Origin of the sequence: Chitinophaga lutea (genome assembly GCF_003813775.1) — a bacterium.
Lineage (GTDB): Bacteria > Bacteroidota > Bacteroidia > Chitinophagales > Chitinophagaceae > Chitinophaga > Chitinophaga lutea.
This window is the reverse complement of record NZ_RPDH01000001.1, coordinates 403,700-519,042: the sequence shown is the minus strand read 5'-3', so window position 1 is coordinate 519,042 and position 115,343 is coordinate 403,700. Positions and strand designations below refer to the sequence as shown.

Below are 115,343 nucleotides of genomic sequence, written 5' to 3'. Positions count from 1 at the left end.
ACCTGCTGCAGCAGCGCGGCCGCAACTCCGCCATCATGGGCGAAAGTTTCCCGAACGAAAATATCGGCATCCGCCGCTACAAAGGCGTGGAGCTGACCGCTACGTACAACGGGCAGGCGGGCGCGGTGCACTTTTATGCTTCGGGCAACCTCACCGTACAGCAGTCGCGCATCCTGTACCAGGATGAAGTAGTGCGCCCCTACGAATGGATGAAACGCACGGGCCTGCCGGTTGGGCAGTCGTTCGGCTACATCGCCAACGGCCTCTTCCAGACCCAGGCCGAGCTGAACGGCGCGGCCACCGTTCCCGGCTACACCCCGCGCCTCGGCGATATCCGGTACCTGGATCTGAATGGCGACGGTGTGCTCAACCAGTACGACGAAGCGCCCATCGGTACACAGAAACCCCTCGTGTTCGGCGGCCTCACAGCCGGCGCGCAATTCAAAGGGTTCGATGTGAGCATCCTGCTGCAGGGCACCAAACACCGCAACCTGCTGATCACCGGCGATGCCGAATGGGAATTCAGGAACGATGGGACCGGCAATGCATACCAGCATCACCTCAACCGCTGGAGCGCCACCGGTAAAACGGCCGATGCAGCCTATCCCCGTCTCACCGTGGGCAATAACATCAACAATCACGTGACTTCTTCTTACTGGATGCACTCGGGCGATTACCTGCGGATCAAAAACCTCGAAGTGGGTTACTCGCTGCCGGAAAAATGGCTGAAACGGATCCACCTCGCCAGCGTGAGATGTTATGTGAACGCCATCAATCTCGCCACCTGGGCTTCCTTCGACCGCTACGACCCCGAGTCCGGCGCCGGTTTATATCCTGTGCAGAAAATGATGAGCGCAGGCATCAACATCAAACTGTAAACAACAAGCAGAAGGTTATGAAAAAAATACTACAAATAGGCCTCGGTGCTGCCATGCTGTTTGCGGTGGCCTCATGCCGGAAGACGTATGAAGATGAGCCGCTGGACAGGCTGACGGATGATTATATATACGATGAAATGGACAAGAACGCCACCTATGCGAAACTGGCGCTCGACAACATATATTCTTTCCTGCCCAACGGCTTCAACCGCATCAGCGGCGCCGTGCTGGAAGCGGGGAGCGACGATGCCATGTCGTCCACACCGGGGCATGCCACCGAAACCTTTACCAACGGCCGCCTCAGCCCGACCAATAATCCGGACAACAACTGGGCGCGCAGCTACCAGTGCATCCGCCGTGCGAATGTTTTCCTGTCGAAGATCGATGTGGTGCCGACGGACGAACAGCAGAAAATCTACTGGAAAGCGGAAGCCCGCTTCATCCGCGCCATCAGTTATTTCGAACTGATGAAACGCTTCGGCGGCGTGCCGCTGCTGGGCGACAGGGTGCTCACCATCAACGACGACCTGCGCATCCCGCGCAACTCATTCGATCAGTGTATGGCGTATGTGATCGGCGAGTGCGATGCCATCCTGCCGCTGCTCCGTACAGACATTGCGACGGGAGGCGACTGGGGCCGCATCACCAAAGGCGCCGCCATGGCCCTCAAATCGCGCATGCTGCTGTATGCCGCCAGCCCGTGGCAGAACCCGTCCAATAACCCGGAAAAATGGGTGGCAGCCAGGGCGGCCGCGGACTCCGTGATCAAATACGGCAAGTTCAGCCTCAACAGCAACTACGCCAACGTGTTCACCACCCGCAGCCTGCCGGAGATCATCCTCGCATTCCAGCGCGGTGTGACCAACGATGTGGAATTGAACAACGGCCCGGTGGGCTATACCGGCTCGTTGCTTGGTAAGGGCGCCACCAGCCCCACGCAGGAACTGGCGGATGCCTTCCCCATGATCAACGGGCAGCCTATCACCAGCGCTACGTCTACTTACAATCCCGCCGATCCGTACAAGAACCGCGACCCGCGTTTTTACGCCACCCTGTTTCACAACGGCATGCGCTGGCTGAAACGGAACGTGGAAACCTTTGAGGGCGGCCTCGACAAACCGGGCGGCACCATCCCGCAAACGCAAACGGGGTATTACATGCGCAAGTTCATGGCCAACCATACCGAAGGCACCGCGTACTCCACGCAAACGCACAACTTCATCATTTTCCGGTATGCCGAAATACTGCTCAATTACGCCGAAGCCAGCAACGAACTGGGGGATGTAACGAATGCCCACAAACAGCTGGTGGCCTTGCGCAAGCGCGCCGGCATCACGGCAGGCGCCGACGGGAACTATGGTTTGAAAGCGCCCGCATTGTATTCCGTTACCGAAATGCGCGACGCCATCCGGCTGGAACGCAGGATAGAAATGGCGTTCGAAGAGCAGCGTTTCTGGGACATCAGGCGGTGGAAAACTGCGGAGCAGGTGCTGAACGGGCAGCTGAACGGCATGAAGATCACCAGGAACGCCACTACCGGCGTATTTACCTATACAAAAGTGCCTGTTAAAACGGTATCGTTCAACGCATCCCGCATGTACCTGTACCCCATCCCTTACGATGAGGTGATCAAGAACGATGCCCTCACCCAGAACCCGAACTGGTAACAATTATTGCAAAAGATTAAAGTCTTTCATGATGAAAAGTATTCTGGCAACTTTTATATGTCTTACCTGCCTGGTTGTTCCGGCGCTTGCCCAGCGCACCGTGACCGGAACCGTCAGAACGGAAGACCAGCCGCTGTTCAACGTCAACATCGTTGAAAAGGGCGTTCCTACCAACGGCACTACCAGCGACGGCGACGGCAAATTCAGCCTGAAGCTGAAGGGCGGCAGCAACACCGTCATCTTTACGATGATCGGGTTTATGCGCAAGGAAGTGAACGTAAGCGGCAACGGGCCCTTTGATATTAAAATGGAAGTGGATGCCAAGGGTGTGGAAGAAGTGGTGGTAGTGGGATACGGCAAACAGAAAAAGATCACCAACACCGGTGCCGTAACGTCCATCACCGGCGAGGCCATCCGGCAAACGCCTTCCCCCAACATCGCCAATACCCTGATGGGCCGCCTGCCCGGTTACATCTCGCAGCAGCGTGGTGGCCGCCCGGGCGCGGAAGGAACGGAGTTCTTTATCCGCGGTATTTCCTCGTATGCAAGCGCGGGCACGCCGCTGATCATCGTGGATGATATCGAACTGGGCGCCGGTGCGCTGTCGCTCCTCGATCCCAACGAGATCGAAACGCTCAGCATCCTGAAAGATGCGAGCACCACGGCCATCTACGGCGTAAAAGGCGCCAACGGCGTAATCGTGATCACCACCCGCCGCGGCAAGATCGGGCCTCCCCGCATCGCCTTCCGCTCCGAAACCGGTATGCAGCGGCCCACCCGCTCCAAACAGTACCTCGGCGCATACGAGAGCGCATTGCTCACCAACGAAGCGATGAAGAACGACAACGTAACGCCGCGCTTCACGGACATTGATCTGCAAAAATTCAAAGACGGCTCCGACCCGTACGGCCACCCGGATATCGACTGGTATAAAACACTCACAAGGCCCATGGCCATGCAGTTCAGGAATAACCTCGACGTGTCTGGCGGGCTCGATTTCCTCAACTATTTTATTTCCGTGGGATACCTTTACCAGAACGGCATCCTGAAAGATTTTTCGGAAGGCAACGGCTTCAACAGCAACTATTATCACCGCCGGTATAACTTCCGATCCAACCTCGACATTACGGCCACCAAGAGCCTCAATTTCCGGCTCGACCTGTCGGGCATCATGGGCGAAACCAACAGCCCCAACGTGCCCGGCCCCTTTGGCAATAACAACGTGTTTTTCGAGATGAACGGCTACAATCACCTGCCGCCGTTCGCTTACCCGGTGTATAACCCGGACGGCAGCTACGGCTTCATCCTCAACAACGTCAGGGACAACATCAACAACATCGTGGGCAGGCTGGCGCTGGACGGTTACAACCGCAGCTTTTCCAACGACATCAATATCAACCTCACCGGCAACCAGGACCTCGCGGTGATCACCAAAGGGTTGTCTGCCCGCGTGGTGGTGGCGTACTCGAACAACTACAATTTTTCAAGGAGTTTGACGCGCACCACTTTCCCGTCGTTCCAGTTCAACCCGGCCGACAGTACTTATACGCCGCGTGATCCGAACATCTACCGCATCCAGAAGCTGGGGCTCGGATATTCGCCGCTGGCGGGCCTGGGCAAACGCCTGAACCTGCAGGCGCAGATCAACTACGACCGTACGTTCGGAAAAGACCACCGTATTTACGGCCTCGTGATGGGCGCGCAAACCACCAGCATTTCCGTGAACACGAGCACCGGCTCAGAACTGGTGCCCTCCAACTTCCGGGGTTTCACCGGCAGGCTGGGATATAACTTCCGGCAGAAGTACATGTTCGAGTTCAACGGCGCTTACAACGGTTCCGACCGTTTCGCCGCCGGCAAGCGGTTCGGATTCTTCCCGGCCTTTTCGGCCGGGTGGAACGTGGCTGAAGAGCCTTTCTTCGCCAACGCGCTGCCCGTCTTCTCGCTGTTCAAATTCCGTGGCTCTTACGGGTTTACGGGTGTAGACGGTGTGGGCAGCAACAGCTACATTTACGATTATGTATTCCAGCGTAATAACAGCTACTCATTCGGCGAATCGCACAACACCTTCAGCGGCATCCGCGAAGGCACGCTGGGCAACCCCAACGTGACCTGGGAAAAAGAAAAACAGTGGAACATTGCGGCGGAGTTTACGATGCTGAAAGGAAAAATCTCCGGTTCGTTCGACCTCTTCAACCGCTATCGTTACGACATCCTTTCCGAGCGGAGCATACCCGCCATGTTCGGCCAGGATGTGCCGGTGGTGAACCTCGGCCGTGTGCGTAACAAAGGTTTCGAAGCAGACCTGACCTACCAGAACACTTATGGTAAATTCGGCCTGCGCGTCAACGCCAACGTATCGCATGCCAAAAACAAGGTGCTGTTCCGCGACGAAGAACAGCCGCGCTATCCCGGCCTGGCCCTCACCGGCCACCCCATCGGGAGCATCGTGGGCTACCGGTTCGACGGGTTCTATCAAAGCGATGAAGACATCCAGAAAAGCGCCAAGCCCAACGGCTCGCTGCCGCGCCCGGGCGACCTGAAATATAAAGACCTCAACGGCGATAATGTGATCGATGCGTTCGACCGTGAAGTGATCGGCAATCCCAACCTGCCCAACACCATCGGCGGCCTCAACATCGGGCTGACCTACAAAGGCATCAGCCTCAATATGGGCTTCCAGGGCGCTGCGTTCTTCAACCTGCGCGCGATGGCGGAAGCGATCGATCCCTTCTCGTCCAACCTGCAACCCATCCACCGCAACCGCTGGACGCCGGAAACAAAAAACACGGCCACATTCCCGAGCCTGCACTATTCCACGCTGCTGACCAACAGCTCACGTGATTACCCGTCAGACTTCTGGTTCGTACGGGGCGATTACCTGCGCCTCCGTACCGTGGAACTGGGTTACGACCTGCCCGCTTCGCTGATGCGCGCCATCCGTTTGAAGAGCGTGAAAGTATATGCCAACGGCTTCAACCTGCTCACCTGGTCGAAGGCGTTCGAGAAATACCAGATGGACCCGGAGATTGTTTCAGGCGGAACAGGGGAGCATTATCCGCAGCAAAAAGTATTCAACGTCGGGATCCAGGTTGGGTTCTGATAAAAACATTAAGCGATCAGTTATGAAAAAGATATTGTTATTCTTCGCGTTCGCCGGCGTGTTTGCGGTAAGCCAGCAGTCCTGCTCCAAAACGGAGGACTTCCTGGATAAAAAACAGACCAGCGACCTCACGGAAGAAACGGTTTTTGCGGACAGCGCCCGCACGATGGATTACCTCACCAACATCTACATGCCGGCCGGTTTCGGTATGCAGACCGTTGGTACGTCCGGCACCAATGTATGGCCCTACACCAGCGAGATGTGCGATGAAGCCCAGTCGCGGTGGACGGGTTCCCATAACATGTGGGTGCGTTTGATTGCCGGCGGCATCAGCGCCATCAACGGTCCTACGCCTCCCGTGTGGAACGGTTGTTACACCAATGTGCGCAAGGTGAACCTGTTGTTCAAGAACCTCGACAGGTCGCCGTTATCACCCGGCCTGAAAGCCAGGGTGAAAGCCGAAGCGCGTTTCCTGCGCGCCTGGTATTACGCCGAACTGGTGCGCCACGTAGGCGGCGTGCCCCTGATGAAAGACACGCTGTTCGGCCTGACGGACAAACCCGACATTGCGCGGAGCACGTTTGAAGAATGTGTCAACTACATCAATTCCGAGCTCGACCTCGCCGCGGCCGATCTGCCGGTAGAACAACTCGGCTCCGATTACGGCAGGGTTACGAAAGGCGCCTGCCTGGCCCTCAAAGCCCGGGTGCTGCTCTATGCCGCCAGCCCGCTGTTTAACGGAACGGACATGACCACCGACGAAGAACTGAAAAAGCTGGTCGGTTACCCCGTTGCCGACGCGAACCGCTGGGTACTGGCCAGGGAAGCGGCCAAGAAAGTGATCGACATGAACGCCTATTCGCTGTACCTCGATAACACCACCGCGCCCGGTTTCGGTTTTTACCGCGTGTTTCTCATGCGCCGGAACCCGGAATACATCTTTGCCCTCATGCGTGCCAGCAACCGCGATGTGGAAGGCCTGCTGTTCCCGCCCTCCCGTGGCGGCAGCTATGAGTATTTCCCCACACAGGCTACGGTAGACGCATTCGGGATGAAGAACGGGAAAGGCATCCGGGAAGCAGGGTCCGGCTTCGATGAAAAAAATCCTTACCTCAACAGGGACCCGCGCTTCGAATATTCCATCATTTACAACGGCTCCATGATGTACCTCGGCAGCGCCGGCGGCAAAAGGCCGGTGTTCACGCATACCGGCGCCGGTGTGGACTATCAGACCGCGTTTACATTCACCGGTTATTACTGCCGGAAAATGGCCGAAGACAACACCTCCGGTAACACCGAAAGATGTTTCCCGCTGATGCGGTATGCCGAAGTGCTGCTCAACTATGCGGAGGCCTGCAACGAAACCGGCGAAACGACCACCGCCATCGATCAGATCATCCGCCTGCGTGAAAGGGCGGGAATTCAGCCCGGCGCGGACGGCCGCTATGGCATCAAAGCCGGTATTACCCAGGCGGAAGCACGGGACCTGATCCGCAATGAGCGGAAAGTGGAACTGGCTTTCGAGCACCACCGCTTCTTTGATGTGCGCCGCTGGAAACGGGGCGAGCAGGAATTCAACCGCGACCCGGGCGGGGTGAAGATCGTTCCATCCGGTACTACTTATACCTATACGTATATTCAAACCAGGCCGCATGCTTTTTTCAAAGCCATGTACCTGATGCCGATACCGCAGTCGGAAATCGGCCGGGCGCCGAGTGTAAAACAAAATCCCGGCTGGTAACGGACTGTAGAAATAGCTGCACATAGTGCATGCGATTATTGATACATGACGCGATTCAGTGAACAGGAATGCTGTTTCTACAGCATTTACTTTGGCGAAGGTACTGCTGCAGACGCAGGGCCTTCGCCAAAGCCTTTCCTGAAAGCAGAAGCCGCTTTTTCACGTACCTTTGGGCATCGGGAGGAGGCGCGGGAAGCGCCGGACCAAAATCGGGCATTATATCGGCCATACTGAAATTATCAGGGAGACAGTACTATAATCTACATCGGGGTGTTGCAACAACGTATTTTTCTTTTCATCTTTTTGGTGCTGACGGTGGGCAGAAGCCACGGCCAGCAGGTGTCGTTCAGCCGCCTGACGGTAGACCAGGGGCTGGTGGATAACAGCGTGCTCGTGATTACGCAGGACGATGCCGGTTTTATCTGGATGGGGACCAAGAACGGGCTCAGCCGCTACGACGGTGTGCGTTTCAAAACCTACCAGGCTGATCCGAAAGACAGTTTTACGATCAATTCCAACCAGATCAGCGCGCTGTATTGTGACTCCCGCAAAACGTTGTGGGTGGGCACCGACAAAGGCCTGAACCGCTACGATCCCAACACCGGCGGGTTTGTACGGGTGCCGTTGCCCGATCACCAGCCCGTGTTCGTGCATTGTGTATTCGAAGACAGCCGGCACGACCTCTGGTTCGGTACGCGGCGCGGATTGTTCAGGATGGAAAAAGGTGACCCGCGAAAGATCACGCAGGTGGAGATGAAATCCGAAACTGATTCCACAGGCAGGTCTGTGCTTGATCTTTGCGAAGACAAACAGGGCGGCCTGTGGGCCGGTACCTGGAACGGGCTGGCGCGGCTGCAGCGTTACAACGGCGGCTTCAAAACCACGGTATTCAAACATCATCCCGACAACCCGGCCAGCCTCAGCGCCAACCAGGTGCGGGCCGTTGCCGTTGACCACGACGGGAGGATTTGGGTGGGCACTTTTACACAGGGGCTCAACCGCTACGATCCCCGGACCGGTAAATTTGAGCGTATCACCACCGATGGCCGCAAGCCGTTCAGTGTGGTGCATGGCGCGATCCGCGAGCTGATCGTGGACCGGGCCGGCATGCTCTGGGCCGGTACGCAGGATGGCCTTTCCCGCATCGATCCCGCCACCGGGGCAACGGCCGTCATGCGGCACAGCACCGACGACCCCGGCAGCCTCAGCCAGAATTCCGTATACAGCATTTTTGAAGATAAAAACGGTTCCCTATGGGCCGGCACCTACTTCGGCGGCGTCAACATCGCTTACGCCTACAAAACGGCCTGGGGTATCCTGCAAAGCCATGAGCACCGGCCGGGACTGAATAACAACGTAGTGAGCTGCATCGTGGAAAGTAAAGACAAACGCGGCTGGTGGATAGGTACCGAAGGCGGCGGGCTTAATTACGTAGACCGTAGTACCGGCGCCTGGAAGGTATTCCGCCACGCGCCGGATGTGCCCGGTACGCTGGGCTCCAATCTCATCAAAAATGTGATGACCGACAGCAAAGGCAATATGTGGGTGCTGACGAGCCGCGGCGGATTGAACCTTTATAACGAGCGCACGGGCCGCTTCCGGCGGTATGATTTTGGCGCCACGGAGGCCGTTACGCTCGAAACGATCGCCCTCGCCGAAGACAGCACCGGCTGCTACTGGCTGGCCAGCAGCTGGGGCCTGATGATATTCCGGATGCGGGGCGATTCGATGGAACGCCCGCCGGTGACCGCTTACGAAACAGGAAAGAAGATCAACGTTTTTACCAGTACGGTGATGAAAGACAGTCGCGGCACCATCTGGATCGGCAGCGACGCCGGCCTCTACCGTGAAAGAGACGGCAAGGTATGGAAGGTCAGCGGTGAACATAGCATCAGCGCCATTCATGAAGATGCCGAAGGCAACATCTGGGCCGGCGAATCCAACAGGGGACTGCTGAAATATGAGCCCGCCCAGCAGCATACGCAGCGTTTCGGCACGAAAGAAGGCCTGCCGGCCAACATCAACATCCTCAGCATACGGGCCGACGATCAGGGTTATCTCTGGCTCGCTACGCAGAAGGGGCTGGTGAAATTCCATCCCGAGAAAAAAGAAAGCCGGCATTACACCACCGCCGACGGCCTGCCCGGTAACGAGTTCAATCCCGGTGCGGCGATGAGGGACAGCAAAGGCACCCTCGCTTTCGGCGGCACAAACGGCCTCGTTTATTTCGAGCCGGGGCAGGTGGAAACCAATACCTACAAGGCGCCGGTGGCGTTCACGGGCCTGCGGCTCTTTAACCGTCCCGTCCATGTAGGCCAGCGGAACGGGCTGCTTAAAAAAGATATCGCCCTCACCAAAACGCTCGTTTTCAAACATTCCCAGAACGTATTCACCATAGAGTTTGCTCTCCTGAACTTCGTGAAGAGCAGCAAGAACCTGTACCGCTACAAGCTGGAAGGGTTCGATGAAAACTGGAACGAAGTGAGCACGCCGTCCGCCACGTACATGAACCTGGCATCCGGGCGGTACCGGTTCCTGGTAAAAGGCGCCAACAACGACGGCATCTGGGGACAGCCTTCCGTGATCGACATCCGCATTCTGCCGCCGCTGTGGCTCACCTGGTGGGCGTATTGTTTGTACGCGATGGTGGTGCTGGCGGTGATCTTTCTGGTGTCGCGCTTCATCATCCTGCGCACCTTGCTGAAGAAGGAGGACGAACTGCATAAAGTGAAGCTGAACTTCTTCACTAACGTATCGCACGAAATACGCACGCACCTGACCCTGATCATGACGCCCATCGAACGGCTCTTTTACGCCAAACAAACAGACGAACATACGCGCATGCAACTGGGCACGGTGAAGCAACACGCGTCGCGCCTGCTGAAGCTGGTGAGCGAGCTGATGGACTTCAGGAAAGCGGAAACGCAGCACCTCAAACTGGAAGTGGCGGAGCATGACCTGATCGCATTTCTGCAGGGCATCTACGAATCGTTCCGCGAGCTGTCGCTGGCCAAGAATATCGCCATATCTTTTTCGCATAAGGAGGCGGCACTGCCGTTGTATTTCGACCAGGAGCAGATGGAAAAAGTATTTTTTAACCTGCTCGTCAATGCATTCAAGTTTACGCCTGAAGGCGGGCGCATTGCCGTTACCGTGCTGAAAGGCAGGCAGGAAGTGACGGTGCAGGTGTCTGACAACGGCCGGGGTATTGCGGAAGAATACCACGACAAACTGTTCACCAATTTTTTCCAGGTAGACGATCACGGTTTGCAGAACACCGGCTACGGCATTGGCCTGGCGCTGGCGCGGCATATCGTGGAACTGCACAACGGGAAGATACTCGTGCAAAGCGAACCGGCTAAGAACGGGCAGGAGGGACGCACTACGTTCTCCGTTACCCTGCTCGCCGGCACCGCGCACTTCGATCAGCATGCGCGGCTGCGGCGCCCCTTGCAGGCCGTTCCCGCTGCAACCGCCGGTAACGGCAGCCCGGCGGCCCAGGGTACACTGGAGAACGAAAAACGATTTACCCTGCTGGTGGCCGACGATAACCAGGACCTGCGGGAACAGGTGGCCGACATGTTTGCCGACCGTTATAATATATTGCAGGCGCCCGACGGAGAAGCGGCCTGGAAAACCGCCACCACGCAGATTCCTGACCTGATCATCAGCGATGTGATGATGCCGGGAACAGATGGTTTCGAACTGACCAACCGCCTCAAATCCGACGAACGCACCAGCCACATTCCCGTTATCCTGCTCACGGCCAAAAGCGCGCAGGCCGACCAGGTGAGCGGCCTGGGGAAAGGAGCGGATGTATATATCACAAAACCCTTTTCCACCGAAGTGCTGCAGCTGCAGGTGCGCAACCTGCTGGCCGCGCGCGAGCGCATCCGCCGCATCCTGCACCGGCAGATCACCAGCGTGACGCCGGAGAAAATAGATTTTACGGACAGCCAGGACCAGGCGTTCCTTGAAAAAATGCATGCTGTGGTGGAAGAACATATCGACAATTCCGACTTCGATGTGGAAACACTGGCCAAAAACCTCGGCATGAGCCCGCCGGTGCTGTATAAAAAGGTGAAAGCCGTGGCGGGCATGTCCGTCAACGATTTCGTGAAAACCTACCGCTTGAAAAGGGCCGCGCAAATGCTGGAGAAGGGCGGGTTTACCGTGTATGAAGTGGCGTATTCCGTTGGATTCGCCAACCGGCGTTATTTCAGCCAGGAATTCAAAAAACAATTCGGGAAAACGCCAAGGGAATTCGCCGGAGGGAAGGAAGAGGAGGAAGAATAAAAGCGCTCTCTAAAGGAGAGCTTTCATGAGATATTCATATCTCAGTTCAATGGAGAAGAAAGTTCGCTTTGGCGGGGAGTTTTCTTCAGTGACTTTTACTTCATTTTAAGTAAAAAGGCGTCTTCTTTTCAGGAGAGCTTTCATCAGATATTTTTATCTCAGTTCAGAGGAGAAAAAGTTCGCTTTTCGGAGAGTTTGTCTCCAGTGATTTTTACTTCATTTCAAAGAGAAAGAATTTTCCTTTTCAGGAGAACTTTCATCAGTTATGTTTTGTCACTTGAGAGAAGAAGAGAGGCCTGTTTTGCAGGAACGCACTTCATCAGTTATTTTTTACTTCAACCTTCAATGCAATAAAAAAGCTCCCCTTCACAGGAGAGCTTTCCGTCAATATTTTTTCACCTCACTTCAGCAACAATTCACAGAGCACCGGCCGGTGATCGGAGGCGACCGTTTCTTCAATCACTTTTGCAGACATCACATGCCATTGCGCTTTGTTGTGCAGCAGGATGTAATCCAGCTTGTGTGTCGGTTTGTCCGCCGGCCAGGTAGGCCCCAGTTTTTCCGTTGCGTCCGTGAAGATGTGCTTCAGTACGCCGATTTCTTTGGCGGCGGGCGGTGCGTTCATATCGCCCGCAACAATCACCGGTGCGGTTGGTTGTGCAAAGTGTTTCGCCAGGATGTTGGCTTGCGCCACGCGGTCTGCGCCATCGTCGAGGTGATCGAGGTGTGCGCTGGCGAAATGCAGCTGGAGGCTGTCGCCCGGCAGCTTCACCGTTACCACGGCCGCCGTGCGGGGCTCGCTGCCTGCACCTGAAGCCGGCAGCTCAATGCTGTAGCTTTTTTCGATGGGGTAGCGGGATAAAATACCGTTCCCGTAACCGCCGCCCTCGAGGTTGAGGGCCTTCCCGAAATAAATGTACATCCCCGTGGCTTCCGCCAGTTGTTTCAGCTGGTCGGCTTTTTTTACGCGCGTGGTGGCGCTGTCTACTTCCTGCAACGCCACCAGGTCGGGATTGGTAGCGAGGATAACGGTGGCGATGCCCTGGATGTCGAGCACGCCGTTGTTATTGACACCGTGATGGATATTGTAACTGAGCACCCTGATCACCTGTCCCTGTACCTGCGCCACCACCGGTAAAGCGCCGGTGAGCAGCAGGATGGATACTGAAATAAATCGCAGCATAAACTATCGGATTATATAGATAAAGGTTTATTTCATTGGTCATGTTACAAGTATCGTGCCCTCACCCGTATAATCCGCATGCCGGTTACCGGGCGAACGCTTCTTTCACAGGCCTGCCCGTCCATACACGGGGCGTTTTCAATCCAAAGATATAGGCAATTGTGGCAGCGGTATCGTATGTCACGATACTTTCTTTTATTTCATTGTTCTTTTTGATGCCTTTTCCGCGCACGACCCAGGGAATCTGCATTTCCACCATGGTTTTACCGCCGTGGCCCTTGTTGATGCCGCCGTGGTCGGAGGAAAGGACGATCACACTGTTTTCCCACATACCGGCGTCTTTGACTGCCTGCAGGATCTGTCCCAAAAGGATATCGTTTTTCCGTACCTGTTCGTAATATTCGGGAATGTCGTGGCCGATGCCATGCCCCACGCCATCCGGCTGGTCGAAGTGGATGAACAGGAAGTCCGGTTTCTTTGCTTTGATATAGTTCACTGCCGCCTCCGTGGTGGCGGTATCGTTCGGGCACGGTTGGTCTTTATTCACCGCTTTTTTCGGGAACAGGTAACCGATGCCGTCCCAGCTGTAGATCACGCCTACTTCCGCGGAAGGGCGCTGTTCGCGCAGGAGGGTGAACACGGAAGGGAACAGGCCGTACTGGTCGAGCTCCCGCGACGGCAGCTCCGGTTTCTGGCTGCCCCATTCGGTGAACCCGTGCAGTTCCGGACCCGCGCCCATGGTCATCGACGCCCAGTTTACGGCGCTGGAGGAGGGCAGCACGCTGCGGGCCTGCAGCGACCAGGAACCGTCGGCCATGAGCTGTTTCATGTTCGGGTTGTCGGCCTTCTGCATCGCATATGCACCCAGGCCGTCCATGCCGATGAGGATGACGTGTTTGACGCCTTTTACCTGCGCCTGCAGCGCCATACAGCCCGTCAGTAAAAATGCAAGTAATCCTGCTTTTCTCATGTCTGATCTAATTTAGAAAATTATTTAATGTGTAAGGACGTACAGCACGCCCCAGTTATCCAGTGTGGATAAAAGTAGTAAATATATACTATACCTTGTTTAGTATTACTAATAATTTAATGAAATATTCATCAGCGGATGTAACCGCAGATAAATGGCGATGCTTATCTGGCGGGATTTGAACCGGGAAAGGCGCAAACAGATAAGGCGCTGCATGGAATGCTCCGCAACGCCATTACCTTTTTGTGAAGATTCTCTTGCCTGGGCTTCGTTCCCCGACCTGCGGCCGCCGTCAACAAATAAGGCATGGCGCGGGGTGCCCTGCGGCGCCTGTGAAGGTTGTATTGTCTGGGCTTCGTTCCCTGCTCCGCGGAACCCGTCATTAAATAAGGCATTGCCGGGAATGCCCTACAGAGCCTTTATCTTTTTGTGAAGATTGTATTGCCTGGGTTCTGATCCGCTGGCGGCGGAAACCAGCAACGAATAAGGCATTGCACGGAACGCCCGGCAATGCCTTATTCGTTTTGTGAAGATGTTATTGCCCGTTGGTGAGCGCCTTTTCCGCTTCTTCCCTGATCAGTTTCACCTGTGCGGCCTGCGTAACGGCGATGCCGTATTCCGGCACGCCGGGAATGCCGCCCATGCTTACGGCGGGGTTACGGAACACCATGCGGCTGTCTGTATAATCTTTTGCGGTGGTATGGTATTCGGCGGCATGGGTAGCAGTTGCCAGTGCGCCCACGTTGTTGGCGCGCACGCCGGATCCCGCCATGATGGCGATTCTGCCACCGGCTTTTTCCACCAGCTGTGCGATGAGGGATGCGCCTTCCGGTGCGGTGTTGCGCTGGCCGGACGTGAGTATCCGCTCGCAGCCCGTTTCAATCACGTCTTCAAGTGCCTGGAAAGGATCGTCGGTCATATCGAAAGCGCGGTGGAAGGTAACGCCCATGGGCCATGCCAGTTCCACCAGTGCGCGGGTGCGCGGTTTGTCCACTTTCCCTTCCGCCGTCAGCAGGCCGATCACCACCCCGTCGCAGCCCAGTTCCTTGCAGAGCTGGATGTCCTTTTGCATGATGGCGAATTCCAGGTCGTCGTACAGGAAATCGCCGCCACGCGGCCGGATGATGGGGTAGAGGGCGATCTTTACTTTTTCACGGGCGAGCGCAATGGTGGCATAGCTCGGCGTGGTGCCGCCTTCCAGCAGGTTGTCGCATAATTCTATACGGTCGGCGCCTCCTTCCTGTGCTGCGATGCACGAAGCCAGTGAGGCGGCGCATATTTCCAGTGTGATCTTTTCCATCGTCGTCTTTCCGTTGCCGGCCGGCACAAGTATCACCGGCCGCCGTTGCTGCTAAAAATAATGTTTACCCTGTATGAGTTGTTCCTGGTTGTCGGCGGTGGCTACGGCATAGCTGAAACCTTTCTGGAGACAGAAAGCGCCATGCTCGCCTTTTTTGTTGAGGGCCAGGAAACCGATCTGAATTTCTTTCGCCTTGGCGGGTTTTTTCTTCACGATCCGCATCACCGCTTCCTTGCAGGCGGCTTCGGGAGAATATCCCTGGCGCATCAGTTCCACCACGAGGAAGCTGCCCACCACGCGTATCACTTCTTCCCCCACACCGGTTGCGGTAGCGGCGCCTACTTCGTTATCCACGTACAGGCCCGCGCCGATGATTGGCGAATCGCCCACCCGGCCGTGCAGTTTGAAGGCCATGCCGCTGGTGGTGCAGGCGCCGGATAAATTGCCGGCCGCGTCCAGGGCGATCATGCCGATGGTATCGTGGTTGTATTGGTTACCGGGGAGCCGCAGCGGGTTAAAGGCCGTGGTGCCTTTGCCGTCGCCCTGGTACGATTTGTTTTCGATGTTGATCACGGGTTTGTATTCCGCTTTTTTCAGCCATTCTTTCCAGGCTTTTTCCGATTCCGGCGTGAGCAGGTTCTCTTTCTTAAACCCGTTCTCCAGCGCGAACTGCAAGGCGCCATCGCCCACCAGCATTACGTGCGGCGTTTTTTCCATCACCTTGCGCGCCACGGAAATGGGATGCACGATGTGCTCGAGCGCAGCCACGGAACCGCAGTTGCCCAGCTCGTCCATAATGCAGGCGTCGAGCGTTACACGGCCGTCGCGGTCGGGGAAACCGCCGTAGCCCACCGTCTGGTTGCTGGGGTCGGATTCCGGCACATGTACGCCGTTTTCCACCGCATCCAGTGCACGGCCGCCTTTTTTCAATACTTCCCAGGCTGCTTTGTTGGCGGCCACACCAAAGTCCCAGGTGCTTACCACAATGGGCTTGCGGACTTTGCCCTTAGTTTTGCTCTGCGCTGCGGCGGGAATGCCGTCTATCGAAAGGGCAGCGGCGCCCAGCGCGGCAGTTTTGAGAAAATTGCGTCTGCTGTTCATTGTTCACGTTTGCTTGATTCAAAAAAGAATGTCAATTACAAATGAACGAACATTTCATCACTTGTAATTGACATTCCGGGTAGTTTTTTCTAGTCCTTCATTTCCCAGGCCAGGGCGCTGGCGCCGAGGATGGCCGCATCGCTTTCCTTGAGTTCGGAAAACACGAGCTTCACTTTGTTCTGGAAGATGGGGAGGAGGTTCTTTTCCATATGGTGGCGGACCGGGCGCATGATGAGGTCGCCCGCCTGTGTGAGGCCGCCGAACAGTACGATGGCTTCGGGGCTGGAGAACATCACGAAGTTCGCCAGTGCTTCACCGAGCACCTTACCGGTATATTCATAAATTTCGAGGGCCAGTTTGTCGCCTTTGATCGCCGCTTCATAGATCATTTTGGAATCTATTTCTTCACGGGTGTGGTTGCGCAGCATGCTTTCCTCGTTGGGCCGGGCTTCAAGCAGTTCCAGCGCGGTGCTGGCAACGCCCGTGGCGGAGGCATACGATTCGAGCGAGCCGTGTGCGCCGGTGCCGGGGTGCAGGCGGCCGCCGGGTATCACGATCACGTGCCCGAGTTCACCCGCAAATCCGTCGTGCCCGTAAATGAGCTGGCCGTTGGCAACGATGCCGCTGCCCACGCCGGTGCCGAGGGTGATGGTGATGAAATCTTTCATGCCGCGCGCGGAGCCGTAGGTCATTTCACCGATGGCCGCCGCATTGGCGTCGTTCGTTAATACGGTCGGGAGATTAAAGAGGTCCTGCAGCATATTAGCCAAAGGCACAATGCCTTTCCAGCGCAGGTTGGGCGCATATTCAATGTTGCCGGTATAATAATTACCGTTGGGCGCACCCACGCCTATTCCCTTGATGTTTTCGATGCCTCCCACCTGCTCGATCAGCTTCGATAAACGCTGATGCAGCTCGGCCAGGAACATGGTTACTTCTTCGTGAGCTTTGGTTGACATCCGGTCCTGGCATAAGATATTACCACGACGGTCTACAATTCCAAATTTAGTGTTGGTCCCCCCAATATCAATGCCCACCGCTAATTGCTGACTCATAGTCGATTCCCTGAGATTTTAAGATTGATTTAACGCGTATTGCAAAAAATGCTAAGTATGCAAAACAGATTACCGGTACAATATACGAATGATGTGCGCCAATTTCAGGGATATCTACCAAACCGCCCTGTAATGGCGGAACGAGCGCGCCGCCGAGGATCATCATCACGAGGAAAGAAGCGCCCTGGCCGGTGTATTTGCCGAGCCCGGCGATAGACAGTGAAAAGATACAGGGCCACATCACGGAGCAGAAAAGACCGCCGCTGATGAAGGCGAAGGTGGCTACCTGGCCCTCGGTGAACAGACCGATGAGCATGGCCGCAACGCCCATGATACCGAAGGTCATGAGGGTTTTGGCGGGTTTATCCTGGCCGTAGAAGAAGCCGAGTATCTGGATGGCCACACAGATCGCGAAGGGATACAGCTGGCTGATGTCGTTGCCTTTTAAATGATTCACGCCGAGGATCACGCCGTAGGCCACAAAGGGCACGATCACGGAGAGTACCTGGCGGGTGCCTTTGCTGAGGTTGAACACGCTGATGGCGCCCGTCCACCGGCCGATCATCAGACCGCCCCAGAAGATGGCGATGTAGGGGCTGAGCTGTGATTCGTTGAGACCTTCCATGGTGAGGAAGCCGGGTTTTTTCAGGAGCTCGCCCAGGTTGCTGGACACGCTCACTTCCACGCCCACGTAAACGAAGATGGCGATCATGCCCATGATGAGCTGCGGGTATTTCATGGCGCCCCAGCCGTTGCCGTCGTTGCGGGAAGCGATCTGCGCGTAGAAAAGAATGCAGAGGATGCCCACGATGCCGGCAATGAAGAAAGGCAATGGTTTTTCCACGATGATACCGATCAGGATGAGCACGAACATCACGGTGATGCCCAGCAGGGTGTAGGTGGCTTTGGACGATGCTTCAAAGTGATCGTCTTCCGTGCCCTTCGGCATTTTGGTGGCCGCGAATATACCGGCGGCGAGCAGGAAGAGCGCTACCAGGGATATATATAATACGTTGATTTTGCTGATGTCCGTATCACCCACCGCCGCTGCGTCCTGCGCGGTGCCGAAGAGCAACAGGCTCACGATGAGGGGGCCGATGGTGGTACCGAAGGAGTTTACGCCGCCGGCGAGGTTGAGGCGGTGCGCCCCGGTAGCCGGGTCGCCCAGCAGGATGGCGAACGGGTTGGCCGCCGTTTGCTGCAGGGAGAAACCGAGGGCCACGATGAAATAAGCGCCGAGGATCAGGTAGAAGGCGCTGGTTTTATCTTCCATGCCCAGCCCGATGTTCACCGCGCCGATAGTGGCCGCGGCGCCCACACCTGAAATGATCAGGCCGTATATAATACCTTTTTTGAAACCGATGCGATTGAGGATGTCCACGCCCTTGAAGGCGGATAACAGGTACAATACCAGCGAGCCCACGAAGTAGGCGCCGTAAAAGGCGAAGTCTACCAGCTGCGACTGAATCTGTGTAAGATCGAAATGGGCTTTGCAAAAGGGGATGAGAATGCTGTTGGATGCAGCCACAAACCCCCAGAAGAAGAATACCAGGACGAGTACAAAAAACGAGGGATGCGTACCTTGTTTACTTTGCGTGGACATAAATACCTTTGTTATATTTTGGTAAAATAGGCTTTAAATGTAGAATAATTTTTTTGACAAACAGGCAAAAATGGCAAGAATTAGCCTATTTTTTTTAATTGCTTAATCGTTTTAGCTAATATATTTATGAAAATCAAGAATTGTTCATTAAGTTCGTGGCATTCTTGAACAATCAACTTACGCAGCTAATGACTAGTAAAACCGCTACTCTGGCTCCTCCGCAGGAAGGAGGGTATAAGCAGGCCATGATCATTATCGGGGGCTTATTCTTTGTTTTCGGGTTTGTGACCTGGCTGAACGGCGCCCTGATTCCCTTTTTGCAGATTGCCTGCGAGCTGACCGTTTCCCAGGCGCTGATGGTTACCATGGCCTTTTATATGGCCTATTTTTTCCTGTCCATTCCTTCTTCCTTCATCCTGAACAAAACAGGGTTCAAGAACGGGATGGCGCTGGGCCTGGCCGTGATGGCCGTGGGCTCGCTCATCTTTATCCCGGCTGCGAACGCCCGTAACTACGGCATGTTCCTGACCGGCCTGTTTGTGCAGGGCGCAGGCCTTTCGCTGCTGCAAACCGCATCCAACCCGTATATCAGCATCGTAGGGCCTATCGAAAGCGCGGCCAAACGCATCAGCATCATGGGTATCTGTAATAAAGTAGCCGGCGCGCTCAGTCCGCTCATTCTCAGCGCCATCGTACTGAAAAACGCCAGCGCGCTGGAAGAACAGATCAAAACGGCAACGGATGCCACGCTGAAGGCCCAGTTGCTCGACGACCTGGCCGGCCGCGTAATCCCTCCCTATATTGTAATGGCATTCGTGCTGCTGATCCTTGCATTTTTCCTGAAACGCTCTTCCCTCCCGGAAATCAATACAGACGGGGACGATAGCGCATCCGCAGCAGGCGCTCCCGCCCGTAGCAGCGTGTTCGCTTATCCCTACCTGCTGCTCGGCGTACTGTGCATCTTCATGTACGTGGGTGTGGAAGTGATGGCCGGCGACGTGATCGGCACTTACGGCAAATCACTCGGCATGAGCCTCGATAAAACAAAATACTTCACTTCCTTCACGCTCATCGCGATGCTGGTAGGATATGTGATCGGTATCGCCACGATTCCCAAAATCATCAGCCAGGACATGGGCCTGCGTATTTCCGCCATCATGGGCGTGATATTCACCCTCGGCGCTTATTTCACGGACGGCAACATGGCGGTTACTTTCATCGCCCTGCTCGGTCTCGCGAATGCCCTCATGTGGCCCGCCATCTTCCCGCTGGCGATCGAAGGCCTGGGTAAATACACCAAAATTGGATCCGCTTTCCTGATCATGGGTATCGCCGGCGGAGCCATCCTGCCACAGATCTATGCGGGACTGTTCGAAAAAGAAGCGATGTTCAGCTCGATCTTCTACAGCGAAGGCGTTGACTTCCGTCATGCATTCCTGTATTGCATGGTGCCCTGCTATGTATACATTCTTTTCTTTGCCCTGTTCGGTCATAAAGTCGGTAAGGCAAAGGCCAAATAAAACAACGATACAAACGATAATTTACACAAAGCAAAGGGCTGGCCGGTGAGGCCGGCCCTTTTTAATGCGATCATTGGCCGTACCCGGAAATATTTAATTCTCTTACTAACAGTATTTTACACTGTAGGATTTCTGTTATATAGCATAAAATATTGTGAAAAGTGGGCTGAAACATGCTCCCACAAAGGATTTATATCGTGGAACGTTACCCATACGCCACCCTTTAGCCATCTTTTAGCCACCTATACGTTACCTCCTATAGGGGTAACGTATCCGTATCGCAAGGGTATCCCAACCCTATCGGGACGCTATCGTCCCAATTTTGACCAGGTTTTATAACTAATTGAAAATGTTTTGTTTGTGCAAAAATGCGAGTCCTGCTGCTTGTTGATGCCGGTTGTCGGATCTCCCGGAAGAAACCACACTTAACGCTTTATATCCTGCAGCGGGTCAACAGGGCCCCGTTTGCAGCTAACTAAAATTTCCCCGCACCAGTAAAAAAGTAATCCTTTTTCCTATTTTTAGGTGTAAAACGTACGCTTTAAATGATTGAACAAGTAAAGGCTAAATTCCACCAGCTGTTCGGCAAAGAACCCATCATGGTCAGTTCGCCGGGCAGGATCAACCTCATCGGTGAACACACGGACTATAACGAAGGATTTGTGTTGCCGGCGGCGATCGATAAAAGAATCATCTACGCCATCGCGCTGAACGGCACCGATACCTGCAATACCTATGCGCTCTTCAACAACGAAATGGCTTCTTTTTCCATTCACGACATCCGGCCGGGTGGCGACTGGGTGAACTACCTGAAAGGCGTGGTGTACCAGCTGCAACAACTGGGGCTGACGGTAAAGGGATTCGATTGCGTGGTGCATGGCGATATTCCCATCGGCGCGGGCCTGAGCAGCTCGGCGGCGGTGGAAGGCGGCCTGGCCGTTGGGCTGGACCACCTGCTGGGCTTTCAGCTCAGCCGGATGCAGATGGCCAAAGTAGGCCAGCTGGCGGAGCATAATTTCCCCGGCGTGAAATGCGGGATCATGGACCAGTTCGCGAACCTGCACGGGCAAAAAGACCGGGTGATGCTGCTCGACTGCCGCAGCCTCGAATACCAGTATTTCCCCTTCGAATTTTCGAAAACGTACAAGATCGTGCTCGTCAATTCCATGGTGCATCATTCCCTCGCATCGTCCGAGTACAACGTGCGCCGCGCGCAATGCGAGGAAGGGGTGGAGATATTGAAACGTTTCTTCCCCGGCATCACCAGCCTGCGCGGCGTAACGGCGGCCCAGGTGGATCAGCATAAAAGTTCGCTGCCGGATAAAGTATACGACCGCTGCCGTTTTGTGACGCAGGAAAACGAACGGGTACAGCAGGCCTGCACCCGCCTGCAGAACAACGAACTGGCGGAAGCGGGCCGCCTCATGTATGCCTCGCACGATGGCCTCAGCAGGCTCTATGAAGTAAGCTGCCCGGAACTGGACTTCCTGGCCAACCTTGCCAAAAAACGCCCGGAAGTGGCGGGCGCGCGCATGATGGGCGGCGGCTTCGGCGGCTGTACCATCAACCTCGTGAAAATCGATCAGGTGGATGAGTTCGCTTCGTTTGTGCAGGGCCGTTATAAAGACCAGTACGGCGTACTGCCGGATGTGTATGTAACATCTATCGAAGACGGGACGAAGGTGATCGCCGGTTAAGATACCACACTGGAAAAGGGTTGTATCACTTGAATGACTGCTGTCTCCTTCAAAAGGGAGGCGTCAAAAATAAAAGAAGGTGCCGGGGATCGCCTGCATGACTACCGGTCTTCATCGGGTACCCGAATAAAAAGGGGCTGTATCACGCTTTTGATACAGCCCCTTTTGTATGTTGATATGACCGGATTAATATTCGCCGTCGAGCGCAAAGTTGGGCTTGCGGTTGATCCAGCGGCCGCGGGTGAAGTCCGGGATGTACTGCGTGGATCCGCCTTCCAGCACAGACTGTTCGCTGAGCGGGGTGATGGCGTACCAGGTTGCGAGGTCGTACACGTCCATCTGGTAATCGGTGCCGCGTTTGATGCTTTCGATGAAGGAATTGATCACGAACCAGTCCATACCGCCATGGCCGGCGCCGGAAGCGTCGTTCGCATATTTTTTCCAGAGCGGGTGATCGTATTTGCCCATGTAGCTGTTGGCATCATTGGGGTCGCCGGCTTTTTCCCAGGTGTGCGCCTTGCTTTTGCCTTCGATGTGGATCGAATCAAAATCGTCCATCCATAAACCGTTCGTGCCCTGTACGCGGAAGTTCAGCGAGTAGGGGCGGGGCAGGTTCGTGTCGTGCGACAGCAGGATGGTTTCGCCGTTGTTGGTTTTGATGAGCGTGCTCACGATGTCGCCGAGCTTGAATTCCACTTTCGCGTTCGGGTGGTTAGGCCCGCCCTGCGGATGGTCTACGATATATTTATGCAGACCGCGCGCCTTGGTGGCTACCGAGGTGAGCGACAGCAGGCGGTTGCCGCGGTTGACGTTGATCATGTTGTTTACCGGGCCGAGGCCGTGCGTGGGGTAGAGATCGCCGTTGCGGTGCACGGAATGGTTGGTGCGCCATTTGGCTTCAGACAACCCTTTTTCGCCGAATTCAACGCCGCCGCCGTAAAGCTGCTTGCCGTCGTTGAACTTCACCGCACGGAGGTCGTGCTGGTACCCACCCTGCAGGTGCACCAGTTCGCCGAACAGGCCCTGGCGTACCATGTTGAGCACGGCCAGCACATCGCGGCGGTAGTTCACGTTTTCCATGCCGAACAACGGCACGCCGGTGGCTTCGGAGGTGTTCACCAGCTCCCAGCACTCCTGGATGTCTGCCGCGCCGCAAACCTCTACAGCCGGGGTTTTGCCGGCCTTCATGGCGGCTACGGCCTGTATTGTATGCCATTCCCAGGGAGTGGCGATGATCACGGCGTCAATATCGCTGCGCTTGAGCAGGTTCAGGTAATCGTGCGGGCCGTTGGTGTATTCGGCCACTTTCCTTTTTGCACCGTAGTGCTCCTGTATCATTTTACGGCACTGCGGGATGGTGAAAGCAACATCCGGATCCGCGATGGCGATCACATCAACGTCCTTTCTGCGCAGGCAGAGGTCCAGGTGATTGAGCCCACGCGCGCCAACGCCGATGAGGCCTACTCTTACTTTGTCTTTCTTTTGTGCGGCGAAAAGCCGGGCCGGCGAATTCATCAGGGAAATGCCTACACCCGCTGCCACACTGTTCCTCAGGAACGTTCTGCGGTGCAAATGCTTATTCATATATAAAGAGTCTTGTGGATTTAGACAGCTTTAAATGTAGGCTATTCCTGCCTTCTGTTGTTATCAACCTCCACGAATTGTGACATTTTTGTGATAGACGGCTTTCGGGCCGTCATTTGCATCCCGTATTATTTTCTCAATTATTGTGGGGATATTAGCAATATGGGGGAAATGAACAACCGTATAGTATTTTTATCAGCATCACGTCTGCAATCAGTAACTATGAAGAAAACACTTTTATTTTTTTTCCTGTTATGCTCCGCCCGTGCCTGGGCGCAGCCCGAGATCAAACCTTACGGCGCGCTGCCTTCACCGGCGCAGGTAAAATGGCAGCAGCTGGAATACTACATGTTCATCCACTTCGGGCCTAACACCTTTACCGACAAGGAATGGGGCCATGGGGACGAAGATCCGAAAGTATTCAATCCCACCGAGCTCGACGCCCGCCAGTGGGCGCGCACGGCGAAACTCGCAGGCATGAAAGCGATCATCATCACGGCCAAGCACCACGACGGTTTCTGCCTCTGGCCCAGCGAATACAGCAAACACACCGTGCGCGAAAGCGCCTGGAAAAACGGGAAAGGGGATGTGCTCGCCGAGCTGTCCGCCGCCTGTAAAGAATATGGCCTGCTGTTCGGCGTGTACCTGTCGCCCTGGGACCGCAACCACCCCGACTACGGCACGCCGGCCTACAACCAGGTATTCGCCAACCAGCTGCGGGAGGTACATACCAAATACGGCCATGTATTCGAGCAATGGTTCGACGGCGCCAACGGCGAAGGCCCCAACGGCAAAAAACAGGTGTACGACTGGGACCTGTTCCACAATACGGTAAGAAAGTATCATCCCGAGGTTATTTTCTTCAGCGATGCCGGTCCTGGCTGCCGCTGGATCGGGAATGAAAACGGCTTTGCCGGCACCACCAACTGGAGCACGCTCAACGGCAAACAATTCGCGCCCGGCATGCCCGGTATCAACAAACCGCTCAACGAGGGGCAGGAAGACGGCACCGACTGGATTCCCGGCGAGGCCGACGTATCTATCCGGCCGGGATGGTTTTACAGTCCCGGTACGGACGACAAGGTGAAAACCCTGCCCTGGCTGCTCGACATCTACTACGGTTCCGTGGGCCGCAACGCCAACCTGCTGCTGAATGTGCCGGTAGACCGCCGCGGCCGCATCCACAAAAACGATTCGCTGCGGCTGATGGAGCTACGCAAAACGCTGGATGCCGATTTTAAGACCAACCTCGCCGTGCGTGCCAGAACATCGGCCGTGAACACGCGTAAAAACAGCATGCTCACCAGCGCCGTGTACCTGACCGACGGCAATTACAATACTTACTGGGCTACCGGCGAAGGGCAGCTCACCGGCACCATCAACCTGAGCTTCGAAAAGCCCGTCACCTTCAACCGTTTCCAGATCCAGGAGTTCATTCCCCTGGGCCAGCGTGTAAAAGGGTTTACCGTGAGTGTGCTGGAAGGGAAGAAGTATCGCGAGATCGCCCGGGAAACCACCATCGGGTACAAGCGCATTCTCCGCCTGCCCAATACCACCACCCGGAGCGTCCGCATAGAGATACTCGATGCCAAGGCCAGCCCGGTGATCAGCGAGGTGAAGCTCTTCAGGGCGCCCGAACTGCTGGCCGACCCGGTGATCAAAAGAGACAAACAGGGCATGGTGACCATTACGGCTGCTTCCCAGGACCCGGCGATTCACTATACGACCGATGGCAGCGAGCCCACCACGGCCAGTCCGCAGTATAAGGGAGCGCCCTTTGCGTTTGCGCAGAGCGGCACCCTCAAAGCCAGGAGTTTCATCGACGGCGGCAAAAAAGCCGGCGCTACCGTAGCCGTTACGTTCGACCGCGCGCCTGCCACCTGGAAAGCGGTGACGCCTGACGCCGATAAGGCGGTGGACGGCGACCCCTCCACATCCTGGATAGGCAAGGCCGGTAGCTTCCCGCAGGAGCTGGTGGTAGACATGGGCGCCTCACAGGCCGTGAATGGCTTTACCTACACCCCGCGCACTAAAGGCGGCATCATTTACAACTATGCCTTCTACGTGAGCGCGGACGGGCAGCAATGGGGCGAGCCCGTGGCCAAAGGCAGTTTCGCCAACATCCTCAATAACCCCGTGAAACAGACCATAAAACTCTCAAAATCAACGCAGGGGCGTTATTTCAAGCTCGTAGCCATCAGCGCAGCGGAGGAGAAAGAAACCCGCGCCGGCGCGGCTGAAATCGGCGTGTTCTGATTTTCAGCCAGTTGATACTCCGGAAAAGGAGGAAATGCAGGCCCGGCCGCGTTCCTCCCTTTCCTGTTATGTCAAAAAAAAATCGCCTGCGTATCTAAATATGTTATAACTTTGCCGATACTTTATTAACTAAAGACGTTTTTATAACAATTTAATGTCGAACTGAAGTTGAAATACATCGCAACCCATAACAACATTTTTGCTTACCACCCTTCTTTTGAAGAAGGTGTTTGCGCTATTGGGTTTCCTGTCTTTAGATATCTCTCCCGACGACCTCGTATTTGATAGCGCCGTCCCTCCAGGACCCGCTGTCGCTCCATGAACCCCTCATGGGAACTTCCGGAAACGGAACCTGTATCAACATTATTTATTGCATTACAATTTTCAATTTTAACAAGTTGGAAAATAAGGATATCATCGTAAGGGCAGCCACTGCCGACGATAAGCATTATGCAACCACCATCACCGACGAGATGGAGGCATCCGCGAAGGCCCGGGGAACCGGCATCGCGAAGCGTTCTCCTGAATACGTGCAGCTGAAAATGGAAGAAGGCAAGGCCGTTATCGCCCTGACCACTGCCGGTGAATGGGTGGGTTTCTGTTACATTGAAGCCTGGGGGCACGAAAAATTCGTGGCCAACTCCGGCCTCATCGTTAACCCCGCCTTCCGTGGCCACGGCGTTGCCAAAGCCATCAAGGAGAAAATATTCGAGCTCTCCCGCAAAAAGTACCCCGATGCGAAAATCTTCGGGCTCACTACCGGGCTGGCCGTGATGAAAATCAACTCCGACCTGGGTTACGAACCGGTGACCTATTCCGAGCTCACCGACGATGAAGAGTTCTGGAAAGGCTGCCGGAGCTGCGTGAACTTCGATGTGCTTACCAGCAAAAACAGGAAAAACTGCCTTTGCACCGCCATGCTCTACGACCCCGTGGAGAAGGAGAAAGAAGCGCAGGAAAAAGCCGCCGCGGCCGCAGCGGCCGCCAACGGCACCGTGGCAGCCGTTCCTTCACCGAATGGTAACAGGGAAGAAGGCAAAAAGAGACGTAGATTTAAAGGCAATTTTTCACTGTTCGAACGGTGGATGCGGTATAAAAAATACGTGCTGCTGAAAGCCTCCCGGAAAATGGGCGGCGGCGGGGCGCCGGGCGCTTCCAAAAGAAGATTCTTTTTCTTCGGATGGCTTTAACAACAACATTAAATTTTAAATCAGCGTAAAATATCATGAAGAAAGTTGTACTGGGATTCAGCGGAGGACTTGATACGTCGTACTGTGTAAAATACCTGTCGGAAGAAAAAGGTTATGAAGTACATTCCGTGATCGTTAATACGGGCGGTTTTACTGCGGAAGAATTGCAGGAGATCGAGAAACGCGCCTACAGTCTGGGTGTGAAAAGTCACAAGACAGTAGATGCGGTTCGCTCTTATTACGACAAAGTAATCCGGTATCTCATTTTCGGGAACGTCCTGAAAAACAACACTTACCCCCTGAGCGTGAGCGCCGAGCGCATGAGCCAGGCGCTGGCCATCGCCGAGTACGTGCGGGAAGTGGGCGCCGACGCCGTAGCCCACGGCAGCACCGGGGCCGGTAACGACCAGGTTCGGTTCGACATGATCTTTCACATCATGATCCCCGGCGTGGAGATCATCACGCCCATCCGCGACCTGAAGCTCAGCCGCGAGGAAGAGATCAGTTACCTCAAATCCAAAGGGGTGCAGATGAACTTCGACAAAGCCATGTATTCCATCAACAAAGGCATCTGGGGCACATCCGTGGGCGGCAAGGAAACGCTGACCTCGCACGGCATGCTGCCCGAAGAAGCATGGCCCACCCAATTGACCAAACAACAGCCCGAGCAGGTGGAACTGACATTCGAGAAAGGCGAACTGCTGGGCGTGAACGATAAAAAATTCAGTCACCCCACCGAGGCCATCACCTACCTTCAGGGCATTGCCGGCGCATTCGCCATCGGCCGCGACATTCACGTGGGCGATACCATCATCGGCATTAAAGGCCGGGTGGGTTTTGAAGCCGCCGCTCCCATGGTGATCCTCAAAGCGCACCACGCGCTCGAGAAACATGTGCTCACCAAATGGCAGCTGAGCTGGAAAGACCAGCTGGCGCAGTTCTACGGCAACTGGATGCACGAAGGCCAGATCCTCGACCCGGTGATGCGCGACATCGAGGCTTTCCTCCAGCACAGCCAGCAGCAGGTAACCGGCAAGGTGTTTGTGACACTGATGCCTTACCGCTTCCAGGTAACCGGTATCGAATCCGCGTACGACCTGATGAGCAGCAAATTCGGCAAATATGGTGAAATGAACTCCGGCTGGAGCGGTGAAGACGTGAGAGGGTTCAGCAAAATATTCGGTAACCAGACCATGATCTGGCACCAGGTGAACGAAGCAAACAACAAATAAAATGGGAACGACTACAAAAAAACGGGCAGGTATCATTGGCGGCGCGGGCTACACCGGGGGGGAAGCCATCCGGCTGCTGCTGAACCATCCGGACGTGGAGCTGGCCTTCGTGCACAGCCGCAGCAACGCCGGTAACCCGCTGTATGCCGTCCATGCCGACCTGATCGGGGAAACGGACCTTACTTTCGCCGCGGACGTGGCGGAAGACGTGGACGTGATTTTCCTCTGCCTGGGCCACGGCGAATCCCGGAAATTCCTGGAAAGCACGCCCATCCCGGCGCATATTCATATCATCGACCTCAGCCAGGACTTTCGTTTAGGCGAAACCGTCAACGGCCGCGAGTTCGTATACGGCCTGCCCGAAGTGAACCGGGAAGCCATCCGGCAGGCGAAGAACATCGCCAACCCCGGTTGTTTCGCTACCGGCATCCAGCTCGGCCTGCTGCCGCTTGCGAAAGCGGGGCTGCTGAACGAGGTGCACACCACCGGCATCACCGGCAGCACCGGCGCCGGCCAGAGCCTGCAATCCACCTCCCACTTTACGTGGAGGGCGAATAACATATCCACCTACAAAGTGCTGCAGCACCAGCACCTCAAGGAGATCCGACGAACCTTGCAGGCTCTCCAGCCTGCTTATTCAGGAGCGCTCAACTTCGTGCCCGTGCGGGGAGATTATCCGCGCGGCATCTGGATCACTTCGTACCTGGAATGCGACCTGACGCTGGATGAAGCGTACCGGCTGTTTGAAGAATTTTACAACGGCCATCCCTTCACCCACGTCAGCAGAAAACAGATCGATCTCAAACAGGTGGTGAACACCAACAAGTGCCTTATCCAGCTTGAAAAAACGGATAACAAACTGGTCATTCACTCCATCGAGGATAACCTGCTGAAAGGTGCGTCGGGACAGGCAGTACAGAATATGAACCTGGTACTGGGGCTGGAAGAAACAGCCGGGTTGAAGCTCAAATCCATCGTGTTCTAAGTTCATGTTGCAGGTGGAACTCATCCGCAACCTGAAAAATTAATAACCTTCTGACGAATCAGGCGGTTGGATGAAACCGGGCATACGTGTGAGGTGGCGTCCAACCGCTCAAAATAATACAACGATGAAATTATTCGACGTATACCCGGTAAACGACATCACAATTGTAAAAGCCCAGGGCTCCACTGTTTGGGACGACAAAGGCCAGGAGTACCTGGACCTCTACGGCGGCCACGCCGTGATTTCCATCGGCCATACCCATCCGCACTATGTACAGCGGCTCACCGACCAGCTCGGCAAAGTAGGTTTCTATTCCAATTCCATTCATATACCCCTGCAGCAGCAGCTGGCGGAGAAACTCGGTAAAATTTCCGGCAAGGAAGATTACCAGCTGTTCCTCGTCAACTCCGGCGCAGAGGCCAACGAAAACGCCCTCAAGCTCGCTTCTTTCCACAACGGCAAGAAGAAGATCATCGCGTTCAAAAAGGCCTTCCATGGCCGTACCTCACTCGCGGTGGCCGCTACCGACAATCCGAAGATCGTGGCGCCGGTGAATGAGACGGATAACGTGATTTTCCTGCCCTGGGAAGATCAGGATGCGCTGGAGATCGCTTTTCAGCAGCACGCCGTTTCATCCGTGATCCTCGAAGGCATCCAGGGCGTGGGCGGCATCAACGTGGCGTCCGCCGCTTTCCTGCAAAAGATCAGGAGCCTCTGCGACGCGCATAACGCCGTTTTTATTGCGGACTCGGTTCAGTGCGGTTACGGCAGAAGCGGGAAGTTCTTCTCTCACGACCATGCCGGCGTGAATGCGGACATCTACACCATGGCCAAAGGCATGGGCAACGGTTTCCCCATCGGCGGCATCATCATTTCTCCCAGGTTCAAAGCTTCGTACGGTCTGCTGGGCACCACCTTCGGCGGTAACCATCTCGCCTGCGCCGCTGCACTGGCAGTGCTCGAAGTGATCGAGCAGGAACACCTCATCGCCAATGCCGAACAAATCGGCAACTACCTCATGGAAGAGCTCCGGAAACTGCCGAAGATCAGGGAGGTGAGAGGCAGGGGGCTGATGATCGGCATCGACCTGCCCGAGGAGCTGGCGCACGTGAAAAAAGAATTGCTTTTCAAACATAAAATCTTCACCGGGGAAGCCAAGCCGAATGTAATACGGTTGCTGCCTTCCCTGGCCCTGAATAAAGCCCAGGCAGATCATTTTTTAACAGCTATTAAACAAGAATTAAACTAGTGAACCAGTTTATTTCCGTTGGAGACGTACCCAGTGTCCCACGTATCGTGGAAACGGCATTGGATTACAAAAAGAATCCCTTTAAAGACAAAGGGTTAGGAGAAAACAAAACATTGGGGATGATCTTCCTGAATCCCAGTTTGCGCACGCGCCTCAGTACACAGGTGGCGGCCCGTAACCTGGGGATGGAAGTGGTGGTGTTCAACATCGATAAAGAAGGCTGGGCGCTGGAGATGAACGATGGTGTGGTGATGAACGGCAATACCACCGAGCACGTGAAAGAAGCGGCGGCCGTAATGGGCCAGTACTTCGACATCATGGCCATCCGTACGTTTCCCGGGCTGAAAAACAAGGAAGAAGATTATACGGAGAAGTACATCAACCAGTTCATCAAATATGCCGGCAGGCCCATCGTAAGCCTGGAGAGCGCTACCCTGCACCCGTTGCAGAGCCTCACCGACGTGATCACCATTAAGGAGCGCTGGCAGCAGCCCCGCAAACCGAAAGTGGTGATGACCTGGGCGCCGCACGTAAAAGCGCTGCCCCAGGCCGTGCCCAACTCCTTCGCGGAGTGGATGAACGCATGGGATGAAGTGGATTTTGTGATCACCCACCCAGAAGGGTATGAGCTCGATCCGAAGTTCGCCGGCCAGGCGCCCGTGATCTACAACCAGGAAGAAGCGCTCGAAGGTGCCGACTTCGTGTACGTGAAAAACTGGTCGAATTACAACGACTACGGCAAGATCACCTGCACGGACGAAAGCTGGATGATCACCAACGAAAGGCTCCGGAACACGAACAACGCTTCCGTGATGCACTGCCTGCCCGTACGGCGCAACGTGGTGATCGCGGATGAAGTGCTCGACGGACCGCAGTCCATCGTCATCCCGCAGGCGGGTAACCGTGTATGGGCGGCGCAGGCGGTGTTAAGTGAAATTTTAAAGCATCAATAAAAAAACATTATGGTATACGTGATCAAGGTAGGAGGGAATGTGATCGACAACCCTGCTTTGCTGGACCGGTTCCTGGCAGACTTTGCCGCCGTGCCCGGTAAAAAAATCCTGATCCACGGCGGCGGTAAAATCGCCACCCGCATCGGTGACAAGCTCGGCATCGAGTCTAAGTACATAGACGGCCGGCGCATCACCGATGCGGATACCATCGACGTAGTGACCATGGTGTACGGCGGATTGGTGAACAAACAGGTGGTGGCGCAACTGCAGGCCAAGGGCTGCAACGCCATCGGCCTCACCGGCGCCGATGCCAACATCATTCCCGCCGTGAAACGGCCGGTAAAGACCATCGACTACGGTTTTGTAGGCGACATCCCCGCCGGCGCCGTGCAGGCAGCACCCATCAAACTGTTGCTGGATGCGGGCCTCACACCGGTGTTTTCACCGCTTACGCACGACGGGAACGGACAGATACTCAATACAAACGCAGACACCATTGCCGCATCGCTGGCCGTTGCGCTCTCGGCACATTACCCGGTACGCCTCATTTACTGCTTTGAAAAGAAGGGCGTGCTGCGCAATGCAGCCGACGACGATTCGGTGATCAACCTGATCAACCGCGACATCTACAAAACGCTGCTGGCCGAAGGCGTACTGTCAGACGGCATCCTGCCGAAACTCGACAACGCTTTTTCCGCCATCGAAAGCGGCGTGAAGGAAGTGCTGATCGGCCATGCCAACGATGTGCGCAACAACACCACCGAAGCGGTGGCGGGTACCTTAATATGCTAACTATATGTGGACCGAAGAACGCTATGAAGACGCCGTACAGCTTTTAAAACAGCTGATTGCCACTCCTTCCATCAGCAGGGAGGAGCAGGGAACGGCGGCCATCCTCGCCAGGTTCCTGGAAGAAAGAGGCGTAGCCTGTCATCAGCATCTCAACAACGTGTGGGCGGTGAACAAACACTTTGATCCCGCCAAACCCGGCATCCTGCTTAATTCCCATCACGATACCGTTAAACCCAACCCGCAATACACCCGCGACCCGTTTTCTCCCGATGTGGTGGACGGCAAACTGTACGGCCTCGGCAGCAACGATGCCGGCGGCTGCCTGGTAAGCCTGATGGCGGCTTTCATGCACTTTTACGCACAGGAAGGATTGCCCTACAACATCATCATCGCCGCTACGGCCGAAGAAGAAATCAGCGGGGTCAACGGGATTGAAAGCATTTTGTCCATGCTGCCCCGCTACGATTTTGCGATCGTAGGGGAGCCGACCAAAACAGACCTCGCCGTAGCCGAAAAAGGCCTGATGGTACTGGATTGTGTGGCGCACGGCAAAGCCGGCCATGCCGCCCGCGATGAAGGAGAGAACGCGCTGTACAAGGCGATGGACGATATCAGCTGGTTCCGGACATACCGCTTCCCGAAAGAAAGCGCCATGCTCGGTCCCGTGAAAATGAGCGTGACCGTAGTGCAGACCTCCAACAAGGCGCACAACGTGGTGCCCGCCGAATGTTCGTTTGTGGTGGACGTACGCGCCACCGACCAGTACACCCTCGAAGAAATGCTGGAAGTGATACGCGCCAACGTAAAATGCGACGTGACGCCGCGCTCCATGCGCATGCGCCCGTCGTTTATCCCCCGCGAGCATCCGCTGGTGATCGCCGGTCTGGGCCTGGGCAAACAGTTGTACGGTTCGCCCACCACTTCCGACCAGGCGCTGATACCCGCCATTTCCGTGAAGGTGGGCCCCGGCGATTCCGCCCGGTCGCACACCGCCGACGAATTCATTTACCTCGACGAAATCCGCCAGGGGATTGATACCTATATAAAACTGCTGTCCGTTGTGAATGGCATAAATTTGTAATTATGAAGATCTGGCAAAAAGATAAAGCAGCACTGGCCGCGGTAGACCAGTTCACCGTAGGCCGAGACCGGGAGATGGACGCTTATCTGGCGCCCTTCGACGTGCAGGGCTCCCTGGCGCACATCGCCATGCTCGAATCGGTGGGTTTACTGCCCAAGGAAGACCTCACCGTACTGCAGCAGGAACTGAAGAATATTTACCGCGATATACAGGAAGGTAAATTCACGCTTGAGGATGGGGTGGAGGATATACATTCTCAGGTGGAACTGCTGCTGACACGCCGGCTGGGCGAGGCAGGCAAAAAGATCCACAGCGGCCGCTCCCGTAACGACCAGGTGCTGGTGGATCTCAAACTCTTCCTGCGCAGCGAGCTGGAGAGCATCGTTACCGAAACCAAACAATTGTTCGACCTGCTGCAAACGCAGAGCGAAGCCTATAAACAATACCTGCTGCCCGGTTACACGCACCTGCAGATCGCCATGCCCTCATCGTTCGGCCTCTGGTTCGGCGCGTATGCGGAAAGCCTCGTAGACGACCTCATCATGTTGCAGGGCGCTTACAAAGTGGTGAATAAAAATCCCCTTGGCTCGGCGGCCGGTTATGGTTCTTCATTTCCCCTCAACCGCGAAATGACCACGCGGCTGCTGGGTTTTGAGCATCTCAACCACAACGTGGTGTACGCGCAGATGGGCCGCGGCAAAACGGAGAAACTGGTAGCCTTCGCGTTATCCGGCATCGCCGCCACATTGTCCAAAATGGCGATGGACGCCTGCCTGTTCATGAACCAGAACTTCGGGTTCATCAGCTTCCCCGATGAACTGACTACCGGATCGAGCATCATGCCGCACAAAAAGAACCCCGATGTATGGGAGCTTATCCGCTCGCATTGCAACAAACTGCAGGCGCTGCCGAACGAGATCGCCATGATGACGGTGAACCTGCCGTCAGGCTACCACAGGGACTTGCAACTGCTGAAGGAAAACCTGTTCCCCGCATTCGGCACGCTCCGCAACTGTTTGCAGATGAGCCGCCTGATGCTGGAAAATATCCGCATTAAAGAAGACATCCTCACAGACGAAAAATATCAATACCTGTTCAGCGTGGAAGTAGTGAACCGCCTCGTGCTCGAAGGCATGCCGTTCCGCGAAGCGTACAAACAGGTGGGCCTCGACATCGAACAGGGCAAATTCAGGCCAGATACGCAGATTCATCACACACACGAAGGCAGTATCGGCAACCTGCAGAATGATGCCGTAAAAGCGCAGATGGACGATGTGTTGAAGGGGTTTCCCTTTGCTGCGGTTCACAAAGCAATTGAAGCGCTAGTGAAGTAAGGTAGAATGTTATGGAAGAGAATCCCGGTGGCTGGTGCTGCCGGGATTTTTTATTTGAAAGGGCAGCTGTTCCGGTGCATTTCCTGTTGTGGATATGGAGGCGTAGTCTGGCAGGTTGCTCTCCGGCATTTCCCGGCTACGTCGTAAAAATTCGTATCTTAAAGCAGCTTAAAACCCCTTATATGGAACCCTCCAACAACATCCCCACGCCCTGCGAATGGGCCGGCGGCGTTGAGAAATTCGAACAGCTCACCGATGCCTTCTACAAAAAAGTACTCACCGACCCTGTTCTGGAGCCTGTTTTCAGGCATATGCCCGCAGAACATTCAAAACATGTTGCGCATTTTATGGCCGAAGTATTGATGGGCCCCAAAGTGTACTCTGCTGAATACGGCGATAATGCCTTGCGGCACATGGTGGGCAAGCACATCGGCAAAAAACTGAAAGAAGAACAACGTAAGAGGTGGGCGCAACTGCTGCTGGAAACCGCAGACGAAATCGGTTTGCCGGACGACCCCGAATTCAGGTCTACGTTCGTGGCTCATATAGAATGGGGGACAAGGGTAGCGGTCATCAATTCACAACTCGAAGAAAACCCAACCACCAGCGAAGAACAGATCCCTGAATGGGGCTGGGGCGAAGTGAAAGGGCCGTACGAGGTAGTGGGATCCCTGTTTCAGAAAAAAAAGGAGTAATCTCTCGCTAAGGCAGTTTGATTTCCTCCACAACTTTTCCGGTGACATCCCTGACCACTATCCGGTATTCACCCGGCGGCAGCATCAGGGAGGGCTTGTGTTGTCCGTTCAATACCATCTGGTCAACAGGTACGGCGTTGGCGTGCCCTTCTTCCGCAGCAAACGCCTGTAACAGCATGTCATTGTAATCTCTCCGGAGCGTTACGGAGACGGGCTTGCGGGTGCGGTCCAGCGCATAATAGCCGGGCCTGCCATGGACAGTTTTGAATCGTGGGTGAAAAACCTGGATGTCGAAAAAGCCTTTGTCTGCCGGCGATACCCAAACGTTGGCGTCTTTCACCAGCACAACTGGCTCACTGATGGCATGCGCCTCGCTGAAAGCGATAAAGTATTTGTCTTCGTAAGCCGCCTCGCTTTTTTCGTTCATGATATTCTGGTTAACGGTCAGCGGGTCGATGCCGGACAGGGTTCTAAAATGCCCTGCCATTCGCTGGAGGCCTTCCCTTTCTTTTTCAAGAATGTGACTGTAACCCGCATGCACCAGCACTTTCGCGGCAGGATCCTGCCGGAATATTTTATACAGGTTTTTGGCCTGGTTCAGTTCCCTTTGCGCGCGGCAGTTTTTGGTGCAGGGCACATCGTCTTCATACCGCACCAGTTGGTAGCCGATTGTCAATGCCGTGCGCAGCATATCTGCGAAAAGCGGTTCTACGATATAATAGCCGTCCTGCGATGTGGGGTAGCGGCGGGTGTTGATCGAATCGTCGAGCCCGGCCAGCGCTTCCAGCGCCAGGTAACGGTAACCGGCGTTATACAGATCCTGCAGTAAAGATTTAGTGAAGAGCCGGTGATAGGGAAGGTGATGACTTTCGTTGATCATCGTCACCTGCCGTGAAGCGGCCATGCGGACGATCGTTTGCCGGGCGCCGGCAGTCTGATAGCCATCGAAGTCCCCGGGTGAGGGTACCGGTACCGGGCGCGGCTGTTGCTGCAGTACCGGCAGCGAATCATAGTAACGAAGCGCTGCATGGTAATCGCCCACAAAGGAACTGTACGTCGCCATATCGTTGCAGAACAGATAGCGTTGCCATGGGTCGTTACCGATTGAAGGCGCCAGCAACCGGAGCGTATCCAGCGGTTTGAGGTAGTTGGACGGAGCCGCGAGAAACTGCATGGAAACGGCGGACGAAAAATCGCGGGTCTGCGCGGCGGCGGATCCGCACAGGAAAGCTGAAAGGAGTAAGGGAATCAATCGTTTCATAGCGGTGAATAGTTGAAAGTACAGAAAAATACGGATTAACAGGGCGATGGTATTACTAACGGGGCCGCCTGTTGTATAGCGCCGCTATCATGAAAAGTTCATCAGTTCCGGGTTCATTTTACCATGTTCGCTTCCGGATGTGGTCTGTACGAAATTGAACACATTTTAAGTATCGTTAATGAATAAACGAATTGAACTGAATTTGTTTACCGAATGGCATGAAATTCCCGCGATTGCCTGATACCCTTTCCACACATGATAATCTCTTGCTTATGCGTCTTCTGACCAAAAATGTATTCCGCCAGTTATGGCGACAGCGGTTGTTTACACTGCTGAATGTACTCGGTTTGGCCATCAGCATCAGCGCCTGCTGGGTCATTTACCACATTGTCAGTTATGAATATAGTTTTGACGACCGGTTACCGGACAAGGCGCTGACCTACCGCCTGGTGACCGGCCTCGCTTTTGACGGAAAAGAATCTTACAACGGAGGTGTTTCCGCCCCGATTTACCAGGCCGTGAGAGAACAGGTGCCGGGCGCAAAACGGGTGGTGCCGGTTTTCAGGCAGTGGATCAATGCGGTGAACATTCCCGGGCAGAAGCCGCTGGACCAGGAAGAGTTCAAAGGCATCGTTGCAACGGACGCCGCTTATTTTGACATGATCCCGTATACCTGGCTGGCAGGTAATCCTGCAACGGCGTTCCATGCGCCGGAGAACGTTGTGCTGACGGAAAGCCGTGCCAGAAATTACTTCGGTACGCTTACCCCCGAAGCGATGATCGGCAAAGTGCTGGTCTATAACGGGAAGGATCAGAAAACAGTGTCCGGCATCGTAAAAGACCTCGATTATCCTACCGAGTTCACCGCAAAAGAGTTTTTCTTTCTACCGCCCAAGACCTATCCACTGGGCGATTGGACGAATACCAATGGTTCCGAACAGTTGTACCTGCAGATCGATAACCGGGCAGACACTTCCCGGGTACTGGCGCAGATCAGCAACATCGCCCAGGGAAAATGGGATGAAAATATGGCCGAAAGAAAGCTGCCGAATACCGTAAGGCGCTGGTTCAGGTTATTGCCGCTGGAAGAATCCCATTTTTCCACCTACGTCAGGGAGATGGACGTGCGGAAGGCCAGCAAGCCCGTTATGAGAGGCCTCATCGGGCTGGGTGCTTTATTGATCATACTGGCCTGCATCAACTATATCAACCTGAGCACGGCGCTGATACCGCAACGGAGCAGGAGCATCGGTGTGCGGAAGATACTGGGCGGCAACAGCGGCAACATTATCAAAGGCATATTGACGGAGACGTTTGTGATTGTATTGCTGGCCGTTGCCTGTTCGCTTTTCCTGACGAAAACGGCCTATTCGTTTCTCGGCAATATCATTCCCGATGGCATGCACGACCATGCCGGCGGATGGGGCATAATCGGCTTCCTGGCGGCATTGCTGCTGGGCATCACGTTGCTTTCCGGCGGTTACCCGGCGTGGCTGATATCCAAAGTAAAACCGATCGGGCTCATCCAGCGCCATGGTACCCTGCATCGCAATGGCGGTGGCGGCGTCGGTTTACGGAAAGTGCTCATCGTATTCCAGTTCGTGATCGCGCAGGTGTTCATCGTCGGGGCTATCGTGATGGGCAGCCAGTTGAACTACAACCTGAAAAAGGATATGGGATTCGATAAAGAGGCGGTGGTGCTGGTGAACATCCCCTGGAAACTGCAACGCGATTCGGTGTACCGCGACAAACATTTTGTACTGGCGGAAGAACTGAAGAAAGAATCCGGCATACAGGCGATTTCGCTCGGCCGGGAGCCGATGTCTGACGGGTATTCCTCGAGTATGTTCGAAAACAGGGCGGTACAGGCGAAGGAACCGGTCAGGCGGCAGGTATACAAGAAGTGGGTGGACACGGCTTACATCCATCTGTACAACATGCAACTCATCGCCGGCAGGAATCTCCGCGCTTCCGATACGACCAATGAATACATCATCAACGAAACCGCAGTGCGTGAATTGGGCTTTGCCTCACCGCAGGATGCCATCGGTCAACTGACCGGGCAGATATTCGCACCGCAGCATCCCATTGTGGGCGTCGTGAAAGATTTCCATCTGCGGGATTTTCATACGGCCATTGAACCGGTGGCATTGATGGCGGATAAAAAAAATGTGGGCACCCTCAATATCAAACTGAATAGCGCAGACCCTGATACATGGCAGCAGACTTTAAAGAAAGTGGAACAGAAATGGTATGCGATGTATCCTTCGGGGAGCTTTGCGTACAAGTTTTATGATGAAACGCTGGACGCGATGTACAAGCAGGAAAGGAACCAGTCGAGGCTGGTCAACCTGGCTACCGTCATCGCCATCGTGATCAGCTGCCTGGGTTTGTTCGGGCTCGCGGTGCTGATCGCTTTTCAGCGGACGAAGGAAATCGGTATCCGGAAAGTACTGGGTGCAACGGTGGCCGGTATCGCGCAAATGCTCATGTCCGATTTTGCCAAACTGATCCTCATCGCGCTGCTCATTGCATCACCCATTGCCTGGTGGGGCATGAACCGCTGGCTGGAAGGTTTTGTGTACCGGGTAGAGATCGAGTGGTGGGTGTTCGTGGTGTCCGGGGCGGTAGCCATTTTCATCGCCATGCTGACGGTCAGTTTCCAGGCCATCCGGGCGGCGTTGGCAAACCCGGTGAAATCGCTGAGAACGGTGTAATGACGTTGTTTGAAACCATAAAAAAAGCGGATCCGGTTTTTGCCGGATCCGCTTTTTTTGTATCGGGTGCAGGGCTTAAAAACCAAGCCGCACCCCTGCCATCACGTTAAAGCCGGCCATCGGGAAATACGCGTTGGATTGTTTGATTTCCCCGCCTTCAGTATAACCATAGGTATAACCGTTCGGCTCGTATTTTTCATTGAAAATATTGTTGAGCATCAGCTGCAGCCCCAGCTCGCGGAAGAGGCGCTGCGGGATGGTGTAATTGAAGCGCAGGTCGTTCACGAGGAATGCGTCGAGCGCGCGTTTGGCATTCGCCGTATTGTCGAGGTACTGGCGGCCCGCATACTTGCCCACCCAGTCGATCTGCAGGCCGTTCAGGGGCCTGTAGGTAACCGTGTAACCGGCTACGAGGTCGGGGGAGAAGGAAATGTCGGTGTCTTTGTGCGTCACCGTTTTTTGTCCGCCGTTATCCCAGTCGTCGAGGTATTCTGTGAATTCGTTGATGCGGTTGCGGCTGAGGGCGATGTTGGCCGCGAGGGTCAGCCGGGGCACTACGTGGTAGTGACCGTCGAGCTCTATGCCGGCGCGGTAACTTTTCGGGATATTGGTCCTGGCATATGCGCCCACGTCGTTGATGCGGCCTGTCAATACCAGCTGGTTGCGGTAGTTCATGTAATACGCATTGGCGGAAACGCCGCCTTTCGCATTGCGCCAGACATAACCGGCTTCCAGGTTGCGGAGGGTTTCGTGTTTCGGCGCTTCTGTTATGCTTACCTCGAAATCGTCGCGGTTCGGTTCCTTGTTGCCGATGGCGTAAGAAACATATACATGCTGCTCGTCGTTCAGCTGGAACGTGGCCCCGCCTTTCGGGTTGATGAAGTTGTATTTGTTGTTGCGGAGGATGTCGGGATTGTTGCGGAATCCGTTCAGCTCATAGTGAACCCGGCGGTATTGCAGGTCTGCAAACAGTTTCAGCTTTTCCGTCACTGCATATTCGCCTTTCCAGTACACGTTCATGTCGGTTTTGAAAGCCGTGAGGTCGTACCAGCGGAAGTCTTTATCGAACCCGCCTTTTTCCGCCCAGATCACTTTGCCGTAATGTTTGCCGTCGTATTTATTCCAGGCGCCGCCCACGCTCCAGTTAAATTTACCGGCCTGGTGGTTGAGGGAAAATACGCCGCCGTAAAAATGATTGTCGAGCCACAGCTGGCGGATAAGATCGGTGGTATCGCCGCTGCCGGCGGGCGCGGTTACGCCATAGTCGGCATACGCGTTTTTATCGCGGTAGTTCTCATAATATCCACGGCCGCGGGTGTAGTGCGCCGCCACATTGAACTGCAGGTTCGGGCGCAGGGCGTGGTTGAAGAACAGCTGGTAATGGTCCTGCTGGTAATTGTCCGTTTCGTTATCGTACGGCGCCCCGGGTTTGTTGGTGCCGCTGGGGTTGTAGGTACGGTTGGTGTTGAGTTGTTCTTCGCTGATACCGTTCCAGGCCTGGTAGGTTTTTTCCTTGCCGGAAAAAACGTTCAGGCGGAGAGAGGATTTTTTGTCGATGTAAGCGGCGGAGGTGTAGAAGGAGCGGAGGTTGGATGAGGCCCTGTCCACATACCCGTCGGACGTGATCCTGGACAACCTCGCGTCTACGGTGAAATGTCCGTTGATGAGCCCCGAGCCTGCTCTCACGGTGTTTTTCCAGGTATTGAAAGAACCGTAGCTGTTGTCGGTTTCGCCGTATGCTTTTTCGGAAAACTGGTTGGTGGAGAGGTTAAGCGATGCGCCGAAAGCTCCTGCTCCGTTGGTGGAGGTGCCCACGCCGCGTTGCAGCTGGATGCTGCTGACGGACGATGCGAAGTCCGGCATGTTCACAAAAAACGTCCCCTGCGATTCCGCGTCGTTCACGGGGATGCCGTTGACGGTCACGTTGATGCGGGTGATGTCGCTGCCGCGCACGCGGAGGCCGGTGTACCCCACGCCGGCGCCGGCGTCCGAGCTGGTCACTACAGACGGCAGCTGGTTGAGCAGCAGCGGCAGGTCCTGTCCGAGGTTCTGTTTGTCGATTTCTTCTTTGCCGATTTCCGATTTGGTAAACGGCGCCTTCCTGCCCGCGCGGATGCTGGCTATTTCCACCGCTTTCACGAACAGTGCCGTTTCCTGCAGGCGGAAATCGAGCACGGCGGCGGCAGACGGCTGTAGGGTTTCCCGCGCGGCGGTATAACCGATAAAACTGGCCTGTACGGTGAAGCTGCCGTTGCGGGGGAGTTGCAGGCGGTATTGGCCTTTGGCATTGGTAATGGTGTGTGCTCCGTTCAGTACCGCTACGGTAGCGCCTTCCAGCGGGCGGCCGCTGGCCTGGTCGGTGACGGTTCCCGTGAGGGTGGTTTGTGCCTGCAACAATACAGGGAGGCACAGCAGCGCAAAAAGCATGAACTTTTTCATCCTTCAGTTGATTTTGATGGTCGGATGGAGCCTCGCGGGAACATGCCCGGGCGGGCCGGTTGCGAGCTTGGCTTCATATTTCCTGTTGATTTAATTCCGTTATACGAACAGTTGACGGCATACCGTTACGGCAGCAGCTTTGCTGTTCACTATCAAAAAATAACAGGTAAGGAGAGTGGTCGCTTACCTTTCCTAACCAGCATTACCTGGTCCAGGTTCAACGGGTTTGATCTCAGCCTGATAGTAAGGCACCCCGAGGTGAAATTGGGAATAGTCCCGGTTTCTGCCGCAAAGTTAGACACATGCAGGGAATTTTGCGCAAATTATTTTTTTGGCTATCTTGTGTATTCATCCGGATGTAGATATCGCACTGTATAGCAGGATCATTTTCGAATTTTTATTGTTAACTCAAACAAATGTAAAATGATCAAACTGCAATTGATGGGCCGCCTTGGCCAGAATGCCACCGAACATGCCGTGAACGGTAAAACAGTCATCAACTTCAGCGTAGCCCACAACGAAAAATTCAAAAATGCCCAGGGCATGCAGCAGGAGCGTGTGGTATGGGTCAACTGCGCCATGTGGGAGCCCGGCGCCGTGATGCCGTACCTCGTGCAGGGCAAAGCGGTGTACCTCGAAGGGATGCCTGCCGTGAACCTGTACCGCACCAATGCCGGCGAAGCCAAAGCCGAAATGAAAGTGCGCGTCACCTTCCTCCAGTTACTGCCGGACGGCCGGAATGGCGCCGAAAACCAGGAGCTGGAACCGGCTGTTTCTCAACCGGCCGACGACCTGCCGTTTTAGGAAACGGGGAGAGGAGGAAAAAAATATTCCGCTGTAACCCTTTGCTGGCAATGGTTTTCAATACTATCCACTTTACAAATTTTCTCAAAGAGTAAAAATATATTTGGTCAGGTTGAAAATTCCCTTACCTTTGCACCCACATTGCGAGGTAGAGCAGAGGTAGCTCGTCGGGCTCATAACCCGAAGGTCAGAGGTTCGAATCCTCTCCTCGCTACAAAAAACTAACACAAAAAGCCGAAGCTAATTCGGCTTTTTTTATTTGTACTAAATTGCGATTATGCACCGTGCAGGATTTGTGAACATCTTCGGTAAACCGAACGCCGGCAAAAGCACTTTGCTGAACGCCCTGCTGGGCGAAAAACTGGCTATTGTATCCCCGAAGGTGCAAACCACCCGCCACCGCATCACCGGCATTTTAACGGAACCGGGCTACCAGGTTGTGTTTTCGGACACACCGGGCATCATCGATCCGAAATACAAATTGCACGAAAAAATGATGGGCGCCGTGAAGTCCGCGCTCGAAGATGCGGATGTGGCCCTGCTCATCATGGACGTGCGCGACAACACGGAAGAATGCCTCGCCCTGTTTGATTCCCTCAAACTGAAAGCGCAGTGCGTACTGGTGCTCAATAAGATGGATAACCTGGAAAAAGCCGAGCTCGACGCCCTGGTGGAACGCTGCAAGGCATGGGGCAAAGCCAAAGCCGTCGTCACCATTTCCGCACTGCAGAAAAAGGGGCTCGACACGCTGATGCAGGAAATCCTGAAACTGCTGCCCGATGGGGAGCCGTTTTACCCGGAAGATACACTCACGGACCGTTCTACCCGATTTTTCGTGGCGGAGCTCATCCGCGAAAAAATATTCATGCTCTTCGAAGAAGAGATACCATATCATACCGCTGTAGTAGTTACGCAGTTCCAGGAAAAGCACACGCTGACCAAAATATCTGCGGAAATTATCGTGACGCGCGAAACCCAGAAAGGTATCATCCTCGGCGAAAAGGGGAAATCCATCCGTGAGATCGGATCCCGCGCCAGGACGGATATCGAGAAGTTCCTCGACCGCAAGGTGTTTCTGGAACTGCATGTGAAAGTGCGCGACAAATGGCGCGATAACGATAACTACCTCCGCGAGTACGGATTGATTTAAACGACAACAAAAACTAATTAAGATGCCTGGTTTTACCGTAGCAATTGTGGGGCGTCCCAACGTAGGTAAGTCTACCCTGTTCAACCGTCTGCTGGAGCAGCGGAAGGCCATTGTGGACGATGTGAGCGGCGTTACCCGCGACCGGCAGTACGGCATTGCCGACTGGAACGGCAAAACATTCAACGTGATTGATACCGGCGGTTTCGTGGCCGGAAGCGACGATGTGTTTGAGCGCGAAATACGCAAACAGGTGAAAATCGCCATGCAGGAAGCCAACGTGGTGATCTTCATGTGCGACGTGACCACCGGTATTACGGACCTCGATGCCGAAGTGGCCGACCTGCTGCGCCGCTCAAGCAAACCCGTATACCTCGCCGTGAATAAAGTGGACAACCATGAACGCCAGCTGGAAGCCACCGAGTTTTACAGCCTGGGGTTTGAAAATGTATTTTTCCTCTCGTCTATGTCCGGCAGCGGCACCGGCGAACTGCTCGACGAAATCGCCGCGCTGATACCGGAAGACGAGCAGGCCAGCGCCGAAGACGAAGGCATTCCCAAAATCGCCATCATCGGCCAGCCCAACGTAGGGAAATCGTCCCTGCTGAACGCCCTGGTAGGGGAGGAAAGGAACATCGTTTCCGATATCGCCGGCACCACCCGCGATACCATCCATACCCGGTACAACCTGTTCCAGAAAGATTTTATTCTCATCGATACGGCCGGTATCCGCCGGAAGAACAAGGTGCACGAAGACCTGGAGTTTTATTCCGTTATCCGCGCCATCAAGGCGCTCGACGAAGCGGACATCTGCCTGCTGCTGCTCGATGCGGAAAAAGGCATCGCCGCCCAGGATCTGAGCATTTTCAGCCTCGCCGCCCGTAAAGGCAAAGGCCTCGTGATCATGGTGAACAAATGGGACCTGGTTGAAAAACAGACCAATACCGCCCGCGACTACGAGAAACAGCTGAAAGAGCGCCTGGCGCCCTTTACCGACGTGCCCATCATTTTCGGGTCCGTGACCGAAAAGCAGCGTATTTTCAAAACCGTGGAAACCGCGCTCGAGGTGTACGAAAACCGCCAGCGCAAGGTGCCCACCTCCAAACTGAACGATGTGATGCTGAAGGCCATCGAATCGTACCACCCGCCGGTGGTGCGCGGTACGGCTATCAAAATCAAATACGTAACGCAGCTGCCGACGCAGACACCCGCGTTCGCCTTTTTTGCCAACCTGCCGGACGATATCAAAACCCCGTACAGGAACTATCTCGAGAACAAACTCCGGGAGAACTTCAATTTCACTGGGGTGCCTGTGCGAATTTTCTTTAGAAAGAAGTAGAAGACGGACTTTTATATAAAAATATATTTTGTATAAAAGGATTTTTGTATAACTTTGCGGCGATTTAAAACACAAAATCAAAATGAAAAAATTATTTGTATTAGCTATCGCTACCGGTCTGTTCGTAGCTTGCAACAACAGCTCTTCTCAGACTTCAGACTCTACCACCGTTACCGGTGATTCTGCTACCCTGAACGCTGCTCCTGCTGCTGATTCTCTGGCAACTCCCGCTGCTGACTCACTGGCTACTCCTGCTGCTGACTCTGTAGCTGCTCCTGCTGCTGATAGCGCTCACAAACACTAAGATCGTTTGTAATAGCAAAAAGTATATGGCCCCGGAACAGCAGTTCCGGGGTTTTTTATTGCCGTTAAGGGAAAGAAATAGGGGTATGGGCCCGCCGGCCGCGTCAACATGGAGCCAGATGGCCATATTTGGGCATTCTGGCATAGCAATTGCGACCCCCAAATGCGAAACCGTGAATTTTTGCACTGCCATGAGAAGATTTCTGCTCTCCATACTACTCCTGGGCGGTTTAACAACTGTCAGTAACGCCCAATCCCTCCCGGCCGACGTGCTCCGTTTCTCCGGCAACGACCTGCGCACCATGGCAGGGTACCCCCAGGCCAAACGGGACAGTATTTTATTGAGTATCAATAATTTAGATGCCTCCTCCATTGCCCTGCCCAATAATGGGATGACGGAGGACCACCAGCAACAGCTGAAAACGGTCATATCCGACATGCTGCAGGTGATGCGGCAGGTGCTGAAAGACCCTGCCAGCGCTGACGAGATGGAGCGGAAAATGGCCTCCCTCAACAAACGGCTCACCTCCCTCCGCGACGATATTGCCTACGAAGAGAACCTCCGCATCCTGAAGGCTGGTTATGAAGAAGATGTGCGCCGCCGAACGCAGGAATACGAGGCGAAAAATTACAACTCCGATAAAGAGAAACGCATCGCCAAACGGGAACTGGAGCAGGAACTGCGGGATATCCGCCGGGATTTTGAAGAAGAAAGGGCGCGGCTGAGGAAAGGGTAATCCCCCGTTGGTGTCATATTTTGAAAATATAAAATACATACATTTGAAGGGCTGCACGAGCGGCCCTTTTTATATCCCTGTACACCTAAACCCTGAGCCTATGTTTTCATCCGGTACTCCTGCATTTGTTGTGCGCGTATGGGGCAACAGCCTGGCGCTTTCCCCGTTACTGAGCATTTTCCTGATGCTGGTAACAAACCTGACGGACCTCACTTACTGCTGGTTCCTTTTCCTGATCATGTTCTGCTGGGGCACCGTGGTGTCTATCCCGGCTTTTCTCCTGTTCAACCTCGCCGTACGGCAGATCAACCGTAAAGTGCAGGGCGACAAAGAAAAGAAGTACTGGTGCCTGGCCGCCGGCAACCTGCTGTGGGTGCTTACTTACGGCTGCGTGATCTACCTGGGGGGATTGGAGTATGCAGACAGGCTGGTGTCGATCACGCTGGGCATGTACCTGGTGACGCTATCGGCCAGCATATTGTATTGCAGGCTGGAGCCGGCTATCGATAAAAAACCCGACACGGTATAAAAGCAAAACTCCCGGCAGCACCGGGAGTTTTTATCACTTCATTTTTTTGAGCTCTTCGATGGCGCGTAGCAGCACCGGGTCGTTGGTGTTGGTCACGATGTAAAACCCTTCGCTACGCCACAGCTGCCGGGCCAGGAGCGCCTTCAGCCGCAGTTTTACTTCAGCCTCGTCTTTCGCGGTCATTTTGCTCATGTCCACCCTGGCGTTGCCGGCATGTGTCCTGAATGCGCTCATGAGGCCGTTATCCACCGTGAATTCGTTGTTGAAGGCCACGGCGTCTTTGTATTTTTTGAAGTCGCCTGCGTGGGCGGTGTAATATTCATAGATGAAATCGCCGAAAATATTGCGGTTATACAGCTGTGTGAGCATATTGGAATAACGCGTGGTGTCGAACGGCACAAACACGTCGGGCATGATGCCGCCGCCGCCGTACACGGTTTTACCGCCGGCCGTTTCGAACTTGGCGGTATCGATGGGGCGGATGCTGTCGCGGTTCAGGAATTCGCCATGGCTGTAGCGGTTGGCGATATCCTCTTCATACGCTTCGCGGCCGTTCTGGTAGCTTTTCTGGATGCTTCTGCCGGAGGGGAGGTAGTAGCGGGCTACCGTCAGGCGCAGGGTGCCGCCGTTGCTGAGGTCGAACGGTTCCTGCACCAGGCCTTTGCCGAAGCTGCGGCGGCCGATGATCTCGCCACGGTCCCAGTCCTGCACGGCGCCGGCGAGCACTTCGCTGGCGGAGGCGGAACCTTCGTCGATCAATACGGTAAGGGCGCCTTTTTCGAATACGCCGGGGCGGGTGCATTTGAAGTCCTGGCGCGGCGAGCTTTTGCCCTGTGTATAAACGATCAGTTTGTTGCCTTCGAGCAGTTCGTCGGCCAGGCGGGTGGCGGCATCCAGGAAACCGCCGCCGTTCTGGCGGAGGTCGATCACCAGTTTTTCCATGCCCTGCTTGTTGAGCTTGCGCACCGCTTCCATGAATTCGGTGTAGGTGGTGGCGGCGAACTTGCTGATTTTGATATAGCCGGTACCGGGAGCGGCCATGTAACTGGCGTCTACGCTGTACAGGGGTATCACGCCGCGTTTGATGAGCACGTCCAGCTGTTTGCTGCCGCGCAGCATGGTCACTTTCACCGTGGAACTGCGCGGGCCGCGGAGCAGCTTGCGGATTTTCTCGGAGGTGATGTTTTTACCGGCCACATGCACGGTATCGTTCACCTTCAGTATTTTATCGCCCGTGAGCACACCGGCCGCATCGGAAGGGCCGCCGGCGATCACGCTCAGGATATTCACCGTGTCGCGGATGATATTGAATTCCACCCCGATGCCCTCGAAGTTGCCGTCGAGATCTTCGTTCACTTCCTGCACGTCGGCGGGGGGGATATATATGGAGTGCGGGTCGAGGTGGCCGAGCAGGCCCTCGATGGCTTCTTCCTGCGCCTCCCCGAGGTCGAGCGTGTCTACATATTTATACTTCAGCAGGTCCATCACTTCCTGTAAAGAGCTCCGTCTGTTGTTGAAAAAGATGGCGGAATCACTGTTGCGCGCGGCCGGCATCTTATGCCCCAGGAACATGCCCAGGGCCAGTACCAGGGCAAATAGGAGGGGCAAAAAAACTTTTAACTTCCTGTTGTCAGACATATAGATATTTAAAACGTTGACGGGTAAAACCCTTTTGCTTAACTTGTGACAAAAATAACATATTCATAAGCAAAACATCTACATCAATTCCTTAATTTCATAAACGATCGGATATGCCTTCGAAAGTCAAGCTGGTAGCGGATAGCGGGTCTACAAAAGCAGAATGGTGCCTGATGAGCGGTAAAGAAAGGAAGACGTACCTTACACAAGGTATGAGTCCCTATTTTCTCACCAGCGTGCAGATGGAAGAACTGATTAAGGTGGAACTGCTGCCGCAGCTGGAAGGCGCCGTGCCGGATGAGGTGTTTTACTACGGTACCGGCTGTGCGGCGGAGCAGAACGTCAAACTGGTGCATAAAAGCCTGCACGCCATCTGGCCGGAGGCGAAAATCGAAGTGAATCACGACCTGATGGCCGCCGCCCGCGCGCTGTGCGGCCGAGAGCCCGGTATCGCCAGCATCCTCGGCACCGGCTCCAACTCCTGTTATTACGACGGGGAAGACATCGTCAAAAACAATCCCGGCCTGGGCTACGTGCTCGGCGACGAAGGCAGCGGCGCCTTCCTCGGGAAAAAAATATTGCAGTACTACCTGTACCAGACCTTCGATGATGAAATGCGTTTCCGCTTCGACCAGAAGTTCGGCGTGAACAAAGACACCATCCTCGAAAACGTGTACCGCAAGCCGATGCCCAACCGGTACCTGGCCTCCTTCACCCCCTTCCTCTCCGAAAACCGCGGTCACTATATGATCGAGAACATCCTCGAAGACGGGCTGAACGACTTTTTCTTTAACCACCTCTACAAATATTCGGAGAGCTGGACTGCACCTCTGCACTTCACCGGCAGCGTGGCCTGGCACTTCCGCGATATAATCGAAGAGCTTTGCCAGTTGTACGAGCTGCAACTGGGCAGAATACTCAAAAACCCGATGGACGGGCTCGCCGTTTATCATGAAGCTAAATAGGATATGGCATTTACCAAAGTAACAGAACAACCCAGCCACTACCGTCATCTCGAAACGATGACCATCCAGGAAGTGCTGATCAACATCAATAACGAAGACAAAACCGTTCCCCTGGCCGTGGAAAAGGCCATCCCGCAAATCACGCAACTCACCGCAGTTATTGCCGATAAAATGCTGGCCGGCGGCCGCCTCTTTTACATGGGAGCCGGCACCAGCGGCCGTTTGGGTATACTGGACGCGTCCGAATGCCCGCCTACGTACGGTGTTCCCCAAGGCCTGGTGGTAGGCCTCATTGCCGGCGGCGACTCCGCCATCCGCCGCGCCGTGGAAAACGCCGAAGACGACCGGGAGCAGGGCTGGCGCGACCTGCAGCAGTATAACATCACCGAGAAAGACGTGGTGATCGGCATTGCCGCCAGCGGCACCACGCCCTACGTGATCGGCGCCCTGAAAGCCTGCCGCGAGCACGGCATCGTTACCGGCAGCATCAGCTGCAATCCCGGTTCGCCCGTATCGGAGCAGGCCGACTATCCCGTGGAAGTGGTGGTGGGCCCCGAGTTCGTGACCGGCAGCACCCGCATGAAAAGCGGCACCGCGCAGAAGCTCGTGCTCAACATGATCTCCACCACCGTGATGATACAGCTCGGCAGGGTTGAGGATAATAAAATGGTGAACATGCAGCTGAGCAACGAAAAGCTCGTGGACCGCGGCGTGAAAATGGTGATGGAACAGCTGCAGCTGAGCGACTACGACGCGGCGAAGGAGCTCCTGCTGGAATTCGGCAGCGTGAAGCGCGCCGTGGAAAGCAGGCAATAAAAAAAAATCATAAATTGCCGCCATGCACACTATAGAACCATTTTACAACTGGCGGCACCTGTATACAGCGGAGGAAGACGAGCTGTCGCCGTTCTATGGGCGGGAGTATAGTGAATTCGAATTCAACAACACCGTTTACAACTATTACATCCATCCGCAGTGGGACGATTTCGGCGCCCCCAACCTGTACATGAAGATCCTCTTCGCGGATTACCAGTTTAACTATGCCATCATCGAGCTGATCGGGGAATGGAACGATGCCGTGGAAAACAACATCATGACCCTGAAGCGGGATATCATGGATGTGCTGATTGCCCGGGGCATCCATAAATTCATCCTCATCGCTGAAAATGTGCTCAATTTCTATTCTTCAGACGACTGTTATTACGAAGAATGGTGGGAGGATATCCGGGATGAAGGCGGCTGGGTGGCGATCCTCAACATGCCGGTACAAACCCGTCAGGAGTTTGAAAGGGCCCGGCTGGACAACTACGTGCACCTGTTCGACGAACCGAAATGGCGAACTTTTCTGCCCCAGCACCTGTTTAATCTGGTGGATAACTGGATGATGCGCCGCCTCGAATAGGGTTATTTCGTGATAATTATCATTTGATTTTAATTTTTCATGTTATACATTTGCCCGACATTTCACTTATTTATTCATACTAAAGGAAGCTTAGAACGTATCTTATGAAATGGTCGCAATTCTTTAATACCACCATTGGTAAAAAATTGCTGGTAGGCGCTACCGGTTTGTTTTTGTGCTCGTTCGTGATCGTGCACCTGGCCGGAAACCTCTCCCTGCTGAAGGAAGACGGAGGAGAAGCCTTCAACACTTATGCGGCTTTCATGGGGCATAACGGTTTGATCCAGTTCATCGCCTGGGGCCTTAAAATCGTGATCCTGCTGCATGCGGTGATCGCCATCCAGCTCACCATCCGCAACCGCGCTGCGCGCCCCGTTAAATACGCGGTACAGCCCGGCAACAAAACATCCTCCTGGTACAGCCGCCAGATGGCCGTGATGGGCAGCATTCTCTTCATCTTCATCGTTATCCACCTTTCACAGTTCTGGTGGGCCATGCACTATGGCGACATCGGTAAAGTAAGCTACGGCGCCGTAACCGAAGTGGGCAACCTCTATGAAGTGGTTTGGTTCGCCTTTAAAGAGTGGTGGATCGTGGCCCTGTACGTGATCGGGATGATCGCCCTTTCTTTCCACCTCATCCACGGCTTCAGAAGTGCCTGCCAGACCTTCGGGCTGAATCACAAAAAGTACAACGGAATGCTGCATTTCATCGGCATCTGGATCTTCGGTATCCTCATCCCCGTTGGGTTTGCCGTTATTCCCGTTGTTATTTACTTAAAACAAATCTGATAAAGCAAGGATATATGTTGAACGCAAAAATTCCTGCAGGTTCGCTGGAAACCAAATGGAGCAAATATAAAAGCACCGTGAAGCTGGTGAACCCGGCCAACAAACGGAAGCTGGAAGTAATTGTAATTGGTACCGGCCTGGCTGGTGCTTCTGCAGCGGCTTCTCTGGCTGAATTGGGTTACAAGGTGAAGGCTTTCTGTTTCCAGGACAGCGCCCGCCGCGCGCACAGCATCGCTGCGCAGGGGGGTATCAACGCCGCTAAAAACTACCAGAACGATGGCGACTCCGTGTTCCGCCTGTTTTATGATACCGTAAAAGGCGGCGACTACCGCGCCCGCGAAGGCAACGTATACCGCCTCGCCGAAGTGAGCGCTGCCATTATCGACCAGTGCGTGGCACAGGGTGTTCCCTTCGCCCGCGAATATGGCGGCCTGCTCAGCAACCGCTCTTTCGGCGGTACCCAGGTACAGCGTACGTTCTACGCCGCCGGCCAGACCGGTCAGCAGCTGCTGCTGGGCGCCTACTCCGCTTTACAGCGCCAGGTAGCCCTCGGTAACGTAAAAATGTACAACCGCCACGAAATGCTCGACGTGGTGAAAGTAGACGGAAAAGCCCGCGGCATCATTGCCCGCGATCTCGTTTCCGGCAAACTGGAAAGGCACTTCGGCCATGCCGTGCTCATCTGCAGCGGCGGTTACGGCAACGTGTTTTTCCTGTCCACCAACGCCATGGGCTCCAACGCCACCGCGGCCTGGAAAGCCCACAAATCCGGCGCGTTCTTCGGCAACCCCTGCTTTACGCAGATCCACCCCACCTGTATCCCCGTTTCCGGCGACCACCAGAGCAAACTCACGCTCATGTCCGAGTCGCTCCGCAACGACGGCCGCATCTGGGTGCCCAGGAAAAAAGACGACAACCGCAAACCTGTTGATATCCCGGAAGAAGAAAGGGACTATTACCTCGAAAGAAGATATCCCGCTTTCGGTAACCTCGTTCCCCGCGACGTGGCCTCCCGCGCCGCCAAGGAAAGATGCGACGCCGGTTATGGCGTAGGCACTTCCAAAATGGCCGTGTATCTCGATTATGCAGACGCCATCGTGCGTTACGGCACCATCGAGGCCAGCAAAAAAGGCCAGGACCATGCGCCCAAAGACGAGATCATCGCCATGGGTAAAGCCGTGGTAGCCGAAAAATACGGCAACCTGTTCGACATGTATGCCAAAATCACCGGCGAGAACCCGTACGAGACCCCGATGCGCATTTACCCCGCGGTGCACTACACCATGGGCGGCCTGTGGGTGGATTACGAGCTGATGACCACCGTGCCCGGCCTCTACGCCCTCGGCGAAGCCAACTTCTCCGACCACGGCGCCAACCGCCTCGGTGCATCCGCGCTCATGCAGGGCCTGGCCGACGGTTATTTCGTGATCCCTTACACCATCGGTAACTACCTCGCCGATGAGATCCATACCAAACCCATTCCCCTCGATCACCCCGCTTTCGTGGAAGCCGAGAAACACGTACAGGGCCAGCTCGATACCCTGATGAATATCAAGGGCAAGCATTCTGTAGACCACTTCCATAAAGCGCTCGGTAAAATCATGTGGGACAAATGCGGCATGGCCAGGAACGAACAGGGCCTGAAAGAAGCCATCAACGAGATCCGTACGCTGAAAGAAGAATTCTGGAAAGACGTGCGCATCCCCGGCACCCAGCACGAATTCAACCCCGAACTGGAAAAAGCGGGCCGCGTGGCCGACTTCCTGGAACTGGGCGAACTGATGTGCATGGACGCACTGATGAGAAGAGAATCCTGCGGCGGTCACTTCCGTGAAGAATCTCAAACCGAAGAAGGCGAAGCTAAACGCGACGACGAGAACTTTTCTTTCGTAGCCGCCTGGGAATACAAAGGCCCCGGCAACTTCGACCTGCACAAAGAGGCGCTGAACTTCGAGATCGTTCACCCGTCCCAGCGCAGCTACAAATAAGGAACCGCTTTACCATTCACGATTAAGAATAACAATTATGAAGCTCACATTAAAAATTTGGCGCCAGCAGAACAATAAAGACAAAGGCCGCTTTGAAACCTTTGAGGTTTCGGATGTAAGCAAAGACATGTCTTTCCTGGAAATGTTCGACGTGCTGAATGAGCGTTTGATCAACGAAGGCAAAGAACCCATCGCATTTGACCACGACTGCCGTGAAGGTATCTGTGGTGCATGCTCTATGTATATCAACGGCCGCGCACACGGCCCCTGGCACGAAACCACCACCTGCCAGCTGCACATGCGGGCGTACAACGACGGTGATACCATCGTGGTGGAACCCTGGCGCGCTGCGGCTTTCCCGGTGATCAAAGACCTGACGGTAGACCGCTCCGCGTTCGACCGCATCATCCAGGCCGGCGGTTACATTTCCGTGAACACGGGTAACGCGGTGGATGCCAACGCCATTCCGATCGACAAAACGGATGCAGACCATGCGTTTGCCGCTGCGGCCTGTATCGGGTGCGGCGCCTGCGTGGCCGCCTGTAAAAACTCTTCGGCCATGCTGTTCACCTCCGCGAAAGTATCGCAGCTGGCATTGCTGCCGCAGGGCGACCCCGAGCGTACGCAACGCGCGCTCAACATGGTGGCGCAAATGGACAAGGAAGGTTTCGGCAGCTGTACCAATACCGGCGCCTGCGAAGCCGAATGTCCCAAAGGCATCTCCCTCACCAACATCGCACGGCTCAACCGTGAGTTCATCAGGGCAGGGTTTTCTTCTGAAGCATAATCCCTCCGGGATAAAAATAACGGAAGGCTGCCGGGTTACCGGCGGCCTTTTTTGTTTTCGCGATGGTTGTCCGCTCTCCCTGATATCCCGCCCACGTGTCCGCATTCCCACAACGGTTACTGCTTTTCACAGCCACTGTTTTCGCTCAGCGGCGCGGATCGTTGACCGGAAGGGCAGTGATGCTTCCATGGCCGCGCCGCAGGGCAGCAGCGCCTTCTTTCCTCCGCACACCCCGCTATCTTTTCATTGCTCCCGGTTTTGCACCGCCCGCCCTGTTTCTCCATTTGCGCCGCCCGTGTTTTTTATTATCTTGTAAGGCACTTAAATCGCGAAATCATGTCTAATTCCCGTCGTAAGTTTATCAGGCAGCTAAGCAGCACTGCCGCATTGCTGGGCGCCGGCTCTCTGGGCGCTTTTGCAGCAGACCCTACCAAACAGTACCTCCTTGAACCCTCCAGACCCGTCAGCGCAAATGACAAAATTCGTATAGCCGGTATTGGTATGGGGATTATGGGTTTCGGCGACGTCAACACCGCCCTGAAAGTACCCGGCGTTGAACTGGTGGCCGTGGCCGACCTGTACGACGGCCACCTCGAGAAAGCCAGAAGCGTGTATGGCAACCACCTCTTCACCACCCGCGATTACCGCGAGATACTGGAACGCAAGGACATCGACGCCGTGATCATCGCCACGCCCGACCACTGGCACGATACGCAGTCGATCGCCGCCATGGAAAAAGGCAAGGCCGTGTATTGCGAAAAGCCCATGGTGCAGCAGATAGAGGAAGGGCATAAGGTGATTGCCGCCCAGCAGCGCACCAAAGCCGTGTTCCAGGTGGGCAGCCAGCGCGTGAGCAGCGTAGCCCTCGCGGAGGCCCGCAAACGTTACCTCGCCGGCGACATCGGCCAGCTCAACCTCGTGGAAGCGAAAATAGACCGCCACAGCGCCCTCGGCGCCTGGCAGTATTCCATTCCCACAGACGCCAACCCGAAAAACATCGATTTCGATACCTTCCTGAAAGATACCGGCAAGGTGCCTTTCGACCCCGTCCGCTTCTTCCGTTGGAGGAACTACCGCGCCTACGGTACCGGTGTGCCCGGCGACCTGTTCGTGCACCTCATCACCGGCCTGCATTTCATCGTAGGCTCCAAAGGCCCGTCCAACATCTATTCCAGCGGCAACCTGGTGCAGTGGAAAGACGGCCGCGATGTGCCCGATGTGATGGTGGCCATCTTCGATTACCCTGCCACCAAAGAGCATCCCGCTTTCCAGATGACCCTGCGCGTGAATTTCGCGGACGGCGGCGGCGGCGGTGAATTCACCCGCCTCATCGGCACGGAAGGCGTGATGGAAATGGGCTGGAACGACTTTAAAGTGAAACAGCACAAACTCCCCGTAGCACCGGGTTACGGCGGATGGGACACCTACAACACCTTCACCAGAAAAGAACAGGAAGCATTCGTGAAAGCCTACAACGCCAAATATTCGGAAGCGGACCGCGCCCAGGCCAAAACCACCGAAGCCGCTTACCGCGCCCCGGCCGGTTACGACGACCGCTACGATCACTTCGTGAATTTCTTCGAAGCCATGCGCAATAAAAAGCAGGTGGTGGAAGACGCCACCTTCGGGTTGCGCGCCGCAGGGCCCGCACTGGCAGCCAACGAAAGCTACTTCTCCAAAAAAGTGATTCATTGGGACAGCGAGCGTATGAAGATTAAATAAGCAGCTTTTGATAAAGACAGTCGTCCCCTGCAGGTTCCTTTCCCGGAATCTTCAGGGGACGCTTTTTTTCCTTACATTTAATTATCCTAAACCTGTATTATGAAAGCTTTTACCATCCCGCTATTGGCTGCCGCTGCCCTGGCAGCCTGTAACAACGCAGAAAAAAAACAGGAGAAAATGAATGTGAAACCGCCCGTAGCTGAAAAGATCCGGCATGAATTTCCCGCCATCCACGGAGATGTGCGGACCGACGACTATTATTGGCTCAACCAGCGCGAGAACCCGAAAGTGATCGCCTACCTCACCGCCGAAAATAAATACACCGATACGATGCTTTCGCCCGTGAAGGAGTTCCGGGAAAAGCTGTACGACGAATTAAAAGGCCGCATCAAGGAAAAAGATGAATCGGTGCCTTATTTCTCCAACGGGTATGTGTATTATACCCGCTTTGAAGAAGGCAAGGAATATCCCATCTACTGCCGCAAAAAAGGCAGCGAATCGGCCCCGGAAGAGGTGATGCTCAACGTGAACGACCTCGCCAAAGGATACGCCTATTACAACGTGGCCGGCATGAGCGTGAGCCCCGATAATAAACTGGTGGCCTACGGCGTGGATACCGTGAGCCGGCGCAAATACACCATTTATTTCAAGAACCTCGAAACGGGGGAACTGCTGCCCGATATCATTGCCAATACCACCGGCGGCTCTACCTGGGCGAACGACAACAAAACGTTGTTCTATACCCGTAAGAACGATTCCACGCTCCGCTCCGAAAGTATCTCCAAACACATACTGGGCACCGAACCGAAAACGGACAAAGTGGTGTTCTTCGAAAAGGACGATACCTACAACACCTGGGTGTACAAAACAAAATCACGCAAGTATATCGTGATCGGCTCCAGCGCCACGCTTTCGTCTGAATACCGCATCCTCGATGCGGACAATCCCGAAGGCGTGTTCAAAATATTCCACCCGCGCGAAAAAGATATGCTCTATGATATCGATCATCGCGGCGACAAGTTTTATGTGATCACCAACCAGGACGCGAAGAACTTCCGCCTGATGGAAACGCCGCTCGACAAAACCGGCAAGGAAAACTGGAAGGAAGTGATCGCCCACCGCACCGACGTTTTGCTCGAAGGCATGGAACTGTTTTCCAACTACATGGTGCTGAGCGAACGTAAAAACGGGCTGTCGCAATTACGCATCATCAACAGCCTCAGCGGCCAGGAGCATTACCTCGACTTCGGTGAACCGGCTTATGTGGCCTACGTTTCCACCAACCCGGAAATGGACAGCAAACAGCTGCGCTACGGTTATACCTCCCTCACGACGCCCAATTCCACCTTTGACTATAACATGGATACAAAGGAAAAGCAGCTGAAAAAACAGCAGGAAGTGCTGGGCGGGTACGACCCGAAAAACTATGTAACGGAAAGGCTCTTTGCCACGGCTACCGACGGCACCAAAGTGCCCATTTCGCTGGTGTATAAAAAGGGATTCGAGAAAAACGGGAAACAGCCGCTGCTGCTGTATGGGTACGGTTCTTACGGGGCCTCGATGGACCCGTATTTCAACAGCAACCGCATCAGCCTGCTCGACCGCGGCTTTGCCTATGCGATCGCGCACATCCGCGGCGGACAGGAAATGGGAAGGCAGTGGTATGAAGACGGCAAGATGTTCAAAAAGAAAAACACCTTCACCGATTTCATCGACTGCGCCGAATTCCTCATCAAAGAAAAATACACCACCAAAGAACACCTGTATGCCATGGGCGGCAGCGCAGGCGGCCTGCTGATGGGCGCCGTGATCAACATGCGCCCTGACCTCTGGAGGGGCATCATCGCCGCCGTACCGTTCGTGGACGTGATGACCACCATGCTCGATGCGTCGATACCCCTGACCACCGGGGAATACGACGAATGGGGCAATCCCAACAACAAGGATTCCTACGAATACATGAAGTCCTATTCGCCCTACGACAACGTAGCCCCCAAAGCTTACCCGAACATGCTGGTGACCACTGGTCTCCACGATTCGCAGGTACAGTATTTTGAGCCCGCGAAATGGGTGGCCAAACTGCGCGAAATGAAAACCGGCGATAACCTGCTGCTGCTCGAAACCAATATGGATGCGGGGCACGGCGGTGCGTCCGGCCGGTTTAAAGCGCTGAAAGACGTAGCGCTGCAATATGCGTTCCTCTTTTACCTGGAAGGGATTTCGAAGTAGGGGAGTGTGCGGGCGAAGTGAAAACGTCTGCCTGATAATACAGAAAGAAGGGCTGGCCTTAAACGGCCAGCCCTTCTTTCTGCACACCTGAGTTATTTTCGGCGGGGTTTTCCCTGCTCTTTTGAAACTGATTTTTGCTTGTCCGGCAGCGCAGTTGCCGGGCTGCTTCCCGGTTGTCCTGCATTTCACTTCGCCGGGGGCTGCCGGCAGGGATAGGAGCGCCGGGGGCCTCCACCCTGGATGCGCCGGAAACGGCTACCTGGCCAGTTTTTTCAGCCGGAAACCCACCGAAATGAGGAATATCCCGAAAAACAGCGCGTAAAACGCCAGCCACCACGAAATCACCACCACGCCGGTAAGCGGCTGGGCCAGCAGTATTATCCCGAATACAATAGACAGTACCCCGGCCAGGATCAGCATCCATTCGTTGGTGATCTCCTTCCGCAGCCGGATGGCCAGTATGATTTCCAGTATGCCCGTTACCAGCGACCAGATGGCCACCAGCACCACGAGGAACAGGGCCGTTATGCCCGGGCTGAACAGCGCAATGAGCCCCGCCACGACGCTCACCAGGCCCTCCAGCACCAGCGCCCACCAGTGGCTGTCGGTTTTCATGATGCGGAACCCGTGCACGAGGGTGAAAATGCCGTCCACGAACAGGTAGGCGCCCAGGAAAATCACCAGGATAGACAGGGTGATGGCCGGCCAGAGAAAGGCCAGGATGGCGAAAAGCACGGCCAGCACGCCCCGGAGCGCCACCAGCCACCAATATTTTGCCAGTTGATGTATCATAACACTGCTTTTTAGTTGTAATTGTTAACAATACATATCGGAAAATTGTTCAATGAGCACCATGGGAGGGCTTTCGGAATAGGGTGGAGATATCCCGTATATTTCGTAACTTTGCGGCTTCAAATTTACAGCCAGCAATGATTAGTGTTAAAAATGTCACGCTTTCTTTCGGTAAGAGGGTTTTGTTCGATGAAGTGAATATCAACTTTACGAAAGGTAACTGCTATGGAGTGATCGGCGCCAATGGTGCCGGGAAGTCCACTTTCCTGAAAATCCTGTCCGGGGAAATCGAACCCAACAAAGGCACGGTGGAAATCACCCCCGGCGAGCGTATGTCTGTCCTCAAGCAGAACCACTACGAGTTCGACGAAATCACCGTCCTGAACACGGTACTCATGGGCAATAAAAAGCTCTGGGAAATCGCCGCGGAAAGAGACAGCATTTACGCTAAGGAAGACTTCACGGAAGAAGACGGCATGCGTGCCGGCGAACTGGAAGCGGAGTACGGCGAAATGGGCGGTTATACCGCCGAAAGCGACGCAGGGGTGCTGCTGGGCGACCTGGGCGTGAAGGAAGAACTGCACCAGGTACTCATGAAAGACCTGAGCGGGGCCCTCAAAGTGCGTGTACTGCTGGCACAGGCCCTGTTCGGCAACCCGGACATCCTGCTGCTCGACGAACCGACGAACCACCTCGACGTGGAAACCATCGGCTGGCTCGAAAACTTCCTGGCTGACTATGAAAACATCGTGATCGTGGTGAGCCACGACCGTCACTTCCTCGACGCCGTGTGTACCCACGTGGCCGACGTAGACCGCGCCAAAATCAAGATTTTCACCGGTAACTACTCCTTCTGGTACGAATCCAGCCAGTTAATGGCCCGCCAGATCAACGATAAGAACAAGAAGATGGAAGACAAGCGGAAAGACCTCCTGGACTTTATCGCCCGCTTCAGCGCCAACGCCTCCAAATCCAAACAGGCTACTTCCCGTAAGAAAGCCCTGGAGAAACTGGTGATCGAAGACATCGAGCCTTCCAGCCGTAAATATCCCGGCATCATCTTCAAACAGCTGCGTGAAGTAGGGAACCAGATCCTGAACGTGGAAAAACTGGAGAAAAGCATCGACGGCCGCAAGCTGTTCAGCGATGTGACGTTCTCCGTGAACAAAGGCGACAAAATCGCTTTCCTGTCTAAAGACCACATGGCCCTGAGCACCTTCTTCGACATCATCAACGGCGACCAGCAGGCAGACGGCGGCAAGCTCGAATGGGGCACCACCGTTACCAAAGCCTACCTGCCCGACGATAACGCGGAATTCTTCAAAAGCAACTATAACCTGATGGACTGGCTGCGCCAGTACGTGCCGCCGCATGTAACCGATGTGGACGAGCCCTTCCTGCGCGGCTTCCTGGGCCGGATGCTCTTCAGCGGCGACGAAATCATGAAAAAAACGACGGTACTGAGCGGTGGCGAAAAAGTACGCTGCATGGTATCGCGCATGATGCTGCAGGACCCCAACGTGGTGATCCTCGACGAGCCCACCAACCACCTCGACCTGGAATCCATCCAGTCGTTCAACGAAAGCATGAAAGACTTTAAAGGGATTGTGCTGTTTACCACGCATGACCACACCTTCATGCAATCCGTAGCCAACCGCATCATCGAAATCACGCCTTCCGGCATCATCGACCGCCTGTGCTCCTTCGATGAATACCTGGCAGACGAGCGGGTGAAAAACCTCCGCGCCGAAATGTACGGGGAGGCTGTTACAGCATAGCAGAAAATGAAAAATAGATAAATGCAAAAGAGCGGAAATGATTCCGCTCTTTTTTTATGGGTTACTTTTTTGGGTATAGCTCTCTTTTCAGAGATATTCTTCAATGACTTTCATTTTCGATTTGTCGAGCGGCTTGGTAATGTAAGCCATCAGCTCGGGTGTTTTTTTGACTTTCTCCATATCCTGGATGTTCATCGACGAAGAGCACATGATGATCGGCACATGCTTCCGTAAACGGTTTTTGAGCCCACGGAACGCCTCTATAAAATCCCATCCGTTCATGCGCTGCATGTTCATATCCAGAATGATGAGGCAGGGCAGGTTCCGTTCGGCAAAAGAGCTCAGGTCCTCAATGGCGTCTTCTGCGGATAAAAAGGAATTCACCGCTACATTCCAACCTTGCAATCCAAACATCTTCTTAACAATAAAGTGGAAAATCTCATCATCGTCGATTACATAAACTACCTTATTTGTGTCCATGTCATAAATATTATCGAATAGCTCCATAATTCAGTCTAACGAAGACGAAACAATCGTCACAAGCACCGGTTTCCAGAAAATTCAGCGGAAAATGTACCTGGGGATACCGTTTTCCGGAATTCTTCGCAAAGAAAGTTAATTTTATCTTATTTTTATATATATTTTAAATTCAATAACCAATCTTTAACAATCCTGACAGGAATAAAAAAGGTGCGGCTCGCGGCCGCACCTTTGTGCTTATCGAATGTTGGATTGTCTATCGTGGGTCTGTTAATTAAAGAGACCGCCTTTTTTAAGATTTACTTTACCGGCGCCGATCCTGAAACCGTCCTGGTATATTTCCACGGTGTAGTCACCGGGTTTGAAATCGGAATTCTGTTTCCAGTCCATGCTCACCGGGGTGGTGCCGCCTGCCACGTAAGAAACGGTTTTCTTAACGGTGTACAGTTTTTCGGTACCGTCTTCCAGGGTGAAGCGGCCGCTGCCCAGGGCTTCTACAGCCAGGGGAGAACCGTCGGGAGCGGTGATGGCTACGTAGATGTCTTTATCGCCGGTGGTGGCAATGCGGTTGTCTACGTCGAAGCTCACGCGCATCATATCGGCCCTTTTGGCTTTGCTGGTTACTTCTTCTTTGCCGTTGCGCCGAACGTTGATGGGCGACAGTTTGATATTGGAAGCGTGCAGCACGGAGCCGATTTCAACGCGTTTGCCCAGGCTGTCTTTCACAGTGGTTACAGAGTCGCGCTCTTTACGGGCTACGTCGCGTTCGCCGGTGATCACGATTTTCTCACCTTCCAGTCTTTCGATGGTTTGTACGTAAGACTCGGTGGAGGCTTTCAGCTGGTCGATCAGCCTTCTTGCTTCGGCCAGCTCGGCAGCTGTCGCGTTTTTATTGCTGAGGATGCTGCTGATACGGCCCTTCATGTCCGCAATTTCTTTGTCCTTGCTTTTTACAAGGCTGTCCATGCGGCTGTTCTGGGAGATCAGGTCGTCCAGGCGGGCCTGGGCGGCATCGTACTCGGATTGCAGTTCGTTCCGGGAATTGGTCAGTGTATCCAGCTGATTTTCTTTCACCACAAGTTCCTTGCTCGTCTGGCTCTTGTCATAAAACATGTACCCCCAAGTACCCACCAGCGCGGCAATGAGAACCCCGTAAATAACTCCGTTTTTGTTGCTTTTTGGTTTTTCAGGTCCGGAAGTACCGGGCGTACCGGTATTGAAAGTGTTTTCCGCCATAGTGATGTTTGTTTTATTTGTTGATTGTTTATATGGGTAAAATTTTTTCTGAAAAACTGTAACGTTAAATTTTACTTAATTTACACGTTTTAAACTCTTTTGGCTGTGCTCAATACCGTTGCCCTCGATCAATTACTCCTCCTCGACATAGAAACTACTCCGCTAACGGCAGACTTCAATCATTTGCCAGACGATATGCAACGCCTGTGGCTGGAAAAAAATACAAAAACTGCGCCAGAATCTGAAAATGGGGAAGAAGCGTTCGCAGAAAAGGCAGGTTTGTATGCCGAATTCGGACGCATCGTCTGTATTTCTGCCGGTTTTTTTTATACGGAAGGCGGTCATTATCAATTACGTATAAAATCTTTTGCCGGGGAGAACGAGCAGGAAGTGCTGGTGGCGTTCCTGGAGCTGGTGCAGAAATTTTTTACAAAATTTCCACGTTTCCAGTTCGCCGGGCATAACATCCGCGAGTTCGATATTCCCTATCTTTGCCGCCGTGCATTAATTAATGGCCTGAACCTGCCGGCTCCCATGCAGGTCCATAATTTCAAACCCTGGGAGTCGCCCATGCTGGATACCCTGCAGATATGGCGTTTCGGCGAGTTCAGAAATTATACCTCCCTCAAGCTGCTGGCCGCCGTACTGGGCATTCCCACGCCGAAAGACGATATCGACGGCAGTATGGTGGGCCGGGTGTTCTGGGAAGAACGGAACCTCCCCCGGATCGTGGAGTACTGCCAGAAAGATGTGCTCACCGTCGCCCAGCTGCTGCTCAAGTTCAAAGGCCTGCCGCTGCTGGGAAAAGAGGAAGTATCTTTTGTGTAAAGGGCACACATAACTAACGCGAACATGGAATACCAGGATATCATCAAAGAATGGAAAAGCAACAAGTTCCGGCCGCTGTACTGGCTGGAAGGGGAAGAGGATTTTTTTATCGACCAGGTGGTGGAATATGCCGAGCACAAGCTGCTCAGCGAAGCCGACCAGGGATTTAACCTGACCGTGTTTTACGGGAAGGATACCGACTGGGCCACCGTGATCAACGCCTGCCGCCGTTATCCCATGTTTGCGGAACGCCAGGTGGTGATACTGAAGGAAGCGCAGGCCATGCGCGACCTGCTGAAGCTCGAAGCCTACATCACCCAGCCGCTGGAATCCACCGTATTCGTCGTAGCCCACAAACAGGGCAAGCTCGACGGGCGGAGCAAAATGTCGAAGCTTATCAAGGAAAAAGGGGTGGTGCTGGCCACCAAAAAGCTGTACGACAACCAGCTGCCTTCCTGGGCGGAAGCCTACGTGCGCGGTCAGGGCCTCGCCATTTCGGAGAAAGCCTGCGTGCTGCTGGCCGATCATATCGGGAACGACCTCTCGCGCATCGCCAACGAAATCGACAAACTGCTGGTGAACCTGCCGGCCGGGAAAAAAATAGACGAAAGCGACATCGAGAAGTACGTTGGCATCAGCAAGGAGTACAACGTTTTTGAATTGCAGAACGCGCTGGGCCAGCAGGATATCGGGAAGGTGATGCGCATCGTCAAATATTTCACCGCCAACCCCAAAGCCGCACCCATCCAGATGGTCATCCCGGCGCTGTATAACTACTTTGCGAAAATCAGTTTACTGTTCGGCGTGAAAGGAGGGGAGAAAGAAATGGCCTCCGCATTGGGCGTGCACCCGTTCTTCCTGAAAGATTACACGGCCGCGGCCCGCAATTACGGCGCCGAAGGGGCGGAACGCGCCATCCTGCTGCTGCACCAGTACAACCTGCGCAGCATCGGCATCGGCGACGGTGGTAATGAAGACGGGGAACTGATGAAGGAATTGCTGTTCAGGATAATGCGGCCTTAAAAAGCTGTTTGTACGTGATTTTAGCCGGCCGGAATGCCGGCTTTTTTGTTTTGGGCAACCCTGCATAGCCGGAACGGCCGGAAAACGCCGCATTTTCATCCGGAAAACCCACCGGAAATCAAGGCCATACTGGCGGAGAGGGGGATCAACGTGGCTGTAATCCAGGCCTGGCTTGTATTCCGATAAGTGGTGAGGATTGTCGAAACAGGGCCAAAATGCTCCTATCGCATTGCAAATCAGTCAATTGAAAGTACTTTGTACCACTGCCTTACCTGGGTGTTCAACGAAGGATCAACGAACCTTCAACGAAGCTACAACGAACGATCAGTTTTCCTGTGAAGGTTCGTTCATCCCCCTGTGGAGGTTCGTTGATCCTTCGTTGAAAACCCGGAAATCCATCAGTATGCATGGGAGGAAGGGCGCTTAATCCGCCAGTACCCTGGCTTTTTCCACATCGTCTTTCATCTGCACCACCAGTGCTTCCACGGAATCGAATTTTCTGTCGGAACGGATGTAATCCAGGAAGTTGACGCGGATGGGATGGCCGTAAATGTCTTCATTAAAATCAAGGATAAACACCTCGATTCTCAGTTCGGTCCCGTTGAAAGTAGGCCGGGTGCCGATGTTCAGCGCTCCTTTGAGCGTGCGGCCGCCGGTGGTTACCGTTACGGCATATACGCCCTGGGCGGGGATAAGTTTGCGGCTGTCGTTGAGGGAGATGTTGGCGGTGGGGAAACCCAGCTGGCGCCCCATTTTGTCGCCATGCACCACGGTGCCGTTGAGGAAATAGGGGTAGCCCAGCAATTCGTTGGCCAGCTGAACGGCCCCTTCCAGCAGGCTTTTACGGATTTTGGTGGAGCTCACGGTCAGGTCGTGCACCACCTGCTGGGGGATTTCCAGCAGCCGGAAGCCGAATTTCTGTTGCTCCGCCTCCAGCAGTTCCAGCCCGCCTTCGCGGTTGTGGCCGAAACGGTGGTCGTAGCCGATGATGATGGTATGCGGATTGAATGTGCGGATAAGAAAATCTTCGAGGTAGGCGGTGGCGGAGAGCTCCGAAAACGCTTTGGTGAACGGTACCACCACCAGGTGATCGATGCCCCGTTGTTCCAGCAGCATGATTTTTTCGTCGAGCGTGGTAAGCAGGCGAACGGATTTATCGTGCGGCGCCAGCACCTCCCGCGGGTGCGGGTCGAAAGTGATGATCACCGTTTCGCCGTTGCAGGCGGCGGCCGCTTCCTGCAATTGCTGCAGGATGTACTGGTGGCCGGTATGCACGCCGTCGAATGTGCCGATGGTGATCACAGCATTCCTGAAAACGGGCAATTGTTGTAAGTCTCTGTGAACCTGCATGGTGGAACGGTCATATTTTCAAAAACGCCGTGCAAATCTAAATGTTTTGGGCGGAATCCAAAGCAGCCTTGCCGCGTATGGGCAGAATCTTTTACTTTTGCACTTTCTAAACTTACAATTGTGGATCAAAACCTCTACGCCCAGCGGGGTGTTTCAGCCGGAAAGGAAGATGTGCACAACGCCATCCGTAATATTGACAAGGGACTGTTTCCCCGCGCGTTCTGCAAAATCATCCCGGACATCCTCGGCGGAGACGAGCAGTGGTGCAATATTATGCATGCGGACGGAGCGGGCACCAAATCGTCGCTGGCGTACGCCTACTGGAAAGAAACCGGCGACCTGGGAGTTTGGCGCGGTATCGCGCAGGATGCCATCATCATGAACACTGACGACCTGCTTTGCGTGGGCGCCACCGATAATATCCTGCTTTCCTCCACCATCGGCCGCAACAAGAACCGCGTGCCGGGCGAAGTGATCGCCGCCATCATCAACGGCACCGAAGAAATCCTCGAAGAGTTGCGCAGTTACGGGATGGGCATCTATTCCACCGGTGGCGAAACCGCGGATGTGGGCGATCTCGTGCGCACCATCATCGTGGATTCCACCGTTACCTGCCGCATGAAACGGGCCGATGTGATCTCGAACGACCGCATTGCCGCCGGCGATGTGGTGGTGGGCCTCGCATCATACGGACAGGCCACTTACGAACGCGAATACAACGGCGGTATGGGCAGCAACGGCCTTACCTCCGCGCGCCACGACGTGTTCAATAAAAGCGTAGCGGAAAAATATCCCGAAACATACGACCCCGCCATCCCGAAAGAACTCGTGTTCAGCGGGAAAAAAGGGCTGAAAGACCTGGTAGACATTCCCGGTCACGGTAAAATCACCGCGGGCAAACTCGTATTATCACCCACCCGCACCTACGCGCCGGTGATCAAACAGATTCTCGAAAACTTCCGTCCGCAGGTGCACGGCATGGTGCATTGCAGCGGCGGTGCGCAGACCAAGGTGCTGCATTTCATCGAAAACCTGCATGTGATCAAAGACAACCTGTTCCCCATTCCCCCGCTGTTCTCGCTCATCCAGGAACAGTCCGGCACCAGCTGGAAGGAAATGTACCAGGTGTTCAACATGGGCCACCGCATGGAACTGTACGTGCCGGAAAACATTGCGGCCGATATCATCCGCATCAGCCAGACGTACAACATCGATGCGCAGATCGTGGGCCGTGTTACAGACAGCCCCGCCAAAAAAGTAACGGTAAAAAGCGCCTTCGGCGAATTTGAATATCTCTAAGGCGGCATTTTAAAATTGACGGGCAGTTTGTGCTGCGCCTTCATCCGCTTATCTCCTTGAATGCCCGGCCGCCAGCCGGGCATTTTTTATATGGCACGCAGCCATTCCCGTTCGAGGCCGTATCCGGTGATGACGATCGTGTCGGGGTATTTGTTTTCAGATGTTGCCGGGCTTGCCTTTCACGCCACATGGTGATGTGGCGGTGAATGTGTTGCACCATGGAATCCGGATCGTCGGGCAAGAAGGGAAAGCATGGTCAGTTTTACCGGCCGTTCGTGACGGTGTACGTCACCGGGAAAGTGTGCTCCACGGCTACTTTTTCCCCGTTTTTGATGGCCGGTTCCCAGTTCGGCATGGCTTTGATCATTTCCATCGCTTCCTCTTCCAGTCCGTACCCGATGGGCTGGCTGATGACGCGGAAGTTGGAGAGCTCACCGGTTTCACTGATCAGCATGGAGATCACCACCTGGCCGCCGACGCCTTGTTCTACGGCCTGGCGGGGGTATCTCAGCTTGCTGTTGATGAATTCCGCGGCCGCCATATCGCCGCCGGGAAAGTGGGGCGGCATGTCGAGCATGAAGGTGCGCAGCGGCTCACGGCCGGGCTGCGGCTGCAGGTAAAACTTCCCGGTTACCACGTATTGCGTAAATGTCTTTTTGCCTTTTACGAGCCCGGGCTCCCAGTCCGGCATTTTTTTGATCATGTTTACCAGCGCGCGGCTGAACGGATCGGTGAGGCCGGTGGGCACGGTGCTGATGAAGGATATTTTTCCTTTGCGGTCCACGACGAGGCGGGCCTGCGCAATGGTGCCTTCTTCCGTATAGTCGCCTTTTTCGGGAATGTTGATGTTGTTGTTGATGAACTGCACCAGCGAATCGGTGCCGCCGGGGAAGCCGGGATCCTTATACTGCTGGGCGGCAGCAGGCATGGTGAGGGCGATGGTCATAACCAACAGGAGGTATTTCATAGGGATAATGGATTTGAGTATGAATATATAAAAAACGTGCGAAATATTACCGGGGCACCTGTGGCGGGGGTACTTCGAAACGCACCGGCAATGTGAACTGCACATTGACTCCCTTGCCGTTCTGGATGCCCGGTTGCCAGCGGGGCATTTCCCTGACGAGGCGCATGGCTTCTTCAGGAAGGCCATACCCAAGCGCCGTGCCGAGTGCTTTTACATCAACGATGGAACCATCGCTTTTTATCACGAACATAACGTACACGGTGCCTCCTGTTTTTTGCTGAGCGGCCTGCAACGGGTAAGAAATATTGCTTTCAAGGTATGCCGACAAACCCGCTTCGCCGCCAGGAAAGCGCGGCGGCTGTTCGATCGTGATGGTCTGCGCGCGGGCGGCATTCGAATCTTCCGGTTGATGCAGGTAGAACTTTCCCGTGAGGTGGTAACTCATGGCGGTTTTTTTGCCGCGGATGGTGCCCGGTTCCCAATCCGGCATTTCCTTTACCATCCTGATCATTTCTTCCTCGTACGGAGTCGCCTTTGCGAATCCCCATGCTTTGACATGCGAAATTTTACCGCTTTTGCTCACGTCGAAATAAACGGAAGCCAGCTGGCCATCTCGGCCCAGCGCCGCGGCAGGGAATATGACTTTATTGGAAAGGTATTGCAGCAGGGAATCGAGGCCGCCGGGGAAAGACGGATCGGTATATTGGGCGGAAGTTTGCAGAACGGGCAGCAGCAAAACGGACAAAAGCAGGTACCGGCGCATAGGTAGAGACCAATTTCGAACGAAGATAATGCAAAAAAAATGCGTCGTAAAAACGACGCACCTGGTTACAAACTATATAATTCCAATTATTGCAATCTGAAAGCGATCGGCAGGCGCACCTCCGCGGGTATGATTTTTCCCTTATCCTTCGCAGGTTTCCATGCAGGCATGTTTTTAACCACCCGCAGGGCTTCCTCTTCCAGCCCGCCGCCCAGTTTTGGGCTGGCGATACGGACATCATCCAGGGTGCCGTTGGGTTGTACGGTGAACGCTACCAGTACGTTTCCCTGTATTTTGCCGTTGCGCGCGGCCGCGGGGTAGCGTAAATGCGTGGAGAGATATTGGGACAGGGCTGCATTGCCACCCCCGAAAACCGGCATTTGGTCTGCGATGCGATGAAGGCTTTTATTGTCCGCCGATGCCTGTTCCTTGTCAACTTTGCCGTTTTTCTCCAATACGAAGCGGATCGGGAGGTTGAACATCACAGCCACGTTGCGGCCGTTCTGTTTGCCGGGGATCCAGTTGCCCATGGCCTGTACCACACGAATGGCTTCTTCTTCAAGGCCGCCTCCTTTGGGGGTTCCCACAGTCCGCACATCCATAATCGCTCCGTTGTTTTTGACAATGAAGGAAACGAACACAGTGCCTGAAATCCCTTTTTCCGTGGCCATAGGCGGGTATTTGATGGACTGGTTGAGGTAACGGAAGAGGGCTTCCTCACCGCCCGGGTAGCGGGGGGGCTGTTCCACGAATGTGAATACTTCACCCTTCCCGGTGGTATCTTGGGCGCCTGCATTGCCTGTCACTGTTGCGGCCGGAGCTGGTGGCGGAGGAGGAGCGGGGTAGCCCACTACAGTAACAACCGGTTGTTGGCGGCCGGTGTCGGGGCGGGCGGGAATATCTTCGCGTTTAATGCCCGCGGGCGGCATGAAGGTGACTTTTGGATGGGGGGATACCTTTTCCTGCGCCGGTTTCTCCAGCACCAGCGGCTCCGAAGGCACGGCCGGAAGCGATGAAAAGTCGAACGGGCGCTGCTCATCATCCGCCACAAACGCCAGCGCGCTGAAAATAAATACGGCCAGCGGCAGGATCAGCAGGCGCCGCAGATAGCTGAACCGCAGGTTGCGCGATTGCGTCAGCATCAGGATGCGGCGTTTGATGGGCTGATGTGAGAAACTGCTCGTCATATTGAACGTATGTTTCGATTGCAGCGCCATCTGCAGGATGCTTTGCGCATATTCCCGCACATCGCCGTTCACCACGGCCTTTTTATCGGCAATGAATTCGTGGATGACAGCCAGCTCGCGTTTGATCAGGTGAAAGAACGGATTGATCCAGCAGGCCGCGGTCACCAGTTCCATAAAGAGTTTATCCCAACTGTGCCTTTCCTGCAAATGCACCATTTCGTGCTGCAGCATCTGGCGGCCCTCGCTGGTTTCGGCGTGGAAAGTTTCATTCCAGAAAATGTAGCGGAAAAATGAGAACGGCGACGTCACCTTTTCAGACAGCACCAGCCAGTAAGGTTGCAGGAATTCCACGCGGCTGCTGCGGATGAGTGACAGGATTTTCCAGTACCCGCCTGCGATGCGCAGCAGCAACGCAAACAGTACGAAGCCGTATAACAGGGTGCTCCAGTTGATGGTCGCCATCAGCGATACTTCGGAAGGGGCCAGTACCTGTTCGCGCAGGGTGACTACCTGGCTCGTATACACGTAGATGGTTTCCGGGCCTGCCTGGGTAAACGGCATGGGAATGCGCAGCAGCGGCACGGTGAGGCTCAGGATCGTGCACAGCAGCAGGTAGTACCGGTTCCACTGATGGAAGCGGTTGTTGCGCAGCATCGCGTAGTAGTAGGCGTACAGGATGCCGGAACAGATGACCACCTTGGCGAGGTAAACAAGTAATGGCGTCATTTTTTCGCGTTTTTGATCTGTTGTAATAATTTCTCCAGCTCAGCCACACTCATGTCTTTTTCCTTTACAAAGAAGGACACCATATTGCTGAAAGAACCTTCAAAATAGCCGGATACAAGACTCTTCACGGTTTTATGGCTGTACTCTTCCTTGCTCACGATGGCAAAATACTGGTGGCTTTTACCATATGCCTTGTAGTTCACAAATCCTTTGTCCACCAGGATCTTCACCAGGGTGGAAACGGTGTTGTAATGCGGGCGGGGCTCCGGCATTTCGTCTATCATGTCTTTCACGAAGGAAGGCCCCAGCTTCCATAATACCTGCATAATCTGCTCTTCGGCTTTTGTCAGCGTTTTCATTGTTGCTACTTTTTTTTACGTTTGTAATGTTGGGGATTCTGGTCTCAATTCAAATGTAAAACTATTTATTTAGTTTTCAAACTATTTTTTTAGTTCGGTAATGAGTGTGATCACTAACAACTAATTGGTTATTTTTGAATTTCAAAAAGGAAATAAATGGTAGATCAACCCATAGTTAAGCTGACGGATGTAAATGTTTACCAGGGTAATTCTTTGATTTTGTCTGACGTGAATATTACCATAAACAGGGGTGAGTTTGTGTACCTCATTGGTAAAACGGGCACGGGCAAATCGAGTTTGCTGAAAACGTTATACGGGGATTTGCCCCTGAAGGAGGGGAGCGGGCAGGTAGTAGGGTTTGATCTGACCAAAATGGACTGGAAGAAAGTACCGTACCTGCGGAGGAATCTGGGGGTGGTGTTCCAGGATTTTCAGCTGCTGACCGACCGGAACGTGCACGACAATCTCAAATTCGCGCTGAAGGCTACCGGGTGGCAGGAGCCCAAGCTGATCGAGGAGAAGATCAACGACGTGCTGGATAAGGTGGGGTTGGCCACGAAGGGTTTCAAGATGCCGTACGAATTGTCCGGCGGCGAGCAGCAGCGTGTGGATATTGCCCGGGCCCTGCTGAATTCCCCCAAGCTGATCCTGGCCGATGAGCCTACCGGCAACCTCGACCCCGAAACGTCCGACGGCATTATGCAGCTGCTGTTCCGCATCTGCCGGGAAGACGGTACGGCGCTGGTGATGGCGACCCACGACTATATTGTATTACAGAAGTTCCCTTCCCGGGTGCTGAGAACGGAGAACGGGCAGGTGACCGACAATGCAGCGATTAATTTTGTATAGATAAAATGCTGGTTTCCAGCAGGGTAATGAATTTAATATGGAATAACTTCAATTTGGAACTTGCAATATTACTTCTTACCTTTGCACCGGAAAAATAGCGAGTAAAAAAATTATTATTATCAAAGATGTCTTACTTAACTGTAGAAAAGAAAGCTAATATTTTCAAAGAATTCGGTGGCAACGAAAAGAATACCGGTTCTGTGGAAGCACAAATTGCACTGGTTACCGAGCGGATCAACAGTATCTCTGCTCACCTGAAGCAAAATAAAAAGGACTTCTCCACGCACCGTGGTTTGATGAAAATGGTAGGGCAAAGAAAGCGTTTGCTGTCTTACCTGGCAAAAACCAACCTCTCCGGCTACCGTGCCCTCATTGAGAAGTTAGGTATCAGAAAGTAATCTGAAACTTATTATAGCGCTATTCCCAACTGATTATAGTTGGGAATAGTTTTTTTGTATGTGTACCTTATTAATCCTCACACAAGTATGAATCTCACACCTACTTCGGTTAAATTTGATATAGGCGGAGGCCGCGAGGTGACCATAGAAACCGGCAAAATGGCCCGTCAGGCCGATGGTTCGGTAACTGTGCGCCTGGGCGACTGTATTCTGCTGGCTACCGTTGTGGCCAACCAAAAGCCCAAAGAAGGGCAATCTTTCTTCCCGTTGACTGTTGATTACCAGGAGAAATTTGCATCTGCAGGCCGTATCCCCGGCTCTTTTTTCAAACGTGAAGGCAAACTCAGCGACTATGAAGTGCTGATTTCCCGCCTGATCGACCGCGCACTGCGCCCCCTGTTCCCCGACGATTATCTCTGCGACGTACAGGTACTGGTTACCCTCGTTTCTTCCGATGCGGAAGTAATGCCCGACGCCCTGGCCGCCCTGGCTGCTTCTGCGGCGCTGGCCGTTTCCGACGTGCCCATCCAGGAAATCATTTCCGAAGTGCGCATCGCCCGTGTAAACGGTGAATTTATCATCAACCCCACCCGCACCCAGCTGGCAACGGCTGATATGGACTTCATCGTGGCCGCTACCGCCAAAAACATCATGATGGTGGAAGGCGAGAGCAAGGAGTGCCAGGAAGAAGACCTCGTGAAAGCCATCGAACTGGCCCACGAAGCCATCAAGGTACAGGTAAAAGCACAGGAAGAATTACGCGCCCTGGTAGGCAACCCTGCCAAACGCGAATACGATAAACCGCACCAGAACGAAGAACTCAAAGCTAAAATCGCCGCATTTGCACAAGCCAGGATCCTGGAAGTGTCCAAATCAGCACTGGGTAAACACCAGCGCAGCGAAGCTTTCAGCAAAATCGAAGAAGAACTGGTAGCCGCTCTCGGTGAACTGCCGGAAGAAGACGCCAAACTGGTGGGCAGCTATTTCCACGACCTGGAAAAAGAAACCGTGCGCAACATGATCCTGGATCAGAGCATCCGTCTCGACGGCCGTGTGCTGGACCAGGTGCGCCCCCTGAACATGGAAGTAGACCTGCTGCCTTCGCCGCACGGCTCCGCCCTGTTCACCCGCGGAGAAACCCAATCCCTCACCACCGTTACCCTCGGTACCCCGGATGATGAGCTGCTGATTGAAAGCGCCGCCACTTCCAACTACGTGAAGTTTATCCTGCACTATAATTTCCCTCCTTTCTCCACCGGCGAGGTGAAGATGATGCGCGGCCCCGGCCGTCGCGAGGTGGGGCACGGTAACCTGGCCCTCCGCTCCCTGAAGCAGATGATGCCCGGCAGCGATTACGCCTATACCGTACGTGTAGTATCGGATATCCTCGAATCCAATGGTTCCTCTTCCATGGCTACCGTGTGCGCAGGCTCACTGGCGCTGATGGATGCAGGTGTACCCCTCCCCAAACACGTGTCTGGTATCGCCATGGGATTGATTTCCCGCGCCGCCGACGGCAAATGGGCCGTACTGAGCGACATCCTGGGCGATGAAGACCACCTGGGCGACATGGACTTTAAAGTAACCGGTACCCGCGATGGTATTTGCGGCGTACAGATGGATATCAAAGTGGACGGTCTGAGCATGGACGTAATGCGCGCCGCGCTGGCACAAGCCCGCAAAGGCCGCCTGCACATCCTCGATGCCATGTACAGCTGCATCGAAGCTGCCCGTCCTGAACCGAAACCGCATGCTCCGCGCATGGAAAAACTGATCATCGACCGCGAATACATCGGCGCGGTGATCGGGCCCGGCGGTAAAGTTATCCAGGAAATCCAGCGCGAAACCGGCACTACCATCAACATCGAAGAGGTAGGCCAAACCGGTGAAGTAAGCATCTTCGCAACGCAGAAAGAAAATCTCGATAAAGCACTCACCTGGATCAAAGGCATCGTAGCCGTTCCTGAAGTAGGCGAGGTATACGAATCTACCGTGAAAAGCGTAATGCCTTACGGTGCGTTCGTGGAATTCCTCCCCGGCAAACAGGGCCTGCTGCACATCTCCGAAGTTTCCTGGAAACGCCTCGAGAACATGGACGGCGTACTGAGCGAAGGCGAAAAAGTGAAAGTGAAACTGGTAGGCACCGATCCGAAAACGGGCAAATTCAAACTCAGCCGCAAAGTGCTGATGCCGAAACCCGAAGGTTACGTGGAAAGGCCCGAGCGTGAAGAACGCGGCGAAAAAGGCGACCGTGGTGACCGTGGCGACCGCCGTGGCGGTGATCGCGGAGACCGCAGAGGTGGCGACCGTGGCGGCGACCGCAGAGGCGGTTTCGATCGTGGCGGCGACCGTGGCGATCGCGGACACAGCCGTCCTTCACAGTCTGAGCCTACAGAGCCCATGGGCCCCATCGAAGGTCCCGTGTTCGACGAACAATAAACAGACTTCATTACAATAGAAAAGAGGTTGTCTTACTGCAAGACAACCTCTTTTTTTATCTGTTTATCCGTGTTGTGAAATGTTGCCGGAGCGTTTTATTTGCTAAAGCCGGCAGCTGTGCTTACAGCAAAGCCGGATCTTTTCATAGCGGGCTTTCCCGGCCGCGTCGCTCCTCGCAGCTCCTCATCTTCCCACCGTCGACATCTGCTCCACGAACACCTCACTTTCCCGCCAGAAGAACTTGCCTTTCACGAACCTGAATATCTTGAACGTTTTCAGCCCCACGTCCTCATAGTCGACCTGGAATTGTTTGATGCGTTTGCCCGTGGCGCGGTCCACTATCTGCACGCGCCCGCCTTCCAGCAGCTCCGGCAGTATCTCGTCGAGGTAAGGCAGCAGGATGGTTTCGTTATCGTTCCAGAACAGGGCGATCTTATCCGTGGTGTAGCTTAAGGGATTGTTTTTGGAAGCCGCCCAGAACCGGGAGGCAAGGCCATAGTGCCGCTGTACTTCTTCCGGCTGCAGGTGCGAAAACTGGATGTTGCGGAATACCTCTTTGGAATACTTGCGCTGCGGCAGAATGGTGTCGAGCCCCTTGAAATAATCTTCCACATCCTGTTTGTCGATGATCAGCACCGCCGTCTGCAGCTGGTAAAAAATGGAATCCTTGTATTCGTTGTCGTACACCTTCACGATGTTCTGCGCGATACAGCAGAACGAGGAGGCCAGGGCGGCCGCCAGCATAATGAGTTTTTTCATAGGATAAGGTTATATTATTATAATTCAAATATAAGGCAGGCCGCGATTCCGGCAAAGGATTTTGAAAAAAGGTCTTTCCCGTATTGGCACTGAGGGATTTGTATTTATCTTGCGCCCATGTCGCACATTGCCGTTACCATTTCCGCGCCCGCGGAGATCAAGGATATACTCATCGCCCAACTGGCGGACGTGGGTTATGAAGGATTTGAAGAAACCGCGGACCTGCTGGTGGCCTACATCCCGGAAGCCGATTTCGATGAAAACATCTTACAGGGCCTGGCCGGTTCTCACGGGCTGGACTACACGAAAGAAAAGATAGAACAGGCCAACTGGAATGCCGTGTGGGAAAGTAATTTCCAGCCGGTGCTGGTGGATGATTTCTGCGGTATCCGCGCCGGGTTTCATGCGCCGCTGGGCGATGCCGTGCGGCATGAGATCGTGATCACGCCCAAGATGTCGTTCGGCACAGGGCATCACGCCACTACGTATTCCGTGATCAAACTGATGGAAGACATTGATTTCAGCGGGAAGAAAGTATTCGATTTCGGTACGGGCACGGGCATCCTGGCCATCCTGGCAGACAAGCTGGGCGCCGCGCAGACGGACGGGATCGACAACGATACCTGGGCGGTGGATAACGCGGAAGAGAATGTAGCCGGCAACCGGTGCCGCGCGGTGCGCATCTGGCAGGCAGACCAGCTGGATGCCGTGGAAAGCGGGGCATACGACGTGGTGCTCGCCAATATCAACCGTAACATACTGCTGGCCAATATGGTGCACATGAAAAGAATTCTCAAAAATCATGGTATTTTGATTTTGAGTGGTATATTGCAGGAAGACGCGACTGCAATTGTTCAGGCGGCAACTACGGCCGGCCTGAAGGCGGAGAGGAAAGCAGAGAGGGAGCACTGGCTGGCACTTTCCTTCCATAATAGTTAATGTGGAAAAATTTACATATTTTAATTGCTGATTTTGGAGTAATTGCCTTAATATTGCCGTTAAGTTTACAATCGTTTTAACAGATAAATTACTATCTTAGCACTCTAACTTGTTGTGATGACAGAATTATTGCTACTTATTGGCGCCTACCTGATAGGCTCTTTTGCGACTGCTGTATGGGTTAGTAAAGGGGTTTTCGGTATCGATATACGTGAACACGGTTCCGGTAACGCTGGTGCCACCAATACTTTCCGTGTGCTCGGTCCCAAGGCCGGTACTTTCGTGATGTTGGTGGACATGCTGAAGGGCGTACTGGCAGTAAGGCTGTCTTATCTCATCCCTCCATACGATTCACCGGAACAGCTGATCAACCTGCAGGTGGGCCTCGGTCTGGCGGCCGTAGTGGGCCATATCTTCCCCATTTGGGCCGGTTTCCGCGGCGGTAAGGGCATCGCCACCCTGTTCGGGATGGTGCTCGCCATTCAGCCCCTGGTAGCTTTGTGCTGCGTGGGCGTTTTCCTCATGATTCTCTTTTTAACCAGATATGTGTCTTTGAGCTCCATCATTGCCAGCATCGCTTTCCCGGTGCTCATCCTCTTCATCTTCAGGGAGCAGGAGGTGTTTTACCGCATCTTTGCCATTGCGGTGGCCCTCATGGTGGTATTGACCCACCAGAAGAACATCATGCGTTTATTGACCGGTAACGAGTCCAAGGTACCGCTGTTCAAAAATCGTAAAAACAAACACGGCGAATAACCTGTCGCATTTTATTTCCCCTTTCCGAACAAAACGGCATTTTTACCTGTTTCCGTGATACGGCGTGTTGCCCTTTGGTGTAATTCGGCACAACGATTGTATTATGTTACTCAAAGTGATAAATTTGCCGCGCACATGTGCGAGCATGTGCACAGCCCATCTATCTTCAAAATATAAACCGATGAAAAAAATTGCGTTGTTATTCGTAGCCGGTACAGGATTCATGTACGCCTGTACGCGGGTGCCCATCACCGGCAGAAGCCAGTTAAACCTCATTCCTGAAGCTACAATGCAATCCATGGCGGTACAGGAGTATCAGAGCTTTCTTTCCCAGAATAAAACCGTTTCCCCCGCCGCCAGCAAAGACGCGGAAATGGTACGCCGCGTGGGTAACAGGATTGCCGCTGCAGTAACGTCTTACATGAGCCAGAACAATATGGGCGACCAGGTGGCTGGCTATAAATGGGAGTTTAACCTGGTAGACAACAAACAGGTGAACGCATGGTGTATGCCGGGCGGTAAAGTGGTGGTGTACACCGGCCTGCTGCCGGTGACGCAGAACGAAAGCGCACTGGCCTGCGTAATGGGCCATGAGGTGGCGCACGCCATTGCCCGCCACGGGAACGAACGGATGAGCCAGGGCCTCGTGGCGCAGGGCATCCAGATCGCCGGCGCCGTAGCGCTCAATAAAAACCCGCAGGCACAGAACATCTTTATGCAGGCGGTAGGCGTGGGTGGCCCGCTGGGCCTGATGGCATACGGCCGTCAGAACGAGCTGGAAGCCGACCACCTGGGCCTGATTTTCATGGCGATGGCGGGGTACAACCCCAATGAAGCCGTGCCGTTCTGGACGCGTATGGCTAACGCCGGCGGCGGTCAGAAACCGCCCGAGCTGCTCAGCACGCACCCCAGCGACGACAGGCGCATTGCACAGCTGCAGAAGCTGATGCCGGAAGCCATGAAGTACTACCGTCCGCAGGGCAGATAAATACAGTACCGCATTACAATACACCGGGCTGGTCGGGAACAGGACGTTTCCGGCTGGCCCGGTTTCGTTTTGGGCACAAGGAAGGTGTAAAAGCATGGCTGGCGCCGCTTTTGATGAAGGTTAAAGGTGCAACCTGATGAAGGTCAAAAAGTAAAACGTGAAGTCTAAATAATGTGGGAGTACATCAATCCAGTATCTGTGCAAGATTCTGTAACTCATCCGATTTGTACTGTTCCTTGTCGTTCCGGAAACATTTGGCCATTTCTTCGAAAAGGAACTGGATGATCCGCTGGTTGCTCTGCGGTTTGTAGTAGGCGGGGAGGGGTGGCACGTTCACCCGTTTGAAATAGGTCTCCACGTCCTGCTGAGTATAGATCTGGCCCTGTATCGGGTCGATGAAGAACAGGATGCGGTAGTCCCCGGGATCCGCCGGTTCGGTGAAGTCGTAAAACGTATCGAAGTAAGCAAGTATGAACTGCCGCGGGATATTTACGGCATATACCGGCAGGTCGAGCATGGCGCACAGCGCCTGGTAGACGATGCCGTTGGTGATGGGATTGCCTTTTTTGGATTCTATCACCTGGTTGATGAAGAACTGGTTTTTGCGCTGGTAGGATACTTCTTCACCCTTCAGCCCGAAATAATTATAGATCATGCTGTTGAGCACATTGATCTGTTCGAGGGGGGTGAGGTAATTATTCAACTCCAGCCATATGTTGCGTTTGATGCGCTCTATTTCGGTGTTGACCTGGGATGCCTGTAAGTCGGGGTACTGATACCGTGCGGCGAGAATAGCGCCCTGCAGGAGTTCCTGGGCGCCTGCATTGTTCCATACGCGCACGGCCTCCTGGAGGTCGTGGTAATGTACGCGGTGTATCAGGAGTTCAATCCTTTCCTGGATCGATTCGTCGTAAGTGGTTTCCCAGAGATGTTCCAGATTCGGAATAATGTCTTTTCCGAACAGGAGAATCTTGTTGGCCACCGTATCAAATACTTCCTGGTCCGGATCATCCAATAAATGGAACAATGCGTTTATTTCTCTGGTCTCGTTCAATGACTGTCTTTTGATTTCCCTGGTCAATTTACGAATAACCCCTTGGAAATGAAAGTTTGAAAATCCGGGATTATTTCGTTATATTCCTATACTCACGCTGAGCCCTATACGAGTCTACGCCTTCTTTTTACGCGGCGGCGCCTTCTTCTTCGGCGGGTTGGCTTTGGCTTCTTCGATGATGGCTTTGGCCTCTTCCACCGTCAGGTCTGCAGCGGTATCGATCTTCTCTTTCGGGATCTTGAAATTCTTCAGGCCCACTTTCAGGTACGGGCCGTATGGGCCTTTGAGCACCTGTATTTTTTCCTTTTCGAACACCTTGATCGTACGCTCGTCTTTGGCCGTGCGTTTCTCCACGATCAGCGGGGCCACTTCTTCGAGCTCGACGGTATACGGGTCCATTTCCTTTTTGAGGGAATAGAATTTTTTGTCGTGTTGCGCATAGGGCCCGAAGCGGCCGATGTTCACCGTTACGTCGGTACCCTCGAACAGCCCGAGGTTACGGGGCAGGCGGAAGAGGTCCATGGCCTCGTCCATGCTGATGGTTTCGATGCTCTGGGTCTGCTTCAGTTTGGCGAAGCGGGGCTTTTCCTCATCTTCCACGGAGCCGATCTGCACCATGGGCCCGAAACGGCCCATACGGGCTACTACGGGTTTTCCGCTGGCAGGGTCGGTGCCCAGCTGGCGTTCGCCTTTCACCCTTTCGGCTTTCTCCAGGGTTTCCTCCACGTTCTGGTGGAACGGATCGTAAAAGTCGTGGAGCATCTTGTTCCACTTCTTTTTGCCGGTGGCTATTTCGTCGAATTCCTCTTCAATTTTGGCAGTAAAACCGTAGTCCATCACCCGGTCGAAGTACTGTTTCAGGAAGTCGGTCACCAACATGCCGAGATCCGTCGGGAACAGTTTGGATTTTTCGGCGCCGGTGTTTTCCTGTTCGGTCACCTTGGTGATCTGGTCGTTTTTCAGGTGGAGGATACGGAAGTCTCTCTTTATGCCTTCCTTATCCCTTTTTTCCACGTACCCACGCTTCTGGATGGTGGTGATGGTGGGCGCGTAGGTAGACGGGCGGCCGATGCCGAGTTCTTCCAGTTTCTTCACGAGGCTGGCCTCGGTATAGCGCGGTGCGGGACGGGTGAAGCGCTCGGTGGCTTTCATTTCCTTCAGGTCGAGCGCCTGTTTTACCGCGAGGGGCGGCAGCACGCCTTCCTGTTCTTCGTCCGATTCGTCTTCTTCGTCGCGCCCTTCCATATATATTTTCAGGAAACCGTCGAATTTCAGTACCTCGCCGCTGGCGGTCAGTTCTTCATTATTAGTGGAGATGCCGATTTTGGCGATGGTTTTTTCGAGCTCCGCGTCACTCATCTGGCTGGCGATGGTCCGTTTCCAGATCAGCTCGTACAGCCGTTTCAGGTCGGAATCGTCTACCGTCGGATTTTCCATGTAGGTGGGGCGGATGGCCTCGTGCGCCTCCTGGGCGCTTTCATTTTTATTCTTGTACTTACGGGCCTGGAAATACTTTTCGCCGTAGTTGGTATGAATGGCTTTGCTGATGTCTGCAATGGCGGTTTCGGAGAGGTTCACCGAGTCCGTACGCATATAGGTGATCTGACCGCTTTCATACAGCTTCTGCGCCAGCAGCATGGTTTTAGACACGCTGTAGCCCAGCTTGCGGCTGGCCTCCTGTTGCAGGGTGGAGGTGGTGAAGGGTGCGGCGGGTGATTTTTTGCCGGGTTTCACCTGGATGTCTTTCACCGTATAGGCGGCGCCGATACATTGCTGCAGAAACTGTTCGGCGTCTTCCGCCGTTTTGAAGCGGCCGGGGCCTTCGGCTTTGAACGTGATCGTGCGCCCCTGGATGTCTTTGGCCAGGAAAAACGCCTCTACCTTGAAACTGCTGGTAGCGCCAAAGCTGTTGATTTCACGCTCGCGCTCCACGATCAGGCGAACCGCTACGGATTGAACGCGGCCGGCGGAAAGGGAGTTGCGCATGCTCATTTTGCGCCACAACACGGGCGACAGCTCGAAGCCCACTATCCGGTCAAGGATGCGGCGGGCCTGCTGGGCGTTCACCAGGTTCATGTCGAGCAGGCGGGGCGCCTGTACGGCTTTTTCAATGGCAGGTTTCGTAATCTCGTGAAAAACAATGCGTTTGGTGCTGTCCGGGTCCAGGCCCAATACCTCGCACAAATGCCACGAAATGGCCTCTCCCTCACGGTCCTCATCCGTTGCCAGCCAAACCTCGTCGGAGTCTTTCGCCATTTTTTTTAGCTCTTTTACAACCTTTTCCTTGTCATCCGGTATTATATACTTAGGCTTAAAGTTGTTCTTGATGTCGATACCCATATCGTCCTTCTCCAGGTCACGGATATGACCGAAGCAAGATTTAACCTCGAAGTCTTTACCTAAAATTTTTTCTATAGTTTTTGCCTTTGCCGGGGACTCAACAATCACGAGATTTTTTGCCATGAACGCCTGCTTTTATTTCGATAATTACGCAAAAATTTGCACAAAAGTTACAAATCCGATTTGTGCAAGTATATAAAAGTAGGTTGATATAAAAAACAGTATTTGGTAAATAGTTGATTTATAGACAACAATGGGAACGGCCTATCTTGCATATATTTAATTGCCTCCGGTTTAGCGGAAAGACAGTTATATTACATTAGGAAATAAACCCATGCGTGCCGAAGGTGGCACAGATTTGGGGCATACTGTAAAAATTCATCGATGGACATAGTTATAATAGGAGCGGGGAATGTAGCACACTGTTTCGGACATTTTATGAAGTTGCACGGGCACCAGGTAAAGCAGGTGATCAGCCGGCAGGCCGACCATGCCAGGGAGCTGGCGGAACTGCTGGGGGCGGCCTACACGACGGACCTGCTGGACATTGACATGGAGGCGGACGTATACCTGCTGGCGGTGGGCGACGACGTGCTGGGGGAACTGAACGACCAGCTGCGGCTGGGCCGGCGCATCGTGATCCATACGGCCGGCGCCGTGTCGATTGACGCGATTGCCCGGATTTCCGTGAATACGGGGGTGATGTACCCCCTGCAAAGCATCCGCAAGGAAAACAAGAGTTACCCGGCCATCCCCCTCATCCTCGAGGCGGGCAACGACGAGGTGCAGCGCCGCCTCTTCGCCCTGGCCCAGAGCATCAGCCCGTCCATCACCTTCATGAGCTCCGCCGAACGGCTGCAGATGCACCTGGCCGCCGTTTTCTGCAATAACTTCACGAACCATATGCTGACGCTGGCCAAATTCTACTGCGAGCACGAAGGCCGTGATTTTACTTTGCTGACACCTTTAATAAAAGAAACCTTCCAGCGGCTTGACAAGTATTCCCCGGAAACGGTACAAACGGGGCCGGCTATCCGCCACGACGAAAAGACCATGGCCCTTCATCAGTCCATCCTGCAGGAATATCCCTCCATGCTGCAGATTTACCCGCTGCTGTCTGAAAGTATTTACCAGTTTCACCGGAATGAGGCGTAAATGTTTATTTTTGCCCACTGATCACAGTCAGCATACATAATAATGATAAACGTTCTGGAGAAATTCACTTATATCCGCACTTTTGTTTTCGATGTGGACGGCGTATTGACGGATGGCACGGTACTGCTGCTGCCCAACGGGGAGCAAAGCCGTAAAATGAGCATCCGCGACGGGTATGCCCTGCAACTGGCCGTTAAACAGGGGTACCGCATCGCCGTTATCTCGGGTGGCCGTTCCGAGAGCGTGGTGGCCCGCCTCAACGGGCTGGGCATCACAGACGTGTTCACCGGCATCACCAACAAGGCGGAAAAGCTGGAAGACTATGCGCTGGAACACGATCTGCGCTGGGAGGAGGTGCTGTTTATGGGAGACGATATCCCGGACTACCGGGCCATGCAGCTGTGCGGCCTCTCCACCTGTCCGGCCGACGCCTGCCCCGAAATCAAAAGCATTTCCATGTATGTGTCGCCCGTAGCAGGGGGGCAGGGCTGTGTCAGGGACGTGATCGAAAAAGTGCTGAAGCTGAACGGCCACTGGGTGCTCGACGAAACCGTCGCCTCCCGGTAATTCCTAATTTTCCTAATCATCAATTGAACCATGACTCTGCTGGCGGCTTTTTTCAGAATGGTGAGGTATCCCAACCTGATCTATATAGCGTTGACCCAGTTTTTGCTGCAATACTGCGTGGTAGCACCCGTATTGCAGAACAGCGGGGCGGCACCTTCCCTTTCATTCGCGCACTTCCTGATGCTGTGCTTTTCTACCGTACTGGTGGCGGCAGGGGGGTATATTATTAATGACTATTTCGATATCAATATAGACCTGGTCAACAAGCCGGACAAGATGGTGGTGGAAAAGATCATCAACCGCCGCTGGGCCATGGCTTGGCATACCCTACTGAATATGGCCGGCGTATCGCTGGGGTTCCTGGTGGCCTTCCAGATCGGGCAGTTTTACCTCGGCTTCGTGCAGGTGTTCTGCACCCTGCTGCTCTGGTTCTACTCCACCTCCTTCAAACGCCAGGTGCTCATCGGCAATGTGGCGATTTCCCTGCTCACCGCGCTGAGCGTAGTGGTGGTGGGTTTCTACGAAAAACAGATCTATGAGAGCTTCGAAGCGATCATGAGCCTCGCCGGCCGCCGGCTGATACAGATCATCGGCGTGTACGCCCTGTTCGCCTTCGTACTGTCGATGATCCGCGAGATCGTCAAGGATATGGAAGACATGATCGGCGACAGTAAAGACGGCTGCCGCACCATTCCCATCGTATGGGGGCTGCGGAAAGCGAAAAACTTCACCATGCTGCTGATGGTGCTGCTGCAGGTGCTGCTCGTGGCCATCATGGTGGTGGTGATCACAAAAACCTGGTACATCGCCGCGGCATACATCCTGCTGATGGTACTGCTGCCGTTCACGCTGTTCGTGCAGAAGCCGCTGATGACGGCCTACCAGCCCGCGCACTTCCACAAAATCAGCACCTGGATAAAAATCGTGATGCTCACCGGCATCCTTTCCATGATCTTCTTTAAACTGCTGCTATAATATGTATACCGGAAAACCCGTGGTGCTGGCCTCCCAGTCGCCCCGCCGCCGGCAGCTGCTGGAACAGGCAGGCATTCCCTTCGAAGTGAAAATCAGTGAAGCAGAAGAAACCTTTCCGCCGGACATGCCCATCCCGGACGTACCGGTGCACATCGCCCGCCAGAAGGCAAAGGCGGTGGCGGCAGCCTACAGCGATAACGACGTCATCGTGGCGGCGGATACCGTGGTGGTGCTGCACAACACCATCATCGGCAAACCCACCGACCGGGCAGACGCCATCCGTATCCTCACCGCCCTCAGCGGACAAATCCACGAAGTGATCACCGGCGTCGTTATCCTGCACAACGGCCGCGAAGAAGCGTTCTCCCAAACCACCGAGGTGCACTTCAAACCGCTCTCTCCCGGACAAATCGAATATTACGTGGATCACTACCAGCCGTACGATAAAGCCGGGGCCTACGCCATCCAGGAATGGATAGGCGCCGTGGGCATCGACCGTATCAACGGCTGCTTTTACAACGTGATGGGCCTACCCATCAGCCAGGTGGCGGAACGGTTGCAAAAGATATAAAATATCTATACATTAAGAAATATATTGTTATATTTGTTCCCGTAATGCAACTTGTTGGCTGCAACGCCTGATACCCTATGACTATGAAAAACATTATCCCCTGCCTGCTCATTGCGGGCCTCTTATCAGCCTGTTCCAAGAAAAAGGATGCCGGGCCGGACAATGCTCCGGACGAAAAAATGGTGTCGCGCCTGATGTATGACGCAGACACGCTCCAGGTGATCTATCATGCGGACGGTTCCGTCAAACAATTCAAACAATATGGCCAGAACCAGGGATTCACCCCCGACTCCACGCAGGTATTGTACGAAAACGGCAACATCGCCCGCTTCAGGATCTGGGCCATGGGAGAGTTGCGCGACGACCGGAGTTTTCAGTACAACGGCGAGCGCCAGCTGGTAAAAATCAATTATTACAACATGGTAAGCCCCACGGAACTGGCGGTGACCGATAAGGATTCCATCGTGTACAAACAGGGTAAAGCTGCCGAGCTGCACGTGATCAACGGTACGATCCGCAACGAGGTGTACAAGCTCGCCTGGGAGAAAGACAACGTGAGCGAGGTGGGCCATTTCCTGGTCATCGGCGGGGAGGAAGTACTGTACCGGAGCACGAAGTTGACGTACAACGACAAAGCCGCCCTTCACCGCAGTTTCCCCACCTACCTGCTGTTCCTGCTTTCCAACACCAGCCGGGATTTTACGGCCCTGAGCGCGAACACGCCGCTGAAGGAGGAAACATCCGAACACCCCGGCCCCACGCCCGTGGAGCAGGTGACCTATGAATATGTCTACAACGATAAAGGAGAACTGGAAAAAATAAAAACTAAAACGGAAACATTGCCCGGCGGACAAACCGATATCGTCAATACGGGCATCGCCTATATCCCTGTGCAATAGCAAAACCCTGCACATCATTCACAGATAAAAACGGAAATCTCTAAAAACCCAATACACACTCGACCTATGAAAAAACTACTTCCAGGGCTGGCAGCTGCCGCCATGCTGCTGTCTGCATGCAGTTCCAAAGACGACGCAACACCGGGAAAATGGTACCTCACCAAATCCGTTTCCTATGATCTGGAAACCGGCGGCTCCGTGAGCGATACCGCGATCAATCTCTTTAAATGGCACGACGGCAAACTCTCCGAAATAACCGAGATATTCTGGGACATCGAACGGCCTGACAACAGCGATACTTCCACCGCCCGGCTCACTTTCACCGATGGCAGGCTGGCGAAACTGACGTATGCGGACGATGCCGATTACCTGCTGGAAATGGTGTACAAGGAAAACCGCCTGTCCCTGGTGAAGGAATTTTCGGAGACCAACCTCCGCTTCGATTCTGTGGCTTACAACGAACAGGGGAAAGTAAAAGAAGTGTACAGCGGCGCCAACGAAATGTACAAAGTAACCTGGGAGGGCAATAACGTAAAAAGCTATAAACGCTACAGCGTGTTCGATGGCGTGGCAACCGAGGCCGCCACCAAAACTTTCGAGTACGACTCCAAATCCAACTATTATCCCGCGCTGTTTACCGATAACTGTTTCTGGAAAATGGATCCCTCCAACCTCGAGTTCATCAGCGCGAACAACGTTACAAAGGAAACGTATACCTATGTCGGCTCCACCGAACAGGAGGTCACCACTTATGAATACGTTTACAATGGAGACAACCTGCTGGCGGAAATAAAAATCAGCCAGGCGGGCGGCTATGACGCAGGGAAACGAATCATCAAACTCGTGTATACCAAACAATAGCGAACGATTGAAGCAAAAAGAGAAAGGGCTGCAAAATCTTGCAGCCCTTTCTCTTTATCCTTAGTGCTCGAGTACGAGCAGGTTCACGTCTTTGTTTTTGAGCCAGTTGGCTTCTTTCAGTTTTTGCAGGTTGATGGTGCCTACCACGTACCTGAACTCAGGAGATTCGTATTTTTCCACGATGTTGTAGAACTCCGCGAGGTCTACCTGGTCGGGCGTGCGGTAACGCACGTACACTTTCAGCTGCACGTCGTTGGTGAACATCGGCTGGTTCGACTGTTTGATTTTTTTATACTCGTAGCGGTAGTTGTACAGGAGCGCGGAAATGTCGCTCAGTACGGCGCTGCCGGTGGCGGTGCCGCCTGCGCCTTTGCCCACGAAGAACTGTTTGTCGGTAAACGCGCTTTCGAGCAGGATGCCGTTGTATTCGTTATACACATCATAGAGCAGGTTGTGCTCGCGGATGAGGTGGGGCAGTACGTAAGCGTTTACGCTGCCGTTCTGCCGGCGGCAATTGCCGATGAGTTTGATGGTGCAGTTACGCTGGCGTGCAAACTGGATATCGAAATCGTTGAGGTGGTTGATGCCGAAGTTGAACACTTCTTCCGGTTTCACGAAAGTGCCGAAAGCATGCAGCAGCAGGATGACGATTTTGAACTTGGGATCGTAGCCTTCCACGTCGAGGGTGGGGTCGGTTTCCGCGAAGCCCAGTTCCTGCGCCTGTTTCAGGGCAGTTTCAAAGCTCAGGTTCTCTTCGAATATCTTGGTGAGGATGTAGTTGGTGGAGCCGTTGCAGATGCCTTCCACGGCATTGAGCAGGTCGTTATCGTAATACTCCTCCAGGTTACGGATGATGGGAATGCTGGCGCAGCTGGATGCCTCGTACAGGAAGGGCACTTTATTGTCTACCTGCAGCTGGTACAGCGCAGGCAGGTTTTCGGCGATCATCCTTTTGCTGGCGCTCACCACGGCCTTGCCGTTGCGGAGCGCGGTGCTCACGATGTTGTAAGCGGCTTCCGTGTCGTTGATCAGTTCCACCACCACGTCGATGGTAGGGTCGTTGAGGATATCGTTCGGGTCCGTCGTGAAATAGCTCATGTCGATCGGACGGCTCTTGTTCGGGTCTTTGATACAGATTTTCTTGATACGGGCATTGATTCCCTTGGTGCGGTTCAGTACTTCATACAGGCCCTGGCCAACGCAGCCAAAGCCGAAAATACCCAAGTTGATGTTCTTTTCCATAGTTATTGCAGTACGGTAATTTGTTTGCCGAGCGGCTGGTTTAATTTATCCAAAGCTTGTTTCAGGTCGTTGATCAGGTCTTCCGCATCTTCGATGCCCACAGACAGGCGGATGCAGGATTCCTGCAGCCCCGCCTTGCGCCGGAATTCTTCCGGGATGTTGCGGTGGGTCATGGTGAAGGGGTGGTTGAGCATACTTTTTACGCCGCCGAAACTTTCCGCCAGCTTGAACAGCTTGGTGGAATTGACGATGCGGATGGCGTTTTTGATCTGGTCTTCCTTCAGCGAAAAACTCACCATTCCGCCGTATGCCTTTTGCTGCTTGCGCGCGATGTGATGGTTTTTGTGCGTGGGCAGGCCGGGATAGAACACTTTATCCACCGCCGGATGTTCCGCCAGCCAGGTGGCCACGGCCATGGCATTGGCGCAATGTTTTTCGAGTCGCAGGCTGAGCGTTTCAATGCCGCGGATCGTCAGCCAGGCTTCGAAGGGGCTGAGGATGCTGCCGGACACGTTCTGGTTGAACCGCATCTGGTCGGCCAGCGTTTTTGAGTTCACCACCACCAGCCCGGCGATCACGTCGGTATGGCCGGCCAGGTATTTGGAGGCGCTTTCGATCACGATGTCGGCCCCCAGCGGAATGGGTTTCTGCAGCAGGGGAGAGCAGAAGGTATTGTCTACCACCAGCAGGATGTTATGCTGCCGGGCGATCTTGCTCACGGATTTGATGTCGGAAATTTTCAGCATCGGGTTGGTGGGCGATTCCAGCCAGATGATGCGCGTTTTGTCGGTGATCTTTTCCAGCACCTTGTCGATGTCGCTCGTGTCCACGAAATTCACTTTCACGCCGAATCGCTCGAACATGTGGTTAAAGATCTGGAAGATGCCGCCGTAGGTATCTTCCACCGCCATGATCTCATCGCCGGTCTTAAGCAGTTTCAGCACGGCGTCGATGGCCGCCATACCGCTGGCGAAGGCGAAACCCGCGTAACCTTCTTCAAGGCTGCAGATCAGGTCTTCCAGCACTTTCCGCGTGGGATTGTTCGCCCGCGAAAATTCAAAGCCCTTGTTGATCCCCGGGCTTTCCTGCACAAACGTTGACGTTTGGTAGATCGGCACCGAAATCGCCCCGGTCAGCTCATCTACCGGAATGCTGTGGATCAGTTGTGTAGACGGTTTCATCTTTTAATATTTTCTTGTCAAGGGTAGCCATGCTATTGCCCGGCTTGATGGTTGATCAGTGTTTTTACGAAACGAGCGGGCCGCACGGCGGTCGCTGTAAACAAACGATTCATAAATGTCAGCTTATGTCAGGGAAGGAAATAAAAAAAGCCCTTCCGGAGTTGGAAGAGCCTTTCGCAATATGGTGATGCTATGGAATATCTCTGCCAACTTATCTTTCCCCGTTTGAACAGGGCCGGAATTAGCACCTTTTTCCCGCCTGCCGGCGGAATTGGTTGCTAAGGCTTCGCAGGGCCAGTACCCTCTGCCTTTCTGGATAAGTGATGTTTAAGAACTGGGTGCAAAGGTAATGGTAGAAAGGTCAGATTTCCAAATACCGTGGATGATTTTCGATTTTTTTGAAAAAAAGCTTTAATTTATTAACAGTTTGTAATACTATTTTATGACGATTGTTAACCCGCTCTTCTCCGAGGAATTGCTGCAGCATATCTGGCAATTCGGACTGTACAACCAGCATCATCTGACCACTGTTTCGGGCGAGCCCGTGGCGGTATTGCACCCCGGCGAGCTGAACCGCAATGCGGGACCGGATTTTACGGGCGCCCGCGTGCGCATCGGCGGCATGGAATGGGCCGGCAACGTGGAGCTGCACTACCGCACGTCCGACTGGCGGCGGCACGGCCACCAGCGCAACCCGCGTTACGATAACGTGGTGCTGCACGTGGTGTTCGAGCACGATGCGCCTTTTCCTGCCGCGCCCTGCCTGGAGCTACAGCACCGCATCCCCAAGCTGCTCCTGAAACGTTACCAGGCCCTGAAAACGGCCGCGGCCTTTGTGCCCTGCGCCCCCCTGCTGCACCGGGTGGAAGAAGACACCTGGGAGGCCTGGAAACCCGCGCTGCTTTTTGCACGCCTGCAACGGAAAGCGGCCGTGCTGATGCGCTGGCTGGAACAAAGCCGCTTCAACTGGGAAGAAGTCTGTTTCCGCGCTATCGCCCAGGGCTTTGGCATGCCGGTCAATACCGCCGCCTTCCTGCAGCTGTCCTTTTCCATGCCTTTCATGCTGCTGGCCCGCCACCGCCAGCACCCCCACCGCCTCGAAGCCCTGCTCTTCGGCCAGTCGGGCATGCTGACCGGCCACTTCGCCGACGCCTACCCGCAGGAACTGCAACGGGAGTACCTTTTCCTGCAACACAAATACCGGCTCGAGCCCATGCCGGGCCACCAGTGGCAATGGCTGCGGATGCGCCCTTCGGCTTTCCCCACCATGCGCATCGCCTGCTTTGCGGCGCTCCTGCACAACAGCCCGCACCTGTTTTCACGCCTCCTCGAAACGGACGCCCTGCCGGACGCGGAACGCCTCTTTTTCGTAGAGCCGTCTGCGTACTGGCGAAACCATTACCGGTTCGACATCCCCGCCGTACGCACCGCGGGCATCGGCAAAGGCACGGTGCACCACCTGTTCATCAACGCGGTGGCCCCGCTATTGCATCTATATGGGGAATATATGGGCCTCCCGCAGTATAAACAGCGGGCCCTGCGCTTTTTGCGCGAACTGCCGGCGGAAAATAACCGCATCCTGCGGGGTTGGGCGGAAGAAAATGTGCCGTCGGCCAGCGCGGGCGACTCCCAGGCGCTGCTGCAGCTCAAACAGGAGTACTGCGACCGGAAAAGATGCCTGGATTGTGCGGTAGGCCAGCGTTTGCTGAGAGGGGAAGAAGTGTGGGCCTGCCGGGAAGGAGAGGAGGAAGAGTGGATGTGACGGGCACACCCACTCCGGTATCTTACCAGTTGAATGTAACGTTCTGGTGAATGTCCGGGTGGATACTTTCCGCAACGGGACAGGTATACGCCGCGTTCTCCAGTATTTTCCGGTCTTTTTCCTCCAGGCCATGGCCTGCCGGGAAATCGAACACGACGTTCACGCCCGTGATGCGGCGGGGCTCCGTGCCCATGATCTTTTCAACGCTCACCTGGGTGCCGTCGATGTTCCAGCCTTTGTCGCGCGCCTTGATGCCCATGATGGTGAGCATGCACGAGCCGAGGGCGGTGGCCACCAGGTCTGTGGGAGAGAAGCGCTGCCCCTTGCCGTTATTGTCTACCGGCGCGTCCGTATCTATCTCCGTTCCGGAGCGGAGATGGGTAGCCGTGGTTCTCAGTTCGCCTTTGTAGAGTATCGCTGCTGTTTGCATGGTAATGTGTCATTTTGGATGTAAATTAAGTCTATTTTTAGTGTATGTTTGTATAGGAATAAAACATAAAACGTAATCAGGCGTTTAATTTAAAATAATCGCGTACGGTGAAAAAAATATATGTACTCTTACTGCTCCTGATGGCCGCTTCGTCTCTCTATGCCCAAACCAGCAAGCCGTCCAAAAAGGAGGAACGGGAACAAAAAAGGCTGCGCAAGATTTCCCTTTTCCGTGAAATCGAAGAAGGGGACAACCTTTTTAACCGGGAGTTCTCCGGCGGCGCCAGGCTGAATACCGACGGCTGGACAGGTTTCCTGGAACTGGGGTACCGTAAAAACGCCACCATCATCAACTATTTCCAGTTTGAATTTTCCGAGAAAAGAGACCCGAAGCAGGACCGTTCTTCCCGCATCATTCCGGTGGGCGGCGGGTTCGGCATCAGCAGCACCCCTTTTGTGTACGGTAAAATGAACAATTTCTACCAGGCCAAACTGGGCGTGGGCCAGAAACGGCTCATCGGCGGCAAGGGCAATAAAAACGGCGTGGAGGTCAATGGTATCTACTACGGTGGTGTATCGTTCGGGCTGGTGAAACCTTATTACCTCGACCTGATGAACGACTCCGGCGACCCCAACCAGCGCCGCGTCGTGAAATATTCCGAAGCCATCCACGACGATTTCCTGAATCATGACCTGATCTACGGCGCCGGCGGCTTTACCAAAGGCTGGAACGAAGTGAAGATCAATCCCGGCCTGCATGCCAAAGTAGGCTTCCGGTTCGACTGGGCGCGTTTTAACGACGTGATCTCCGCGCTGGAAGTGGGCATCAACGCCGAATATTACACCAAAAAGGTGCAAATAATGGTGGAAAGAGACCCTAAGTCATTCTTTTTCAATGCTTATGTAGGTTTGCAATTGGGTAAACGCTGGAATAAGTAACTTTGCACATTATTTAATCAGAAGAAAGGATCAGCGATGCAAGAATTACCCGTAATAGCAGCTGAAACGGCTGCGCCAAGAGTGAAGAAGCCTGACTGGCTGCGCGTGAAACTGCCAATCGGAGAAAACTACAGACAGGTACGCAACCTGGTAGATACCCATAAATTACATACCATCTGCGAAAGCGGCAATTGCCCCAATATGGGAGAATGCTGGGGAGCCGGAACGGCCACCTTCATGATCCTGGGCAACATCTGCACCCGCAGCTGCGGCTTCTGCGCCGTGGCTACCGGCCGGCCCGAGGCGGTAGACTGGGACGAGCCGCAACGCGTGGCGGAGGCGATTTACCTCATGAAGGTGAAACACGCGGTGATCACCTCGGTAGACCGAGACGAACTGAAAGACGGCGGTTCCATCATCTGGGCCAATACCATCAAGGCGGTTCGCGCCCTCAATCCCGATACCACCATGGAAACCCTCATCCCCGACTTCAGGGGCATCTGGGAAAACCTGGAAAGGGTCATTGAAGCCGCCCCCGAAGTGGTATCCCACAACCTCGAAACCGTGGAGCGCATGACCAAACAGGTGCGCATCCAGGCCAAATACCACCGCAGCCTCGAAGTGATACGCCGCCTCAAACAGGGCGGTATGCGCACCAAAAGCGGTATCATGCTGGGTCTCGGCGAAACCAAGGAAGAAGTAGTGCAGGCCATGCAGGACCTTTACGATAACGGTTGCGACGTGGTGACCCTCGGCCAGTACCTCCAACCCACTCCCAAACACCTGCCCGTGGTACGCTTCGTACACCCGGACGAGTTCGCCGAACTGCGCGAAATCGGTTACGCTATGGGCCTGGATTACGTGGAAGCCGGTCCCCTGGTCCGCTCTTCCTACCACGCTGAAAAACACATATTCAGCGGCAGAAAATAGTCATTCAGCCTATGCAGAGCCGTTCCGGAAGGGAGCGGCTCTCTTTTTTATTTAAACTTCTTTGAGTCAGGGCTTATAACGCCGGTTGAGGATGGTCATGGGCTGTAATAGCGTCAGGGCTGCCGGTGGAATACCTCAAATTTAGCCCCTTTGAGCCCCTGGCAGGGGAGTTTTTGAAAAAGGCTGGTTATAAGTAATTGATAGCCAAATGGATGCTTTCATGGATGTGGCTGAAACCGCGCCATCCTGCTGTCATCCTTGTGTGATCCTTCGGTCAAACACCGTCAAATCCGCCAGGGTCGTGGACACGGCAGGAGAATCGGCATAGGATCACAGGAGAATGGCTATAGGATCACACAAGGATGACAGCAGGATGGCGCGGAAAACTCAAACATGTTTATTGGGGTGTCGTTTTAATTAGGTCTGTACCCGGTCTTGTATCGCCCTGAAACAGGTTTACATCCCGTTAAGAAATCGGGTTAAGGTTCGCGCCTGTTGTTAACCTGCATAGCGGTTTGCAGCTTCAAAGACAGGAAAAAAAGAACCTGTTACTATGGGAAAGGTTTGCGAGGTAAATGCTACGTCCCTGAATCGGTTTCCATGAGCAGAAAAATCCCGGCGTCCCGGAGCCTAAGGGCATGGTCGCGAGTTTCCATCCCCCATGTTAACCGTAATTTGAAATGAATCATTGTTTTTTCTTTTCTATTTTTCGCGGATGAAACGGACTTTCCTGCTTGTTACGGCATTATTTCCCCTGATGACTTACGGCCAGCTGACCTGGCGCCCTTCCGCCACGCACAATGAGGGCCTGCCGCCCGGCGTGCGCGTGTACGAAACCACAGACTCCCTCGACGGCAAACCGTTCCGGGCCTTTTACCTGGAAACCGATCTGAAAGACCCGCAGCTGGACTTCGTGGTGCGCACCGGCAACGGCAAACGCTACACACCCGCGCAATACGACAGCATCGAAAACCACCAGACGCTGGCGGTGATCAACACCACCTTTTTCTCTTTTAAAGACAACAGCAATCTTAATATCGTCGTCCACAACGGCAAAGTGCTGGCTGTGAACCCTAAGCTCGCGAAACCCACCACCCGCGGCGCCTTCGGCATCACCCGCCGCCGCAAGGCCGACATTGCCTGGGTGTATAACGTGGGCCGTAAAAACACGCCGTATGCGTACGAGGTACCGGTAACGCCGGAGATCAACGGAAAAGACACCCTTTACCGCGAACCCGGTAAACGGTACCCGCGCGGGGCGCATAAATGGAAAATGAAAGAAGCGGTGGGCGGCGGCCCGGTGCTGGTGCAGAACGGACAGCCCTTCATCACCAGCGCCGAAGAAAAAATGCTGAACAATAAGGATTTTCACCCGCGTTCCGCCGTGGGGTACACCGCCGGTGGTAAACTGATATTGCTGGCCATCGAAGGCCGGCATAAAGGTGTGGCGGAAGGCGCTACGTTCCCGCAGATGGCGAAGATATTTACGGATCTCGATTGTGTGGAGGCGCTGAACCTCGACGGGGGTGGCTCTTCCGCGCTGTACGTGCAGCAGAAAAATACTATCCGGCCTTCAGACGCGGGCGGTCAGCGGGCGGTGCCGGCCGTACTGGTCATACGGCGTAGATGATCAGGCTTTCTTTTTGCGTTCGCCGTCTTCGTCAAACTCCTGCAACAGATGCCACTCGGTCAAACCGGTGAGCAATAACGCAGAAACGATCACCGGCGTAATGGTCAGGTACAAAAACAGATCAGTCTGCGTTTTGAATAACAACGCCATCAACACACCGAACGGAATCAACACATAGGCCATGCACCGCGACAAATACGCGGCATACTGGTTGGCCTCGTGCCAGGTGTTTTCGTTAATGGTGGAGGAGAAAGTGCGGTAACCGTACCATGTTTTCATGCTGCGTGGAGGGTACTTCCTGATCATGAAGCCCATAAAAAGGAATAACAAACCCACTAAGAGGCTGGCATTGCAAAAGGGGCTGTGCAAAATACTGTCCATAAAAAAACGTGGTGCAACAATTCCATTGCACCACGTTTTTATTACAAATGAGTTTATTGTTTTGTTGTGTCCGCTGCGGCCTTTTTGCGTTTCAGCAGGCTGTTCAGGGTGTTGTTGAGCGTCTTTTCCGCAGTTTTGCCGGCGTCCTGTATCGTTTTGCCGGACTGTGCGCTGTCTTTATTCCCCAGCAGCTGCTTTTTCAGTTCGTCTTTCACGGCAGATACGGCTTCGTTTTTCACGTGCTTCAGACTGTCTTTCACGGTATTTTTCACCGTGTCGAGCTTCTGTTTCGCCATGGCGGTGGCCTGGTCTTTCAGATTGTTCACCGCGTTGCCCGCCACTTCTTTCAGATCGGTTTTTAAGGCCGGTTTCAGGATGCTGCCACCCATCAGGACGTTCAGGTATACCGTATCGCTCACCTGCACGGGAATGCCCTTGTTATGGGCCTGTGTAACGAGGTTGTTGACGAGGGTATTGCCTTTCTGACCGAGCAGTGCGCGGGGCAGAGCGAGTTGCATCGTATAGTCCATGCTCTGGTCGAAACCATGCGAACCGCCGATAAGCATGTTCATGTTCGACAGTTTCACCCGGAAAGGGTTCACCTTCATGCGCCCGTTCTCGAAAGCGAAATAGTTTTTGATATCCCGCACGGAAATATCCTGCAGCGCCGCCACGTTCAGCTGGGTGGCCAGCTGGTCGAGCGGGGCGAATTTTTTCAGGAAACCCTGTATGAGCAGCAGGCTGCCGTCGCCGGAAAGTGTGCTCAGGTCGGGGCTCATGTCTTCTCCCAGTTTGCCCGTCATGGTGAGCTGGGAACTGAGCTTGCCGCTGAGGAACTGCGCGATGGGCATCAGTTTCTGCACGGTGTTGAAGGCTTTGAACGTTTGCTGCACGTCAAGCTCCTTCACGTCGTACGTAAGACTGATATCCGGTTTCTGCTTGCTGTGTTTGGTGGAATAGGTGCCGTCGATTTTCATGGTGCCCTGCAGCGCGTTCGCTTTGATGTCTTTCATCGTCACGGTTTCGTCGCTGATCTTCAGCGTGCCGGACAGCTGGGTGAGATCCACTTTGTCGTAGTGCACTTTCTGCGCTTTGGCGTTCACGGTGAAGTCGAGGTTGTTCGGCACGGCAAACGGCGCGCTGGCCGGCGCCGCTGCGGTGGTTTTGGCTGCCGGTGCTTCGGTGCCGCCGGTGGCCAGCCATTTGTCGAGCACGATGTTATCCGCATCCAGGTCGAGGCGGCCGTTGAGCGCATCGTTGCGCAGCACATAGGCCAGCAGGTTGTTCACCTCGCCGGTGGCGGAAAAACTGGTGCCGAGGTATTGCCCTTTGAATTCGGGAACGGTAACGTTTTTAGGATTGAAGAGCATCTGCAGCGCGGACACTTTTACGCCTTCCGGGTAATCCTTGCTGGCATAGAGCAGGTTGCCCACGGCCAGTTTGCCGGACGCGTCGAATTGTTCGTATTGCTGCTTTTCGATGGCGCTCATATAACCGCGGGCTTTCAGGTCCGCATCGAGCAGGCCGCTGAGTCTGGTGCCGTTCTCGAATTTGACGAACTGGCCTACTTTACCGAGATCGAGCTTGCCTTTGGCGGCTGCGTCAAGATAAAGGTCGGATACCGGCGTTTTCACCATCAGGCGAAGGTCTACCGGGCTTTCGTCCATTTCCAGGTGGGCCTGCGGCACGTCGATGATGGTGTGATCAGGCACCCCGTCCGGGTTGCTCACGTTCACGGCCAGCTGGATGTTTTTCACCGGCTTCGGCAGGTCCGGGTACTGGAAGAAACCGTTCTTTACCGCCAGGTTCATGCTGTAGGCAGGCATTTGCTGCGGGGTGTAGGTGCCTTTCACGAAGCCCGAGAAAGAGGCGGTGCCGCTCGTTTTGATGCTGGCGAAATCCTGTGCGTAAATGGCGGGTATCAGCGACAGTACGTCTTTGAAGTCGGTAGACGGTGCGGCGAACTTGATATCCATTTTGTAGCTGCTGTCGTTGAGCAGCTGCACAAAACCTTCCGTCGATATTTTCAGGTTATTGACGGCGATTTTATCCGTTTTGAAGGAATAGGTGCTCGTTTTATTGTCGATGTTGATATCGGTGAGGATTTCCACTTTGGTGTCGACGAGGTAGGGGATGAAACCCTGCGCGAAACTGAGCGCTTCCGTGGTGGTGGACGTTTGCAGGGTGAACTGGTCCTGCGTGAAATCCCCTTTGCCTTTATGGTTCAACTGGTCGATCGCCAGGTGCATGTGCCCCTGCCGGTCGCTGTACCGGATGCTGGCGTTTTCCAGGCTGTACTGGCGGAGGCTGAGGGAAAAATCGCTTGCGGAGGTGTCTCCCGGCTCGCCGGGAGCGGCGGTGGTAGTGTCTGGTTTGGTGATATCCCAGTTGGCGCGGCCTTCCTCATCCACGATCGCGTATATGCGTGGCTGTTGCAGCACGATGTTGTAGATGTCGATCTTTTCGCCTTTGATGGCGCTCATCAGGTCCATGGCCGCATCGAGCCGTTTAACGGCCAGGAGGGTGTCGCCTTCGAAATGACCGGTGCCTGTAACCTGGAGTTCATCCAGCGCTACGGCGAGGCGGGGGAACCGCCTGAAGAGGCTGACATTCACGTCTTTAAAATCAACTTTGGCATTCAGGTTTTTGTTGATCTCCGTTTTGATTTTTGCAATGATCTGGCCTTTAAACAGATACGGAATGGCGATCAGTAGTGCGATCAATACCAGCAAACCGATGCCAATACCTTTCAGTATCTTTTTTAACTTCATAGGATCCGTTTTTTTGAACAATGGCTAAAGATAGTAAAACGCCGCACCTAAACTTAATTTCTGTTAATTTTGCCAATAAATTAACAACATGACACCAGAACGGAGAGAGCGGCTATTATCAGTGTTAAACCGGCGGCAGGGCAATATTACAGTGGTTTTGGAAAATGTGGAAGACCCGCACAATATTTCAGCGGTGCTTCGCACCTGTGACGCGGTAGGGATCCAGGATGTGTATGTGCTGACCACGAAAATACCCCGGCATAAAAGGTGGGGCGCCAAAAGCTCCTCCAGCGCCGCAAAATGGCTCACGGTTCATCAGTTTACCGACGTGCAGGAGTTATTCACCGTGCTGCGGCAGCGTTTCGATAAAATCTATACCACGCATCTCTCGTCCGACGCCATCAGTTTATACGATATCGACTTTTCCGGTTCGGTGGCCCTGATATTCGGCAACGAACAAACGGGCGTGAGCGAGGAGATACGCCGGCTGGCCGACGGGAATTTCATCATTCCCATGCAGGGCATCATCCGTTCCCTGAACATTTCGGTAGCCTGCGCCGTGAGCGTGTACGAGGCGATGCGGCAGAAAAAACTGGCCGGTCATTATGAACAGCCGGGCCTCCCGGAAACGCAGCGCTGCATGCTGCTGGAAGAGTGGGGGTTTAAAGAAGAAGATTAAAAAACATACGCCGATGAAACTGTTGCCATTCCTGCTTTTGTTTGCTTACGCATCCACCGCCCAGGATGTACGCCGCATCGGCGCCGCCGATCTGAAAACCCTTTTGCACCACCCCGATACTGCATTGGTGATCAACCTTTGGGCCACCTGGTGCGCACCCTGCCTCAAAGAAATGCCCTGGTTCGAAAAACAGGCCAAAGCACTGACGAATAAACCTGTCAAGTTTATCTTTCTCAGTCTTGATATGGACGATGCGTATCCTCAAAAAATCCGCCGGTTCATCACACAACAAAAAATCACTTCCACCGTGCTTTGGCTCGACGAGCCTAACGCCAACAAATATGCATCTCTCTTAGACCCGCGCTGGGAGGGCAGTATACCCGCCACCATCTTCATCAACAGCAAAAGGAACTACCGCCAGATGGTAGAAGGGCAAATCAGCGAAGCCGAACTAAAAAAACGGGTAAGTGTGATTTTAGATGAAGGAAACTAGTTAAATTGTAGTAGTATATTTTTTGTTTGTTAACCACGAAATTCATGGCTGCATGAATCGATCTGCTTACGCATTCCGGAAGGTGAATGCGAATTTGTACAAGTTCACGAGCGAAGGGACGAGTAATATTGAAAAGATGGTGGAGTTTTCCTATCTGTATCGGCCAGGTGTAGTAAACCTCGGATTTGGCGATAGTTTGGGCGGAAAACTGATGGATGATGAAGTCGTCTCGAACAACGGAGACATTACAAAAGTAATGGCGACCGTCGTTAAAATTATCGAAGATTTTACCAGCGATTTTCCGGAAACGAAGGTGTTGTTTAGTGGAAGTACGCCAGAGAGAACAAGGTTGTATGGACGTATCTTGAGGACGTATTTCGCAGAATTTTCCCTGAAATTTAAAATTGAGGCGCAGGTGGGACCAAGTGGGGAAGAGGTAGATTTTGTCCGGAACAACCTTACATCTATAGTGCCTTTATCGTTAAACGACATCATAAACTTAAAACATATGAAGCCAATCGAACAAATTAAAAACGAAACAACTACATCTGCCGCAACTGAACGGTCGAAAGAGAAGATGTGGTACGAAGATGAGCGATATAAAGACTTTTTACCGGTGGAAAAAACACATTTCCCCGAAAAGGTGGCGAGGGCGAACGAGATACTGGCCCGGATGAAATGGCGCGACTAGTGTAATCAAACTTAAGACATATGAAACCGGACGGATCGATCAAACCGGAAGCACCTACTCATCCATTCCACCCTCATCTCCCTTCTCCGTTTTGCTGCTGTTAGCCACCAGGGTATTGATCGCCGTTACCTCGTCTTTCGTGAAAAAACGCCATTTGCCGGGTGGTAAATCCTTCAGCGTCATGTTCATGATACGGGTTCGTTTGAGCGTTTCCACCCTGTAACCCAGCGTCTCGCACATCCGCCGGATTTGCCGGTTTAAACCCTGCGTCAGGATGATCTTGAACCGTTGCGGCCCTTCCTGCTGCACGAAACATTTTTTGGTGTACACCCCCAAAATGCGCACGCCGCTGCGCATGGTTTTGATAAAGTCAGGGGTGATGGGTTTATCTACGGTAACGATGTATTCCTTCTCATGCTGGTTGCCGGCACGGAGTATTTTGTTGACGATGTCACCGTCGTTGGTGAGGAAAATAAGGCCTTCGGACAGTTTGTCGAGGCGGCCGATAGGAAAAATGCGTGATTTGTAATTCACATAGTCGATGATGTTGGTCTTGTCCTTCAGGTCGGTGGTGCAGGTGATGCCCTTCGGTTTGTTGAGGGCGATGTACACCGGCAGTTTTTTCTTTTTCAGCGGCTCGCCGTCGATTTCCACCACGTCGCCTTCCTCCACGCGGTTTCCCTTGGAGGCAATGTTGTCGTTGATGGTCACGCGGCCCTGCTCGATGTATTTATCCGCCTCGCGCCTGCTGCAAAACCCTGTTTCGGCTATGTATTTGTTGATGCTTTTGTCCATATGGCCCTGCAAAGTTAGTGAAATTGAGGGGACGAAAAAGGCCCGGCGTATTGATGCAGGCTCTCCAGCCCACTGTGGCGCTGATGGCCGAAAAGGAGGCGGTTACAGCAGGGGCTCCGTCGCATGTTGCCGCCACAGGCAGATAAAGGAAACTCCGCTGTTTTGAATCCATCCGAGGTATAAAAAAGGCCCGGCATCACTGCCGGGCCTTCCCATTATCTAAAGTTGTGCAATTATGCGCTGCAGGTTACGCAACCTTCTTCCATGGTGCAAACCGCACCCTCGGGAACTTCAAGTTCCATGGATTCGCCCTGGGCAACCACGGGCACCATGTTCTGTCCGCCCTGTTTTTCAACAGTGAACTGAACGGCCTGGGTAGCAGCCTGGGTACGCAGGTAGTACATGCCTGTTTTGAGCCCTTTCTTCCAGGCGTAGAAGTGCATGGAAGTCAGCTTGGAGGCTGAAGGGGTATCTACGAACAGGTTGAGCGACTGCGACTGGCAGATGAATGCGCCACGGTCCGCGGCCATATCAATGATCGTACGTTGTTTGATTTCCCAAACGGTTTTGTACAGTTCCTTGATATTGGAGGGGATTTCGGCGATCTGCTGGATGGAACCATTGGCGGCAATGATCTTGTTCTTCATGTCGTTGTCCCACAGGCCCAGTTCCACGAGGTCTTTCAGCAGGTGTTTGTTCACCACCACAAACTCACCGCTCAGTACGCGGCGGGTGTAGATGTTGGACGTATACGGCTCAAAGCACTCGTTATTACCCAGGATCTGCGAGGTGGATGCGGTAGGCATCGGCGCCAGCAGCAGGGAGTTACGGATGCCGTGCTCCTTGATCTCGGCTTTCAGGCCGGTCCAGTCCCAGCGCTCGGACGGCGTAACGCCCCACATATCGTATTGCAGGATGCCTTTGGAAGCCGGTGAGCCGGGGAACGTTTCGTAGTGACCGTCTTTTTTAGCGAGGTCTTTCGAAGCGGTGAGGGCTGCAAAGTAGATGGTTTCGAAAATCTCCTTGTTCAGCTGTTGTGCCGGCGCGCTTTCGAAGGGATAGCGCAGCAGGAAGAACGCGTCGGCCAGGCCCTGCACGCCGAGCCCGATGGGGCGGTGGCGGAGGTTGGAACGGCGGGCTTCTTCAACCGGATAATAGTTCTGGTCGATGATCACGTTCAGGTTCAGGGTAGCCTGGTAGGTTACCTCGAACAGTTTCTGGTGATCGAACTTGCCGTCGATCACAAAGCGGGGCAGTGCGAGCGATGCCAGGTTACATACGGCCACTTCGTCTTCGGAAGTATATTCGATGATCTCGGTGCAGAGGTTGGAGCTTTTGATGGTGCCCAGGTTCTGCTGGTTGGATTTGCCGTTGGCGGAATCTTTATACAGCAGGTAGGGAGTGCCGGTTTCGATCTGCGCGTCGAGGATGGCGAACCAGAGGTCCTGTGCCTTCACGACTCTGCGGGCACGGTTTTCTTTTTCGTACTGCTCATACAGCGCTTCGAATTCCTTGCCGTGGCAATCCGCCAGGCCCGGTGCTTCGTGCGGGCAGAAGAGGCTCCACTGGCCGTTTTCTTCCACGCGTTTCATGAACAGGTCGGGTACCCAGAGGGCGTAGAACAGGTCGCGGGCGCGCAGCTCTTCCTTGCCGTGGTTTTTACGCAGGTCGAGGAACTCGAACACGTCGGCATGCCAGGGCTCGAGGTAGATGGCGAATGCGCCTTTACGTTTGCCGCCGCCCTGGTCTACATAGCGGGCCGTGTCGTTAAACACGCGCAGCATGGGAATGATACCATTGGACGTACCATTGGTGCCGCTGATATAAGAACCGGTTGCGCGGATGTTGTGAATGCTCAGGCCGATGCCGCCGGCGCTCTGGGAGATCTTGGCGGTCTGTTTGAGGGTATCGTAAATGCCGTCGATGCTGTCGCCTTTCATGGTGAGCAGGAAGCAGCTGCTCATCTGCGGTTTGGGCGTGCCGGCGTTGAAGAGGGTGGGCGTGGCGTGTGTGAACCAGCGCTCGCTCATCAGGTTGTACGTTTTGATCGCGGAGTCGATATCTTCCTTGTGGATACCAACGGCCACACGCATGAACATATGCTGGGGGCGCTCGGCGATCTTGCCGTCGATTTTCAGCAGGTACGAACGCTCCAGCGTTTTGAAACCGAAGTAGTCAAAGGCGAAGTCGCGGTCGTAAATGATGGTGGAATCGAGGATGTCCGCATTCTCCCGGATAATGTCCCATACCTCGTCGCTCAGCAGGCCGGCGGGTTTGCCGGTTTTCGGGTCGATGTATTCGTACAGGATTTTCATCGTCTGGGAAAACGACTTGATGGTATTTTTATGCAGGTTGCTCACCGCGATGCGGGAAGCCAGCTGCGCATAGTCAGGATGCTTGGTGGTGAGGGACGCGGCGGTTTCCGCAGCCAGGTTGTCCAGCTCGGTGGTGGTTACGCCGTCGTATAAACCCTGGATCACTTTCTTCGCTACATCTATTGAATCTACATATTCAGGCGCCAGTCCGTAACACAGTTTCTCTACCCTTGCCGTGATCTTGTCAAATTTGACAGACTCTTTTCTTCCGTCTCTTTTTATAACGAACATAGTGTAATGAATTTAATGGGTGAAAAATTTATATGGAGTTGATTAGAAGTCTTCGTCGAGGCTGAACGTCTGGGTTTCTTTGGTGCCCATTACGCCCGCTTTCTGGTAATCGCCCACGCGTTTTTCGAAGAAGTTGGTTTTGCCCTGCAGGGAGATCATTTCCATGAAATCGAAGGGGTTGGTGCTGTTGAACATTTTTTTGCAGCCCAGTGCCACCAGCCAGCGGTCTGCCACGAACTCGATGTATTGTTTCATCAGGTCGGCGTTCATGCCGATCAGTGCGGCCGGCAGTGCGTCGGTGATGAATTCTTTTTCGATGGCCACGGCGTCGCCGATGATCTCATGCACTTCCTGTTCGCTGAGTTTGCCCTGCAGCATGGAGTAGAGGAGGCAGGCGAATTCGCAGTGCAGTCCTTCGTCGCGGCTGATCAGCTCGTTGGAGAAGGTAAGACCGGGCATCAGGCCGCGTTTTTTCAGCCAGAAGATGGAGCAGAAGCTGCCGCTGAAGAAAATGCCTTCCACGGCCGCAAAAGCTACCAGCCTTTGGGCGAAGCTGCCGTTCTCGATCCAGCGCAGCGCCCATTCCGCTTTTCTTTTCACGGCAGGCACGGTGTCGATGGCATGGAACAGCCGGTCTTTTTCAGCGGGGTCTTTTATGTACGTGTCGATCAGCAGCGCATAGGTTTCGGAGTGGATGTTTTCCATCATGATCTGGAAACCATAGAAACAGCGCGCTTCGGGTATCTGTACTTCGCTCATGAAGTTCACCGCCAGGTTCTCGTTCACGATCCCGTCGGACGCGGCGAAAAAGGCCAGTACATGCGAAATGAAGTGGCGCTCGCCGTCGTTGAGGCCGGCCCAGTCTTTCAGGTCGCTCGACAAATCAATCTCCTCCGCCGTCCAGAAACTGGCCTCGTGCCTTTTATACTGTTCCCAGATAGCGGGATAGTTAATCGGCAGCAGCACAAAGCGGTCTTTGTTGTCTTTCAATAAAATCTCATTCTCGTTACTCATACAAATATTTTTTTATATGGCTTTACTGTCCTGTTATTCACGGGAGGGGACGGCGGCATGATATCCTGGAAGTGATACTCTAAGGGTCAAAATCGCCATTACCTTGTTTCGCGAAGGTTTTGACAAAAACATTGCTTTGGCAGGTCTCCTGGCTTTCCCTTGCCGGGTGTGCCTTCCCGCCCCGTTTCCGGGACAGTGGCATGTAGGAGGTTTCCGGCATCTTCCGTTGGTAAACGGGTCAGGGGATCACAGTAGCGCGTCTGCTCGTGAGTTCCACACGATTCCCTATTAATTCACACGTTTTGTTTTCGATAGAAGCCAAAGCAACGAAGTCAAGAACTGATGCAAATGTAACGATCGGAGCAGCCAGGCAAACTCATAAGTTATCCCCCTATGTGGATAAAGAAAACAACAATTTTGCGAAGGTAGCAGGGGTGTACATTCCCGACTTTTACACATGGATATGCACGCCCCTGATATGAAATAAAGGTTAAATGTGTCGGGAAACTGGCACGCCTGCTTAAATCCGCGGCACCTTGTTGAGGAACTTCTTCCTGATCACCTCCTGCACGGGAATGCCTTCGATTTTGCTTTCCAGCCAGCTCACGATGTCGAGGTACAGGTAACTGCGCCGCTCGTACGGGTTTTTGGCGATCACTTCGAGCTTTTCCTTCAGATCCCTGAACGCCGTGCGCAGCGCCTTGGGGTTGGCGTACATGTTTTTGCGGAGGAACTTGAGGATCTCTTCCATCACCTGGCTAAGGTCTTTGTTCTTGGCGATGAAGTGGTACACGGATTTGATGAGGTATTCCACCAGGCTGTAGTTCTCCAGCTCGTAATGCGCGATCAGGTGGAGGATGCGCGCAAAACACTGGATGTCTGCTCGCAGGTTGCCGATGCGCAGGTGGATGATCTTGTTCAGGTAAACAATGGCGTTGTTATTGTCGCCGCTGCCGAAATACAGGCAGGCGATCTTGTAATAGAACACCAGCACCCGGTGCTGGTCCACTGTCAGCTGGTGCTCGGAGATTTTTTCCTCCACCTCGGCCACCAGCTTCAGCCCCTCGGTAAAAGTACCGTCGAGGAAGTGGCTGTTGATCTTGCTCGTGTACAGGTACACGAAGGCGGAGGTACGGGTGTTTTCGTTGAGGCTTTCTTCCTTTTCGATGATGAAACTCTCCATCACGCCCAGCACCTCGATGAACTTCTCGTGGTTCATGGTGTGGAAGTGCGCCGTAAGCAGGTTATGCAGGGCTTTGATATACAGGTCCACATCCGTGTCTTTCAGCACGGGGTATTCGGTGAACAGGTCCACCCACTTCTGGGTATACCGGTAATACATCACGAAGTCCTGGAGGATGTAATAATACCAGCAGTACGCCTGGTACAGGTAGATGCGCTCGTAAAAGCTCATGCTGCCCTGCCGTACGCCGGGCAGGTTGGTCTCGAAAAAGCTTTTCAGCATGTGGGAATCCTTCTCGTCCCGGGCATGGCCCAGCTTGAGGTACATGCCGTACATGCGCAGGGCCAGGGTGGAGAGTTTGCTCACATTGTTGAGCTGCTCGTTGATGATGCGGCTTTCGTCGCTCAGCTCCTCGGCCCGGTTATCGAGGCTGCGGGTGATGTGGCGGCTTTCGATCAGCTTTTCAAACTCCACGATCTCGAAATACAGCATCACTTCCTCCTGCTCGCGCGCACTGGTTTTGGCCTTGGCCAGGATTTTCAGGCTCTGGTTGTACAGCCCCTTGTTGTACAGCACACGGGCATAGTCCAGCTGCTCCCGCAGCTCGATCAGCGGATCCTTGGTTTTATACAGCAAACGCAGGGTGGTGAGGAGATGTTTGTACAGGTGGGCCTTTACATTGCTCAACTGCTGTTTTTTGATGTCGGGCACCTTCTTCAGAACCTGCTCCTCGTCGTACTCCTTCATTTTGTCCAAAGCCTGGAACAGCTGTATGAAAAGTACGTCCTCCTTGGTGTTATCCCGGTTAAAAGCCAGCTGGAAATTCCGTTTTTCTGCTTTTGTGAGCGTTTTTATCAGTATGAATAACGCATCGTTCTGCGTGTTGGACATCGTTGTTACAAAGTTGTAAATTCTTGATTTTCAATAAATTATTGGCTGCGTAAGACAGTTGCTAATCGTAATAATGACAAATTTAACGATCTGTGGTTTAAATGTGTCAATTAGATTTGAAGGTGTAAAGCGTCAGGAATTACAAATATACGGCATTCACGGCGAATGTATTTTGATATTGAATTAATAACATATGATATACATTTACATGCCTGAAACGGCCGCGAGAAAAAGCTAATTACGCATGGGGAGAACATTATTTGACAAGATTTGGGACAGCCACATCGTGGCCAGCAAGCCGGGTTTTCCGGATGCGGTGTATATCAACACCCATTTCATTCATGAGGTAACCAGTCCGCAGGCGTTCGACGGCCTGCGCAAGCGCAACATTCCCGTATTCCGGCCTGCCAAGACCCGGGCTACGCCGGACCATAACGTACCCACCATCGACCAGCACCTGCCCATCAAAGAGGCGCTGAGCCGCAAACAGGTGGAAATGCTCACGGCCAACACCACGGAGTTCGGGATAGCGCTCTACGGCCTGGGCCATCCTTACCAGGGCATCGTACACGTGATCGGTCCCGAGCTGGGCATCACCCTGCCGGGCATGACCATCGTGTGCGGCGACAGCCATACCTCCACACATGGGGCCTTCGGCGCCGTGGCCTTCGGCATCGGCACCTCCGAAGTAGAGCAGGTACTGGCCACCCAGTGTATTCTGCAGTACAAGCCCAAGCGGATGAAAATCGAGGTGAACGGCCAGCTGAAAAAGGGCGTGGTATCGAAAGACATCATCCTGTACATCATTTCCAAAATTTCCGCATCCGGCGCTACCGGGTATTTCGTGGAGTATGCCGGCGAGGCCATCCGCAACCTGAGCATGGAAGCGCGCATGACCGTCTGCAACATGAGCATCGAAATGGGAGCGAGGGGCGGCCTGATTGCGCCGGACCAGACTACCTTCGATTATATCAAAGGCCGCGAGTTCGCGCCGAAGGGGGAAGACTGGGACAAGGCCCTGGCTTACTGGAAAACGCTCCGCAGCGACGAGGATGCCGGATTCGACGCCGTGCTCCATTTTGATGCGGCCGACATCGAGCCCCAGATCACCTACGGCACCAACCCCGGCATGGGCATGGGCGTTACCCAGCACATCCCCGCGCTGAGCGACATCGAAGACAAGGAAAAACCTTCTTTCTCCAAGTCTCTCCAGTATATGGACCTTCAGCCGGGCAGCAGCCTGCTGGGCAAAAAGGTGGATTATGTGTTCATCGGCAGCTGCACCAACTCCCGCATCGAAGACCTCCGCATGGTGGCCAGTTTCGTGAAAGGGAAGAAAAAGGCCGATGATGTGACCGTGTGGATTGTGCCAGGGTCCAAACAGGTAGAGGCGCAGGCCATCGAAGAAGGCATCGATAAGATATTCGAAGCCGCCGGGTTCCAGCTGCGCCAGCCGGGCTGCAGCGCCTGCCTGGGCATGAACGAAGACAAAATTCCCGCCGGCAAGTACTGCGTGGCCACCTCCAACCGTAACTTTGAAGGCAGGCAGGGGCCCAACGCCAGAACTTTCCTGGCCAGCCCCCTCACCGCAGCGGCAGCCGCCATTACCGGAAAAGTGACAGACGTGCGGGAAATGATTTGATATTTTTAAGGCAACACCATGAGCAAACAGTTTTCAAACATGGTATCCACCGCGGTACCATTACCCATAGAAAATATAGACACCGACCAGATCATCCCGGCCCGCTTCCTGAAAGCGACCACCCGGGAAGGGTTTGGTGAAAACCTGTTCCGCGACTGGCGGTTTGATGAGCAGAACGCCCCCAAGCGGGACTTCGTGCTCAACAACCCCATCTATAAAGGGCAGGTGCTGGTGGCCGGCAAAAACTTCGGCTGCGGCTCCTCCCGTGAGCATGCCGCCTGGGCCCTGGCTGATTACGGATTTAAAGTAGTGGTCAGCAGCTTTTTTGCAGACATCTTTAAAAACAACGCCCTCAACAACTTTATCCTGCCCGTGCAGGTGAGCGATGAATTTCTTCAAAAGATTTTCACCGCCATCGAAAAAGACCCCGCCGCGGAACTCGAAGTGAACCTCGACGAGCAGTTCATCCGCATCGTGCCCACCGGAGAACAGGAAACCTTTGCCATCAATCCATACAAAAAGACGTGCCTCCTCAACGGGTACGACGATATCGATTACCTGCTGAGCCTGCGCGAAACAATCGGCGCATACGAAGCAACAAGACCGTTCAATTTCTAATTCAACATATGGGAGTTACAAAAAAAATTCTGGTGATACCCGGAGACGGAATCGGGCAGGAAGTGACAGCCTGGGGGAAGAAGGTGCTGGAGACGATCGCTGCCAACTACAAACACACGTTTACTTTTGACGAAGGCATCATGGGTCACGTAGCCATCGAGGCCACGGGCGACCCGCTGCCGGAAGAAACGCTGAACAAGGCCCGGCAGAGCGACGCCATCCTGTTCGGCGCCATCGGCCATGCCAAATACGACAATGATCCTACATTGAAAGTGCGCCCCGAACAGGGCCTGCTGAAAATCCGCAAGGAACTGGGCCTTTACGCCAACCTGCGGCCCATAAAATTATTCGACGACCTGCTGCAGGCTTCCAGCATCAAGCCTGAAATCCTCCAGGGCGCCGACATCCTCTTTTTCCGCGAACTGACCGGCGACGTGTATTTCGGGGAAAAGAAAAGGAGCGACGACCGCACCACCGCGTCCGATCTCATGATCTACCACCGCTACGAAGTGGAGCGCATCGCGCGCCGCGCTTATGAAGCCGCCCGCACGCGCCGCAAAAAACTCTGCTCCGTAGACAAAGCCAACGTGCTGGAAGCGTCCCGCCTCTGGAGAGAAGTGGTGCAGGAGATCGCGAAGGAATATCCCGACGTGGAAACCGAGCACATGTTCATCGACAATGCCGCCATGCAGCTGATCAAAGACCCGAAGCGTTTCGACGTGGTGGTGACCGGCAACCTGTTTGGCGACATTCTGACCGATGAGGCCTCCCAGATCGCAGGTTCCATGGGCATGCTGGCATCGGCCTCCGTGGGCGACCGCGTAGGTTTCTACGAGCCCATCCACGGTTCCGCGCACGACATCACCGGCAAAGGCATCGCCAACCCGCTGGCGTCGATTTTATCGGCCGCCCTCCTGCTCGATATCTCTTTCGGCCTGAAAGAAGAATCACAGCGGGTTATACGCGCCGTAGACGCTACGCTGCGCCAGGGTTTCCGTACCATGGACATTGCCAACAAACATACGCCCAACGATTGTGTACTGGGTACGGATGCCATGGGCACCCAGGTTTTGAAGAATCTTAACTAACTAATTAATTCATATATCATGGATAAGAATCGTGTTTATGTTTTTGATACCACCCTGCGCGATGGCGAACAAGTGCCGGGCTGCCAGTTGACCACCGTCGAAAAGATCATCGTGGCCAAAGAACTGGAAGCCCTCGGCGTGGACGTGATCGAAGCGGGTTTCCCGATTTCGAGCCCCGGTGACTTCCAGAGCGTGGTGGAAATTTCCAAAGCAGTGTCTGAGCCCGTGATCTGCGCCCTTACCCGCGCCAACACGGCCGACATCGATGCCGCCGCCGCCGCCCTGCAATACGCCAAACGCAAACGTATCCACACCGGCATCGGTTCGTCTGACATGCACATCAAATACAAATTCAACAGCACCCGCGAAGCCATCCTGGAGCGCGCCGCGGAAGCCGTAAAATATGCCCGCAAGTTCGTGGACGATGTGGAGTTTTATGCCGAAGACGCGGGCCGCGCAGACAACGAGTACCTCGCCCGCATGATCGAAGCGGTCATCGCCGCAGGCGCTACCGTTGTGAACATCCCGGATACAAACGGTTATTGCCTGCCTGAACAATACGGCGCCAAGATCAAGTACCTGATGGATAATGTGAAGAACATCGACAAAGCCATCATTTCCGTTCACTGTCACAACGACCTCGGTCTGGCCACCGCCAACACCATCGCCGGCGTGATGAACGGCGCCCGCCAGGTGGAATGCACCATCAACGGCATCGGCGAAAGAGCCGGTAACACCTCCCTCGAAGAGGTGGCGATGATCCTCAAAACCCACCACGCCCTCGGTTACACTACCGGCATCAACAGCAAACGCATTTACGACATCAGCAACCTCGTGAGCAATATGATGCGCATGCCCGTGCAGCCGAACAAGGCCATCGTAGGCCGCAACGCCTTTGCGCACAGCTCCGGCATCCACCAGGACGGCGTGCTGAAACACCGCGAGAACTACGAGATCCTCAACCCCGAAGATATCGGGCTGCAGAGCAACTCCATCATCCTTACCGCCCGCAGCGGCCGCCACGCACTGAAACACCATCTCGAAAGACTGGGTTACAAAATCGAGAAGATCAACGTGGATGAAGTGTATACCCGCTTCCTCGAAATGGCGGATTCCAAAAAAGAAATTACGGACCACGACCTGCTGGTGCTCATGGGCGACGGCGGCGTGGACCATTACGACGATAAAGGCATCAAGGTAACGCTGCTGCAGGTGGTATGCGGTGATCCCCTCCGCCCGATGGCTACCGTGAAGCTGAAGATCAACGGAGAGGAAAAAGAAGCCAGCTCCGCCGGCAACGGTCCCGTGAATGCCACCATCAACGCCATTCACGAGATCATCAAAGACGACATCACCATCGACGACTTCAGCATCCAGGCCATGCGCGGGGGCAGCGAAGACGTGAGCAAAGTGAACATGCGCGTACGCCACGACGGCAAATCGTACTACGGTTTCGGTTATTCTACCGATATCGTGAATGCGAGCGTACATGCGTATGTAGACGCGTTGAACAAGATTTACTAAGGAGTTATTTTGTCTGTATAAAGCGCTGTTCCCGGGATGCCGGGACGGCGCTTTTTTGTTTCGGAATCCGCCATTTATATGTCAGCAATGTCAAAATAACGTAGATGTTTGCAAAAATAGTGGCTATTTTTTTCGGGATGCTCAACTAGATTTGGAACAACAAGCTGAAGATCGAACCCGAACCCGAGCCTTAATTTGAACCCTGATAAACTGATGTTAACAACATGAATGCCGCTTCAAAATCCCGGATTTCACCTTTTTCAGGAAATGTGCTGGAAGTAAATAAGGTAATAGACAATAGGTAACATTGTCTCATTGACACAGTATTGCAGGCGCCGGAGGACAACCACCGGATAATGCAATTGCAATGGGTTGTGCTTACTGATATGGAATGTTATGCCATGTTTAATGTAATTGTGGATACGCGTACAGCCCGCATTTATTTTTCCGTTTCCAGGTAAAATGTAGCTGTGGCCTCGCGGTCGCGCAGGTTTGGCATGCGTGTACCGTTGCGCCTCGCTGTAAAAGCAGGGTCGGGCAACAGGATGTTTACAGGATGTGAATGTCGGAAACAGTGCAAGGTCAACTATTTTTCCCCAGATCATTTCATGCCGCGAACTTGAGACAAAGATCAAAATAAACCACGTCGAGTTTTTAAACAAAAGCCCTTAAAATGAACTCATTCCTGAAAAAACTATTTGAGCCCAAAAGCAACGGCCCTGAAATAGCCATGTTGTTGTTGCGGGAACTAAACGTTCCGGTAACTGCCACCACACTGACGAAAGAACTGGAAGAGCACCCGAATTACAATAGCCTGTTAAGTATCAGTGACGTGCTGAACCGGTTTGGCGTTGATAACCTGGCCGCGAGGTTTGACGGAGATAAGTTGTTTGCATTACCTACGCCCTTTATTGTTCAGCTGAAGGGTATGAAAAGCGGGAGGGATTACTTCTCGATAGTGAAGAAAATGGAAGGGGACAACATTCATTACTATGAGCCGACCAATTATAAGTGGAACGTCAGCAAAGCAGACAATTTTCTAGCACGATATAAAGGCGTAGCGCTGCTGGCGGAGGCGGGAGCGTTTGCCGGGGAAAAGGATTTTGTAAAAAAGGCAAAAGAAGAAAAGCGCAAAAGAGGGCTGTATTGGCTCGTAATGTTGTTCCTTCCCCTTGTATTGTGTATTGCGGGCATAACCGGTTTTATGCAGCATGGAGCTGCCGTATGGCCTTCCCTCGGCTATGGCTTGCTGGCGCTGGGGGGCGTGTCGGTTGGGTTTTTATTGTTGTGGTATGAGCTCGATCAGCATAACCCGGCTTTGCAGCAGATATGCGGTATCGGTAAAAAAACAAACTGCGGGGCAATTTTGCAGTCCGGCGCGGCCACAATAGGCGGCGTCAGCTGGAGCGTTATCGGTTTCAGCTATTTTGCGGGGAACCTGCTGCTATTATTGTTTGGAGGTCTTCAGAATATACAGGCGCTGGCAGTTTTAGGCTGGTTGAGCATGTTGGCCCTGCCGTATGTTTTTTTCTCACTCTATTACCAATGGCGGATTGCCCGGCAATGGTGCGTGTTGTGTCTTTGTGCGCAGGCGATACTGGTATTGCAGTCGGTCATATTTATAGCATCGGGATGGCCAGGGGCATTTCCCGTCGCTGAAATAGGTCCCGGATGGATTCCCCTGGTGCTGTTGGCTTACGGGGCTCCTTTCATGGCGGTGAACGCACTGTTGCCTGTTTTTAAAAAGGCCAAGGAGAGCAAAGAGAATAAAGATAACCTTCAGCGGTTAAAGCATAACCCGCAGATATTTGACGCCTTGCTTGTTAAACAGAAACGGATGGCTGTTCCGCCGGATGGATTGGGCATCGTTTTGGGTAACCCTGCAGCGCCCCACAAAATCATAAAGGTGTGTAATCCCTATTGCGGACCGTGTGCCAGAGCGCACGCTCCTATAGAAGAATTGCTGGAAAATAATCCCAATGTGCAATTGCAGATAATTTTCACGGCGAGTAACAGGGAAGGAGATACAGCGGCCGCTCCTGTAAAACACTTGCTGGCCATATCGGAACAAAGCAAAGGCAATGAAGAGGTCATCAAGAAAGGCCTGGACGACTGGTACCTGGCGGATATCAAGGACTATGAGAAATTTGCCGCGAAGCACCCGATAAGTGGCGAATCGAAACAGGAACACAAGATTGATGCAATGCGCCGGTGGTGTGAAGAAACAGGGATTAGCTTTACGCCTACTTTCTTTGTCAATGGTTACCAATTGCCGGATATCTATTCCGCCGGAGATCTGAAACATTTTCTGACAAACCATTAATACGGGGATTATGGCGCTCCTGAAACATATTAACCGTTTGAAGTATGTCGACTTCATGATAAAGAGAAAGGCCACCGGCGACCTGAAAAGCTTTGCAGACAAGAACGGGCTCTGCAAGAGGGCCATGGCGTCCGTTTTATATGAGATGAAAGAACTGGGGTTTCCGATAAAATTCGATAGGGCACGGGGTACATATTATTATGACGAAGACGGAGGAATGGTGAAGCAGCTGTTTGTGACAAGTGATCAGGTACTTTCCAGGGAACAGGTAGCCCTGATCGGAAACGTGGAAACAGCCTGCTTTTCAGAGGTCAATGTCTTCCAGCTTTGCCCGGGCATATAGCGCAGCCGATGCACGTATAGTGCAACAGGTGACTTTAGTTTTGTTGTTGAAAATTTATACTGCTTGAACTCGAGTAATGGCAGTATGACCTTCTTCGGCAGTGGATGTTGAAGAAGGAGGTTTTTTAATCCAACAATTGACGAAAAATGAAAAAATTAAAATTGCAGGCGCTTGAACTGGGCGCAACTGAAGTATTAACGAGCGCACAATTGAAGAATGTATTGGGCGGCGATGGCAGCACCGGGACCTGCTGTGCCCACAGCTCAGGCTGGGACGGCTGGCAATGTGGCCTGTCGAAAACAATGGCGCAGGATTTTCAGGAGAACGGCGGCTGGGATAACTGGTGTTGCGATTCCTGCCAATCTTCATGGAATTCAGCACATCCGAACTGTGCCTACCTGTCTACAGGTTGCTTATAGTCAATACAGCGGCCAGGAATACCTGGCCGCTTAAAAGATGTTTATGTCGAGATTGTTTTTTGTTATGGTTGCCGGGGGGAGTTTTTTTTGCTGCGCGGAAAATAATATTGGAAAGGCGGCGCCGATAACGGCAGATTCGGTTATTACGCTGGTTTCCAAACTGGATGCCGCTTTCGGTTTTTATTATAAAGACGGGATAAGCAGCCACCCCAGCTTTTTAGCAAAGGATGTTCCCTTCCGTATAAAGTCCCGCATTCCTGTTTACATTATGCAGCCGGACGAAAACCAGACGGGGTATTACCTCCGGCCTGGAGATAGTATAGTTGTCGCAAAAGACAGAACCGGAACAATAGAAATGAAAACCGCCGATCCCGTCAGGAATAATGAACTGGCTTTTTTTAGCCGGCTGTCCCGGGATATCGGTGCAGTGAGGCACCTTGGCAATAAAACCTATATCCGCAATGAAAAAGTTGATTTGAAGGAAAGAGATAGCCTGATTAATAAAAAGCACCAGGAGAGGCTCGGTTACCTGCATGCATATCAGGCAAAACACAAGGTGTCGGCCGGTTTTGTGGATTATGCAGGCAAGGCGTTTTATTACGCCGGTATCTATGAAAAGCTCTATTTGTTTTATCCCGGGTATGATAGGAACAAAATCAGGTCGTTTTATCGTGATTCCCTGAGCGGCTACCGGAAAACATTCAATTGCGATACCTGCCTGGATCATGCTTTTTTTACCGATGCACTCGTACAGGTAGCCAGAACATCTGCGGAAAAGGAGATAAACGCAACGAGACCGTTTTTATTTTACTCCGGCCTGAACGCCGGGCAGCTACGCCAGATATACGACAGCGCAAAGCTGCACTTTACGGGGAAGGTTCGTAGCTATATGCAGTCGGATATCCTGGAATTACTGATTGCCAACAGGCAGGTGAGCCAGACGGAGGCGGAAAATCTACGCAGGGAAATTGATGACGAAGACTTCAGGGAGCAGATCGGCAGGCAGATAAAAATGCGCTTTAAACGGGAACTGGCAGGAAACCTTTCCGGGCAAAAGTTATTTTCGCCGGATTCGTCTTTCCGTTCCTGGAACGACTTCCTGAAACAGCATCGCAACCGGGTGTTATATATCGACTTTTGGGCGAGCTGGTGTGTGCCCTGCCTCGCC

At 53.9% G+C, this 115,343-nt stretch carries 93 protein-coding genes, 1 tRNA gene and 3 riboswitches (2 of these 97 running past the window's edge); of the genes, 64 read left to right on the top strand and 30 right to left on the bottom strand.

Annotated features, from left to right (window positions below; translation table 11 throughout):
- The 5 genes from EGT74_RS02015 to EGT74_RS01995 form a co-directional block, all read left to right on the top strand.
- Window positions 1-878, top strand: partial view of a SusC/RagA family TonB-linked outer membrane protein gene (locus tag EGT74_RS02015; RefSeq protein ID WP_123844866.1) — the end only. The gene continues 1,894 nt to the left of window position 1, outside the view; 878 of the gene's 2,772 nt are visible here — the last part of the coding sequence; its start codon lies beyond the left edge, outside the window; its stop codon occupies window positions 876-878.
- Between the two features lie 17 nt (window positions 879-895).
- Window positions 896-2,545, top strand: a complete 1,650-nt coding sequence (locus tag EGT74_RS02010; protein WP_158617963.1) for a RagB/SusD family nutrient uptake outer membrane protein — start codon at window positions 896-898, stop codon at window positions 2,543-2,545.
- A 28-nt stretch (window positions 2,546-2,573) separates the two neighbouring features.
- Window positions 2,574-5,648 (top strand): SusC/RagA family TonB-linked outer membrane protein, encoded by a 3,075-nt coding sequence (locus EGT74_RS02005; protein WP_158617962.1) that lies wholly within the window; start codon window positions 2,574-2,576, stop codon window positions 5,646-5,648.
- 22 nt (window positions 5,649-5,670) lie between these two features.
- The gene (locus tag EGT74_RS02000; protein ID WP_123844863.1) at window positions 5,671-7,389 is read left to right on the top strand and encodes a RagB/SusD family nutrient uptake outer membrane protein; all 1,719 of its coding nucleotides are present in this window, start codon (window positions 5,671-5,673) and stop codon (window positions 7,387-7,389) included.
- Window positions 7,390-7,659: 270 nt separating this feature from the next.
- Window positions 7,660-11,685, top strand: coding sequence for a hybrid sensor histidine kinase/response regulator transcription factor (locus tag EGT74_RS01995; protein WP_123844862.1), 4,026 nt, complete (start codon window positions 7,660-7,662; stop codon window positions 11,683-11,685).
- A 400-nt stretch (window positions 11,686-12,085) separates the two neighbouring features.
- On the opposite strand, the gene EGT74_RS01990 is transcribed toward EGT74_RS01995, so the two are convergent.
- The 6 genes from EGT74_RS01990 to EGT74_RS01965 form a co-directional block, all read right to left on the bottom strand.
- A complete protein-coding gene (locus EGT74_RS01990) occupies window positions 12,086-12,868 on the bottom strand; it encodes an endonuclease/exonuclease/phosphatase family protein (protein WP_123844861.1) in 783 nt (260 codons plus the stop codon).
- A gap of 85 nt (window positions 12,869-12,953) precedes the next feature.
- Window positions 12,954-13,838: an alkaline phosphatase gene (locus tag EGT74_RS01985; RefSeq protein ID WP_123844860.1), complete on the bottom strand. Its 885-nt coding sequence runs from the start codon at window positions 13,836-13,838 to the stop codon at window positions 12,954-12,956.
- 535 nt (window positions 13,839-14,373) lie between these two features.
- The gene (locus EGT74_RS01980; protein ID WP_123844859.1) at window positions 14,374-15,138 is read right to left on the bottom strand and encodes a copper homeostasis protein CutC; all 765 of its coding nucleotides are present in this window, start codon (window positions 15,136-15,138) and stop codon (window positions 14,374-14,376) included.
- A 51-nt stretch (window positions 15,139-15,189) separates the two neighbouring features.
- On the bottom strand, window positions 15,190-16,239 hold the full coding sequence (locus EGT74_RS01975; RefSeq protein WP_123844858.1) for a N(4)-(beta-N-acetylglucosaminyl)-L-asparaginase: 1,050 nt from the start codon (window positions 16,237-16,239) through the stop codon (window positions 15,190-15,192).
- A gap of 89 nt (window positions 16,240-16,328) precedes the next feature.
- The gene (locus EGT74_RS01970) at window positions 16,329-17,294 is read right to left on the bottom strand and encodes an ROK family protein (protein WP_123844857.1); all 966 of its coding nucleotides are present in this window, start codon (window positions 17,292-17,294) and stop codon (window positions 16,329-16,331) included.
- On the bottom strand, window positions 17,266-18,897 hold the full coding sequence (locus tag EGT74_RS01965) for an MFS transporter (protein WP_123844856.1): 1,632 nt from the start codon (window positions 18,895-18,897) through the stop codon (window positions 17,266-17,268). The genes EGT74_RS01970 and EGT74_RS01965 overlap by 29 nt, the downstream gene beginning before the upstream one ends.
- Window positions 18,898-19,085: 188 nt before the next feature.
- Between EGT74_RS01965 and EGT74_RS01960 the strand changes: the two genes are divergently transcribed.
- The gene (locus EGT74_RS01960; protein WP_123844855.1) at window positions 19,086-20,417 is read left to right on the top strand and encodes a sugar MFS transporter; all 1,332 of its coding nucleotides are present in this window, start codon (window positions 19,086-19,088) and stop codon (window positions 20,415-20,417) included.
- A 545-nt stretch (window positions 20,418-20,962) separates the two neighbouring features.
- Complete coding sequence (gene galK, locus EGT74_RS01955; RefSeq protein ID WP_123844854.1) at window positions 20,963-22,114, top strand: galactokinase; 1,152 nt, start codon at window positions 20,963-20,965, stop codon at window positions 22,112-22,114.
- Between the two features lie 186 nt (window positions 22,115-22,300).
- On the opposite strand, the gene EGT74_RS01950 is transcribed toward galK, so the two are convergent.
- Window positions 22,301-23,698: a Gfo/Idh/MocA family protein gene (locus EGT74_RS01950; RefSeq protein ID WP_181954724.1), complete on the bottom strand. Its 1,398-nt coding sequence runs from the start codon at window positions 23,696-23,698 to the stop codon at window positions 22,301-22,303.
- Between the two features lie 222 nt (window positions 23,699-23,920).
- Here EGT74_RS01950 and EGT74_RS01945 point away from each other — a divergent pair, with 222 nt between their 5' ends.
- From EGT74_RS01945 to EGT74_RS01900, 10 genes are all read left to right on the top strand, one after another.
- The gene (locus EGT74_RS01945; RefSeq protein WP_220392791.1) at window positions 23,921-25,954 is read left to right on the top strand and encodes an alpha-L-fucosidase; all 2,034 of its coding nucleotides are present in this window, start codon (window positions 23,921-23,923) and stop codon (window positions 25,952-25,954) included.
- Window positions 25,955-26,352: 398 nt separating this feature from the next.
- Entirely contained in the window at window positions 26,353-27,144 is a 792-nt protein-coding gene (locus EGT74_RS01940; protein ID WP_123844852.1) for a GNAT family N-acetyltransferase, read from the top strand.
- Between the two features lie 35 nt (window positions 27,145-27,179).
- Window positions 27,180-28,376, top strand: a complete 1,197-nt coding sequence (gene argG / locus EGT74_RS01935; protein ID WP_246008105.1) for an argininosuccinate synthase — start codon at window positions 27,180-27,182, stop codon at window positions 28,374-28,376.
- Between the two features lies 1 nt (window position 28,377).
- Window positions 28,378-29,361: an N-acetyl-gamma-glutamyl-phosphate reductase gene (gene argC, locus EGT74_RS01930; RefSeq protein ID WP_123844850.1), complete on the top strand. Its 984-nt coding sequence runs from the start codon at window positions 28,378-28,380 to the stop codon at window positions 29,359-29,361.
- A gap of 124 nt (window positions 29,362-29,485) precedes the next feature.
- Window positions 29,486-30,610, top strand: coding sequence for an aspartate aminotransferase family protein (locus EGT74_RS01925; RefSeq protein ID WP_123844849.1), 1,125 nt, complete (start codon window positions 29,486-29,488; stop codon window positions 30,608-30,610).
- Window positions 30,610-31,563 (top strand): Rossmann-fold NAD(P)-binding domain-containing protein, encoded by a 954-nt coding sequence (locus tag EGT74_RS01920; RefSeq protein ID WP_123844848.1) that lies wholly within the window; start codon window positions 30,610-30,612, stop codon window positions 31,561-31,563. The genes EGT74_RS01925 and EGT74_RS01920 overlap by 1 nt, the downstream gene beginning before the upstream one ends.
- Before the next feature lie 9 nt (window positions 31,564-31,572).
- On the top strand, window positions 31,573-32,355 hold the full coding sequence (gene argB, locus EGT74_RS01915) for an acetylglutamate kinase (RefSeq protein WP_123844847.1): 783 nt from the start codon (window positions 31,573-31,575) through the stop codon (window positions 32,353-32,355).
- Between the two features lie 4 nt (window positions 32,356-32,359).
- Window positions 32,360-33,436 (top strand): M20 family metallo-hydrolase, encoded by a 1,077-nt coding sequence (locus tag EGT74_RS01910; protein ID WP_123844846.1) that lies wholly within the window; start codon window positions 32,360-32,362, stop codon window positions 33,434-33,436.
- Between the two features lie 2 nt (window positions 33,437-33,438).
- Window positions 33,439-34,770 (top strand): argininosuccinate lyase, encoded by a 1,332-nt coding sequence (gene argH, locus EGT74_RS01905; protein ID WP_123844845.1) that lies wholly within the window; start codon window positions 33,439-33,441, stop codon window positions 34,768-34,770.
- Window positions 34,771-34,952: 182 nt separating this feature from the next.
- Entirely contained in the window at window positions 34,953-35,465 is a 513-nt protein-coding gene (locus tag EGT74_RS01900) for a group II truncated hemoglobin (protein ID WP_123844844.1), read from the top strand.
- Between the two features lie 7 nt (window positions 35,466-35,472).
- Here the strand turns inward: EGT74_RS01900 and EGT74_RS01895 are convergent, their stop codons facing one another.
- The gene (locus EGT74_RS01895) at window positions 35,473-36,726 is read right to left on the bottom strand and encodes a hypothetical protein (protein ID WP_123844843.1); all 1,254 of its coding nucleotides are present in this window, start codon (window positions 36,724-36,726) and stop codon (window positions 35,473-35,475) included.
- 272 nt (window positions 36,727-36,998) lie between these two features.
- Between EGT74_RS01895 and EGT74_RS01890 the strand changes: the two genes are divergently transcribed.
- Window positions 36,999-39,443 (top strand): ABC transporter permease, encoded by a 2,445-nt coding sequence (locus EGT74_RS01890; RefSeq protein ID WP_158617961.1) that lies wholly within the window; start codon window positions 36,999-37,001, stop codon window positions 39,441-39,443.
- Window positions 39,444-39,518: 75 nt separating this feature from the next.
- On the opposite strand, the gene EGT74_RS01885 is transcribed toward EGT74_RS01890, so the two are convergent.
- Window positions 39,519-41,882 carry a TonB-dependent receptor gene (locus EGT74_RS01885; protein WP_123844841.1) on the bottom strand — a complete coding sequence of 788 codons (2,364 nt, stop codon included), beginning with the start codon at window positions 41,880-41,882 and terminating at the stop codon, window positions 39,519-39,521.
- 172 nt (window positions 41,883-42,054) lie between these two features.
- Window positions 42,055-42,148: riboswitch (TPP riboswitch) on the bottom strand.
- Between the two features lie 157 nt (window positions 42,149-42,305).
- Between EGT74_RS01885 and EGT74_RS01880 the strand changes: the two genes are divergently transcribed.
- The 7 genes from EGT74_RS01880 to EGT74_RS01850 all read left to right on the top strand — a co-directional run bounded on the left by EGT74_RS01880 (window position 42,306) and on the right by EGT74_RS01850 (window position 46,741).
- A complete protein-coding gene (locus EGT74_RS01880; protein WP_123844840.1) occupies window positions 42,306-42,686 on the top strand; it encodes a single-stranded DNA-binding protein in 381 nt (126 codons plus the stop codon).
- A gap of 142 nt (window positions 42,687-42,828) precedes the next feature.
- Window positions 42,829-42,900 (top strand) — tRNA-Met (locus EGT74_RS01875).
- 63 nt (window positions 42,901-42,963) lie between these two features.
- A complete protein-coding gene (gene era, locus EGT74_RS01870; RefSeq protein ID WP_123844839.1) occupies window positions 42,964-43,836 on the top strand; it encodes a GTPase Era in 873 nt (290 codons plus the stop codon).
- A gap of 22 nt (window positions 43,837-43,858) precedes the next feature.
- Window positions 43,859-45,172: a ribosome biogenesis GTPase Der gene (gene der / locus EGT74_RS01865; protein WP_123844838.1), complete on the top strand. Its 1,314-nt coding sequence runs from the start codon at window positions 43,859-43,861 to the stop codon at window positions 45,170-45,172.
- An 82-nt stretch (window positions 45,173-45,254) separates the two neighbouring features.
- On the top strand, window positions 45,255-45,476 hold the full coding sequence (locus tag EGT74_RS01860) for a hypothetical protein (RefSeq protein WP_123844837.1): 222 nt from the start codon (window positions 45,255-45,257) through the stop codon (window positions 45,474-45,476).
- 190 nt (window positions 45,477-45,666) lie between these two features.
- On the top strand, window positions 45,667-46,212 hold the full coding sequence (locus EGT74_RS01855; RefSeq protein WP_123844836.1) for a hypothetical protein: 546 nt from the start codon (window positions 45,667-45,669) through the stop codon (window positions 46,210-46,212).
- A gap of 100 nt (window positions 46,213-46,312) precedes the next feature.
- The gene (locus tag EGT74_RS01850; RefSeq protein WP_123844835.1) at window positions 46,313-46,741 is read left to right on the top strand and encodes a hypothetical protein; all 429 of its coding nucleotides are present in this window, start codon (window positions 46,313-46,315) and stop codon (window positions 46,739-46,741) included.
- A 33-nt stretch (window positions 46,742-46,774) separates the two neighbouring features.
- Here EGT74_RS01850 and EGT74_RS01845 read toward each other — a convergent pair whose 3' ends face one another.
- Window positions 46,775-48,349 (bottom strand): S41 family peptidase, encoded by a 1,575-nt coding sequence (locus EGT74_RS01845; protein WP_246008104.1) that lies wholly within the window; start codon window positions 48,347-48,349, stop codon window positions 46,775-46,777.
- 143 nt (window positions 48,350-48,492) lie between these two features.
- On the opposite strand from EGT74_RS01845, the gene EGT74_RS01840 reads away from it, so the two are divergent.
- From EGT74_RS01840 to EGT74_RS01805, 8 genes are all read left to right on the top strand, one after another.
- Window positions 48,493-49,344, top strand: a complete 852-nt coding sequence (locus EGT74_RS01840; protein WP_123844833.1) for an N-acetylglucosamine kinase — start codon at window positions 48,493-48,495, stop codon at window positions 49,342-49,344.
- A gap of 3 nt (window positions 49,345-49,347) precedes the next feature.
- Complete coding sequence (gene murQ, locus EGT74_RS01835; protein WP_123844832.1) at window positions 49,348-50,160, top strand: N-acetylmuramic acid 6-phosphate etherase; 813 nt, start codon at window positions 49,348-49,350, stop codon at window positions 50,158-50,160.
- A 22-nt stretch (window positions 50,161-50,182) separates the two neighbouring features.
- Window positions 50,183-50,746 (top strand): hypothetical protein, encoded by a 564-nt coding sequence (locus EGT74_RS01830; protein ID WP_123844831.1) that lies wholly within the window; start codon window positions 50,183-50,185, stop codon window positions 50,744-50,746.
- A gap of 104 nt (window positions 50,747-50,850) precedes the next feature.
- Entirely contained in the window at window positions 50,851-51,537 is a 687-nt protein-coding gene (locus EGT74_RS01825; RefSeq protein WP_123844830.1) for a succinate dehydrogenase cytochrome b subunit, read from the top strand.
- 14 nt (window positions 51,538-51,551) lie between these two features.
- The gene (locus EGT74_RS01820) at window positions 51,552-53,525 is read left to right on the top strand and encodes a fumarate reductase/succinate dehydrogenase flavoprotein subunit (RefSeq protein ID WP_123844829.1); all 1,974 of its coding nucleotides are present in this window, start codon (window positions 51,552-51,554) and stop codon (window positions 53,523-53,525) included.
- A 37-nt stretch (window positions 53,526-53,562) separates the two neighbouring features.
- Window positions 53,563-54,312, top strand: coding sequence for a succinate dehydrogenase/fumarate reductase iron-sulfur subunit (locus EGT74_RS01815; RefSeq protein WP_123844828.1), 750 nt, complete (start codon window positions 53,563-53,565; stop codon window positions 54,310-54,312).
- Between the two features lie 336 nt (window positions 54,313-54,648).
- Window positions 54,649-56,034 (top strand): Gfo/Idh/MocA family protein, encoded by a 1,386-nt coding sequence (locus EGT74_RS01810; protein ID WP_181954723.1) that lies wholly within the window; start codon window positions 54,649-54,651, stop codon window positions 56,032-56,034.
- A 99-nt stretch (window positions 56,035-56,133) separates the two neighbouring features.
- Window positions 56,134-58,263, top strand: coding sequence for a S9 family peptidase (locus tag EGT74_RS01805; RefSeq protein WP_123844827.1), 2,130 nt, complete (start codon window positions 56,134-56,136; stop codon window positions 58,261-58,263).
- Window positions 58,264-58,518: 255 nt separating this feature from the next.
- On the opposite strand, the gene EGT74_RS01800 is transcribed toward EGT74_RS01805, so the two are convergent.
- Window positions 58,519-59,055, bottom strand: coding sequence for an HdeD family acid-resistance protein (locus EGT74_RS01800; RefSeq protein WP_220392790.1), 537 nt, complete (start codon window positions 59,053-59,055; stop codon window positions 58,519-58,521).
- A 137-nt stretch (window positions 59,056-59,192) separates the two neighbouring features.
- On the opposite strand from EGT74_RS01800, the gene EGT74_RS01795 reads away from it, so the two are divergent.
- Window positions 59,193-60,833: an ABC-F family ATP-binding cassette domain-containing protein gene (locus tag EGT74_RS01795; protein WP_123844826.1), complete on the top strand. Its 1,641-nt coding sequence runs from the start codon at window positions 59,193-59,195 to the stop codon at window positions 60,831-60,833.
- An 87-nt stretch (window positions 60,834-60,920) separates the two neighbouring features.
- Here EGT74_RS01795 and EGT74_RS01790 read toward each other — a convergent pair whose 3' ends face one another.
- The gene (locus EGT74_RS01790; RefSeq protein ID WP_158617960.1) at window positions 60,921-61,313 is read right to left on the bottom strand and encodes a response regulator; all 393 of its coding nucleotides are present in this window, start codon (window positions 61,311-61,313) and stop codon (window positions 60,921-60,923) included.
- A gap of 270 nt (window positions 61,314-61,583) precedes the next feature.
- Complete coding sequence (locus EGT74_RS01785; RefSeq protein ID WP_123844824.1) at window positions 61,584-62,549, bottom strand: hypothetical protein; 966 nt, start codon at window positions 62,547-62,549, stop codon at window positions 61,584-61,586.
- A 105-nt stretch (window positions 62,550-62,654) separates the two neighbouring features.
- On the opposite strand from EGT74_RS01785, the gene EGT74_RS01780 reads away from it, so the two are divergent.
- A complete protein-coding gene (locus EGT74_RS01780; protein WP_123844823.1) occupies window positions 62,655-63,377 on the top strand; it encodes a ribonuclease H-like domain-containing protein in 723 nt (240 codons plus the stop codon).
- A gap of 24 nt (window positions 63,378-63,401) precedes the next feature.
- A complete protein-coding gene (gene holA / locus EGT74_RS01775) occupies window positions 63,402-64,400 on the top strand; it encodes a DNA polymerase III subunit delta (protein WP_123844822.1) in 999 nt (332 codons plus the stop codon).
- A 423-nt stretch (window positions 64,401-64,823) separates the two neighbouring features.
- On the opposite strand, the gene EGT74_RS01770 is transcribed toward holA, so the two are convergent.
- Window positions 64,824-65,750: a bifunctional riboflavin kinase/FAD synthetase gene (locus EGT74_RS01770; protein ID WP_123844821.1), complete on the bottom strand. Its 927-nt coding sequence runs from the start codon at window positions 65,748-65,750 to the stop codon at window positions 64,824-64,826.
- Between the two features lie 120 nt (window positions 65,751-65,870).
- Between EGT74_RS01770 and EGT74_RS01765 the strand changes: the two genes are divergently transcribed.
- Window positions 65,871-67,049: an AIR synthase related protein gene (locus EGT74_RS01765; protein WP_123844820.1), complete on the top strand. Its 1,179-nt coding sequence runs from the start codon at window positions 65,871-65,873 to the stop codon at window positions 67,047-67,049.
- 262 nt (window positions 67,050-67,311) lie between these two features.
- Here the strand turns inward: EGT74_RS01765 and EGT74_RS01760 are convergent, their stop codons facing one another.
- From EGT74_RS01760 to EGT74_RS01745, 4 genes are all read right to left on the bottom strand, one after another.
- Window positions 67,312-68,016, bottom strand: coding sequence for an energy transducer TonB (locus tag EGT74_RS01760; RefSeq protein WP_158617959.1), 705 nt, complete (start codon window positions 68,014-68,016; stop codon window positions 67,312-67,314).
- A gap of 46 nt (window positions 68,017-68,062) precedes the next feature.
- Complete coding sequence (locus EGT74_RS01755; protein ID WP_123844818.1) at window positions 68,063-68,779, bottom strand: energy transducer TonB; 717 nt, start codon at window positions 68,777-68,779, stop codon at window positions 68,063-68,065.
- Window positions 68,780-68,865: 86 nt separating this feature from the next.
- Window positions 68,866-70,692 carry a M56 family metallopeptidase gene (locus tag EGT74_RS01750; protein WP_123844817.1) on the bottom strand — a complete coding sequence of 609 codons (1,827 nt, stop codon included), beginning with the start codon at window positions 70,690-70,692 and terminating at the stop codon, window positions 68,866-68,868.
- Window positions 70,689-71,051 (bottom strand): BlaI/MecI/CopY family transcriptional regulator, encoded by a 363-nt coding sequence (locus EGT74_RS01745; RefSeq protein WP_123844816.1) that lies wholly within the window; start codon window positions 71,049-71,051, stop codon window positions 70,689-70,691. Before EGT74_RS01745 ends, EGT74_RS01750 begins: the two co-directional genes overlap by 4 nt.
- 228 nt (window positions 71,052-71,279) lie before the next feature.
- Here EGT74_RS01745 and EGT74_RS01740 point away from each other — a divergent pair, with 228 nt between their 5' ends.
- The 3 genes from EGT74_RS01740 (at window position 71,280) to EGT74_RS01730 (ending at window position 74,737) form a co-directional block, all read left to right on the top strand.
- Window positions 71,280-71,900, top strand: a complete 621-nt coding sequence (locus EGT74_RS01740; RefSeq protein WP_246008103.1) for a cell division ATP-binding protein FtsE — start codon at window positions 71,280-71,282, stop codon at window positions 71,898-71,900.
- A 125-nt stretch (window positions 71,901-72,025) separates the two neighbouring features.
- Window positions 72,026-72,298 (top strand): 30S ribosomal protein S15, encoded by a 273-nt coding sequence (gene rpsO, locus EGT74_RS01735; protein ID WP_123844814.1) that lies wholly within the window; start codon window positions 72,026-72,028, stop codon window positions 72,296-72,298.
- 87 nt (window positions 72,299-72,385) lie between these two features.
- Window positions 72,386-74,737 (top strand): polyribonucleotide nucleotidyltransferase, encoded by a 2,352-nt coding sequence (locus tag EGT74_RS01730; protein WP_123844813.1) that lies wholly within the window; start codon window positions 72,386-72,388, stop codon window positions 74,735-74,737.
- A gap of 183 nt (window positions 74,738-74,920) precedes the next feature.
- Here EGT74_RS01730 and EGT74_RS01725 read toward each other — a convergent pair whose 3' ends face one another.
- Complete coding sequence (locus EGT74_RS01725; RefSeq protein ID WP_123844812.1) at window positions 74,921-75,496, bottom strand: hypothetical protein; 576 nt, start codon at window positions 75,494-75,496, stop codon at window positions 74,921-74,923.
- A gap of 117 nt (window positions 75,497-75,613) precedes the next feature.
- Here EGT74_RS01725 and prmA point away from each other — a divergent pair, with 117 nt between their 5' ends.
- The 3 genes from prmA (at window position 75,614) to EGT74_RS01710 (ending at window position 78,179) form a co-directional block, all read left to right on the top strand.
- Complete coding sequence (gene prmA / locus EGT74_RS01720) at window positions 75,614-76,435, top strand: 50S ribosomal protein L11 methyltransferase (RefSeq protein WP_123844811.1); 822 nt, start codon at window positions 75,614-75,616, stop codon at window positions 76,433-76,435.
- A 117-nt stretch (window positions 76,436-76,552) separates the two neighbouring features.
- The gene (plsY, locus tag EGT74_RS01715; protein WP_123844810.1) at window positions 76,553-77,191 is read left to right on the top strand and encodes a glycerol-3-phosphate 1-O-acyltransferase PlsY; all 639 of its coding nucleotides are present in this window, start codon (window positions 76,553-76,555) and stop codon (window positions 77,189-77,191) included.
- 181 nt (window positions 77,192-77,372) lie between these two features.
- On the top strand, window positions 77,373-78,179 hold the full coding sequence (locus EGT74_RS01710) for a M48 family metallopeptidase (protein ID WP_123844809.1): 807 nt from the start codon (window positions 77,373-77,375) through the stop codon (window positions 78,177-78,179).
- A gap of 184 nt (window positions 78,180-78,363) precedes the next feature.
- On the opposite strand, the gene EGT74_RS01705 is transcribed toward EGT74_RS01710, so the two are convergent.
- Window positions 78,364-79,233, bottom strand: a complete 870-nt coding sequence (locus EGT74_RS01705; protein WP_123844808.1) for a transglutaminase-like domain-containing protein — start codon at window positions 79,231-79,233, stop codon at window positions 78,364-78,366.
- 114 nt (window positions 79,234-79,347) lie between these two features.
- Complete coding sequence (topA, locus tag EGT74_RS01700) at window positions 79,348-81,696, bottom strand: type I DNA topoisomerase (protein ID WP_123844807.1); 2,349 nt, start codon at window positions 81,694-81,696, stop codon at window positions 79,348-79,350.
- 261 nt (window positions 81,697-81,957) lie between these two features.
- On the opposite strand from topA, the gene EGT74_RS01695 reads away from it, so the two are divergent.
- From EGT74_RS01695 to EGT74_RS01670, 6 genes are all read left to right on the top strand, one after another.
- A complete protein-coding gene (locus tag EGT74_RS01695) occupies window positions 81,958-82,728 on the top strand; it encodes a Rossmann-like and DUF2520 domain-containing protein (RefSeq protein WP_123844806.1) in 771 nt (256 codons plus the stop codon).
- A gap of 42 nt (window positions 82,729-82,770) precedes the next feature.
- On the top strand, window positions 82,771-83,295 hold the full coding sequence (locus EGT74_RS01690; protein WP_246008102.1) for a KdsC family phosphatase: 525 nt from the start codon (window positions 82,771-82,773) through the stop codon (window positions 83,293-83,295).
- Between the two features lie 30 nt (window positions 83,296-83,325).
- On the top strand, window positions 83,326-84,270 hold the full coding sequence (locus tag EGT74_RS01685) for a geranylgeranylglycerol-phosphate geranylgeranyltransferase (RefSeq protein WP_123844805.1): 945 nt from the start codon (window positions 83,326-83,328) through the stop codon (window positions 84,268-84,270).
- A gap of 1 nt (window position 84,271) precedes the next feature.
- Entirely contained in the window at window positions 84,272-84,841 is a 570-nt protein-coding gene (locus EGT74_RS01680; RefSeq protein WP_123844804.1) for a Maf family protein, read from the top strand.
- An 83-nt stretch (window positions 84,842-84,924) separates the two neighbouring features.
- Window positions 84,925-85,740 (top strand): hypothetical protein, encoded by an 816-nt coding sequence (locus EGT74_RS01675; RefSeq protein ID WP_123844803.1) that lies wholly within the window; start codon window positions 84,925-84,927, stop codon window positions 85,738-85,740.
- 66 nt (window positions 85,741-85,806) lie between these two features.
- Complete coding sequence (locus EGT74_RS01670; protein ID WP_123844802.1) at window positions 85,807-86,601, top strand: hypothetical protein; 795 nt, start codon at window positions 85,807-85,809, stop codon at window positions 86,599-86,601.
- A 60-nt stretch (window positions 86,602-86,661) separates the two neighbouring features.
- Here the strand turns inward: EGT74_RS01670 and EGT74_RS01665 are convergent, their stop codons facing one another.
- Together EGT74_RS01665 and EGT74_RS01660 are read right to left on the bottom strand one after the other, a co-directional pair.
- Window positions 86,662-87,843, bottom strand: a complete 1,182-nt coding sequence (locus EGT74_RS01665; RefSeq protein ID WP_123844801.1) for a homoserine dehydrogenase — start codon at window positions 87,841-87,843, stop codon at window positions 86,662-86,664.
- A 2-nt stretch (window positions 87,844-87,845) separates the two neighbouring features.
- On the bottom strand, window positions 87,846-89,024 hold the full coding sequence (locus EGT74_RS01660; protein ID WP_123844800.1) for a trans-sulfuration enzyme family protein: 1,179 nt from the start codon (window positions 89,022-89,024) through the stop codon (window positions 87,846-87,848).
- 208 nt (window positions 89,025-89,232) lie between these two features.
- Window positions 89,233-89,347, bottom strand: a riboswitch (SAM riboswitch).
- 119 nt (window positions 89,348-89,466) lie between these two features.
- Here EGT74_RS01660 and EGT74_RS01655 point away from each other — a divergent pair.
- Window positions 89,467-90,786 carry a DUF2851 family protein gene (locus tag EGT74_RS01655; protein WP_123844799.1) on the top strand — a complete coding sequence of 440 codons (1,320 nt, stop codon included), beginning with the start codon at window positions 89,467-89,469 and terminating at the stop codon, window positions 90,784-90,786.
- A 22-nt stretch (window positions 90,787-90,808) separates the two neighbouring features.
- Here the strand turns inward: EGT74_RS01655 and EGT74_RS01650 are convergent, their stop codons facing one another.
- Window positions 90,809-91,216, bottom strand: a complete 408-nt coding sequence (locus EGT74_RS01650; protein WP_123844798.1) for an OsmC family protein — start codon at window positions 91,214-91,216, stop codon at window positions 90,809-90,811.
- Window positions 91,217-91,323: 107 nt separating this feature from the next.
- On the opposite strand from EGT74_RS01650, the gene EGT74_RS01645 reads away from it, so the two are divergent.
- The 3 genes from EGT74_RS01645 (at window position 91,324) to EGT74_RS01635 (ending at window position 94,714) form a co-directional block, all read left to right on the top strand.
- Window positions 91,324-92,154: a hypothetical protein gene (locus tag EGT74_RS01645; RefSeq protein WP_123844797.1), complete on the top strand. Its 831-nt coding sequence runs from the start codon at window positions 91,324-91,326 to the stop codon at window positions 92,152-92,154.
- Window positions 92,155-92,190: 36 nt separating this feature from the next.
- Window positions 92,191-93,084: a lipoyl synthase gene (gene lipA / locus EGT74_RS01640; protein ID WP_123844796.1), complete on the top strand. Its 894-nt coding sequence runs from the start codon at window positions 92,191-92,193 to the stop codon at window positions 93,082-93,084.
- Between the two features lie 715 nt (window positions 93,085-93,799).
- Window positions 93,800-94,714, top strand: coding sequence for a phosphodiester glycosidase family protein (locus EGT74_RS01635; RefSeq protein WP_123844795.1), 915 nt, complete (start codon window positions 93,800-93,802; stop codon window positions 94,712-94,714).
- On the opposite strand, the gene EGT74_RS01630 is transcribed toward EGT74_RS01635, so the two are convergent.
- Both EGT74_RS01630 and EGT74_RS01625 read right to left on the bottom strand, forming a co-directional pair.
- Window positions 94,715-95,020 (bottom strand): SdpI family protein, encoded by a 306-nt coding sequence (locus EGT74_RS01630; RefSeq protein ID WP_158617958.1) that lies wholly within the window; start codon window positions 95,018-95,020, stop codon window positions 94,715-94,717.
- 128 nt (window positions 95,021-95,148) lie between these two features.
- Window positions 95,149-97,866, bottom strand: a complete 2,718-nt coding sequence (locus tag EGT74_RS01625) for an AsmA family protein (RefSeq protein ID WP_123844793.1) — start codon at window positions 97,864-97,866, stop codon at window positions 95,149-95,151.
- Window positions 97,867-98,017: 151 nt separating this feature from the next.
- Between EGT74_RS01625 and EGT74_RS01620 the strand changes: the two genes are divergently transcribed.
- From EGT74_RS01620 to EGT74_RS01610, 3 genes are read left to right on the top strand one after another with little or no spacing between them, the layout of a single operon-like run.
- Window positions 98,018-98,545: a TrmH family RNA methyltransferase gene (locus tag EGT74_RS01620; RefSeq protein WP_246008195.1), complete on the top strand. Its 528-nt coding sequence runs from the start codon at window positions 98,018-98,020 to the stop codon at window positions 98,543-98,545.
- 13 nt (window positions 98,546-98,558) lie between these two features.
- On the top strand, window positions 98,559-99,038 hold the full coding sequence (locus EGT74_RS01615) for a TlpA family protein disulfide reductase (RefSeq protein WP_158617957.1): 480 nt from the start codon (window positions 98,559-98,561) through the stop codon (window positions 99,036-99,038).
- A 52-nt stretch (window positions 99,039-99,090) separates the two neighbouring features.
- Entirely contained in the window at window positions 99,091-99,729 is a 639-nt protein-coding gene (locus tag EGT74_RS01610) for a DUF6934 family protein (RefSeq protein ID WP_123844790.1), read from the top strand.
- A gap of 54 nt (window positions 99,730-99,783) precedes the next feature.
- Here EGT74_RS01610 and rluF read toward each other — a convergent pair whose 3' ends face one another.
- From rluF to EGT74_RS01590, 4 genes are all read right to left on the bottom strand, one after another.
- On the bottom strand, window positions 99,784-100,524 hold the full coding sequence (gene rluF, locus EGT74_RS01605; RefSeq protein WP_123844789.1) for a 23S rRNA pseudouridine(2604) synthase RluF: 741 nt from the start codon (window positions 100,522-100,524) through the stop codon (window positions 99,784-99,786).
- A gap of 233 nt (window positions 100,525-100,757) precedes the next feature.
- On the bottom strand, window positions 100,758-103,130 hold the full coding sequence (locus EGT74_RS01600; RefSeq protein WP_123844788.1) for a ribonucleoside-diphosphate reductase subunit alpha: 2,373 nt from the start codon (window positions 103,128-103,130) through the stop codon (window positions 100,758-100,760).
- Window positions 103,131-103,172: 42 nt separating this feature from the next.
- On the bottom strand, window positions 103,173-104,144 hold the full coding sequence (locus EGT74_RS01595; RefSeq protein WP_123844787.1) for a ribonucleoside-diphosphate reductase small subunit: 972 nt from the start codon (window positions 104,142-104,144) through the stop codon (window positions 103,173-103,175).
- A gap of 121 nt (window positions 104,145-104,265) precedes the next feature.
- A riboswitch (cobalamin riboswitch) is annotated at window positions 104,266-104,482 on the bottom strand.
- Between the two features lie 182 nt (window positions 104,483-104,664).
- Window positions 104,665-106,218: a hypothetical protein gene (locus EGT74_RS01590; RefSeq protein WP_123844786.1), complete on the bottom strand. Its 1,554-nt coding sequence runs from the start codon at window positions 106,216-106,218 to the stop codon at window positions 104,665-104,667.
- Between the two features lie 244 nt (window positions 106,219-106,462).
- On the opposite strand from EGT74_RS01590, the gene leuC reads away from it, so the two are divergent.
- The 8 genes from leuC to EGT74_RS01550 form a co-directional block, all read left to right on the top strand.
- On the top strand, window positions 106,463-107,860 hold the full coding sequence (gene leuC, locus EGT74_RS01585; protein ID WP_123844785.1) for a 3-isopropylmalate dehydratase large subunit: 1,398 nt from the start codon (window positions 106,463-106,465) through the stop codon (window positions 107,858-107,860).
- An 18-nt stretch (window positions 107,861-107,878) separates the two neighbouring features.
- Window positions 107,879-108,478 (top strand): 3-isopropylmalate dehydratase small subunit, encoded by a 600-nt coding sequence (gene leuD, locus EGT74_RS01580; protein ID WP_123844784.1) that lies wholly within the window; start codon window positions 107,879-107,881, stop codon window positions 108,476-108,478.
- A gap of 8 nt (window positions 108,479-108,486) precedes the next feature.
- Window positions 108,487-109,566, top strand: a complete 1,080-nt coding sequence (gene leuB, locus EGT74_RS01575; RefSeq protein WP_123844783.1) for a 3-isopropylmalate dehydrogenase — start codon at window positions 108,487-108,489, stop codon at window positions 109,564-109,566.
- Between the two features lie 18 nt (window positions 109,567-109,584).
- Entirely contained in the window at window positions 109,585-111,090 is a 1,506-nt protein-coding gene (locus EGT74_RS01570) for a 2-isopropylmalate synthase (RefSeq protein ID WP_123844782.1), read from the top strand.
- Between the two features lie 673 nt (window positions 111,091-111,763).
- The gene (locus EGT74_RS01565; protein ID WP_123844781.1) at window positions 111,764-113,413 is read left to right on the top strand and encodes a vitamin K epoxide reductase family protein; all 1,650 of its coding nucleotides are present in this window, start codon (window positions 111,764-111,766) and stop codon (window positions 113,411-113,413) included.
- Between the two features lie 10 nt (window positions 113,414-113,423).
- Complete coding sequence (locus EGT74_RS01560; protein WP_123844780.1) at window positions 113,424-113,756, top strand: hypothetical protein; 333 nt, start codon at window positions 113,424-113,426, stop codon at window positions 113,754-113,756.
- Window positions 113,757-113,902: 146 nt separating this feature from the next.
- Complete coding sequence (locus EGT74_RS01555; protein ID WP_123844779.1) at window positions 113,903-114,175, top strand: hypothetical protein; 273 nt, start codon at window positions 113,903-113,905, stop codon at window positions 114,173-114,175.
- 475 nt (window positions 114,176-114,650) lie between these two features.
- Window positions 114,651-115,343, top strand: the 5' portion of a protein-coding gene (locus tag EGT74_RS01550) for a TlpA family protein disulfide reductase (protein ID WP_158617956.1). 300 nt of this gene lie beyond the right edge of the window; only the first 693 of its 993 coding nucleotides appear in the window; it begins with the start codon at window positions 114,651-114,653; its stop codon lies off the right edge, out of view.

Bases quoted from the DNA above. Each gene is read 5' to 3' on its own strand.
- EGT74_RS02010 (WP_158617963.1), top strand. From the start codon at position 896: ATGAAAAAAATACTACAAATAGGCCTCGGTGCTGCCATGCTGTTTGCG.
- EGT74_RS02005 (WP_158617962.1), top strand. From the start codon at position 2,574: ATGATGAAAAGTATTCTGGCAACTTTTATATGTCTTACCTGCCTGGTT.
- EGT74_RS02000 (WP_123844863.1), top strand. From the start codon at position 5,671: ATGAAAAAGATATTGTTATTCTTCGCGTTCGCCGGCGTGTTTGCGGTA.
- EGT74_RS01990 (WP_123844861.1), bottom strand. From the start codon at position 12,868: ATGCTGCGATTTATTTCAGTATCCATCCTGCTGCTCACCGGCGCTTTA.
- EGT74_RS01985 (WP_123844860.1), bottom strand. From the start codon at position 13,838: ATGAGAAAAGCAGGATTACTTGCATTTTTACTGACGGGCTGTATGGCG.
- EGT74_RS01980 (WP_123844859.1), bottom strand. From the start codon at position 15,138: ATGGAAAAGATCACACTGGAAATATGCGCCGCCTCACTGGCTTCGTGC.
- EGT74_RS01975 (WP_123844858.1), bottom strand. From the start codon at position 16,239: ATGAACAGCAGACGCAATTTTCTCAAAACTGCCGCGCTGGGCGCCGCT.
- EGT74_RS01970 (WP_123844857.1), bottom strand. From the start codon at position 17,294: ATGAGTCAGCAATTAGCGGTGGGCATTGATATTGGGGGGACCAACACT.
- EGT74_RS01965 (WP_123844856.1), bottom strand. From the start codon at position 18,897: ATGTCCACGCAAAGTAAACAAGGTACGCATCCCTCGTTTTTTGTACTC.
- EGT74_RS01960 (WP_123844855.1), top strand. From the start codon at position 19,086: ATGACTAGTAAAACCGCTACTCTGGCTCCTCCGCAGGAAGGAGGGTAT.
- galK (WP_123844854.1), top strand. From the start codon at position 20,963: ATGATTGAACAAGTAAAGGCTAAATTCCACCAGCTGTTCGGCAAAGAA.
- EGT74_RS01950 (WP_181954724.1), bottom strand. From the start codon at position 23,698: ATGAATAAGCATTTGCACCGCAGAACGTTCCTGAGGAACAGTGTGGCA.
- EGT74_RS01945 (WP_220392791.1), top strand. From the start codon at position 23,921: ATGAAGAAAACACTTTTATTTTTTTTCCTGTTATGCTCCGCCCGTGCC.
- argG (WP_246008105.1), top strand. From the start codon at position 27,180: ATGAAGAAAGTTGTACTGGGATTCAGCGGAGGACTTGATACGTCGTAC.
- argC (WP_123844850.1), top strand. From the start codon at position 28,378: ATGGGAACGACTACAAAAAAACGGGCAGGTATCATTGGCGGCGCGGGC.
- EGT74_RS01925 (WP_123844849.1), top strand. From the start codon at position 29,486: ATGAAATTATTCGACGTATACCCGGTAAACGACATCACAATTGTAAAA.
- argB (WP_123844847.1), top strand. From the start codon at position 31,573: ATGGTATACGTGATCAAGGTAGGAGGGAATGTGATCGACAACCCTGCT.
- EGT74_RS01910 (WP_123844846.1), top strand. From the start codon at position 32,360: ATGTGGACCGAAGAACGCTATGAAGACGCCGTACAGCTTTTAAAACAG.
- argH (WP_123844845.1), top strand. From the start codon at position 33,439: ATGAAGATCTGGCAAAAAGATAAAGCAGCACTGGCCGCGGTAGACCAG.
- EGT74_RS01900 (WP_123844844.1), top strand. From the start codon at position 34,953: ATGGAACCCTCCAACAACATCCCCACGCCCTGCGAATGGGCCGGCGGC.
- EGT74_RS01895 (WP_123844843.1), bottom strand. From the start codon at position 36,726: ATGAAACGATTGATTCCCTTACTCCTTTCAGCTTTCCTGTGCGGATCC.
- EGT74_RS01890 (WP_158617961.1), top strand. From the start codon at position 36,999: ATGCGTCTTCTGACCAAAAATGTATTCCGCCAGTTATGGCGACAGCGG.
- EGT74_RS01885 (WP_123844841.1), bottom strand. From the start codon at position 41,882: ATGAAAAAGTTCATGCTTTTTGCGCTGCTGTGCCTCCCTGTATTGTTG.
- EGT74_RS01880 (WP_123844840.1), top strand. From the start codon at position 42,306: ATGATCAAACTGCAATTGATGGGCCGCCTTGGCCAGAATGCCACCGAA.
- era (WP_123844839.1), top strand. From the start codon at position 42,964: ATGCACCGTGCAGGATTTGTGAACATCTTCGGTAAACCGAACGCCGGC.
- der (WP_123844838.1), top strand. From the start codon at position 43,859: ATGCCTGGTTTTACCGTAGCAATTGTGGGGCGTCCCAACGTAGGTAAG.
- EGT74_RS01860 (WP_123844837.1), top strand. From the start codon at position 45,255: ATGAAAAAATTATTTGTATTAGCTATCGCTACCGGTCTGTTCGTAGCT.
- EGT74_RS01855 (WP_123844836.1), top strand. From the start codon at position 45,667: ATGAGAAGATTTCTGCTCTCCATACTACTCCTGGGCGGTTTAACAACT.
- EGT74_RS01850 (WP_123844835.1), top strand. From the start codon at position 46,313: ATGTTTTCATCCGGTACTCCTGCATTTGTTGTGCGCGTATGGGGCAAC.
- EGT74_RS01840 (WP_123844833.1), top strand. From the start codon at position 48,493: ATGCCTTCGAAAGTCAAGCTGGTAGCGGATAGCGGGTCTACAAAAGCA.
- murQ (WP_123844832.1), top strand. From the start codon at position 49,348: ATGGCATTTACCAAAGTAACAGAACAACCCAGCCACTACCGTCATCTC.
- EGT74_RS01830 (WP_123844831.1), top strand. From the start codon at position 50,183: ATGCACACTATAGAACCATTTTACAACTGGCGGCACCTGTATACAGCG.
- EGT74_RS01825 (WP_123844830.1), top strand. From the start codon at position 50,851: ATGAAATGGTCGCAATTCTTTAATACCACCATTGGTAAAAAATTGCTG.
- EGT74_RS01820 (WP_123844829.1), top strand. From the start codon at position 51,552: ATGTTGAACGCAAAAATTCCTGCAGGTTCGCTGGAAACCAAATGGAGC.
- EGT74_RS01815 (WP_123844828.1), top strand. From the start codon at position 53,563: ATGAAGCTCACATTAAAAATTTGGCGCCAGCAGAACAATAAAGACAAA.
- EGT74_RS01810 (WP_181954723.1), top strand. From the start codon at position 54,649: ATGTCTAATTCCCGTCGTAAGTTTATCAGGCAGCTAAGCAGCACTGCC.
- EGT74_RS01805 (WP_123844827.1), top strand. From the start codon at position 56,134: ATGAAAGCTTTTACCATCCCGCTATTGGCTGCCGCTGCCCTGGCAGCC.
- EGT74_RS01800 (WP_220392790.1), bottom strand. From the start codon at position 59,055: ATGATACATCAACTGGCAAAATATTGGTGGCTGGTGGCGCTCCGGGGC.
- EGT74_RS01795 (WP_123844826.1), top strand. From the start codon at position 59,193: ATGATTAGTGTTAAAAATGTCACGCTTTCTTTCGGTAAGAGGGTTTTG.
- EGT74_RS01790 (WP_158617960.1), bottom strand. From the start codon at position 61,313: ATGGACACAAATAAGGTAGTTTATGTAATCGACGATGATGAGATTTTC.
- EGT74_RS01785 (WP_123844824.1), bottom strand. From the start codon at position 62,549: ATGGCGGAAAACACTTTCAATACCGGTACGCCCGGTACTTCCGGACCT.
- holA (WP_123844822.1), top strand. From the start codon at position 63,402: ATGGAATACCAGGATATCATCAAAGAATGGAAAAGCAACAAGTTCCGG.
- EGT74_RS01770 (WP_123844821.1), bottom strand. From the start codon at position 65,750: ATGCAGGTTCACAGAGACTTACAACAATTGCCCGTTTTCAGGAATGCT.
- EGT74_RS01760 (WP_158617959.1), bottom strand. From the start codon at position 68,016: ATGAAATACCTCCTGTTGGTTATGACCATCGCCCTCACCATGCCTGCT.
- EGT74_RS01755 (WP_123844818.1), bottom strand. From the start codon at position 68,779: ATGCGCCGGTACCTGCTTTTGTCCGTTTTGCTGCTGCCCGTTCTGCAA.
- EGT74_RS01750 (WP_123844817.1), bottom strand. From the start codon at position 70,692: ATGACGCCATTACTTGTTTACCTCGCCAAGGTGGTCATCTGTTCCGGC.
- EGT74_RS01745 (WP_123844816.1), bottom strand. From the start codon at position 71,051: ATGAAAACGCTGACAAAAGCCGAAGAGCAGATTATGCAGGTATTATGG.
- rpsO (WP_123844814.1), top strand. From the start codon at position 72,026: ATGTCTTACTTAACTGTAGAAAAGAAAGCTAATATTTTCAAAGAATTC.
- EGT74_RS01730 (WP_123844813.1), top strand. From the start codon at position 72,386: ATGAATCTCACACCTACTTCGGTTAAATTTGATATAGGCGGAGGCCGC.
- EGT74_RS01725 (WP_123844812.1), bottom strand. From the start codon at position 75,496: ATGAAAAAACTCATTATGCTGGCGGCCGCCCTGGCCTCCTCGTTCTGC.
- prmA (WP_123844811.1), top strand. From the start codon at position 75,614: ATGTCGCACATTGCCGTTACCATTTCCGCGCCCGCGGAGATCAAGGAT.
- plsY (WP_123844810.1), top strand. From the start codon at position 76,553: ATGACAGAATTATTGCTACTTATTGGCGCCTACCTGATAGGCTCTTTT.
- EGT74_RS01710 (WP_123844809.1), top strand. From the start codon at position 77,373: ATGAAAAAAATTGCGTTGTTATTCGTAGCCGGTACAGGATTCATGTAC.
- topA (WP_123844807.1), bottom strand. From the start codon at position 81,696: ATGGCAAAAAATCTCGTGATTGTTGAGTCCCCGGCAAAGGCAAAAACT.
- EGT74_RS01695 (WP_123844806.1), top strand. From the start codon at position 81,958: ATGGACATAGTTATAATAGGAGCGGGGAATGTAGCACACTGTTTCGGA.
- EGT74_RS01690 (WP_246008102.1), top strand. From the start codon at position 82,771: ATGATAAACGTTCTGGAGAAATTCACTTATATCCGCACTTTTGTTTTC.
- EGT74_RS01685 (WP_123844805.1), top strand. From the start codon at position 83,326: ATGACTCTGCTGGCGGCTTTTTTCAGAATGGTGAGGTATCCCAACCTG.
- EGT74_RS01680 (WP_123844804.1), top strand. From the start codon at position 84,272: ATGTATACCGGAAAACCCGTGGTGCTGGCCTCCCAGTCGCCCCGCCGC.
- EGT74_RS01675 (WP_123844803.1), top strand. From the start codon at position 84,925: ATGAAAAACATTATCCCCTGCCTGCTCATTGCGGGCCTCTTATCAGCC.
- EGT74_RS01670 (WP_123844802.1), top strand. From the start codon at position 85,807: ATGAAAAAACTACTTCCAGGGCTGGCAGCTGCCGCCATGCTGCTGTCT.
- EGT74_RS01665 (WP_123844801.1), bottom strand. From the start codon at position 87,843: ATGGAAAAGAACATCAACTTGGGTATTTTCGGCTTTGGCTGCGTTGGC.
- EGT74_RS01660 (WP_123844800.1), bottom strand. From the start codon at position 89,024: ATGAAACCGTCTACACAACTGATCCACAGCATTCCGGTAGATGAGCTG.
- EGT74_RS01655 (WP_123844799.1), top strand. From the start codon at position 89,467: ATGACGATTGTTAACCCGCTCTTCTCCGAGGAATTGCTGCAGCATATC.
- EGT74_RS01650 (WP_123844798.1), bottom strand. From the start codon at position 91,216: ATGCAAACAGCAGCGATACTCTACAAAGGCGAACTGAGAACCACGGCT.
- lipA (WP_123844796.1), top strand. From the start codon at position 92,191: ATGCAAGAATTACCCGTAATAGCAGCTGAAACGGCTGCGCCAAGAGTG.
- EGT74_RS01635 (WP_123844795.1), top strand. From the start codon at position 93,800: ATGAAACGGACTTTCCTGCTTGTTACGGCATTATTTCCCCTGATGACT.
- EGT74_RS01630 (WP_158617958.1), bottom strand. From the start codon at position 95,020: ATGATCAGGAAGTACCCTCCACGCAGCATGAAAACATGGTACGGTTAC.
- EGT74_RS01625 (WP_123844793.1), bottom strand. From the start codon at position 97,866: ATGAAGTTAAAAAAGATACTGAAAGGTATTGGCATCGGTTTGCTGGTA.
- EGT74_RS01615 (WP_158617957.1), top strand. From the start codon at position 98,559: ATGAAACTGTTGCCATTCCTGCTTTTGTTTGCTTACGCATCCACCGCC.
- EGT74_RS01610 (WP_123844790.1), top strand. From the start codon at position 99,091: ATGAATCGATCTGCTTACGCATTCCGGAAGGTGAATGCGAATTTGTAC.
- rluF (WP_123844789.1), bottom strand. From the start codon at position 100,524: ATGGACAAAAGCATCAACAAATACATAGCCGAAACAGGGTTTTGCAGC.
- EGT74_RS01600 (WP_123844788.1), bottom strand. From the start codon at position 103,130: ATGTTCGTTATAAAAAGAGACGGAAGAAAAGAGTCTGTCAAATTTGAC.
- EGT74_RS01595 (WP_123844787.1), bottom strand. From the start codon at position 104,144: ATGAGTAACGAGAATGAGATTTTATTGAAAGACAACAAAGACCGCTTT.
- EGT74_RS01590 (WP_123844786.1), bottom strand. From the start codon at position 106,218: ATGTCCAACACGCAGAACGATGCGTTATTCATACTGATAAAAACGCTC.
- leuC (WP_123844785.1), top strand. From the start codon at position 106,463: ATGGGGAGAACATTATTTGACAAGATTTGGGACAGCCACATCGTGGCC.
- leuD (WP_123844784.1), top strand. From the start codon at position 107,879: ATGAGCAAACAGTTTTCAAACATGGTATCCACCGCGGTACCATTACCC.
- leuB (WP_123844783.1), top strand. From the start codon at position 108,487: ATGGGAGTTACAAAAAAAATTCTGGTGATACCCGGAGACGGAATCGGG.
- EGT74_RS01570 (WP_123844782.1), top strand. From the start codon at position 109,585: ATGGATAAGAATCGTGTTTATGTTTTTGATACCACCCTGCGCGATGGC.
- EGT74_RS01565 (WP_123844781.1), top strand. From the start codon at position 111,764: ATGAACTCATTCCTGAAAAAACTATTTGAGCCCAAAAGCAACGGCCCT.
- EGT74_RS01560 (WP_123844780.1), top strand. From the start codon at position 113,424: ATGGCGCTCCTGAAACATATTAACCGTTTGAAGTATGTCGACTTCATG.
- EGT74_RS01555 (WP_123844779.1), top strand. From the start codon at position 113,903: ATGAAAAAATTAAAATTGCAGGCGCTTGAACTGGGCGCAACTGAAGTA.